The sequence below is a fragment of the Paraburkholderia sp. BR10872 genome (genome assembly GCF_040965835.1).
Taxonomy (GTDB): Bacteria; Pseudomonadota; Gammaproteobacteria; order Burkholderiales; family Burkholderiaceae; genus Paraburkholderia; species Paraburkholderia nodosa_A.
In genome coordinates, this window is sequence record NZ_JBFRCN010000036.1 from 1 (window position 1) to 94,928 (window position 94,928).

Below are 94,928 nucleotides of genomic sequence, written 5' to 3' on the forward strand. Positions count from 1 at the left end.
TTGCGAGGCGGGTCCATGAGGCCTACGAGACCGAGCAGCACGAGCGTCTTCGGCAGATCCTGCGGGCCGAGGTTGCCCACTTCGAGGCCGGGATCGGGCAGCCAGGCGAGCGCCAGCACGCGTTCGCCCTGCGAGGCGAGCCGCTCGCCTTCGCGCGCAAAGCGCTCGCGGTCGAGCGGCGCGGGGCCGCTTGCGGTTTGCTGGCGGTCGCAATTTTCGATGATCACCTCCGGCGCGCCTTTCACGAGCAGCATCTCGCCTTGCGCCGAGCGGTTCAGCGTGGCCATGAACTTGTGTTCGGACTCGAACGGAATGCCGTCGATGCGTGGCGCGGCGGCGGCCTCCGCACTGCGGTCCATGCCGAGCTTGCCGGCGAACGGGTAGAGCGCGCCCTCGGTCGGGTCGCCTTCCACTTTCCATTTGCCGTCTTCTTCGAAGAGTCCGGCGTCGTTGCACAGCATGGATACGCGGCCCATGAGCGTGAGCACCTCCGGCCGTTCGGCGCCGAGCGCCTTCCCGCCCGCGCGGACTTCGCCTTCGGGTGCGTAGCCGTCGCCGGTCACTTCATAGGGCGCGTCGGCCGTCACGACCGAGGTCACCATCATTTCCATGAGGGTGAGCGTGCCGGTCTTGTCCGAGCAGATGCGCGAGACAGACCCCAGCGTTTCGACGGCGGGCAGGCGGCGGATGATGGCGTTGCGCTTCGCCATGCGCTGCACGCCGATGGCGAGCGTGATGGTGATGAGCGCCGGCAGGCCTTCCGGAATCACCGAGACCGCGATGCCCACCACCGCCTGGAACAACTGGATGAAGGTCATGTGGCCGAGCCAATGGCCCCATGCGAAGAGCAGCACGCTGATGATGCCGATGGCGATCGTAATGACGTATCCAAACTTCTTGATCTGGCGTAGCAGCGGCGTTTCCAGCGCGCTGACCTCGGCCAGCATCTCGTTGATGCGGCCAAGCTCCGTCTGGCTGCCCGTCGCCACGACGATGCCGGTGGCGCGGCCCGAGAGGACCATCGTGCCGGAAAAGGCCATATTCTCGCGATCGCCCACGGTGGCATGCGCCGGCACCGCGCCGGTGTTCTTCTCCGCAGGCACGGATTCGCCCGTGAGCGCCGCCTCTTCCGTGCGCAGGTTGCGCGCCTCGACGAGGCGAATGTCCGCGGGGATCTTGTCGCCCGATTCCAGCAGCACGATGTCGCCGGGCACGACCTCTTCGGCGGGGACGAGGCGCACCTCGCCGGCGCGCAGCACGCGCGCCTCCGCGGAGAGCATGTTGCGAATCGAGTCGAGCGCTTTCTCGGCGCGCCCTTCCTGCAGGAAGCCCAGCAGCGAATTGAGGATGACCACCGCGAAGATGATCGAGGCGTCGAGCCACAGGCTCAGCATCAGCTTGATGAAGCCCGCCGCGAGCAGCACGTAGATGAGCACGTTGTTGAACTGGGCAAGCAGACGCACGAGGGGGCCACTCTTCTTGCCCTGGGGCAGGACGTTTGGCCCATAGGTGCCCAGGCGCTGCGCGGCGTCCGCCACATCGAGCCCTTGCGACGGATTCACGCTGAGCTGGCGCTCGATCTCGGCAGCGGGCATGGCGTGCCACTGTACTGCGCCCGCACCTGTTGCCGCATTCTCGGCAGAACTCATCTTCGCCCCCTTGGTTGCGCAGAGATTCAACGCAATAGTAAGTTTTTTTCGCAACAGGCACGCGCAACCTGGTGCGCGTGCAGTTTTTGTTCGAGGCTGCCGCCGTGGGATGTATGGCAACATCTTCCTGACACGACCCGCACGAGTCATTCCATGCGCATCACGCCACTGCCTCCGCTGCCCTGCCTCGTCGCATTCGAAGCCGCCGTGCGACGTCAGCTTCACGCGTGCGGCTGCCGAACTGCACCTCACGCAGAGCGCGATCGGCCGCCAAGGCGTCGGGCGGTGTGGCTTCGCCGACGGACCCCATCAACAATACGCAGTGAACATGAAGGGCGAACTGGGCGTGATCGCGGCGGGTGCGATTGCCGATATGGTCGTGCTCGATGGTAATCCGCTCGCCGACATCGGCATGGTGGCCGGTGAGGTCGAGCGGATTGAATATGTGCCGCAGCGAGGGAAGATCGTGAAGGCGCGGGTGGAGGGATGAGCGCCCACCCTCGGTTAGTTGTCCAAATGCTCGCAGTCAGCGACGCACGAGCGCAACAACGTACACGCACGGGCCCTTGCCCGGATTGAAGAACGCGCAGTCGGCAGGCGGCCCGAGCTGCAGGCAGTCGCCGGCTTCGAGCGTGTGAACCTGCTCGCCTTCCTCGAATACCAGCGTGCCGCTGCGCACCCAGATCTGCTGATGCTGGAACGTGAACGCCGACGCCGGATACGCAACGCGAACCCCGCCCGGCAACGCGATCTCCACGAGGTCGAGCATGCCGCCGTTGCGCGGCGAGACGGCCCGGCGTGTGTAGCCGGTTTCGGGGTCCTGCCAGATTTGCTGGTCGGCGGCGCGGCTCAAACGCTCGCCGGTTTGCTCCGCGAGCGCGAGCAGCATGGACAGCTGCAGGCCAAAGGCACCCGAAAGCCGGCCGAGCACGGTAGCGGTAGGACTCGCTTCGCCGCGCTCGATCTTGCTGATCATCGCCTTGGAAACGCCCGAACGCTCGGCCATGTCCGCGAGCGACCAGCCGCGCGATTCGCGCTCGATGCGCACGCGCGTGGAAATGGCGGAGGTGGGGTCGGTGAGCGGTCGGTCCATGAGTCGATTATACGGGCCGGCTTGTGGCGTATCGGTCAGGCGCAGAGATTTTGAATGGCTCCTCGCCGGTGCGCGACTGTTGCTGCAGTTTTACCGTGGCCCCCCCACCTCGCGACGCTATGTCAGTTCCCGGGTGATGAACTGCGCGCGCCCGCGGCCGAAGGACCAGTCCGCATCGTCGTTCTCGACGATCGACACGATGACGTCGTCCGGCGAAATACCGCATTGGGCTTGCAGCTTTTCGACGAGCAGACGATAGAACTCGACCTTTTGCGGCTCAGTGCGCTTGCGGCTCACCGCCGTGAGCAAGATGACGTCTCTCGATCGTGTGTACCCGAGTCCGGTGTCTTCCACCACCAGTTCGCCGGGACGATGCTGGTTGACGCTCTGGTAGCGATCGGTAACGGGTACATCGAAGGCCTGGACCATGGCCTCATGGGCGGCGTCGAGAAGCGCCCGCACCTGTTCGTCGGTGCGGCCCTCGATGATGTCGAATTTGAGCATTGGCATGTGAACTTCTCCTTGAGTGGGACAGCGTGAGGGTGGCACTCCGATAGCCCGTCAGACCTGGAGCGCCTGGATTCACGATTTGAGTTTGGCGATTATTGCTGGCGGCGTGCGAACGAGACCGGGTAGGCAGCGGAACGCGCATTGATCATCGGGTCTTCGACTTCAATGCCGGCCGGCAAGGCGTTGGGAAGAAACAGCAGACTACGTTGGGCCGCCTGATTGTCCGCCACGGCTTTCGTGATCGAGATCGTGCCCAGTTCCACGGTGCGATGCGCGCTCGACCACGCTACGGACGGATCGTCGAGCTTGTCGCCCGCTTGAGCGATCTGCAGAACGAGACGGAACCGCACGGGCGCATGCGATACGCGCTGGCGGATTTCCGACTGCAGGTAGTCTGGCGCCTTCTTTGCTGCGTCGGCATCCGTCAGGTAATGCGCACCGCCAACCGGCAGGATTCGATAGCGCCCGTACGTCACGACGCCCTTTGAATCAATAAACCTGAACGTGTTGACCCCGAAGTAGGGCAGTGACGCATAGCTGCGCGGGTATGGCTTGTGGGCGGTGAGGAATGCCTTTGCCACCGGATGGCTGCCCAGATAAACGTCCAGCGGAGTCGGCTTCGGTGTGTTCGGGCCACTCGTTCCGAGGGCAATCAGCAGATCGCGGAAATCGTCGGCCGTCGCGGAAGGAAACCCGTTGAACGAGTGCGCGACGATATCGGTGTCGCTGCCGTCCGGCAGCTTGAACTTGATGGCCATGCCGCGAGGGGACGCAAGGGGATGGTCGTCGGAAATATCGGGAATGCCGGCGAAGTTCGAAAACCGCACGACGACGGGGACAGTGGTCTGGAAATGCGGCGCCTTGCTCACGGCCGGCGCGCTCGCGCTGGGCGTGAAAGTGCCCTCGAGCACGATGCCTTTCGCATGCACCGCCCGCGCGTCCGGATGCTTGCCGAATACCCCATTCAGGGCGTCCACGAGTTGTACCGGGGTCGACTTTTGAGCGGGCGGGGATGCCGTTGTCTGGGCAGTCGCGGCTTGCCCCGTCGACAGGGCTAACAGGATCGCTAACGAAAAACGGGGCACGGATCGGTTCATGCTGGGGACTCTTCGGTTGGATGAGGGCTGGACGAGACAGCGCAAGTCTAGTTGATATCGACAATAATGACAATTATATATGTCATTATGGTTAATATGGTCCCGTCCAGGGCGGGGCTATAATCGCCCTCTACGCCTGCTGATCCATACCTCTTTCCCGTGACTACCAAGAACGACGTCTTGCGCGCGCTGCAACGAGAACCGTTGACTGTCGTCCAACTCTGCGAGCGGCTTGCCGTGACGCGCACGGCGATCAACATGCAGTTGAGGCAACTGGAAGCGGAGGGGCTCGTTCAACGACGGAAATTGCTGCAAACCGGGACTCCGGGAAAACCGGCAGTCCTCTATGAGGCCGCGCCGGGCAGTGAAGATGCATCGTCGAGCGCGTACCCCGGGTTCCTGCTCGGCCTTCTCGCCACACTCAAGCATCGATTCGACGACCGTGAGCTCGAGAAAATCCTCACGGAAACGGGCCGCCGCCTTGCGCAAGAGAACGGCCTGCCCGCATCACGCGACTTCAAGACGAATCTCGCCGACGCCATGGCAATCGTCGACGCGCTCGGCGCGCACACGGAAGCCGTCCCCGATGGTGACGCAATCATGGTCCGCAATTACAGCTGCCCGGTTGCGGGTGCTGTGCGTGAAACGCCATGCGTATGTCGCGCGCTCGCAGCGTATTTTTCCGAGGCGACTGGCCGCCCGGTCAGCGAGCACTGCTTACGCGAAGGCCGGCTCATCTGCCAATATCGCATCGCCAGGAAATAACGGGACCACGCTGCCCGCGCCGCGCTGATCGGAGCCCGGCACGCGCCAACTGCAGCGCTGCGTCCCGGCAAACATACGCCACCCGGTCGAGCGGGACAAATGACAATCCGTGATGGGTGGCATCACATTTAGTGAAGCCGGCAGGCGAAGTTCGCCCGAGTACTTTCCACCAACACCGGATCAATCCCAGGTTTCACCAGTATCCGTTCGTCTACTATAGTAGATGGCATCGAGCGCGCCCAAAAGGAGCCGGCATGCCACGTGAAATCCGTCTGAACGCTTTCGACATGAACTGCGTGGGCCACATTCAGCAAGGCTTGTGGACACATCCGCGCGACCAGTCGAGCCGCTATACGGAACTCCAGTACTGGACCGACTACGCGAAGAAGCTCGAACGGGGCCTCTTCGACGGCATTTTCTTCGCCGACGTCGTCGGCGTGTACGACGTCTACGGCGGCAATGCCGACGCCGCGCTGCGCGGCGCGGTGCAGGTGCCCGTGAACGACCCCACGCTCGTCATTCCCGCCATGGCCGCGGTGACGCAGGATCTGGGCTTTGGCGTGACGGCCAATCTCACGTATGAACAGCCGTTTCTGTTCGCGCGGCGCATGTCCACGCTCGACCATCTCACGGGCGGGCGCATCGGCTGGAACATCGTGACGGGCTACCTCGACAGCGCGGCCCGCGCCATCGGCATGGACGGCCAGAACGCTCACGACGACCGCTACGATCTGGCCGACGAATACATGGCGCTCGTCTACAAGCTCTGGGAAGGCAGCTGGGACGACGACGCCGTCCTCAACGATCGCGCCGGCGGCATCTACGCCGATCCCGCGCGCGTGCGGATGATTCATCATCGCGGGCCGCAATACAAGGTGGATGCGATGCATCTGTGCGCGCCGTCGCCACAGCGCACGCCGGTGCTGTACCAGGCGGGGTCGTCCACGCGCGGCAGGCGTTTCGCCGCGACGCACGCCGAATGCGTGTTCATCAACGGTCAGAAGAGGGAAGGCGTAAAGGAGATCGTCGGAGACATTCGGGCGCAAGCGGTGCAACTCGGGCGCGCGGCCGATGACGTGAAGGTCTTTCTGGGCGCGACGCTGATCGTCGGACGCACGGATAGCGAAGCGCGCGAGAAGTTCGACCAGTACCGGCGCTACGTGAGTTCGGAAGCGGCGCTCGCGCACGCGGCGGCGTCGCTTGGCATCGACTTCGCGCGTTACGACCTCGACGAGCCCATCGAGACGGGCAAGAGCCAGGCGATCGTGTCGAACGTCGAGGCCATGACGCGCAGCGCCGGGCCGCAATGGACGCGCCGCAAGCTGCTCGAGCAGATGGTGCTTGGCAGCCGTCAGGCGCCGTGGGTCGGCTCCGCGCAGAGCATCGCGCAAACGCTGATCGAGTGGAGCGAAACGGCCGGCGTGGATGGCTTCAATCTCTCGCGCACGGTGGTGCCGGAATGCTTCGACGACGTGGTCGAACTGCTGGTGCCCGAACTGCAAGCACGTGGCGTATATAAAAGCGCGTATCGTGAGGGCACCCTGCGCGAAAAGCTCTCCGGCCGCGCGCGCTTGCCGGCCTCTCACGCGGCAGCGCAGTATCGCGGCGCGCGCGTGAACGAGGCATGAGCGACGCATGAAAATCGGGCACTGAATTCCCGCTACGAGGAGACCGCGGCAAGCGGGCGAGAATATGGTAGACAAATCCCTCTTTCGCGACGCCATGTCCGGTCTTGGCGCCGCCGTGAACATCGTCACCACCGATGGCGACGCCGGGCGCGCCGGCTGCACGGCGTCCGCCGTGTGCGGCGTGACGGACGAGCCACCCACGCTGCTCGTCTGCATCAATCGCACGAGCCGCAACAACGCGATCCTGCGCGAGAACGGGCGGCTCTGCGTGAACGTGCTGGCGGCCGATCAGCGCGAGGTGGCCACGCGCTTCGCCACGAAAGACATCGACATGGACGAACGTTTCGCGCTCGCCGAGTGGTATCGGCTCGAAACGGGCGCGCCCGCGCTGCGCGGCGCGGTGAGTTCGTTCGATTGCCACATCGCGCGCACGACCGAAGTCGGCACGCACACGGTGTTCTTCTGTGAGATCAAGGCGGCGCGCATGGTGGGCGGGCGCGACGGGCTGATCTGGTTCGGCCGCGCGTTCCATCGCGTGCTCGCACAGGCGCAAGCGGCAGCGGCGGCGGCCTGAGCGTGACGCGCACGCCTTCCCAAGGCGCTGCCGGTTCCCGTTCGTCGGAAGAAACGGGGCCGCCGGGGCTTGGCGCGGCGCAACGCGGCAAGGCCGCCTCGCTCGCATTGCTGCTCCTCGCGCAAGTGGCGGCGATGGGCGTGTGGTTTTCGTCGAGCACCGTGGTGGTCCTCATCAAGCAGGCGCACGCCATTGCCGCCTTCGACGAAGCCTTGCTCACGAGCGCCGTGCAGTGCGGGTTCGTGGCCGGCACCATCACGTCCGCATTGCTTTCGCTGCCCGACCGCTACGATCTGCGCCGGCTGCTCGCGGGTTCCGCGGTCGTGGCGGCCGTGGCCACGGCGTCGCTCGCGTTCCTGCCGCCGGTCGGCGGTGCGGTCGTTGCGCTGCGGTTCATCACGGGCATGTGCATGGCGGGCGTGTATCCCGTCGGCATGCGGCTCGCGGCCACCTGGGCGCAAGGCGATCTCGGTCTGCTCGTCGGCCTTCTCGTGGGCGCGCTCACGCTCGGCTCGGCAAGCCCGCATCTGCTGGCGGCCACGGGCGGGCTCGGCTGGCGCACGATCTATGGCGTCGCCGCGGCGTGCGCGGCGTGCGCCGCGGCGCTGATCGGCTTTGCGGGCATCGGGCCGAATATCCGGCGCGCCACGCGCATCGACGTTGCGAAGGTCGCGCAGGCGTGGCGGCGGCCCGCCTTGCGGCTCGCCAATCTCGGTTACCTCGGCCACATGTGGGAGCTTTACGCGATGTGGGCGTGGCTCGCGCTGTTCCTGCAGCAGACGTTCGTCGCGCGCGGCATGGCCAATGCCCGCACGCGCGCGGAGTGGATGACCTTCAGCGTGATCGCGATCGGCGCGGCGGGTGCGTGGCTCGGCGGCGTGCTGGCGGACCGCGTGGGGCGCACGGCCGTCACGGTCGGCGCGATGGCGACGAGCGCAGCGTGTGCCGCGCTGATGGGCTGGCTGGCTCACGCGCCGCTCATCGTGATGGGCGCGGTCGCGCTCGTGTGGGGCGTCTCGGTGATCGCCGATTCCGCGCAGTTTTCGGCGAGCGTGGCCGAGCTGGCCGACCCGGACTCGGTCGGTACGCTGCTGACCGCGCAGACTTGCGCGGGTTTTCTGCTCACGCTGGTGAGCATTCATCTCGTGCCGTACGCGGTGGCGTGGCTGGGATGGCGGGGCGGCTTCGGCATGCTGGCCGTGGGACCGGCGCTCGGTTGTGTGGCGATGCTGCGGTTGCGGCGGCATCCCGATGCGGTGCGGCTTGCGGGTGGGCGTCGGTGATCCGCAATGGCGCGCGCCGGCGGGAATCGAAAAGCAGAGGAAAACTGAACAATTGGTGTGCGCTGCGTGGTTCCACGCACCCTGCCGTTCGTGGACCTTTCCACAGAACCACGACATGCGGTACCTTAACGCGAATATTGGCTACGTCCCGCGCAAGAGGAGCTTGTCACGCATGTCCGCAAGACTGAACGAATTCCAGCAGCCCATCGGGGACCCTGTCAGCGGCTGGCAGCCGCGCGAACGGCCTGCGCGTGCGACGATCGAGGGCCGGTTCTGCCGCATCGAGCCGATCGACCTCGACCGCCACGCCGCCGATCTCTTCGAAGCCTACGGCACGGCGGCCGACGGTCGCGACTGGACCTACCTGTTCTCCGAGCCCTTCACCGACTTCGCCGCGTTTCGCGAATATCTCGCGAAAGCGGCTGCATCGAGCGACCCGTTCCATTACGCCGTGATCGACCGCGCGAGCGGGAAGGCCGTGGGTACGTTCGCGCTCATGCGCATCGAGCCGGTGCATGGCGTAATCGAAGTGGGCAGCGTGACGTTTTCGCCGCGCCTGAAGCAAACGCCGCTTTCCACCGAGGCGCAGTACCTGCTGATGCGCTACGTGTTCGACGATCTCGGCTACCGGCGCTACGAATGGAAATGCGACAGCCTCAACGCGCCTTCGCGCAAGACGGCGTTGCGTCTGGGCTTCCAGTTCGAGGGCATTTTCCGCCAGGCGATCGTGTACAAGGGCCGTAACCGCGACACCGCGTGGTTCGCGATCATCGACCAGGATTGGCCGCTCGCGAAATCCGCATTCGAGAAGTGGCTCTCGAAAGAGAACTTCGACGCGCAAGGCCAGCAGCGCGCGTCGCTTGCGAGCTTGAGAGAAGCGGCAACGTCCTGAATGTGTGTGCTGCATGAAGGCACATGGGTCGATGCGCCCATTTGCCACCTCGAAGACCTGTTCGTCGATCCCGCTTGCCGCGGCCAGGGCATCGGCAGGCGGCTCATCGAAGACCTCATCGCACTGGCGCGTTCGCGCGCATGGTCGCGTCTTTACTGGCATACGCGCGAGGACAACCCCGCGCGCAAGCTCTACGACGAATTCGCGCAAGCCGACGATTTCGTACGGTATCGGTTGCAGTTCTAAACCGCTGTCTGGGTCAGCGTTCCCACGTCCCGAGCCCGATAGATAGGATTGTAACGAGTATTGTCACGATCGTTTCATCGGTATAGGATGAGTGCGAATAAACCACCACGGTTTGATGTGCATTGCACAAATTCGCCACCCAGCCTATGTCAGAAGCCTCAACGAACTCGCTCGTCGTGCTGCGCGGCGCGCCCGCCCAGCATGCTGCGCATTTAGCGCGCAACGCCGGCGTGGCGTTCGACGCGGCGTGGCTCGACGCCTTGCGCGTCAACCAGTCCGCCGTCGAGCGGCGCACGGCCACGCTCGGCACGCGCCGCGCGGTCAAGAAGGACGCGCAGGCCGCGTGGCTCCTGAAGGCCATCACCTGCATCGATCTCACCACGCTCAACGGCGACGACACCGAAGGCCGCGTGCGACGCCTGTGCACGAAGGCGCGCCACCCCGTGCGCGCCGACCTGCTCGCGGCGCTCGGCTTCGCGCCCGATGCCATCACGACGGGCGCGGTGTGCGTGTACCACCGCTTCGTTGCGGCTGCCGTGGACGCGCTGGCGGGCAGTGGTATTCCCGTCGCGGCAGTTTCCACCGGTTTTCCGGCGGGCCTCAATCCGCACGCGCTCAAGCTCAAGGAAATCGAGGCCTCCGTTAAGGACGGCGCCGAAGAAATCGACATCGTCGTCACACGCGAGCACGTGCTCACCGGCAACTGGCGCGCGCTCTACGACGAAGTGCGCGAGTTTCGCGCGGCCTGCGGCGACGCGCATCTGAAGGCGATTCTCGCCACGGGCGACATTCGCGTGCTGTCGAACATCGCCCGCGCGTCGATGGTCTGCATGATGGCGGGCGCGGACTTCATCAAGACGTCCACGGGCAAGGAAGGGGTCAACGCCACGCTCGACGTTTCGCTCGTGATGGTGCGCATGATCCGGGAATACCGCGAGCGCACCGGCGCGCTGGTGGGCTTCAAGCCTGCGGGCGGCGTCTCGAATGCCAAAACCGCGCTCGCGTACCAGATCCTCATGAAGGAAGAGCTGGGGCGGCCCTGGCTCGAGCCCGAGTTGTTCCGCTTCGGCGCGTCGAGTCTGCTCGCCGACATCGAGCGCCAACTCGAACATCATGTGAGCGGCCGCTATTCCGCCTTCCACCGCCACCCCGTAGCCTGAGCAGACCATACCGATGAGCGTAGCCGAGTATTTCCGAACGATGGATTACGGTCCCGCCCCCGAGGACGATCAGCCCGTGCGCGCGTGGCTCGCGCAGCACGAGGCCGCGTTTGGGCATTTCATTGACGGCGCGTGGCGCGAAAGTGCCGATGGCGCGCGCTTCGAAGTACGCGCGCCCGCCACGGGCGAGGCGCTCGCCGCCGTGGCGCAAGGCGGTGCGGCGGACGTAGCGGCGGCCGTCGCGGCAGCGCACGCGGCGCAGCCCGAGTGGTACGCCATGGGCGGCGCGGCGCGCGCGCGGCATCTCTACGCGCTCTCGCGCATGGTGCAGCGCCACAGCCGCCTCTTCGCCGTGCTCGAGGCGCTCGACAACGGCAAGCCGATTCGCGAGGCGCGCGACATCGACGTGCCGCTCGTGGCGCGCCATTTCCTCCATCACGCGGGCTGGGCGCAGCTTCAGGAGAACGAACTGGAAGGCTGGTCGCCGCTGGGCGTGATCGGCCAGATCGTGCCGTGGAATTTCCCGCTGCTGATGCTCGCGTGGAAAGTGGCGCCCGCCATCGCACTCGGCAACTGCGTGGTGCTCAAGCCCGCCGAATACACGCCGCTCACCGCGCTGCTGTTCGCCGAACTGGCGCATCGCGCCGGCCTGCCCAAGGGCGTGCTCAATGTGGTGACGGGCGACGGCAGCACGGGCGCGGCGCTCGTCGAGCATCCCGGCGTCGACAAGATTGCCTTCACCGGCTCGACCGAAGTGGGCCGCCTCATCCGCACGGCCACGGCCGGCACGGGCAAGTCGCTCACGCTAGAACTGGGCGGCAAGTCGCCGTTCATCGTGTTCGACGACGCCGACCTCGACGGCGCCGTGGAAGGCGTGGTGGACGCCATCTGGTTCAACCAGGGTCAGGTATGCTGCGCGGGTTCCCGGTTGCTGGTGCAGGAGGGCGTCGAGGCGCGCTTTATCGAGAAGCTCAAGCGCCGTATGGCGACGCTGCGCGTCGGGCCCTCGCTCGACAAGGGCATCGACATTGGCGCGATCGTCGATCCGGTACAGCTCGAACGCATCGAGTCGCTCGTGGAAGCCGGGCGGCGCGAAGGCTGCAACGTGTGGCAGCCGCGCGAAGTCGAGTTGCCATCGAGCGGCTGCTTCTATCCGCCGACGCTCGTGACGGGCATCGGGCCTGCCTCGACGCTCGCGCAGGAGGAAATCTTCGGGCCGGTGCTCGCGGCCATGAGCTTTCGCACGCCGGAAGAGGCCGTGGCGCTCGCCAACAATTCGCGCTACGGCCTCGCCGCGAGCGTGTGGAGCGAGACCATCGGGCGCGCGCTCGACATCGCGCCGCGTCTGCAGTGCGGCGTGGTGTGGATCAACGCGACGAACCTGTTCGACGCGAGCGTGGGCTTCGGCGGCTACCGCGAATCGGGCTTCGGGCGCGAGGGCGGCCGCGAAGGCGTGTTCGAATATCTGAAGCCGGCCGCGTGGAGCAAGCTGCCGATGCGCGCGCAACGTGAGGTGCGCCCGCCGGCGCCAGACTTTGCGCACGCGGGCGGCGGTCTCGATCGCACTGCGAAGCTTTTTATCGGCGGCAAACAGGTACGGCCCGATAGCGGCTATTCACACGCCATCTACGCACCAAACGGTGAATGGGTGGGCGAAGTCGGTGCGGGCAGCCGCAAGGACGTGCGCGACGCCGTTGCCGCCGCGCGCGGCGCGGGCAAGTGGACGCAGATGAGCACGCACGCTCGCGCCCAGGTGCTGTACTACCTCGCGGAAAACCTGAGCGCGCGCGCCGAAGAATTCGCACGGCAACTCACGCGCCGCGCGGGGCACGACGCGCGCGCGGCCGGGCGTGAAGTGGAGATGGCGATCGACCGGCTCTTCAGCTACGCGGCGTGGGCCGACAAGTTCGATGGCGCGGTGCATACCCCGCCGTTGCGCGGTGTCGCGCTCGCCATGCACGAGGCGCTGGGCGTGGTCGGCATCGCCTGCCCCGACGAAGCGCCGCTGCTCGGCTTCGTTTCGCTGATCGCACCGGCGCTCGCGATGGGCAATCGCGTCGTGGCGCTGGCGAGCGAGGCGTGCCCGCTGGCTGCGACGGACTTCTATCAGGTCGTGGAAACCTCGGATGTGCCTGCGGGCGCGCTCAACATCCTGACCGGCGAGCGCGCCGCGCTGCTGCCGGCCCTCGCGAAGCACGACGACGTGGACGCGCTCTGGTGCTTCGGCACGGCGGCCGATTCGTCCCTCGTGGAGCGCGAGTCGGTGGGCAACCTGAAGCGGACCTTCGTCGATCATGGCCGCGAGGTTGACTGGTTTGACCGGACGAGCGCAGGATTGCCGTTCCTGCGCCATGCCGTGCAGGTGAAGAACATCTGGATACCGTACGGCGACTGAGCGCTTCGAACAAGAAAACGCCAGATCAATGGAGACAAAAGCATGCTGAAGAATCTCGACCCGCTTCTGAACGCCGATGTCCTGCAAGCGCTGCGCGCGATGGGTCACGGCGACGAACTCGTCGTTTGCGACGCCAACTTTCCCGCCGACTCCGTCGCGCGCGCCACGGTGCTCGGCAAGCTCCTGCGCATCGACGGCGCGGATGCGCCCCGCGCCGTGCGCGCGATCCTCTCCGTGCTGCCGCTCGACACCTTCGTCGAAGCCCCGGCCATGCGCATGGAAGTGGTCGGCGAGCCCAACACGATTCCCGCCGTGCAGCACGAAGCGCAGGCCGAGGTCGACGCCGCGGAAGGCCGCGCCGTGCCGTTCGCGCCTATCGAGCGCCATGCGTTCTATGCGCGTGCCCGCAAGGCCTACTGCGTGATCGCCACGGGCGAAACGCGCGGCTACGGCTGCTTCGTGTTCACCAAAGGCGTGCTGCTCGCACCCGACGCGCCGCGCGCCAGGGAGCAGGGCCAATGAGCGGACGCGTCGTCATCCTCGGCATTTATGTGACCGATCTCGCATTTCGCGCGAGCCGCATGCCGATGATCGGCGAGACGCTCGCCGGATCGGCATTCGCGATGGGACCGGGCGGCAAGGGCTCGAATCAGGCCGTGGCCGCCGCGCGCGCGGGCGCGCAGGTGGTGTTCTGCACGCGTGTGGGCAACGACGCGTTCGGCGACATCGCGCGGGCGACGTGGGCCGCCGAAGGCATCACGGCGCGCACCCAGGCCGTAGACGGACTGGCCACGGGCGCGGCGCACATCTTCGTGGACGACACGACCGGCATGAACGCGATCATCGTCGCAGCGGGCGCAGCGGCCACGATGGAGCCCGGCGACGCCGAAGCGATCGAAGCCGATATTGCGGCCTCCCAGGTATTCGTCACGCAACTGGAGCAGCCGCTCGCGGCAGCGCGGCGCGGCCTCGAACTCGCGCGCCGGCATGGCGTGAAGACGGTGTTCAATCCGGCCCCCGCCATGGCGCTGCCCGACGACATCTTCCCGCTTTGCGACTACATCACGCCCAATGAGACCGAGGCGCAGGCGCTCACGGGCATCGAGATCCGCAACGCCGCCGACGCGCGCCGCGCCGCCGACGTGCTGCTCGCCAAGGGCGCGGGCGCGGTCATCGTGACGCTGGGCGAAGCCGGCGCGCTGCTCCACACGCGCGATGCTTCGGTCTTGCTACCCGCCTTCAATTGCGGGCCGGTAGTGGAGACGGCGGGTGCGGGCGACGGCTTTACGGGCGGCTTCGCGGCGGCGCTCGCGCGCGGCGACGACGCGCTCACGGCCACGCGCTTTGGCTGCGCGCTGGCGGGCATTTCCGTGACGCGCCCCGGCACCGCGCCCTCCATGCCGCGCAAGGAAGAAGTCGACGCCATGCTCGCACACACGGCGAACGCCAGCGCGCATTGAACGTTGCCAGGTGAAAACACACCGCAAAGGATGAGGTCCATGAAGTCTGCACTCTTTGCCAAATGGTTCGGTGACCGGCAGTTGAACTTCCTGCTGGCCGTGAACCTGCTGGTCGTGCTGGTCGCGGTCTGGGTGTCGCGCGGGCAGTTCGTCGGCATCGACAACCTGCAGTCGATGGGCGCGCAACTGCCCGAAGTCGCGCTGCTCGCGCTCGGCATCATGCTCTCCATGCTGTCAGGCAACGGCGGCATCGACCTGTCCGGCGTGGGGCTCGCGAATCTTTCGGGCATGATCGCCGCGCTGCTGGTGCCGCGTTTCGTGAGCGGCGACGATTCGCCCGCGCTTTATACGGCGCTCTTCATCGTGATCGTGCTTGGGATGGGGCTCCTTGGCGGTCTGCTCAACGGCGTGGTGATTGCGCGCCTCGGGCTCACGCCCATTCTCTGCACGCTCGGCACGCAACTGCTTTTCACGGGCTTCGCGGTGGCGCTGAGCAACGGCGCCTCCGTGCACGTGGATTATGTCGAACCGCTCGCCGATATCAGCAACGGCACGTTCTTTCAGATACCGATTTCGTTCCTGCTATTCGTGGCCGTGGTCGTGCTGCTGGGCTGGCTGCTCAGGCGCACGCCGTTCGGGCTGCGCCTTTACCTCATGGGCACGAACCAGCGCGCGGCGTTCTATGCGGGCATTCCGCGCGCGCGCATGCTGATCATGACCTACGCGATGTGCGGCGTGCTCGCCTCGCTCGCCGGGCTCGTGAGCGTTTCGCACACGCTCAGTGCGAAATGGGACTACGGCAATTCCTATCTGCTGATCGCCATTCTCATTGCGGTGATGGGCGGCGTGAATCCGGCGGGCGGCTACGGACGCATCATCTGCGTGTTCTTCGCCGCAACGGTGCTGCAATTCCTTTCGAGCCTCTTCAATCTGATGGGCGTTTCGCAGTTTTTTGGCGATTGCGCCTGGGGCTTCCTGCTGTTGCTCTCGCTCGCGTTCGCGGGCGGCGAGCGGGTGCGCGCGATTTTCGGTTTCGGCGGCTCCCCGTCTGCTGGCAAAGGGCGGACTTCGGGCTGACCAGCCGAACTGTGTAGCAGGCGGGCCTCGTGCCTCGGAGGTCCGCCGCCATCTCTTTCGGGGCGACGGTTAATCGGCTAATAAAAAACGGAGACATCGAACATGAAGATCAAGCGACTCAGTGTGGCGATCACGGCGTGTGCACTTGCCGCTGGCATGGCGGCCGTGGCGTATGCGGCGGAGAACCCGACCATCGTCACGGTGGTGAAGGTGACCGGCATCAGCTGGTTCAATCGGATGGACGACGGCGTCAAGGAATTCGGCAAGGACAACCCGAAAGTTTCGGTCTACCAGACCGGGCCCGGCCGCGCGGACGCCGCGCAGCAACTGAAGATCATCGACGACCTGATCGCGAAGAAAGTGAGCGCGATCGCGGTCGTGCCGTATGACCCGCCGACGCTCGAACCAGCGCTCAAGAAGGCGATGGACCGCGGCATCAAGGTCGTCACGCACGAAGCCGACAACGAAAAGAACACGATGGTCGACGTCGAGGCGTTCGACAACTCCGCCTATGGTGCCGCGCTCAACGACCGCCTCGCCTCGTGCATGCACGACGATGGCAAGTGGGCGACGATGGTCGGCTCGCTCGGCAGCCGCTCGCAGGTGCAGTGGGCCAATGGCGGCATCGACAACGCGAAGAAGAAGTTCCCGAAGATGCAGCTCGTCGAGACCAACCTCGAAACCAACAACGACGGCGAGCACGCGTATGAAGTGGCCAAGGAAGTGCTGCGCAAGCATCCGGACATCAAGGGCTTCCAGGGCTCGTCGTCGCTCGACGTGATCGGCATTGGCCGCGCCGTCGAGGAAGCGGGCCTGCAGGGCAAGATCTGCGTATACGGCACCGGCTTGCCGACCGAGGCCGGCAAGTACCTCGAAAGCGGCGCGATCAACGGCATTGCGTTCTGGGATCCGAAGCTGGCGGGCATCGCCATGAACAAGATCGCGATGATGCTGATCGACGGCAAGACCGTGGAGAACGGCGCGAACCTCGGTCTGCCCGGTTACGAGAAGGTCACGGTGTCGAAGGGTCCGGGCAAGGGCATCATCGTGCGCGGCCAGGGCTGGGTGAGCGTCGACAAGTCGAACTACAAGCAATACAACTTCTGATCGGTAGAAGGTGGCGCGCGCAGCGGGCTCGCAGCCCGGCGCGCGCTTCGTCGCAACGTCACGAAGAGACGACATGGCTTCAGAACCGTTATTGCAGGTGCTCGGCGTGCACAAGCGCTTCACGGGCGTGCACGCCTTGCGCGGCGTGACGCTCGCGTTCGAGCGCGGGCAGATCTATCACCTGCTCGGCGAGAACGGGTGCGGCAAGAGCACGCTCATCAAGATCATCTCCGGCGCGCAGCCGCCGGACGAAGGCGAGCTGGTGATCGACGGCGCGCGCCACGCGCGGCTCACGCCGCTCGAATCGCTGGCGGCGGGCATCGAGACTGTGTATCAGGATCTTTCGCTGCTGCCCAACATGAACGTGGCCGAAAACATCGGGCTCACGACCGAACTCGCTGAGCACGCGGGGCGCCTCGCGCGCACGTTCGACCGCCGCGAACTCGCGCGCACGGCCGAGCGCGCCTTGAAGGCCGTGGGCCTGCCGGGCGACGCCGACTTCCAGGCGACGCTCATCGAACAACTGCCGCTCGCCACGCGCCAGCTCGTGGCGATCGCGCGCGCCATTGCGAGCGAGGCGAAGTTCGTCATCATGGACGAGCCCACGACCTCGCTCACGCAAAAGGAAGTGACCAACCTCATTGCCGTGCTCGGCCAGTTGCGCGCGCAGGGCGTGACCGTGCTGTTCGTGAGCCACAAGCTCGACGAGTGCTATGCGATCGGCGGCGAAGTGATCGTGCTGCGCGATGGCCAGAAAGTGACGCAAGGCCCGATCACGAACTACACCAAGGCGCAGTTGAGCGAACTGATGACGGGGCGCGAGCTTTCCACCGAACGCTACCGCAACGTCGCGGCCGAAGCCGACGTGCTGCTCGACGTTCGCGGTCTGGGTCGCACGGGCCTCTTCAGCGACGTGTCGTTCACACTGCATCGCGGCGAAATTCTCGGCGTGACGGGTCTGCTCGATTCGGGCCGCAACGAACTCGCGCGCGCGCTTGCGGGCGTCGCGCCCGCCGATGCGGGCGAGATCGTGCTCGAAGGCCGCGCGATCGAGCTTTCGACGCCCGGCGACGCGAGGCGTGCGCGCATTGGCTATGTGCCGGAAGACCGCCTGAATGAAGGCCTTTTCCTCGACAAGCCGATTCGCGACAACGTGATCACGGCGATGATCGCGAGCCTGCGCGACCGCTTCGGCCAGATCGATCGCACGCGCGCACGCGCGCTGGCCGAAAACACCGTGAAGGAACTGCAGATCGCCACGCCCGATGTGGACAAGGCCGTGCAGTCGCTCTCGGGCGGCAACCAGCAGCGCGTGCTGATTGGCCGCTGGCTCGCCATCGACCCGCACGTGCTGATCCTCCACGGGCCGACGGTGGGCGTGGACGTCGGCTCGAAGGACATCATCTATCGCATCATGCAGCGGCTCTCGCAGCGAGGCATCGGCATTCTGCTCGTGAGCGACGACCTGCCCGAGCTGCTGCAGAACTGCGACCGCGTACTGATGATGCGTAAGGGCCGCCTCGCTGAAGAGCACCACGCCGATCGTCTGACCGAAGCCGAGCTGTACCGTGCGCTGCTTGCAGAGGCAGCCTGAATTCCGCGTAACGTTTTGCCGGACACCGCATGAGCATGAATCAGACAATGAGCACGTCGTCCAACACCGTCGAAGTCGCGCGCCAGAGCGTACCGCTGAACTGGCGCGCGAAGCTCGCCCGCAACCCCGAATGGTTCACGGCCACGCTGATCGTCATTACCTGCGTGATCGTCGCTTCCATCAACCCGCGCTTTTTCCAGTGGGCCACGCTGTTCGACCTGCTGCACTCGGCGACGATCACGTCGCTGTTCGCGCTGGGCACGCTCGTCGTGCTGGCGTCGGGCGGCATCGACGTCTCGTTCACGGCGATCGGCGCGCTCACGATGTACTCGATCACGAAGGCCGTATTCGCGTGGTGGCCCGATGCGCCGTTCGCGCTCATTCTGCTCACGGGCGCCGTGGGCGGTATCGTGCTCGGCGTCATCAACGGCATGCTCGTGCACCGGCTGCAGGCGCCCTCGCTGATCGTGACGATCGGCACGCAATACCTCTATCGCGGGCTGCTGCTCACCTTCGTGGGCACGACGTTCTTCATGAACATCCCGCACAGCATGGATCACTTCGGCCGCATTCCGCTCATCGCCTACAAGACCGCCGATGGGCTCAACGCGGTGCTGCCGGTTTCCGCGATCGCGCTCGTGGCGGGCGCGATTCTCACGTGGTGGCTGCTCAATCGCACGATGGTGGGGCGCGGCGTCTACGCCATGGGCGGCAGCACGGCGATTGCGGAGCGGCTGGGCTTCAACCTGCGCGCGATCCGGCTGTTCGTGTTCGGCTATACGGGGTTTCTCGCCGGCGTGGCGGGCATTTTGCACGTGGCGAACAACCGGCTTGCCAATCCGTTTGACCTGGTGGGCTCGGAACTCGACGTGATCGCCGCGGTGATTCTGGGCGGCGCGCGCATTACCGGCGGCAGCGGTACCGTCGTGGGCACGTTGCTCGGTGTGGCGCTCGTCACGCTCATCAACAACGTGCTGATTCTCGTGGGCGTGCCGAGCACATGGCAGAAGGTGATTGTCGGCGCGTTCATTCTGGTGGCCGGCACGCTGTTCGCGCTGCGCCGGCGCGGCTGAGTCGGCAGACTATTGGCGCGAGACCGGCGCCGCACGGCCGGTCGGCGCTTATGCGCTGTGCTCGCGCAGCGTCTGGCCTTTCTCGGTGATGACGGAATTGAAGTCGTCCAGCTGCGAAAAGCGCCACGCCTTCACGATACCATACTTGCTGGCATCCACAACGAGATGGCTTTCCACGGCGCTGGCCATGGCGGCTTGCTTGAGCGCCACTTCGTGAAAGTTCCAGCACGTCACGCCGCGCGCGGCGTCCACGCCGCCCGCTGAAATAAACGCCTTGTTGATGCCCATGCGGCGCAGCGTTTCCAGGCTCTCCTCGCCGGAAAACGAATCCGACGACGGCACATACACGCCTCCCAGCAGGATCATGCGCACATTGGGCATGCGCCGCAGAATCTCGGCCACGTTGAGCGAATAGCACACCGCCGTGATCTGCAACTGGGAAGGAATGAGGCGCGCGAGTGCGGCAAGCGTCGTACCGCAGTCGATGAAGACGGTGTCGTTCTGCGCGATGAGCCGTGCCGCGTGCGCGGACGCTTGCGACTTGGCCTGCGCGAAGTGGTCCTTTTCGTGTTCGAGCGAGTAGCCGGCGGTATTGGGCACGTCCTGCGCGCTCACGATATAGCCGCCCAGATACGTGAAACGCTCGGGATTCGCGGCGATGTCGCGCCGCACGGTCATCTCGGAGACACCAAGCACGCTGGCTGCATCGCGCAGATGCATGACGTTGTGTTTTGCGAGCGCGTCGGCAAGGGCGCGCAGCCGGTCGGTTTTGGCCATGGAGTGGGTGCTGCGCCGGACTGTGCTGCGTTCCGGCGAACGTTAGATTTGTTTCGTACGCTTGAGCGAATTATAACAAGCAAGGCGTGCGATGGCCACGCGCTTTGGCTCCTGCCGCCCCGGCGCCCGCTTCGGCGAGCATGCGTTTTTCGCATGCTCCGCTCGACAATTAATCGTTTGTGGCGTCCCGATGCCGCACGGATACTGCCCTTTCTCGTGAAGCGGCGGCAACGCCAAACCGGCAGCAATCCATGCGATCAGACCTCAATTTCATCAATGGGCAGTTCGTCGGCGCCGAAGGGCCGCAGATCGCTGTCCATAATCCCGCAACCGGCGACGCGATCGGCCACGTGAGCGCGGCGAGCGCCGCGGACGCGGTTCGCGCGGTCGTGGCCGCCAGGGCCGCGCAGCGCGCCTGGCGCAAGTTGCCCGCCGCCGAACGCGGCGCGAGCCTGAACCGGTTTGCAGAAGCGATCGTGGCGCGCGCGCCGAAGATCGGCGCGGCGCTTGCCGCCGAGTCGGGCAAGAGCGTCGCGGACGCAACCGCCGAAGCACAGTACGCCGCCGAAATCCTGCGCTACCACGCGCAGTGGGCGCGTCGCATCGAAGGCGAGGTGATTCCGAGCGACAGCGCGAACGAAAACCTCATTCTCATGCGCGAGCCGATCGGCGTGGCCGCATGCCTGATTCCGTTCAACTTCCCCGTGTACACGCTGCTGCGCAAGGTCGCGCCGGCGCTCATCACCGGTAACGCGGTGGTCGCGCGCCCGAGCAACAACACGCCGTGCTCGGCGTTCGAAGTGGCGCGCGCCGCGCAGGAAGCCGAACTTCCGGCGGGCATTTTCAACGTGCTGGCCATGGACCACGACACGGCCGCTGTGCTCTGCACGCACACGGACGTCGGCATGATCACGCTCACGGGCAGCGTGAGCGCGGGCCGCAAGGTGCTCGACTACTGCAAGGAAAATATCGCGAAGCCGTCACTGGAACTGGGCGGCAAGACGCCCGCGATCATCGAAGACGACGCTGATCTCGAAGCGGCCGCAACGGCCATCGTGCGCTCGAAAACCACGCATTGCGGCCAGCTTTGCACGGCGATCGAACGTGTGTACGTGCACGCTTCGGTGCATGACTGCTTCGTCGCGCTGCTGCGCGAGAAGATGAGCGCCGTGCGCTTCGGCGACCGCGCCGAAGACGCGACCCGCATGGGTCCGCTCGTGAGCGCGAGCGCACGCACAGCGATCCACGCGATGGTCGAGCGCGCGGTGGCCGAAGGCGCGAAGCTCGAAACGGGCGGCTACGTGCCCGAAGGCAAGGGCCATTTCTATCCGCCTACCTTGCTCACGCATTGCCGCCAGGACATGGAGATCGTGCAGGAGGAGATCTTCGGCCCGGTGCTGCCGGTGCTTTCGTACGAGACGCTCGACGACGCGCTGCGCATGGCCAACGATCACCAGTTCGGCCTTTCGTCGGTGCTCTTTACGGAGCGCTACCGCTCGACCCTGCGCGTCGCGAACGAGATCGAAGCCGGCGAGCTGTACGTGAACCGCACGCCCGCGGACCCGTATCAGGGCTATCACGCCGGCTGGAAGCGCTCGGGCCTCGGCGGCGACGACGGCAAGCACGGCATGCTCGAATTCACGCAGACACGCCTTGTCGTGATGCCGTTCTGATCGTTCGAGATACTGATTAATCGCAGCAACGGCGCCCTTGAACCGGGCGTCGCAGATAAAGAAAAGACGCCTCGCGCGGGCAACCGCCCGCGTGCCGGTCGACAGCCTTGCATGGGACCAGAGTAAGCGCTAAAGCGCCAACTCTGGTCGACAGCTTTGCATGGGACCAGAGTAAGTGCTTTGCACCAACTCTGGTCGACAGGAGACAAACTTGCAGAAGTCCATCGGAAAGCCCAATGCGCCGGCGATGCCGAGCGCCGAAACCCCATCGCTCACGCCCGCCGCTGCGGGCTCCATGCAGCGCTACGTGCAGTTGCTGCTGCTCGTGCTCGCCGCGGGCGGCATCTATCCGCTGCTGTATCTGCGTCAGGTCTACCAGACCACGATGCTCGATGTCCTGCATATCGACAACGCCCAACTCGGCTATCTCTACTCGGTGCTCGGCATCGTGTTCTTCGTGTCTTATCTGCCGAGCGGCTGGCTCGCCGACCGCGTCGCACCGCGCCTGTTGATCTGCTTTTCACTTATCGGCACCGGGGCGCTCGGCCTCTGGTACTCCACCGCACCCTCGTTCCATGCGCTGCTCGTGATCTTCTGCCTCTGGGGCGTCACGACCGGCCTCACGTTCTGGGCGTCCGTGCTCAAACGCGTGCGCATGATCGCGGGGGCGAACGAACAAGGCCGTTTTTTCGGGCTGCTCGATGGCGGACGCGGGCTCGTCGAAGCGCTGCTCGCCACTGCCGCGCTCGCGCTCTTCGCCACCGCAACCGGCTCGGGACGCGGTGAAGCGGCGGGCCTGCGCCACGTGATCTATATGTATTCCTTCACGTGTATCGCACTCGGCGCGTTGATGAGCTTCTTCAAGGACCCCGCGCCCGCGCAGGCCGAAAGCAAGCCGGTCGAGGCGAATGCGAACGGTTCGCTGTGGCGCGATCTCGCGACGCTCGCCGCGATTCCCCAGCTCTGGCTCATGGCAGCCGTGGTGTTCTGCGGCTATCAGATCTTCTGGGCGACTTACAGCTTCTCCGCGTACCTCCAGCAGGGTGAGATGCATATGACCGTCGTGGCGGCCGGCATGGTCACCACCGCGAAGCTCTGGATGCGTCCCATCGGGGGCATCGGCGGCGGCTTTCTCGGCGACCGTCTGTCGAACCTGCGCGTGCTGATCTGGGCGCTGTTCCTGGCCGTCGCGGGCCTGATCGGCCTGATCGTGCTGCCCACGCTGCGCAACATGGCGCTGCTCGGCGCGGTGGTGCTGTTCATCGGCCTCATGACCTACGCGATTCGCGGCCTCTACTGGACGCTGCTCGACTACTGCGCGATTCCCATGCGCATCACGGGCCTCGCCATCGGGCTCGTTTCGCTGATCGGCTATTCGTCGGACATCTTCCTGCCGCTCGTGAACGGCTATATCACCGAGCACTACGCGGGCATGCTCGGCTACCAGATCTATTTCGCCTATGTCGCCGCCATTGGCACGCTCGGCGGTATCGCCGCGCTCGTGCTCAAGCGTATGACCCACTCCAAACCTGCCTGAAACAGCCTGAACCATGAAAGTCGTTGCAATTGAAACGAACGTCGTCGCGGTGCCGCCTCCGCACCTCGGCGGCATGTACTGGATCTTCGTTACGCTGAAAACCGATTGTGGCATCGAAGGCGTGGGCGAAATCTACGCGGCCACGTTCCATCCCGACGTGATGGTGAGCGCGATCGAAGACGTCTTCACGCGCTATCTGCTGGACCACGATCCGCACCGCGTCGAGCGCCTGTTCCGCGAGGGCTATTCGAGCGGTTTCACGCAGCGCCCGGACCTCACGATGATGGGCATCGTGAGCGGCCTCGAAATGGCATGCTGGGACATCATCGGGAAGGCGGCGGACAAGCCCGTGTACGAACTGCTCGGGGGCATGGTGAACGAGCGGCTTCGTTCGTACACCTACCTGTACCCGAAGAACGCGCAAGGCGAATACGATTACGACGATCCCGATCTCGCCGCCGAATGCGCGGCCGAGAACGTGAAGCGTGGCTTCACCGCGGTGAAGTTCGATCCGGCGGGTCCGTACACGGCTTATTCGGGGCATCAGCTTTCGCTCGACGTGCTCGACCGATGCGAAACGTTCTGCCGCAAGGTGCGAGAAGCGGTGGGAAGCAGGGCCGATCTGCTGTTCGGCACGCATGGACAGATGGTGCCTTCCTCGGCGATCCGGCTGGCGAAGCGGCTCGAGAAATACGACCCGCTGTGGTTCGAAGAGCCGGTGCCGCCGGGCCAGGAGGAGGCCATCGCCAATGTCGCGAAGCACACGTCGATTCCCATTGCCACGGGCGAGCGCCTCACCACCAAATACGAATTTCACAAACTGCTGCAGGCGGGCGGTGCGTCGATCCTGCAACTGAACGTCGCGCGCGTGGGCGGCCTGCTCGAAGCGAAGAAGATCGCGACGCTCGCCGAAGTGCACTACGCGCAGATCGCGCCGCATCTCTACAACGGGCCCATTGGCGCGGCGGCAAGCATTCAGCTCGCGGCCTGCACGCCGAACTTCCTGATTCAGGAAAGCATCGGCACGTGGGACGGTTTCCACGCACGAGTGCTCAAGCAGCCGATTCAGTGGGAAGACGGCTACATCGTCCCGTCGAAGGCACCGGGCCTTGGCGTCGAGCTCGACATGGACGTCGTGCGCGCGCACTCGCCTTATACGGGTAAGCGTCTGCATCTGCAGATGGCGAGCCAGCCCGCCGACGTGCGCGATACCTCGCCCGCACGCGGCTGACCTGCCGGAGCACTCAGATGAACTACGACTACATCATCGCCGGCGCCGGCTCGGCGGGCTGCATTCTCGCGGAACGGCTCTCCGCTTCGGGGCGTCATTCGGTGCTGCTGCTCGAAGCGGGCGGACCCGACGATTCGTTCTGGTTCAAGATCCCGATCGGGTTCGCCAAGCTGTACTACAACAAGCAGTACAACTGGATGTACTACAGCGAGCCGGAGCCGGAGCTTGCCGGCCGGCAGATCTACGCGCCACGCGGCAAGGTGCAGGGCGGCTCTGGCGCGATCAACGCCATGATCTACGTGCGCGGCGCCGCGCGCGACTACGACGACTGGGCCGCGGCGGGCAATGCGGGCTGGTCGTACCAGGAAGTGCTGCCGTACTTCCGCAAGCTCGAATCGCATCCGCTCGGCGACACGCCGTGGCACGGCGCGAACGGCCCCGTGCGCATCACGCCGATGAAGGAGGGCGCGCATCCGGTTTGCCGCACCTTTGTCGAAGGCTGCACGCAGCTCGGCTACGAGCGCAACGAGGACTTCAACGGCGCGCGGCTCGAAGGTGCGGGCATCTACGATGTGAACACGCGCGACGGCAAACGCGATTCGAGCAGCGTGGCCTACCTGCATCGCGCGGGGCAGCGCTCGAACCTGAAGATCGAGCATCATGCGCGCGCCACGCGTGTGCTGTTCGACGAGGCGCAAAAACGCGCCATCGGCGTGGAGATCGTGCAGCAGGGCGTGAAGCGCACGTTTCGTGCAAATCGCGAGGTCATCGTCGCGGCCGGCGCGGTCGATTCGCCCAAGCTGTTGCAGCTATCGGGCGTGGGCCCGCGCGAACTGCTCGCGAAGCACGGCATCGACGTGGTGCATGAACTGCCTGCGGTGGGCCAGAACCTGCAGGACCATCTGTGCGTGAGCTTTTACTATCGCTCGCGCGTGAAGACGCTCAACGATTCATTCAGCAGCTGGATGGGCAAGCTGAAGTTCGGACTGCAATACGTGCTTCAGCGCAAGGGCCCGTTCTCGATGAGCGTAAACCAGTCGGGCGGCTTCTTCCGCACGAGCCAGGACGAGGCGCACCCGAACATGCAGGTTTACTTCAATCCGCTTTCGTACCGGATTCCCAAATCCAGTCGGGCGCAGCTCACGCCGGAGCCGTATTCGGGCTTTCTCGTCTGCTTCAATCCTTGCCGGCCCACGAGCCGCGGCTCGGTGGAGATCGCTTCGGCGAACGTGGAAGACGCGCCGAAAATTCGCGGCAACTACCTCTCGACGCAGAAGGACCGCGACGAAGCGATTGCGGGCAGCCGCCTCGTGCGCAAGCTGATGACAGCGCGCGCACTGCAGGGCATCACCGAAGCCGAGGTGACGCCCGCCGGCGAAGTGACCGACGACGCGAGCATGCTCCAGTTCTTCCGCGAGCAAAGCGGCTCGATCTATCACCTGTGCGGCTCCTGCGCGATGGGGCCGGACCCGCGCACGTCGGTGGTGGACGCGCGCCTGCGCGTGCACGGCATCGAAGGCCTGCGCGTGGTGGATGCGTCGATCTTCCCCAATATCACTTCGGGCAACACCAACGCGCCGACGATGATGGTCGCAGAAAAGGGCGCAGACCTGATTCTGGAAGATGCCGATCAGGCCATCGCCGCGAAGGCCATCGAGCAGGGACGTCAGCGCATGGCCGCAACTTCGTCCTGAAGCCATTGCCGGAAAAGCCGGAGCGGCTTCGAAGCCTTCTGTTCGGGCCGCACCACGAACCAGTATGACTGGCGGCCGTCCACGTGGATGTCGCGCACGGGCGCGAGCAGACCCTGGGCCAGCTCGTGCTCGATCATGTGGCGGTCGGCCATCGTCACGCCGAGCCCTTCGATGGCCGCACGGATAGCATGGTCGAGCAGGTCGAATTCGTAGCCGCCCGAGGTGTCCACGTCCTCGATGCGCGCCGCGTCGAGCCAGTGCCGCCAGGTGAGATAGCGCTGGTTGTCGCCCGCGAGCACGTGCAGCAAAGTGTGCCGCGTGAGATCGATGGGCCCTTGCGCGAGCAGCGCGGGCGCGCACACCGCGATGTGCGATTCGTGCATCAGCAGCGAGCTGTCGAGGCCTTCCCATTCGCCATCGCCAAAGCGGATCGCGCAGTCCAGCGCCGTCGAATCGGCGAGACTGTCCTGCAGATGCGTGGTGAGGCTCAGTTCGAGTTCGGGATGGCGCGCCTGCAGACGCGTAAGGCGCGGCACGAGCCAGCGGCTCGCGAAGGTGGGCGGCGCGTTCACGCGCAGGCGGTTGAGGTCGCTCTTCTGCTGGATCGTGCGCACCGTCAGTTCGATGCGGTCGAACGACTGCTGGAGCGTGCGCAGCAGCGCGCGCCCGGCTTCGGTCAGTTCGAGCCGGTGGTGATGGCGCTCGAGCAGCGCCTCGCCAAGCTGTTCTTCGAGCTGGCGCACCTGGCGGCTCACCGCGCTCTGCGTCACGTTCAGCTGCTCGGCGGCGCGGGTGAAGCTGCCGCTCGTGCCTGCCGCCTCGAACGCCTTCAGGGCGTTCAGCGCCGGCATCTTTCGCTTCAAGGTCGTCTCCTCGCTCCGGGCGCCATGTCGAAACGACGCCTCCTGCAAACGACGCAGTATACCGGCCCGCGCTGCCATTCAGACGCCCCGCGCACGTGAGAGCGCAGCGAGCGAGAGCGTGACGACGAGCGCGAACACATAGAGCCCGCCCGCCCCCAGAAGACGCATGAACAGCGAAGCGACGGTGGGACCGGCCGCGCCGCCGAGCGAGAACACGAGCAGCAGCGTCGCGCTCGTCTGCACGCGTCGCGCCTGATCGACACGGTCGTTCACGTCGGAGACGATCACGCCGTAGAGCGTGAAGGTAAGCGCGACGTAGAGAAAGAGGATCGTATCGACGAGAACCGGTGCGCGCAGGATGGCGAGCGCCGCTGCCGCGCACGCGGAGACGAGCGAGATCAGGCCGAGCGTGGCGCTCCGCCCGAGGCGGTCCGAGAGCCGCCCCACGGGCCATTGCGAAAGCAGTGCGCCGATCAGCACGACACCCATGGCGCGCGAAATCCCGCTGGCCGGATAACCGATGCGCGCGAGATACACCGGCGTGAGCGCGTAAAACGCGCTGGAAAGCAGCCCCGCGCCGATGCAGGCCGGCACGCTGCGCGGCGCGACGCGGTGCAGTTCGCGCAGGCCGTCGAGCAGCAGCGTGGGGCGCTTCGGCGTGGCGAGCGCGGAAGGCGGCGCCGTGGCCGCAGGCGCGGGCGGTCCGGCTCCAGCCGATTGCCACTCGCCGATCAACGCCACCGGGATGAGCGCGGTCACGAACAAGCCGTTCACGAGCGCATGCTCGAAGATGCCGCCGGGCGCGCCCACGCCCAGCAGGAACTGCCCGGCGCTGACGCCGAGATAGGTGAGCACAAGATAAAACGCGAACGCACGCCCGCGCCGCTCGTTCGGCACCGCGCCGTTCACGCCGCTTTCGATCGAGGTGAACACGCCGACCATGCTGAAGCCGGTGATGAGCCGCAGCACGGCCCAGATGTCAGGGGAATCGAACGAGAGATAGCCGAGCGCCGCGAGCGCGGCGAGCGCGCCAAAGCCGATGAAGGCGCGCTGTGGCCCGATGCGCCCGACGATCGGGCCGAGCCCCAGCGCGCCGACGATAAAGCCGACGTAATAGCACGATTGCACGAGGCCGACGTCGAGTGCGGTGCGCTCACCTTGCAGCATGCGCAGCGAGATCAGCGTCGTGAGGAGGCTGTTCCCGCAAACGAGGATCGTATAGCCGCCCAGCAGGCCGATGAGCGCCCGCATGTACGGCGGCTTAGTGCGTCGTCCCGGCGCGGCGCTCGACGAAGCGCCGCACGTAGTCGTCGGCGGGGCGGTGCAGGATGTCGTCGGGCGTGCCGCACTGGATGAGCCGGCCGTCGCGCAGAATCGCGATCTGGTTGCCGATGCGCAGCGCCTCGTCGAGGTCGTGCGTGATGAACACGATGGTCTTCTTGAGCGTGGCCTGGAGTTCGAGCAGCTGGTCCTGCATTTCGGTGCGGATGAGCGGATCGAGTGCCGAGAACGCTTCGTCCATCAGCAGCACGTCGGTGTTCGCGGCCAGCGCGCGAGCGAGGCCAACGCGCTGGCGCATGCCGCCCGAAAGCTCGTCGGGATAGTGGTCCGCATAACCCGCGAGGCCCACCTTGCCGAGCCATTCGCGCGCGCTCGCGTGCGCCGCCGCTTTCTTTTCGCCGCGCGTGGCCAGCGCATAGGCGGCATTGTTGAGCACCGTCTGGTGAGGCAGGAGTCCGAAGCTCTGGAACACCATGCTCACGCCGTAACGGCGCAGATCGCGCAGGCCATTGTCGGAGAGCTTGAGCACGTCCTTGCCGTCGATGAGGATCTCGCCCACGGTCGGCTCGATGAGCCGGTTGAAGTGGCGTACCAGCGTGGATTTGCCCGAGCCCGACAGACCCATGATCACGAAGATCTGGCCCGAGCCGATCGACAGGCTCACGTCGTTCAGGCCTACGTTGCAGCGGGTCTTCTCGAGGACCTCGGCCTTGTCCGCGCCGCCGCGCAGCAGTTCGAGCGCGCGCTGGCTGCTTTCGCGCGTGCCGAAGATCTTGTAGACGTTCTTGACTTCGATGCCGCTCATGATCGTTACCTCATTGCATGCTCATTGCGTATGCTGGATGCGCCGGCCGGGTCTCCGCCATTGTGCCGGCGCTTTTGCCTTCGCGTTCGTTACTTGGCCGGCTGGCTCGTCAGGTCGCTGCCGTTGGCCGCGTCGGCGCTTGTGCTTTCCTGTTCGCGAACGCGGCGAAACGGAATGCGCGAGGGCTGCTTCGATTTGCGCGCGAGACCGCGTGTGCGCCGGCCCTGGCCGTAGCCCTGGCTGATGCGGTCGATCACGATCGCGAGAATCACGATGGCGACGCCCGCTTGCGTGCCCTTGCCCACGTCGAGCGTCTGGATGCCCGCGAGCACGTCTTCGCCAAGACCGCGCGAGCCGATCATCGAGGCGATCACGACCATCGAAAGCGCCATCATCGTGGTCTGGTTGATACCGGCCATGATGCTCGGCCGCGCGAGCGGCAACTGCACGCCAAACAGCAGTTGCATGCGCGTGGTGCCGAAGGCGCGCGCGGCTTCGACGATTTCCGCATCCACGTGGCGGATGCCGAGATCGGTCAGACGAATGAGCGGCGGCAGCGCATAGACGACCGTGGCGAGAATGGCGGGCACCTTGCCGAGGCCGAACAGCATGAGCACCGGAATCAGGTACACGAAGCTCGGCAGCGTCTGCATGACGTCGAGCACCGGCAGCAGCACGCGGCGCAGTCCGCTGCTCGAGGCCGCGAGAATGCCGAGCGGTACGCCGAGCACGACCGAAATGAGCGTGGCGACGACCATCAGCGCGAAGGTCTGCATGAGCTTGTCCCACAGCCCGAAGCAGCCGATCAGCCAGAGCAGCACGACGAACAGCAGCGCCACGCCGATGCGCCGCGAGGCATGCCAGCCGAGCAGGCCCACGGCGGCGAGCACGACGACGGGAGGCGTGGCGCGCAGCAGGCTTTCGAGCGGCACGAGCAGGTCGCGCAGCATGAGCACGCTGAAGTTGTGGAACGCGTCGCCGTAGCGCTGCACGAACGCGGCGACCTGATCGTTGACCCAGTCGGCGATCGAGAGGTGAAGAAAGGGAGATCCCATGGTGAGCCTCATTCTGCGTGTGTCATGTGATGCGTACCGTCGTGCGGACAGTGCCGTTGCTTACGTGCGCAGGCCGGCCTGTACGCGCGCCGCGACTTCCGGCGTGACCCATTGCTTCCAGATTTCCGGATGCTGCTCGAAGAACGTGCGCGCGACCGTGGAGGCGTCGAGCTTCTTGTCGTGCATCTGCTGGACCAGTTGTTCGTCGAGCGCGAGCGGCAGGCTCACCTTGCCGAAGAACGCGACGGCGTCCGGCTCGGCGTCGTAGAACGGCGTGGAGACCGCGACCTTCAGATGCGAGACCTTGAACGCGGAGGCGCACGGCGCGCCCTTCGGATCGGCGATGGTGTCCCAGCAGGCGTCGGAGTACGGCGCGCCCTCGAGTTGCACGAAGTGGTACTTCGCCATCAGGCCGGCGGGCTGCCAGTAGTAGAACAGAATGGGTTTGCCGCGCTCGTAGGCCGACGCGATCGCCGCGTCGAGCGCACCGCCGGTGCCGGGGCGGAAGTTCGTGTAGTCGTCGCCGAGTTTGTAGGCCGTGAGCAGGCGGTTGTTGAAGCGCTCGCAATCCCAGCCCGCGGGGCAGTTGTAGAAGCGGCCCTTGCCGGGTTCTTCGTCGTCCGTGAAGAGGGATTTGTACTGCGGCAGTTGCGCGACGGAGCGCAGTTGCGGCGCCATGGGCTTGATGCCGCGCCTGGCGTCGCCGTTGATCACATAGTCGGGGACGTACCAGCCTTCCTTGTCGCCGCCGGGAATCAGTTCGCCCACGAGCTTCACGCTGCCGTCCTTCAAACCGCGCGCGACGATGGGGCTGCGGCCCGTCCAGTGCTCGGCCCACACCTGCAGGTCGTTCTTCGTAAGCGCCGTTTCGGTGGCGGCCGTGGCGCCGGGCACGACTTCGGTCTTGCAGCCGTAACCCTTCTCCAGCACCGTGCGCACCATTTCGGTCATCAGCGCGCCGCTTTCCCAGGTGATTTGCGCGAGCTTCACGGTTTTGCCCGCCTGGCACCAGCCGGGGGCTGCAAAGCTGCTCGTGGCCGCGCAGGTCAGCGCGAGGGCGGCGGCAATGCGCACGCCTGCCAGCGTGATACGTCTCATGTCGTCTCCAGTGATTGGAATTGTATGCGCGGGCCAGCGTGGGGCCGCCGCTTTTCGAATCAATCCGACCAGAGTCTAGCCGTGGCATTTCGGGTTGCGAAGCAACGAATAGTCATCGATGCATTACCTGATCTCATGCCACTTTCATCACGCGAATGATGCATGCGAGAGCGATGACTGCGCGTCATGCCCCCATGAGATTTCATAGCTTTTGGGCGATTGCGGCGTGTGCTGGAATGCGTCTGGCCAAATTCGAACCCATGTACACAGGAGACGGAGTCAAACATGAAAGACCTGCAAGTCTATATCGGCGAAGGTTTCGCTGGACCAGGCGTAAACGCTGCCCACATCAACATCATGATCGGCCCGCGCAATGGCCCGGTGGGACAGGCGTTTACGAACAGCCTGTCGTCGCCTTCGCAAGGGCACGTGCCGTTCATGGTGGTGGCGCAGCCCAACGTGCCGGTCAAGCCCGCCACGCTCTACGTGAACAAGGCCGACATTCGCGGCGACCTGCACGGCAACGCCACGTGGGGCGCCTCGCAGGCGGCCATCGCGAAGGCGGTGACGGAAGCGATGCTCGACGGCACGCTGCCGCCGCAAGCGGAGAACGAGTGGTGCATCGTCACGGCGAACTGGGTGAACTGGTCGTGCGACGACCTCGACGCCGTGTACGAGAACAATTACGTGGCCTGCAAGACGGCCATTCGCGCTGCGATGAACGGGCTGCCGTTGCTCGACGACATTGCGAAGATCAAGGATCAGATCAGCAATCCGTTCTACACGCCGAAGGCCAGGGCGGCTTGAGCCGCACCAATCGTTACAGGTGACTACGATGCAATACGTGCAACTTGGCCGCTCCGGCCTGAAGGTGTCGCGCCTGTGCCTCGGCACGATGAACATGGGCACGCCGGAATGGAAGCCCTGGATCTACAACGAAGAGCAGAGCGAGCCCATCGTGCGCCGCGCGCTCGAGGCGGGCGTGAACTTCATCGACCTCGCGGACTTCTATTCGACCGGCGTGGGCGAAGAAGTGGTGGGGCGCATCGTGCGGCGGCTTGCGAAGCGCGACGAACTCGTGCTCACGACCAAGGTCGGTTATCCGATCGGCAATGGCGCGAATAACCAGGGCCACTCGCGCAAGCACATCATGGAAGGCATCGACGGCTCGCTGCGCCGACTGCAAACCGATTACGTCGATGTCTACATGCTGCACTACTTCGACGTGAACACGCCGGTCGAAGAAACCATGGATGCGTTGAACGACATCGTGCGTGCGGGCAAGGCGCGCTATATCGGCGTGTCGACGATGTTCACCTGGCAGTTCGCCAAGATTCTGCAGGCGTGCGAGCGCTATCACTTCGCACGACCGATCAATATGCAGCTGCAGCTGAACTGCGCGTATCGCGAGGAAGAGCGCGAGATGATTCCGTTCTGCCAGGATCAGGGCGTGGGCGTGTCGGTGTTCAGTCCGCTCGCACGAGGCCTCCTTTCCGGCGACGCGAAGTCGGTGCGCAACCAGACCGACTTCTTCACCGTGCAGATGTACGACGACGAGGCCTCGCGCGATATCGCGCGTTCGGTGGCCGAAGTCGCGGCGGCGCGCGGCGTGTCGTGCGCGCAGATCGCGCAGGCCTGGGTGCTGGGGCGTGCGGGCGTCTCGTCGATGCTCGTGGGCGCGGACACCGTCGCGCAGTTCGAAAGCGCGCTCGCCGCGCTCGACACGCAACTTAGCGCCGACGAGCTTTACGAACTCGATCGCAACTACACGCCGTGCGACGTGATCAACGATTACGTGAGCGCACGCATTCCGCGCGTGCCGCGCGCGGCGCGACGCCTGGAGATCGCAGCATGACGAGCTTGACGATTGACGGACTGAAAGAAGCGCGCCTGTGGCGCACCTCGAGCTTCATCGACGGCGAATGGGTGGCGAGCGAAGCGACCTACCCGATCCTCGACCCGGCCACCGGCGCGCCGCTCGCGCAAGTGGCCCGCGCCGGTGCGCGCGAAGCGCTGCAGGCCGTGGCGGCGGCCTCGCATGCGTTCCCTGCGTGGCGCGACGCCACGGCGGCGGAGCGCAGCGCGAAGGTGCGCCGCTGGGGCGAGCTGATGCACCTGCATCGCGAAGACCTCGCGCGCATCATGACGGCCGAGCAGGGTAAGCCCTATGCGGAAGCGCTGGGCGAAGTGGCGTACGCGGCGAGCTTTCTCACGTGGTTCGCGGAGGAAGCGCGACGCGCCTATGGCGACGTGATTCCCGCGCCGAAGAAGGGCGCGCGCATTGTCGTGACGAAGGAACCCATGGGCGTGGTCGGTGCGATCACGCCGTGGAATTTCCCGCTCGCCATGGTGACGCGCAAGGCCGGCCCGGCGCTCGCGGCAGGTTGCACGATGGTGCTCAAGCCTTCGGAAGAGACGCCGCTTTCGGCGCTCGCGCTCGCCGAGCTGGCGGTCGAGGCGGGCATTCCGCGCGGCGTGTTCAACGTCGTCTCGGGCGATGCCCCGGCGATCGGCGATACGCTGATGGCCTCGAAGGCCGTGCGCAAGATCTCGTTCACGGGTTCGACGCGCGTGGGCAAGCTGCTCATGCGCGCTGCCGCCGATACGGTGAAGAAGGTGTCGCTCGAACTGGGCGGCAACGCGCCCTTCATCGTGTTCGACGACGCCGATCTCGATGCCGCCGTGGAAGGCGCGATCGCCTCGAAATTCCGCAACACGGGGCAGACCTGCGTGTGCGTGAACCGCTTCTACGTGCAGGCCGGCGTACACGACGCGTTTGTCGAGAAGCTGGTTGCGGCGGTGCGCGCGTTGCGCGTGTCGGGCGGCATGGAGCCGGGCGCCACGCAAGGGCCGCTCATCAACGGCGCGGCGTTGCGCAAGGTCGAGGCGCACGTGAGCGATGCGCTCGAGAAGGGCGGCGCCATTGCGTGCGGCGGCCACCCGCATGCGCGGGGCGGCACGTTTTACGAGCCCACGGTCATCACGGGCGCGCACGGCGGCATGATGCTCGCGCACGAAGAGACGTTCGGCCCCGTTGCCGCGGTGTTCCGCTTCGAGACCGAGGAAGAAGCGATCCAGGCGGCGAACGATACCGAGTTCGGCCTGTCCGCCTACTTCTACGCGCGCGACATTGGCCGCGTCTGGCGCGTGGCGGGCGCGCTGGAAAGCGGCATGGTCGGCATCAACGAGGGCATCATCTCGACGGAAGTCGCGCCTTTTGGTGGCGTGAAGGAGTCGGGGCTCGGGCGCGAAGGCTCGAAGTACGGGCTCGACGAGTACCTCGAAACGAAGTACCTGATGATGGGCGGGCTCGGCTGATTTTCCTTGCTGTTGCTGCGCTTGCCAGCTTCTGGCGAAAGCCGCCGCGCGAAAGTACGGCGGTTTTTTTGAGCCTTCACTTCGATATGCGAATGGCGCTGAGACCTCAGCTGGCTGCGATGAAACGCAGCATGCCCGCCAGACGCGCCTGCCCGCCGGTGTCGTTCGGATGATTCACGCCGTCCATGACAGGGACCTCGGCGAAATCGAACGGGCTGACGCCGTCGAGGCAAGCCACGTTCACGCCATACAGGTTCGGATTCGAGCGCCGTTGAAGATGGGTGGCGATTCCGCAGCGAGAACAGAAGAAGTGCCGCGCCGCTCCGGTGTTGAAGCGGTAGTCCGTTAGCATCTCCTCGCCCTGCAGGAATTCGATCCCACTCGTTTCGGCCGCGACGATGACCGCGCCTCGCATGCGGCAGTAAGAGCAGTTGCAGCGGCGGATCGAGTTGAAGCCGTCGCTGAGCGTCGCCACGAAACGCACTGCGCCGCAGTGGCACTGGCCTGCCCGTTGGTTCGTATCGCCAACCATGTCTTTAGCTTCTCCTCTCGAATAAAGCGTGTTGTGCAAGGACGCGGCGTCAACCTGCCCACGCGTTGACGTCGAGCACCGCTTTGGCGAACACTTCTGGCGCCTCCTGCGGAAGGTTATGACCTGCATTCGGCACGATGCGGTTCTCATGGCGCCCGCTGAAGCGCTTCGAGCTTGTCTCTCGTGCGCCGGGCGGCTGGACGCCGTCGGCGTCGCCGTCGAGCGTGATCGTCGGCACGGTGATCGGCGGCGTGGCGGCGAGGCGTCGCTCGATGTCGTCGAAGCGGGGATCGCCTTCGACCAGTCCGAAACGGTGACGGTAAGAATGGACCACCACGTCGACGAAATCGGGATTGTCGAACGACGCTGCCGTGCGCGCGTAGAGGCCGTCGTCGAAGTGCCAGGTCGGCGACCAGAGTGACCACAGGAGACGGCAGAATTCGCGCCGTTTTTCAATCAACCCAGCGCGGCCGCGCTCGCCGTGCAGGTAGTACTGGTACCACATGCGGTGTTCCTTTTCGGGGTCGGCTGGCTGTGCGGCAGCGGCGATATCCTGGATGTTGTAGCCGTTGACGGAAACCAGACCCCGCGCCCTCGACGGGTAGAGTGCCGCCACGATGCATGCCGCGCGGCCGCCCCAGTCGTATCCGCCGAGGATGGCCCGCTCGATCTGCAGGGCATCGAGCAGCGCCAGCAGGTCAGCGCCAAGCGCTGCCTGCTGGCCCGAGCGCAGTGTCGTGGGCGAAAGGAAGCGCGTTGGGCCGTATCCCCGCAGGTAGGGGACGATGACGCGGGCGCCCTCGGATACGAGGCGTGGCGTCACCTCGTCGTATGCGCGAATGTCATAGGGAAAGCCGTGCAGCAGCACGACCGGCCATCCATTCGCGTCGCCCTGTTCGTCATAGGCGATGTCGAGCAGGTCGGTTTCGATATGATCAAGCATGGGGCGCTCCTGCGAACTCAAGTTGCGTGCTCAGTTGCGCGATGCAGCACGGGTAGCAAACGGTGTGCGTGAAATCATCTCAGAGCCCGAGACAAACCGCACCGGCCGCGACGACCACGCAGGCGAGCCAGCGCGATCCGCTCACCGCCTCCCGCAAAAACATCCGCCCGATCAGCACCGCGAACACCACGCTCGTCTCGCGCAACGCCGATATTGCGCCCATCGCGCCCGCCTGCAGCGCCCAGATCACGATGCCATACGCCCCGATCGACACGAGGCCGCCGGCCAGCGACGAGGCGATCGACAGCGGCTCGGCGCGTACCGGTGTCCATAGCGCCGGGGGCCCGCGGCGCGCAACGAACAGCGCCGGCATCGTCCAATAGGACAGGAACATCCATGCGGTGTAGCTGAGCGGCTGGCCGTCGGACAGGCGCACGCCGATGCCGTCGATCACGGTATAGAGCGCGATCGTTGCACCGGTCGTCAGCGCGGCGAGTGCGCCCGCGCGCGACACGTGACGCCCCTGCAGCGCGATCGCGATGATGCCTCCCGAAATCATCGCGATCCCGAGACCGTGCAACGGGCCGATCGCTTCATGCGCGAACAGTGCCGCCCCGAGCGTGACGAGCAGCGGCGACGAGCCTCGTGCGATCGGGTACGCGAGCGCCAGGTCGTTGCGGCGATACGAGCGCACGAGACTCACGTTGTAGAAGACATGCACGAGCCCCGACGCGGCGATGTAGGGCCACGAAGCGCGGGCCGGCGAGGGTACGGACAGGATGACGAGCGTGGCAACCAGCCCGATGGCGATGCTCATCCACGCCATGGAGAAAAACCGGTCGCGGTTGCCGTGGAGCATGGCGTTCCAGCTCGCGTGGAGCAGCGCGGCGAACAGCACGATACCGCCGGTATAACTGAGCATGAGGGTGCGGGCAGGGATGCATGAATGGTGTAGCAAGAAGGATATCTATCTTGTGACGGGCTAACAAACCAGATAAATTGGGTGCTTACGTTAGATAAACTCTCGCGAATGAAACCGGTGTTGCCCCCACTCAACGCCCTGCGAGCCTTCGAGGCCGCAGGCCGGCTCGGCAGCTTCAAGGACGCCGCCGCGGAACTGCACGTGACGCCCGGTGCAGTGAGCCAGCACGTGCGCTTGCTGGAGGAGTGGCTTGGCGCGTCGCTCTTCGAGCGGCACAACCGCCGCGTGGAACTGACGCCGGCGGCGAAGCACTATCTGGCGGAAATCGGCCCGTTGTTCGAACAGCTCTCGGCGGCAACCGCGCGATACGGCACGCCGCAAACTGTCTCCCGAACCCTGTCCGTGAATGCGCCCGCGACATTCACGCTGCGCTGGCTGGTGCCGAGGCTGGCGAAATTCCGCGCCGGCCATCCCGACATCGACGTCAAGGTGGAGACGTCGAACGAGCCGCTGGAAAGTCTGAAGGACGACTATGACCTCGTCATCCGGGGTGGCCCGGACACCTTCTACGGCTATTCGATGCAACCGTTCTTGTCCGAGGAGCGGCTTCCGGTCTGTAGTCCTACGCTTTTGAAGCGCGTACCGCTGCGCTCGCCTGGCGACTTGCGAGAGCACACGTTGCTGCACACGTCGAGTCTTCCGCGGCTCTGGCCCGACTGGCTGGCGAGCGTGCAGATGCCCGACCTGAGGCCGGCCGCCGCTTTGACCTTCGACCACTTCTTTCTGACCTTGCAGGCTGCCATCGACGCAATCGGCATCGCGATGGGGCCCACCGCGCTGGTCGCCGACGACCTCGCCGCTGGCCGGCTCGTCGCACCGTTCGCTGGCCCACGTCTGCCATCGCGCAGCTATTGCACTTACGTGGCGGACGAGAAGTCCGGCGATGAACGGGTCGCGTTGTTCCGTTCATGGCTCGAACGCGAGGCAATAGTGAAATCCGATGCGTCGCGCAGTGCAAGAGGAAGCCGGTCATCGCGCTGATCCAACGGCAAAACCGGCGTCGTAATAATGCGACGCCTGGCAGAATTTTGCCGCCCACGCGCGACCGTTTGCGCGCGCCATTTCGCTCCCAACGCGGAAATAGCGCATCGAAGCCGTTCGATCGTTGACGGATGCAATTAAGGGAGCGGGCGATGTGACCACAAGCCCGTGGTCACGAACGGTGTGCCTACTCCATGACGGGACCGATATCAAGCTAATGATTCGGCCGCATTTTCTCCGACCTGTGCCGTTCCTTTCATTCTTATAATTTGCCGCGCGCTCGCGCGAATGGATGCGATGTCGTCGAAAAATGCGGCATCGCGTCTAGCGCCGTTTCTGGCGCGCGAATGCTTAGTCGTAGATGGTGTAGTGCACCGGCCCGTTCGTGGGCCCACAACAAGACTGTGACAACAGGAGAAATTCCATGAAGGCTATTCAGGTATTCAAGCTGGCCGCGGCGACGGCTCTCGTGGCCGCGTCTTTGCACGCCTATGCGCAGGGCGACGCAGCTAGCGGCGCGACTGCCGCAGCCGAGCAACAGGCAACCCCGTCGAAGGCGCAATCGAAGCAGGCCAAGGCCGCTAATCGCGCGCTCAGCCGTAAGGTCCGCACCGCTCTCGCCAAGGACAAGAAGATCGATGTTGCCAACATCACCGTGCGCGCGCGTGACGGCGCCATCGTCCTGCAGGGCTCGGTGCCGGAGCAGTCGCAGATCGAACACGCCACCGAAGTCGCCACGGGCGTGCAAGGCGTCACGTCGGTCAAGAACGCGCTGACGATCCGTCCGAACGAGTCCTGATCATCTCCTCACTATGGCCTTGCGCCCGGCCGGGCGCATACGCTAAAGCCCGGAGACAGGTCTCCGGGATCCTCCTGCGGGCTTTGTCTCGCGAAGCTGCAGCTGAGCCGCATGCGCGCATCAGCGAGCGTCGCCGTGTTCGCCGGACGACTCAACCAGGTTCGGGTGACCAACGCGTAGCTTGCGCGGTTCGAAGGCTGTATGCAGCGCGAGGCCAGTCGCCGCGCCAATCAGTTGGGCAATGACGAAGGCGGGTACGCTGGAAGGCGCAATGCCTGCAAAAGTGTCGCTGAACATGCGTCCGAACGCTGCGGCCGGATTCGCAAACGATGTCGATGCCGTGAACCAGTATGCGGCGCCAATGTACGCCGCCACCATGATCGCGGCGCGTTCGCCCGGCGCGCGCAGGATCACGAGGATCAAACCTGCAGTCGCCACGGCTTCGGCAATCCATTGTCCGGTGCCTGCGCGCACCTTGCTCGATAGCTCGACGATGGGAAGGTCGAACATGGCGTGCGCGAGCCATGCACCCAGCAGCGCGCCGACGAGTTGCGCAGCGATGTACGGCAGCAATTCCTGAGCATGCAGTTCACCGCGCAGCACCATGACAGCGCTGACGGCGGGATTGAAATGCGCCCCGCTCAAGGGCCCAAACACCTCGATCAGCACATACAGTCCGGCCACGGTTGCCAGCGTGTTGGCGAGCAGCGCGATCGCCGCGTTGCCGCCCGCAAGCCGTTGCGCCATGATGCCGGAGCCAATGACGACGGCGAGCAGCAAGGCCGTGCCGATCAACTCGGCCAGGACCTTGCGCTTGAGACTCGTGACTGCGGTCATGATCCGGAGATTGCAGTGAGCGCCTGCTGCAGTTCCTCGTCGCTCATCGATTCGAGCGGCAACGCAAGGAGTTGCAGCATGCGATAACCGATCGCCTGGCGAGTGAGTTCGAACGCCACACGCTTGCCTTCATCGCCACCGGGTGCGAGAGACGGATCCGGGTAGCCCCAGTGAACCTTGACGGGACTGCCAGGCCAATACGGACACGTCTCGGCGGCGGCACTGTCGCAGACGGTGATGACAATGCGCATGACAGGCGCATGGCTGGCGGCAAACTCATCCCAGCTTTTGCTGCGGTAGCCGCTCACGTCGATGCCCGCGCGCTCGAGCGACTCGACGGCGAAAGGATTCAGGCGTCCGCCCGGCGCGCTGCCTGCGCTGAACGCGCGCACGTCCTTGCCGGCCTTCGAAGCGAGGTGATTCAACATGGCTTCGCCCAGCACGCTGCGAGCGGAGTTGTGCGTGCACAGGATCAATACGTTGGTCGTCATGGCGTTCCCGCTCGATCATGCGCGGCTGCTCAGCAGCACGCCGAAGAACTGGCCGGATTGCCAGCCGGCCTGTCCGCCGACGGCGCGCAGCACGCGGCAACTTCGCGGGCGGGTGCGCCAGTCGGGGTATTGCGCGACTCCCCGAACACGGGAATTTCATTGAGCGTGTGATACGACTCCCACGCGATGCCCTGCGGATCGACGCTCCAGTACTTGTTCGACTTCGCGTAGCAGCACGCGGTATCCAGCTGCGTATCCACCGGCAATGCCGCGCTTTCCAGCCGCGCGTGCATTTCGGCCAGTTCGGCTTCGTTCTCGACCTGCACACCGAGGTGATCCAGGCCCGGTGCGGCGCCGCGCTGCGAGATCGCGAAATTGACGCGCGGGTCCTCGAGCATCCACTTCGCGTAGTCGCACTTTACGACGGTCGGTTCAGCGGCAAACAGCGCCGAGTAGAAACGGATGCTCGAAGTGAGATCCGCAACGGCGACGTGAATGTGAAAGCGCTTCATGACTGCTTCTCCGTGGAGGGTGAGCACATTGATGTCGGCGAACAGGGATTGCCGCCGCAACAGTTCTCGGTGAGGTAGGCCAGCAGGCCGTTCATCGTCGCGAAGTTCGCGCAGTAGAAAACGAACCGGCCTTCCTGGCGGCTCGTGACGAGTTGCGCGTGAGACAGCTCCTTCAGATGGAAGGAGAGCGACGAGGGGGGCACGTCGAGCAGGGTAGTGATTTGGCCTGCGGGCAAGCCTTCGAGGCCTGCCTGAACGAGGGCGCGAAAGATCGCGAGCCTGGACTCGTGCGCGAGAGCCGCCAGTGCGGCGATGGTCTGGTTCGTTTCCATGTTTCGATAATAGTCGAAATATCGAAGAATTGGCAAGGAGATCGCTCGCACGACGTGAAAATTTTGGCCTCGGTGGCCTCGGTGGCCTCGGTGGCCTCGGTGGCCTCGGTGGCCTCGCTCGCGCTTCGTACGGTTTTTGCCGGCACGCTGCGGGCCGCATGCCAATGCAGAGACGATTCATGACCTCGATGCGCATGCAACGAAAATCGCGCAGACCGATTATGTGTGCCGCAATGAACGCGACCGATATTCCGCAATGTGGATGCGAAATGTAGTCTCGCAAAATGCGCTGTAAATCGTTGAGGTGGATTTCAATCAGGGCGCCAAAAAAAGGCTTCTCGCAAATACCACGTCAAATCGCCGAACCGCATATCGAACCGCGCCGCGCCCGGATTACAGGCCGATAAATCCATTACGCCATTACGGGTAATTGCCAAAAAACGAAATAAATCGTTGCGCACAATGCGCTTAATTATCCGCGATTGCTTTCCTAAACTTGACATGAACTGGTAGTGGTTTGCTTTACGTACACCACTGCGAACAGTTACGCGATTTGATCGTCGTGAGCCGCATATAACGACCGCCCAATGAGAAATATCGCGGGTCGTTTGTGCCGGAATTCCAGTCCAATCAAAGGAGGAGCAAGTCATGAGCAAGACAACCAGCACATTGATCGCGGCCGTTGCCGCGCTCACGCTGTCCGCCGGTGCGTATGCACAGAGCAACAACACACTGGCAACCCCAGGCGTTACGTCGCCGGCTGCCGCAGCCAATACCAATGCAACGAGCGGCTACGGCACGCCTGGCGTCACGGGCTCGGACAGCGGCATGAGCGCTGCGTCGCCGAATAGCATGGACAACAGCGCGGCGCCGGCCCCCGGCGGCCCTGACAACAACTCGCTGGCGAGGCCGAGCGTAAGGTCGCCGGCAGCGAAATAACAGCAGCCTGTGACCATAAGCAAGACCGCTGCCCTCACGGACAGCGGTCTTTTCTTTTGCCCTGACTCCGTTGGAACAGGCCGCCGCCGCGCGAGTCTCGTCGTTCGACGCTCAAGTCTGTCCCCAGGCTGCCGTAATAGCAGGCTTCGGAATATTCTCGATGCATCGTGACACATCCCGGGACTCAGCCTTCACTGGATCTTGCTGCGCTAATCGAAACCGTTCAGCGCAACGAGCGTGCATCGAAGTCGTTCCAGGACGTGGAACTGCGCCTGATCGGCGCGCACGACTGGTGCGCTTTTCTCGAAGGGATATTCGTTTATCTGCCCGAGGTGTTCCGGCTGGCTTGCGCCGGCCTCTGGCTTGACGTCCGTACGCCGCTGCTACGCGACCTGCTCGAATCCGACTGCGGGCGCGCCGACCTCGAAGCGAATCTGCGATCGGGGCTCCAGGGCGGCCTCGCGCTGTCGCGTCTGTGCGCCGGAAACCAGCCGTGGCTTGGCCGCGTGAGCGAACTGAGCGAACTCGAGCCCGCCGTGAGCGAGACCTTCTTCGACGCGCGGACCGCGATCGGCAGTGCGATCGTGCTGCCGCTTCTGAACCGCACTCAACTGCTCGGCTATCTGTGCCTCGCAAGCGATGATTCCGCGCGTTTCGATGCCAGCATGGGCACCGATCTGCTCGCGCGCTTCAGCCGCGTTGCGGCGGCGAGTCTCGACAACGTCGCTCACCGCGAGCATCTGCGCAAGACCGGCGTGACCGACCCGCTCACGGGCCTGTCTAACCGCCGCTATTTCGACGAGCGCCTGCATCAAGAGATCCGGCGCGCGAGTTCGCACGCGGCGCCCATGTCGTGCCTCTTCATCGACATCGATCATTTCAAGCAGATCAACGACACGCACGGCCACGCAACCGGCGACCTCGCGCTGGGCGCCATCGGCACCTGCCTGAAGCAGCAGGTGCGCGTGGGGGATACGGTGTCGCGCTACGGCGGCGAGGAGTTCGTCGCGCTGCTGATGTGCGAGCTGCCCGACGCGCTGGCTGTTGCGGAGCGCATCCGGATTGCGGTCGAGGCGCTCGAAGTGCTCGACGACGAGGGTGAGCGCATTGCGCTCAGCGTGTCGATTGGCGTGGCGGCGTATCGGCTCAACAGCGAGACGAATGCCGGTGCCGCGAGTCCCGAAGCGCTGGCGCGCTCGCTGCTCGACCAGGCCGATCAAGCCATGTACCGCGCCAAGCACCAGGGGCGCAACCGCGTTTCGCTGCTGGAGTCGTGAAGGCCTGGACGTTCACAAACGTTGCATTGAAATGGCGGCGTCGCAGGCATGACGGCCCGAGGCCGCGCTGAAACGTAAGTTTTCAAAATCCGGCACTATTTGCGGTAGCAGTGGTTTCCGAGGCCCGTTGAGCAGGCAAAACGAAATCGTGTCTACCGACCTTTTGATGACCGTTGCCTGTCTGGCCTGCGCGATCGCGATGTTCCTGATCGGCCGGCCCCGCGCGGACGCGGTGGCGCTCATCATGATCGTCGCGCTGTCGCTCTCGGGCATCGTGACGGTCAACGAGGCGCTGGCCGGTTTCTCGGACCCGAACATCGTCCTCATCGCGGCGCTCTTCGTGCTGGGCGATGCGCTCGCGCGCACGGGCGTCGCCCAGCGCGTGGGCGACTACCTGATCGAGCGCGGCGGGTCCAACGAGCGTCGCCTCGTCGTGCTGATCATGATCATCGTCGGCGTCATGGGCTCGGTCATGAGCTCGACCGCCGTCGTCGCGATCTTCATTCCCATCGTCATTCGCATCGCACGCCAGTCGGGCGTGTCGCGCGCGCGCATGCTCATGCCGGTCAGCATGGCGGCGCTCACGAGCGGCATGCTCACGCTCGTCGCGACGACGCCGAATCTCGTCATCAACAGCGCGCTCGTCTATCGCGGCTACCGGCCCTTCAGTTTCTTCGCCATCACGCCGCTGGGCGTGCCGGTTCTCGCCGCGAGCATCGGCTGGATGCTGTTCGCAAGGCGCTTTCTGACCGGCACGGATGGCGCGGAGGCGACCACGCGCCCGTCGCTGAACGACTGGGTCGCGCGCTATTCGCTCGAAGGGCGCGCCTTTCGCCTCGAGGTCGGCGGGGACTCGCCGCTCGTCGGGCAGACACTCGGCCACACCGGGCTCGACGACGACCCCGTGGCGCGCGTCGTCGCGATCGAGCGGCGCACGCGCATGGGCGCGACGGTCCTGCCCGCGACCGCGGACAGCAGCATTGCGCCCGGCGACGTGCTGCTACTCGACGTGGAATCCGCGAGTTTCGACGTGCAGGCGTTTTGCGCGCGCTATGCGCTCGCGACGCGCCGCATGTCGGGCGCGTACTTCACCGACCAGTCGCACGACGTGGGCATGGCCGAAGTCATCGTGCCGCCGGACTCGTCGCTCGTGGGCAACGTCGCGCGCAGTTCCTCGGCGCTGCGTCGGCACGGCGTGACGGTCGTCGGCCTGCGCCGCGCCGACGCCGCGCTCGAGCAGGACCTGCAGGCCACGCAGCTCAAGGTGGGCGACACGCTGCTGGTGGTCGGGCCGTGGATCGACATCTTCTCGATGCAGGCGGTTGAGCGCGACATCGTCTGTCTCGCCATGCCGGTCGAAAGCGACGCCTACGTGCCGGTGCCGCACAAGGCGCTGCACGCGCTCGCCATCATGGCGCTCGTCATCGCGATGATGCTCACGCCGCGCGTGCCGAACGTGCTCGCGGGCCTGATCGGGTGTCTGCTGATGGGCGCGTCCGGTTGCGTGAGCCTCGACAGCGCGTATCGCGCGATTCACTGGCGCAGCCTCGTGCTGATCGTGGGCATGCTGCCGTTTTCCATCGCGCTGCAGCGCACGGGCGGCATCGATATCGCCGCCGACGCCGTGCTGCGCGTGGCCGGCAACTGGGGGGCGCACGGCTTGCTGGGCGCCGTTTTCCTGCTGACGCTCGTGATCGGCACCGTGATTTCCGGCACGGCGACGGCGGTGCTGATGGCGCCCGTGGTGCTCGCGATGGCGGCGCACCTGCATGCGTCGCCGTATCCGTTCGCGATGACCACGGCGGTTGCCGCGTCGGCGGCCTATATGTCGCCGATCTCGACGCCCGTGAATGCGCTCGTCAGCACCGCTGGCGGCTATCGGTTCCGGGAATTTTTCATGGTGGGCTCGCCGGCTGCCCTCGGGGCGCTCGTGATCACCGTCATGCTGGTACCGCTCATCTGGCCGGTTTTCCCGCGCTAGCGCGAGGAAGGGCCGGCCACCCGTTCACGAGGCATTGACCGGACATGGCGAATTTCTTGACGAGAGCGTGGCTCCTTCGCTGGATCAAGCGGATTTCCCTTTTCGTGCTGATCGCATTCGTGTGCATTGCCGGCGTGCGGTTCTTCGACGCGCAGCGCAAGGCGCCGTTGAGCCTGTGGCACACGTACGTGCCGGAAGACATGCACGCGCACGAAATCGATCATGCGACGTGGGAGGAATACATCGCCAACGAGAACCGCCTGTTCGACTCGGTGAAGAAAAACGTGACCGACAAGCTGCCGGCGGACGAACGCATTCCCGCCAATCGTTACTTCTCGGGCAGCCCGATTTATCCCGGGCACTTTCGTACCAACTGGAACCGCTCATACACTCTTATGCCAGAGGGCGCGCCGCGCGGCGTGGCCGTGATGCTGCATGGGCTGACCGATTCTCCCTATAGCCTGCGGCACATCGCGCAGCGCTATCAGCAAGATGGCTTCGCGGTGGTGGCGGTGCGCTTGCCGGGGCACGGCACCGTGCCCTCGGGGCTGACCGAAGTGACGGCGGAAGACTGGGAGGCGGCCGCGCGCCTCGCCGTGCGCGAAGCGCGGCACCTCGTGCCGGCGCCTGCGCCGCTGCATATCGTGGGTTTTTCGAACGGCGGCGCGCTCGCGCTGCAATACTCGCTCGAGGCGCTGGACGACCCGAGCCTGCCGAAAGCGGACCGCCTGATCCTGCTTTCGCCGATGATCGGCATTACGCGTTTCGCGCGCTTTGCGGGGCTCGCGGCATTGCCCGCGATCCTGCCTGCGTTTGCGAAAGCCGCGTGGCTCGACATCGTGCCGGAATTCAATCCCTTCAAGTACAACTCGTTTCCGGTGAACGGCGCACGCCAGTCGTGGCGGGTCACGCGCAAAATCCAGCAGGAAGTGGCGGACGCGGCGCGCAACGGCAAGCTGGCGGCGCTGCCGCCCACGCTCACGTTCCAGTCCGTGCTCGACTTCACGGTGAGCACGAGCGCGATCGTCAGTTCGCTGTATGCGCAACTGCCTGCCAACGGCAGCGAGCTCGTGCTGTTCGACATTAATCGCACGGCGCAATGGAGCCCGCTGCTGCGCGCTTCGATGCGTGACGCGCTGCGTCGTCTCTCGCCCGTGCCGCCACTGCGTTACCGCCTGACCGTGCTCACCAACGCCTCCGCCACCTCGCCGCACGTCGTCGAAGAGAGTACGGCGCCGAACGAGACAACGGCGAAAGTCGAACCCACGGGGCTCGACTATCCGCTCGATGTCTATTCGCTTTCACACGTGGCCTTGCCGTTTCCGGTGACCGATTCGCTGTACGGCCGCAACCCCGATCCCAACGACGACCTGGGCATCCATCTGGGCGCCCAGTCCGTACGCGGCGAAACCGGGGCGCTGATCGTGGGGGCGGGGCTTCTCACGCGGCTTTCGTGGAACCCCTTCTACGACTATATCGTCGAGCGTATCGACTACCTGGCGAGCCACGGGCCGTGAGCGCGCGTCTGGCGCGCGTCAGGCCCGGACCCGGCCAGGGTTTATGCGTGCGGCGCGAGCTCGACCTGTGCGGTCATTTGCTCGCCGTCGCGGGCCACGACGATCGATACGTTGCTGCGTGCCCGCGCGATCATGCTTTGCAGCTGCTCGACGTTGTCCACCTCGATGCCGTTGACCGCGATGATCACGTCGCCGGCGCTGATGCCAGCCGCCTTTGCCGCACCGCCAGCCTTCACGACGAGCACGCCGCCTTCCACGCCGATCTGCTGCGCTTCGTCGCCGCTGAGCGCGCGCACGGCCACGCCCAGACGCGGGTGCGCATTGCGGGCCAGCGTGGTGCCATTGCCGTGGCCGCCGCCCTGCACGATCTGATCCTTCATGTGCATCGCTTCGTCGATCGGAATCGCGAACGAGAGGCCCTGGAAGCCGCCCGTGCGCGAATAGATCATCGAATTGATGCCGATGACTTCGCCGTTCAGATTGAAGAGCGGGCCGCCCGAATTGCCCGGGTTGACGGGCACGTCGGTCTGGATCAGGTGCGTCGGGCTATCTTCCGAAAGCTGGCGCGACTTCGCGCTGATGATGCCCGAGGTCACGGTGTTGTCGAGACCATAGGGCGAGCCGATCGCGACGACCCAGTCGCCGACCTTGCTGTTCGCCGGATTGCCGATCTTCACCGTGGGGAAACCCGTGCCGGCGATTTTCAGCACGGCCACGTCGCCTGCCTTGTCGGTGCCGATCACGCGTGCGGGGAACTTGCGGCCGTCGGTGAGCTTGACCGTCACGTCGTCCGCGCCTTCGACGACGTGATTGTTCGTCAGGATGTAGCCATCCTGGCTCACGATGAAGCCCGAACCCAGGGCGCCCGAATGGCCGTCTTCGGAGTCCGGGTTTTCCTTGACGACCTCGACATGGACCACAGCCGGGCCGTACTGCGCGACGATCGCCGAGAAGTTGGGCGCTGAGCCCCGGACGTCGTCTGCCTTCGGCACGGGTGCCGATAACGTCGTTTTCGTGATGGGGCTTTCGTCCGCGCTGGCGTGCTCATGGCTCACGACCCAGGCGCCGGCAAGCGCCACCGCTACACCGGCGATCAGGCCCCGGCGCCGATATTTGATGGTACTCATTCTATGGTCTTCGAAGAGAGGGTGAAGGTGCGCGTAAGGTACGTTTAGCTGCTTAAACGTGACTTAAATGCAGGAGAGATCTTTTGACCGCGCGAAGAGTCGATGTGCGCGCAACGAAAAGCCGCGGCGCGGTTGTTCGGATTCCTCGCCAGCTAGCGCGCACGTCTTCTTCAAAGCGGCTAGTCTTGCGAAGTGGCGGCCGATCGCGCCCCGAAGACGCTTTATTGAGGGCCGGATGTGCGCGGCGAGGCGTGGATGGGTTGCAAACGTCTCGTGCCGGGTCCCCGCTTCGCCGCGCGACACGCTGTACGCAACCGCTGTCTACAACATCAACGCAACGTGGTTCGTCATCCCAAGCATCTCCATGAAACAGGATCTCGTCACGTTCACCTGCGTGGTCGTCATCGCCGTCATCACGGGGTGGGTGCTGTATATCGGGCGCCCGGTGCTGGTGCCGATCGCATTCGCGATCATCACGTCGTATGTGATCTACGGGCTCGCTGAAATCCTGCGGCGCGTGCCTCACGTGGGCACGCGCATTCGCGCGGGGGCGCGCTACTGGAGCGCGGCCGCGCTCATCCTCGTGGCCGCGTGGGTCGCGACCGAACTGCTGCTGTCCGACACTGACCGCATGCTGGCCGTGGCGCCGAAATACGAAGCCACGCTGCTCGCCTTGCTCGCAAAAATCACCGCGCTGTTTCATCTGGAGACCGAGGCTTCGTGGACGGCCTTCCGCCGCGAGCTGCTCGCGACCGTCAACGTCCAGTCGCTGCTCACCTCGCTGCTCGGCTCGCTCTCTTCGCTCATGGCAACGACGCTCGTCGTTCTGCTGTACACGGCGTTCTTCATGGTCGAGATGGGGCGGTTCCGCCGCAAGCTCTCCGCGGTCATGCGCGGCAAGGCGGACATGGAGCCCGTGATCGACGCCATCAATTCGAAGATCGGCACGTATCTCGCGTTGAAAGCGCTGCTCGGCGTGGTGCTCGGCATACTCAGCTGGATCTGCATGCATCTGGTCGGGCTGGAGTTCGCGCCGCTGCTCGCCGTGCTCATCGTGCTGCTCAACTTCGTGCCGTATGCGGGGTCGCTCATATCCGTTGCGCTTCCCGCCTTGCTCGCCGCGCTTCAATTCGGCCAGTGGAACGAGTCGATCACGTTGCTCATTGCGCTCTCCGCGATCAACTTCGTGATGGGCAACGTGCTCGATCCCTGGTTGATGGCGGGGTCGCTGAACCTGAGCCCCGCGGTCATCCTGATGAGCCTCGCCACATGGACGGCGCTGTGGGGCATACCCGGCGCCTTTCTCGCCGTGCCGGGCACCGTGGCACTCACGATCATTTTCTCTGCGTTCAGCTCGACACGGCCGCTGGCGCTGCTGTTGACGAAGGACGATGTAGTCAGGCGTGCAGAATAAATGCGTAGCTTACTTTCACAGGTGAACTATGGCTTCCAGAATCGACCGCCGCGGCAATGCAATCCGCCCTGTCTCCGCCTGCCTGGGCGACAAGGCGCTCGCGGAGTTCGCCAGTCGCCGCATCAGCGCCGATCTTGCCCGTCGCGGCTTCCTGATCGGCATGGGCGCATCCCTGTTGAGCGCGGTGCTGCCCGAGTTCAGCAGCGCGCAGCAGCCTGGCGCCGCCGCTCCCGCCCAGCCCACGACCTTCACGAACTTTCGCCTGTTCGACGGCAAGTCCGCGGCGCTGCAGGACGGCATGTCCCTCGTCGTCGATGGCAACCGCATTTCGCAGCTGCGTCGGGGCGCGCCTGACGCGCAGAACGCGTCGGGCGGGCGCGTGATCGACTGCGGCGGCAAGGTGATGATGCCGGGCCTCATCGACATGCACTGGCATTCGCTTCTCGCTGCGGTCCCGATCGCGACCATCCTCCAGTCCGATCTGAGCTTCGTCTACCTGGCCGCGGGCGCGGAGGCCCAGCGCACACTCTTGCGCGGATTCACGACCATTCGCGACGTAGGCGGTCCCGCTTTCGCCTTGAAACAGGCCATCGACGCCGGCATGCTGAGCGGCCCGCGCATTTACCCCTGCGGCGCGATGATCACCACGACGGGCGGCCACGGGGACTTTCGTCTGCTGACCGACGTACCGCGCACGAGCAGCCAGATCAGCGAGATCGAACGCACCGGCGCTGCCGCCATCGCCGACACGGCCGACGAAGTGCGCCTGCGTGTGCGCGAGCAATTCATGATGGGCGCCACGCAGATCAAGCTCGTGGGCTGCGGCGGTGTGTCGACCCCGCGCAGTCCGCTCGACATGCTCACGTTCACCGAGCCGCAGCTGAAAGCCGCGGTGGAAACGGCGTCCGACTGGGGCACTTACGTGCTCGTGCACGCCTACACGCCGGAATCGGTGAAGCGCTCGGTGGCTGCCGGCGTGCAATGCGTCGAGCACGGACACCTCATCGACGACCGGACGGCCGAAGTCCTGGCGAAGAACGGCACGTGGTTGAGCACGCAACCATTTACCAGCGAAGAGGACGTTGCGCCGCTGGCGCCGTCGAGCCGCGAAAAGTTTCTCGAGGTGACAGCCGGGACCGACAACATGTACAAGCTCGCGCGCAAGCATGGGCTCAAGGTGGCGTTCGGCACGGACCTGATCTTTTCGCAGGCGCTGGCCACACGGCAAGGCACGATGCTCGGGCACATGACGCGCTGGTATTCGAATGCCGAGTCGTTGCGCATGGCCACTGCCACGAACGGACAGTTGCTCGCGATGGCGGGCGAGCGCAATCCGTATCCGCACAAGCTCGGCGTGCTGGAGGAGGGCGCATACGCGGATCTGCTGATCGTGGCGGGCGACCCGCTCCAGGACATGACGCTGCTGGCCAACCCCGATCAGAACCTGAGCCTGATCATGAAGGATGGCCGCGTCTACAAGGACGCGTTGAAGGCGTGACACTGTGGGGCGCGGGCTCGCGGCGTCACCAACGTACTTAAAAAACAGCCGAAAACAAACGGGTCGCGGTCGCGATTTGGCACGCAAATCGAGGGCGAAATATCCGCGCAGGCGTTCCGAACGCTGCGCTCATGGCGTATCAGCCACAGTTAGCCACACGATTTCTGTATCAAGATGTCACGGCGCGGGGACGCATCAAGCGGGCCCATCTGCCTGCGCAGCGCGGCCATCATGGAACGCCCGGAGCGGCCCCAGCGGGGGTCGAAATCCCGCCTGTCCTTATCCGCCATCTGGCCGATTATGCCGGTTGAACTTCGCGGCGAAGTAGCTCATATTCAAATCGACTATTTGTTACAACCGTCCAACGATCTGCGCAATAGAGTAGAGACTACAGCGAATACTTCGAATCCGGGCCGCCTGGTTGCCTCCGCTGCGACGCGCACCAGCCGCCGGTAGCCAACCCGAAACCATCCTGTCAAAGCTTCCATGCCTGCAATGTTCAACGAACCTGGCCGATCCAAGTCTGGTCCGTGGGGATGTCCATACTGCGGGACCGGTTTTAATGCGCCACTGATGATCTGTCCTCAGTGCGGCGCGAAGCAGCTTTCCTCTGGCCCGCGCACGTCGCCGGCCAGCGAATCCGTCGCGCCCGAATGGCACGATGGTTTCGCGCGCCATGCGCGCACGCAGTGGAACCCTTCTGCATTCAGCTTCAGCGGCGGCGCGCCGCGCGACAGCGATTACGAGCCGCGCGATGAGGCGCCTCGGGCGCCACGCTCGTGGTTGCCCTTCTATGCGATTGGCAGCGTAGTGTCGATCGCGTTCCTGCTGACCGCGTACATGATTTCGCACCGGACCGAGCGCGAGCCGACCCCGGGCGCCCAGATCGTGGAGGGCGCGATTCTCGGACCGAAGGCCACCACACCGGCCGCGCGCGACTCGAAGCCGCATACGGTGCTCAGCGCGCCGCCCGTAGCCGTCGCGCAGTTGCCGCCTCCGGTTGCCAGTGTGCCGCCGCCTCCGGTCGCGAGCGTCAAGCCGCCTCCAGTCAATACAGCGCCGCCGCCCGTGGTGGCCCATGTCGCGCCGCCCGCACCGGCGCCGGCGCCTCAACCGACGCCTGCTCAAGTGCAGCCGCCGCGTACGGCGACCGCTCGCGCGGAGACCGCACCACCGCCGAGCGCTGCGGAAGAGCGCGCGCTCGCTGCAGCGAAGGCCAAGGCAGACAAGGCCAACGCGGAGAGGATTGCCGCCGCGAAGGCCAGGGCAGACAAGGCGAACGCGGAGAAGGTCGCGGCCGCGAAGGCCAACGCAGAGAAGGTCGCCGCAGCGAAGGCCGCCGCCGATTCGCGGGCCGACGTCTCGAGAAGTCTGTCGATGGCGCGCGCGAGCCTCGACAAGAACAGCCTCGGGCCTGCACGCAGTGCGATCAATTCCGCGCTCGCGGCACAACCGGGCAACGGCTCCGCGCTGCAAATGCAGGCCGAATTGACGTCGCGCGAAGATCAGCGCGATTCGTTGCTTGGCTACGCGCGGCTTTGCGCGCGCGATGGGCGGTGGGTGTGCGCCTGGCATAACGCGGGGCACGCACTGACCGTCGATTCGTCGAGCGGCGAAGCGCGGGAGATCCTCTCGCGTTCGATCGCGGCTCAGGGAGCCGGCAACATGGCACAGGGCGCCGGCCACGTGGCACAGGGCGCGGGCCCCCCCGCGGCCACGATGAGACAGGTGGACTCGGGCCCGCCGGGGCCACCGATCGATCCCAACTGACGATATCCAAAGCGCAGACGCGGGTGCGTGACGCGAGTCATGCACCCGCGCTAGCGTTGCTGGCTGCCCTGTTCGCTGTGGTAGCCGACCAGCCAGTCGCTGAAGTTGCGCACGCGTAGTGTCTCTTGCACTTCGGGACGCACGTCGAGCCAGTATCCCGAAGGTCCCACCACTTCCACTTCGCTCAGTTGCACAAGCGTGCCGTTCTCCAGTTCGGGCGCGATCATGTGCCGGTCGGCAACGGCGATGCCCAGACCCGCCACGGCCGCGTGGATCACTTGATCGAGCGTGCTGAACTCCAGTTCTCCGCGCGGCGCCATCTGCACGTCGAGCGCCGCGGCTTCGAGCCATGCTTCCCAGACCAGCAGGCGCCGGTCGATATCGAGGATATAGAGCCACGGATGCTGCGCGAGGATCTCGCGCAACGCGTCCTGATCGGCGGCGGGCTGGCTGAACTCGCGCGCCGAGCCGACCAGCACGTGGCGCTCGCGCATGAGCAGCGTGCTCTGGCCGCCCGGCAGCGGTTCCATGCCGAAGCGGATCTGGCAATCTTCGTTGCGCTCCGTGCCGTGCAGCGGCCCGTATTCGTTGGTGACGGAGATGCGCAAGTCGGGGTGGCGCACCTGGAAGTCGCGCAGGCGCGGCGTGAGCCAGCGCGTGGCGAGCGTGGGCGCGGCGTTCAGACTGAGCAGGCTGTTCGACGGGTCGGCGCGAATCGTGTCGAGCGAATGGGCGATGCTGTCGAACGCGGCCTGCAGCGTAGGCAGCAGACGCTTGCCCGCGGCCGTGATTTCGAGCCGGTGATGATGCCGCATGAAGAGCGGCGTGCCGAGATAGTCTTCGAGCAGGCGAATCTGGCGGCTGATCGCCCCCTGGGTCACGTGCAGGTTCTGCGCTGCCCGGGTGAAGCTGAGCGTGCGGCTCGCCTCCTCGAATGAACGCAGTGCCGATAAAGAGGGTAGGCGGCGCATGCAAGCCTCGCGATGCAGAAGCGCCGGCGCATTGTCGTTCGCGCCGGCGCATTTTCGGTGATAAGGACAGCGTGGAAAACGTTAGAACGCGTGTGTGATGCCCACGCGGGCGACGGCCTGGTTGTCGGTGCCCGATGGGTTGAAGCCTGTGATCTGCGCGTTGTCCGCCGAGCCCGCCGCGTGCTGGTACACGCCCATCGCATAGAGCGAGGTGCGCCTGGACAGCGCGTACTGGCCGATCAGGTTGACCTGGTGATACTTCGGCGATTTGTCGGTGGCGTGGTCCTGGCCCACCGTGTAGGTGTAGCCCGCGCCCACGACGAACGCGGGCGTCACGGCATAGGTACCCGCCACTTCGAAGTTCTGGAAGTGCAGGTCGCCGCTGCCGGTGGCCGAGGCGAAGTCTACGTTCGAGTAGTTCGTCATCAGCTTGAGGCTGCCGATCACATACGACGCGCCGGCCGAGAGGATGCCCTGATAGCGTGCGTTGGCGAGCGCGTCGCCGAAAATCGAGTTCACGAAGCTGCCGCCGCTGCCATAACCGGCCACCGCCGTGATCGGATCGTTCACGCGCAGGTAGCCGACGCCCGCGCTGAAGGAGGCGAGCGTGTAGGCCGCTGCCGCGCTATACGAGGCGTTCTTCGAGAACTGGCCCGCCTGGCCGCCGAACGAATAGTGGCCTTCGAACTGGAAGCCGGCGAGCACCGGGCTCACGTATTTCACGGCGTTGTTGACCGGGAACCCGTTGTCGAGGTTGTCCATGTCGTTCGGGTGTGCGAAATACCAGCCGCCGTAGTTGCCATTGAGCGAATACGGCTCGATCAGATCGACGGTGGCGTCCCATTGCTTGCCGAAGGTGATCTGGCCGTATTGGTCCGACTTGAAGCCGACATACGCGTTGCGCGAAAACGCGAGACCGCCGCCCAGACCGCCCGTCGCCGCGTTGAAGCCGCTTTCGAGCCGGAAGATCGCGGCGTAGCCGCCGCCCAGGTCTTCGGTGCCGCGCAGACCCCAGCGACTGCCGGCGGGCACGCCGCTTTGCATCTGTACGAGCTTGCTGCCGGTGCCCGGCACGAGCTGGCCGTTCGCGCCGTTCGCCACATTGCTGGCGTAGTCCACGCCGAGATCGATGAGGCCGTACAGCGTCACGCTGCTTTGGGCGTGCGCGCCCGCTGCGGCCAGCGCCAGCGCCAGCGGCAGCGCCGCGAGAATCTTCTTATTCATTTAAGTCTCCTTATCATGGAGCCGCGTTGCGCGGCCCGGCTTTTCTCGTTGGAATCGTTTTATCTCGTGGAGCGCGTCGCGCTTACGCGCCAAGCGACTTCTGCACCTTCTGCGCGACATCGGCGGGCACCCAGGTCTTCCACATTTCGGGGTGCTGCTTGAGGAACTTGAGCGCTTCGTCCTGGGCATCGACCTTATGCTCGGTCATGTCGAGAATCGTCGTGTTCAGGAAGTCGATGGGGAAGTTCACTTTCGAGAAGAACGCCATCACGTCGGGCTCGGCTTGATAGAACGGCGTCGAAACGCCGATCTTCAACTGCGAGACCAGATACGACGAGGCGCATGGCTGTGCGCTGTTGGCATCGCGCAGCGTCTTCCAGCACGCTTCGTTGAACGGGGGCATCTTGAGCTGAACGAACTTGTACTTCGCCATCAGTGCGGCCGGCTCCCAGTAGTAGGTGAGAATCGGCTTGCCGCGCGCGTAGGCCGAGGAGATGGCCGCGTCGAGCGCCGCGCCGGTGCCGGGGCGGAAGTTCGTGTAGGTGTCGTCGAGCTTGAGCAGCTTGAGCAGGCGCGTATTCACGCGTTCGCAGTCCCAGCCCGAGGGGCAGTTGAGGAAGCGGCCGCGATCCGGTTCCTCGTCATCGACGAAAAGGCCCTTGTATTTGGGCAGATCGCTCACGGACTGAAGGTCGGGCGCGCTCGCCTTGATGCCGCGCTTCGCGTCGCCGTGCACCACATAGTCGGGCACGTACCAGCCTTCCTTCGTGCCGCCCGGCAGCGTGTCGCCCACGAGCTTGACCGAACCCGCCTTGACCGCGCCGGCGATGATCTCCGAGCGGCCCGTCCATTGCTCGGACCAGATCTGCAGGTCGTTGCGCGAGAGCGCCGTTTCGGTGGCCGCTGTGCTGCCCGGCACCGTGTCCGTCTGGCAGCTATAGCCGTTCTTGAGGATGTAGCGCAGCACTTCGCTCGTGAAGTTGCCGCTTTCCCATGTGACGCCAGCGAAGCGCACGGGTTTGCCCGCGCTGCACCAGGTGCCGGCGGCGTGCGCCGGCAACGCGGCGAGGGCGAGCGGGGCCGCCAGGCAGGCTGCGCGCAAGAGGGTGGTGAAGCGTTTCATTGTGTGTCTCCGTTTTATTGAAATGTTTCGGAATGCTTTAGATGGGGCTGGCATCTGGTTCATTGCTGCGGCCCAAAGAGGTTTCAGTCGTAACGGCTGTCGTGTGCGCGTGTCGCGGCGAGCATGGCTTCGTCGAGTTCGATGCCAAGTCCTGGCGCATCGCTTAGCTCGATCCAGCCGTTCGCGTCGATGTCGATCACGCGCTTGATCGGGAAGTCGCGCCGCGCCGGCGTCCATTCAGGCGGGTCGTACGGAAACTCGACGAACGGTGCGTGCGCAGCGCCTGCCACGACATGCAGGTTCGCCGCGAGGCCAATGCCGTTGCCCCACGTATGCGGCGTGAACACCTTGCCGTGCGCCTCGATTTGCGCCGCGAGCCGCCGCGCGCCTTCCATGCCGAGCGTGCAGACGACATCGGGTTGATAGACGTCGAGGCAGTCGTGCGCGAGGAGCGCTGCGAACTCGTGCGCGTCGCGTGTCATCTCGCCGCCTGCGATCCGCACGGGCGTTTGCTTGCGCAACTGCGCGTGGCCCGCGTAGTCGCCACGATGCAGCGGTTCCTCGACCCAGTACACGCGATGCTTTTCGATCTGGCGAATCACGGCGAGCGCTTCGTCGGCGCGCCACGGCGCCTGGGTGTCCCACGGCATGCGCCAGCCCTGGTTGCAATCGACCATCAGTTCGATGTTCTCGCCCGCGGCTTCGCGCACGGCGGCGAGGGCGGCGAGATCGTCGGCGAGGGTCGGGCGGCCGAAGCGCACCTTGAGCGCCGGGAAGCCGCGGGCGACGGCATGCTCGGCCCACTGCGCCATGCCGTCGAGCGTGCGATGCACGCCCGAGGACGCATAGGCCCGCACGCGTTTCGATCGGCCGCCGGCCATTTGCCAGCAAGGCTCGCCGCGAATCTTCCCGGCGAGGTCCCAGAGCGCGACGTCGAGCGGCCAGAGGCGTCCCGCGTGGAAGTTGAGGTTCTCGAGCACTGCCGAGTGCCGCGCGAGGTCGAGCGGGTCGGCGCCGATGAAGAGATCCCGGTAGTCGTCAAAGCCGTACATCGCGTCGCCGGAGCCGATGCCAACGCGGCCTTCGCTGTCTTCCACGCGCACGATCGTCGCGGGGAAGGCGCGCCGCGGGCGGCTGTCCCACGAGGCGGGGAACGGCGGGTCGAGCGGCAGCCGGTGCTGGCTCATGGTGATGCGTGCGATGCGATTCGTCATGGCGCGTGGGGCGCCGCCTTGGGGCGGGCGATTGTCTCCTTGGCCTTGTCAGGCGTTACGGCATCCTAGAGGGTCAATTTCGTGCACTCAATGAAGTCAATTGAAGTAAATGACAGCCTTCATTTCCGCGGATTGGGCGCGATAATGACGCAGCCGTCGCGCCGCGCCGCGGCGTGCTGATCTCCTTCGGGAAAACCATGAATGGCTGGATGCCCACGCTCTCGCGCAGCAGCGAACCCAAGTACCGGGCGATCGCCCAAGCCTATTCACAGGCCATTCACGGCGGCCAGATGCTGCCCGGAGAAAAGCTGCCCGCGCACAGGCTGCTCGCGAAGAAGCTCAGCGTCACAACCGGCACGGTAAGCCGTGCTTATGCGGAGCTGGAGCGCGGCGGTCTCGTGGTGGCGCGCGTGGGAGACGGCACCTATGTGGCCGAGCCCGACGCCGACGGCGCGCGCATCCAGGACCGCACGCGCACCGTGCCCGAGTCCAGCGAGCGGGCCGCCGCCGCGCAGGTCACGCCGGGTGCGCCGGGCGTCCATGCGCCGGGACGCCTGATCGATCTCGGTCAGAACGTGCCGATGCCGACCGACGAAGCCTTCCTGCTCACGCAGACCTTGCGCGAGCTGGCCACCGACGAGCGGCTCGCGGGCGAACTGCTGCTTTATCAGCCCGAAGGCGGGCGCCGCTCGCACCGCGAGGCGGGTGCGCGCTGGCTCGCGCGCATGGGCTGCACGGTGGCTGCAGAGCGTGTGCTGGTGACGCAGGGCGCGCAGCACGGTCTTGCCTGTGTGTTGCGCGCGGTGCTGCGGCCAGGCGACACGATCTTCGCCGAGGCGTTGAGCTATCCGGGCATCGTCGCGCTCGCGCGGCAGTTGCGGCTGAATCTCGTCGGCATCGAAATCGACGAAGAGGGCATCGTCCCCGCCGCGCTCGAGCGCGCGTGCGGGCTGCTCGCCCCGCGCGCGCTCTTTTGCGTGCCGACGCTGCACAACCCGACCACGGCGACGCTCTCCGAAGCGCGCCGCGCGCAGATCGCCGAGATCGCGGTGCGCCATCACCTCGTCGTGATCGAGGACCTCGTGCCCGCCGCGTTGCTCGACGCGCCGCCCACGCCGCTCGCCGCGCGGCTGCCCGAGCACGGCATCGTCATCAGCAGTCTTTCGAAAGCAGTGGCGCCGGGCCTGCGCGTGGGCTATGTGCAGGCGCCGCAGGACTGGGTCGGCAAGATCCTCGCGGTGATACGCAGCGACTGCTGGATGACGTCGCCGCTCGCAGCAGAGATCGCGGCGCGCTGGATCGTGGATGGCGAGGTCGATCGGCTCGTCGCGCAGCAGCGCGCGCAGGTGGACGCGCGCCATGCGATCGCCGCCGAAGTGCTGGCGGACTGGACGTATCGCACCGATCCGGCGAGCCCGCATCTCTGGCTGCCGCTCGCCGAGCCCTGGCGCGCCGCCGAATTTTCCGCGGCGCTGCGTCAGGCCGGCGTGCTCGCGAAAACGGCGGACAGCTTCGTAATCGGCCGCGGGTCGGCGCCGCACGCGGTGCGCCTGAGCCTCGGCGGCGCGCGCAGCCACGAGGCCCTGCGAGAAGGGCTGGAACTGCTGGCGCGCACGCTGCGCAACGGGCCGGAAGGGCTTTATTCGGCCTGACGGCGCGCCTTTCGCTTCCGCGCGGCGTTACTCCGCGATGAACGAGACCGTGCGCTTGCGCCGTTCGTCGACCGCAAGCGCGAACACATCGGGCCGTGCGTAGTGGCCCACCACATCGAAATCGTAGCGGGCGCGCGTGAGTTCGTCGGTATCGATCTCGGCGACGATGAGCCCGGTTTCACCGCGCAGCGGGCCTGCCAGCACATCGCCGAGCGGCCCGACGATCAGGCTGCCGCCATTGATGAGCGGCCGGTTCTCGTCCCAGCCCGGCACTTCGACGCCGAGCGCCGCGGGCGAAGGCTGCACCTGGCACGCGCTGATCACGAAGCAGCGTCCTTCGTGCGCGATATGGCGCATGGAGCATTGCCAGATGTCGCGCTCATCCACGGTGGGCGCGCACCAGATCTGCACGCCCTTCGCGTACATCGCCGTGCGCAACAGCGGCATGTGGTTTTCCCAGCAGATGGCCGTGCCCGCGACGCCTGATTCCGTGCGAACGGTCGGCAGCGTCGAGCCGTCGCCCTGCCCCCAGATGAGCCGTTCCGTGCCCGTCGGCATGAGCTTGCGATGCTTCGCCACGAGCCCCTCACCCGGATTGAAGAACAGCGCGGTGCAAAAGAGCGTGCTGCCGTCGCGCTCGATCACGCCGATCACGAGCGATGCGCCGCAACGCGTCGAAAGCTCCGCGAGCGCTTCGGTTTCCGCGCCGGGCACGTCGACCGCATTTTCGTAGTAGCGCGCGAATGCCTCGCGGCCTTCGGGCAAGCGGTAGCCGAGGCGCGTGCCGAATATTTCTCCCTTCGGGTAGCCGCCGAGCAACGCCTCGGGCATGACGACGAGCTTCGCGCCCGAGGCGCGGATCTGCGCTTCGAACGAGAGAATCTGTTCCAGCGTGTGCGCTTTGCCGGCGGCGGACGAACCGATCTGCAGCGCGGCGACTTTCGACTTGGCCATGATGGCTCCCAGGGGTTGGACTGCCCACATCTTTCCACGGCGATAAAATCGCGAGAACGTATATCGATACTATGAGATATGAACCAGTTTGATATCGCCGGCGTGGACCTGAATCTGCTGAAGATATTCGAGGCGCTGTTCGAAGAGGGCGGGGCGAGCCGCGCCGCGATTCGCCTCGACATGACGCAGTCGGCCGTGAGCGCGGCGCTCAGGCGTCTGCGCGCACTTTATGCGGACACGCTGTTCGTGCGCACTGGCCGCGGGCTCGCGCCGACCTCGCGTGCGCAGGAGCTCAAGCCCGTGATCAGCGAAGCGCTCGACCGTTGCCGCCATAGCCTCGCGATCGCCTCGCCCGATGCCACCACGTTTCACGGTCGCGCGGTTTCCATCGGGCTTTCGGACGACTTCGAAGTGGCTTTCGGCCGGCGCATCATCGAAACGCTGGAAACCAGCGCGCCGGGTCTGCGCATCATCTTTCGCCAGACGCACAGTCAGATCGTCGCCGATGCGCTTGCCAATCAGGACATGGATCTGGCCGTCGCGGCGGGGGGCTTCGCTTCGCGCGGGCTGAGTCACCGGGTGCTCGGCGAGGGCAGCTATGCGTGCCTCGTGGACGACGCACCGCGCACGCCGCGGCGTTTGACGCTGAGCGACTACGTGTCGAGAGGGCACATCCTGGTGTCGTCGGGCGGCGTCGTCGGGATCGTCGACGAAGGGCTCGCCGCGCGGGGCCTGAAGCGCAATGTCGTGGCCTCGACGACGCATTTCGCCGCGTTGCCCTTTCTGCTCAAGGGCACGCGCAGCGTCGCCACGATTCCGCGCCACGCGGCCGAGGCGATCGCGCGCGTGACGGGCCTGAAGCTGCTCGAGTGTCCGATCGATCTGCCGCGCTATCCCGTGGAGCTCGGGTGGCGCAACAGTTCGCTGCGCGACGCCGCCATCGTCAAGGTCCAGGCGGCCATCATCGCGTGCTTTCCGGCAAAACACTGATCGACACGCATGCGCCATTCGCGTTGAATGGGCGGGCACGAGATTTGCGTCGACGTACCGATTTCCCGGAACGACGATAACGACCATATCGACGGACTCGACAAGGAGTTTCTCCGCATGCGCGCAATGCCTTTCCCCGACGGCTATACGATCGAGTCACATTTGCAGGAACCGCGCGACCTGCGCCGAGTGCCCATTCATCCCGATCACTGGTATCCGCTTGCCTGGTCGCGCGAACTCAAGCCCGGCAAGACGCTGGGCACGCATTTCGCCGGCGAGCCCATCGTGCTCTTTCGCACCGCGTCCGGCGCGGTGCACGCGCTCGAAGACCGCTGCGCGCATCGCCAGGTGCCGCTGCATGCGGGCGTGGTGGAGGGCGAGTCGCTTCGCTGCGGCTACCACGGCTGGACCTACGATTGTTCGGGCCAATGCGTGGACGTGCCTTACCTCGGCAGGGAGCGCCTGCCCAACGGCGTGCGCGCCTATCCGTGCCGCGAGGCGCACGGCATGATCTTCGTCTTTCCCGGCAACGCCACGCTCGCCGAAGCAACGCCGCTGCCCGTGCTGGATTCAGTCACGGACAAGGCATACAAGACGCGCCGCTTCGGGCAGGAGGTGAAGTGCCACTACTCGTTCATGCACGAGAATCTGATGGACATGAATCACCAGTTTCTGCACCGCCGCCAGATGGGCCAGATGCGGGCGCGTTCGCTTGGCCGGCGGCGTGGCGAGAACTCCATCGAAGTGGACTACACGTTCGCGCGCATCGCGGGCAAGCAGCCCGCAGGCGAGGCGCTCGTGTTTGGCGCGAGCAAGAACCGCGCGGACCCGAGCGACCAGAGCGTGATGACGATCCGCACGGAATATCCGTATCAAACGCTGAAAATACGCTCGGGCGACGACTCGCTCCTGATGGACCTTTGGATCGTCTATGTGCCGCTCGACGCACGGCAGCGCACGAACCGGACTTTTGGACTCCTTTCGATCCGCCGGCCCGCCATTCCCTTCCTGCTCGATGCGGCGTGGCCGCTGCTGGTCTGGTTCACGGAGCGCATCTTCAAGGAAGACCGCACCATCGTCGAACTCGAACAGGCCGCGCACGACAACCAGGGCGCGGACTGGAATCACGAAGTGTTTCCCGTCATCAACGAATTGCGCGACCTGCTGCGCGATTGCGGCGCGCGCACCGTGATTCCCATTCGCGAGATGATCGAGGCCGACGCCTGAGGCGAAGGTGCTTTGACGCGCGCCGCCTTGCGCTCGCGTCAGGCGGTTTTGCGGGCGCGCGGTTTGGCAGGCGCCTTTTTCTTCGCGTTGCCCTGGTTGAATTCGATCGCCGCGCGAATGAGCGCTGTGAGCGCGCGTTTGTCGACCTTGTCTCCCTCGAGCCAGTCGATGGCGCGCCGCGCGTTGCCGTCGAGCCCGGCGTTGAACAGCTGCTTCGGGTCGGGCAGACTCGCGCCGTACAGGAACGTAAGCTTCACCTTGCCCTTGTGCGCGTTGCCCACGGCGATCATGCCGTCCCGATACCACACGGGGCTGCCCATGTATTTCCATTCCTCGACGATCGCCGGGTCGGCTGCGAGAATGGCCTCGCGCATCGCGACGAAGGTTTCGCGGCGCCAGTCGGTGAGTTCCGCGATCAGCTGGTCAATCCGTTCCGATGGGGTCATTCGCGCTCCGTGCTTGCATGACTTCCTGTTGTCGGGCAATCAGGATCGTAATGTAGCACCGAGGTTGCCAGGTCGAAGCCATGCAGGCAACCGAAGCAATCGTTAAGTGTTGGTCGTCGCGCTCGAACCGGGCGTCTTGGCGGAGGTGGATGCGTTGTGCGCTTCCGGCTCCATGAGGGAGATGGTGAAGAAGCTGCCCATGACCGCGGAAAGAATGATGAAGATCGATGCGGCATCGACGAGGAAGCCGAAATAACGGAATACGAGGAAGCAAATCGAAAGCGTCAACAAGTTCAGCGTAAGGCCGATGATCGCGGAGGCCTTCGGCACGGCGCGCATGAAGACGGCAAGCCGTGAATCGTTGCGCGGCACATACCAGATGAAGAACAGGCCGAGCGCGAGGATGAAAACCGTCTCACACCAGATCAGCCAGTCCGGGCGCTGCAGGAATCTGCCCTCGAAAATCGTTTCGATGACCTGCGCCTGAATCTCGATGCCGGGCACCAGTTCGCCTAACGCCGTCGTGCGCATGTCGGTGAGGCCCGTGCCGGTGAGGCCGACGAGAATCAGCTTGTTGCGGATGCGGCTCGCATCGACCGCGCCTTGCAAAACGTCGCGTGCGGAAACATAACGCTGCTGCGTGCGCGCAATCGAGGCGAAATGCAGCCAGATATCGCCGTCGGGTTGCGTGGGCACCCGCACATCCGCCACGCCGACGCCTCGCACGCCGGATGGGCCCGCGAACACCTCGATGGCTGGCGAGCCGGTGGCCACGCGCAGTATCTCGATGGGCAGGCTCGGCACAAGTTTGTCGCCAAGACCCAGCACGAGCGGAATGCGCCGTACCGTGCCCTGTTCCTGTGCAACGTTGAGCATGGCCTGGCCGTGGGCGGCGCCCTGCAATTCGGGGAGGCTCGCGAGCACGTAATTGAAGCGGTGAACGTTCGCGAGGGCGTCCGGGCCGTGCACGAGCACGGGGGCGCTCAGGATGTCGGTGCGCGTCGTGGAGGTCGCGTAGTCGAAGGCTGCTGCGCCGAGAATCGAAGGCGATGCGCGCAACGCGGTCGCGAGAATGCGCTCATGGCTGGGCAGCGCGCGCAGTTGCGTAGCGAGCGCGGCCTCCGAGGCGGGCAGGTTGTCGGCCACGATGCCAGGCGAGGTCTGGTCGGGCTCGGGCATGTAGATGTCGAGGCCGATCGCCAGCGGTCTGTTCGCCTCGATCGCATCGACGAGCCCGGCGAGGCGATTGCGCGGCCAGGGCCATTGGCCGAAGGTTTCGAGCGTCTTGTCGTCGATCTCGACGATGGTCACTGGCTGCGTGGTCGGCACGCGAGGAAAGCGGCGCTGGTAGTGGTCGAAAAGAAGCTGGCGTGCCGAGCCGAAGGTGTCGGGCAACACGGTATCGAGCGTGTCGAGCAAGGCCGGCCGCGCAATATCGCCGGGCCATTCGCTGCACAGGTTGATGAACAGAAGCGTCAAGAGCACCGCAAGCGCCCAGGGGCGCCCTTTGCGCGCCCGGATCATGCGCCTGAGGAAGGCGATGCATGAGTTGCGGTAGCGTTTCATGGTGGCATGGGATCGATGAAGCGCATCGCGGATCGATACGGATTACTGAACGGTGATGACCGCGCGACGGTTTGCCTGGTTGGGTACGCCGTCCGCGGTATGGACGAGCGGCTCGCGCTTGCCTCGGCCTGCAACTTCGATCTGCTGCGCGGGTATGCCTGACTTGACCAGAAACGACGCCACGCTTTGCGCCCGGCGCATGGAAAGCCGGTCGTTGAACTCCTGGGAGCCTGCCATATCGGTGTGGCCGACCACCGTGAGGTGAGGCGCGGGCCAGTTCGCCAATACCTTTTTCAACTCGGCGACGGTGGCCGCGGACTCGGGCGCAAGCTGCGTGGCGGAGTCGAATACGAAGTTGATCGTGAACGTTCGGGGCCTGGGCGGCTCTGCGGCCAGCAGGTCGCCGTACTGGGCATCCACCGCGGCTTTGTTGCCGGCGGTTTGCTCGATCGCACCGCTTTTCGAAACATCGGCGCGCGTGTAGGCCTTATTGATGACTTGCGTCTTGCCGCCGTTATGCACGATCACGTTGCCGACGCTGCCGTCCGGGTTGGGCAGGAGCGTGATCTTGTCGGGCGTGCTGCACGCGCAGAGGCACGCGCACAGCGTGAGCGCCATGCATTGCGGCAGGCAGTGTGCGGCGTTCGTCGTCTTCAATGATCGGTCTCCCCGCTTCCTCCCACCTCGATGATGAACTCCGTGCCGCGTACGCCGAGTGTGGTGGTGGGCGTGCTGTAGCGCACGGCTTCCGGATTGGCCTTTGCGAGCTTGCCGTCGACCACGGCGAGCGAGCCGCGCTTGATGCTCACGTCGAGCGCGCCGTCGTAGGTGGTGGTGTCGAATGCGAACTTGTTGAGATCGAGAACGGAGTTGGCGCCCTCGGTCAGCAGCGTGTCGTCGCGCAGGGTGATGCCGACGGAAGACGCGGGGCCGGTCAGGACGCGGTCGCTCGCGAACACCTCGCTGCCGACCGCGACGCCGACCGGCTGACTCGCACGCTCGATATGCACCGAGCCTTTGATCGTCTTGACTATGCCAATTGCATCGGCTGCGTGCGCATCGAAGGCTGGCGGGCACCCGCAGGCGAGAAGCAAGGCATATTGGATGGCTTGGCTACGCACTGGCGATACCGTTTGGCGAAACGAACGTGAGGGCTCGCGCCGGGTCTCTCGGGCACCCGGCGAGGATAGTGACTCCGCGCGGCCTGCTCCGTGCGCTAGCGCACATAGTGCAAGCGCACTCAACGTGCGCCAGAATCGGCAAAACTCGGCCGATGCCCGCGCAAGGGCCTGCCTGCTTTCAGTGATCGTGCCTTACCTGCGCCATCACCGGCTGGCTCGCCTTGCGGCTCAGCATCAACGTCACGACCGCGGAAAGCGCGAGCGTCGCGCCAACGACGTACAAGCCCGCGGCATAACTCCCGGTCTGGGTTTTCAGCCATCCGATCACGGCGGGCCCGACGAACCCGCCGAGGTTGCCGATCGAATTGATCATGGCGATGCCCGCTGCGGCCCCGGCGCCGGAGAGGAACATGCTGGGCATGGCCCAGAGCGGCGCCTTGGCGGCGCTGATGCCGACATTGACCACCACGAGCGCCAGCACGATCATCAGCGCGGTGCTGGCCTGCCCCGCGAAGAGGAAGCCCACGCATGCGAGCACGCAGGGAATCACGACGTGCCAGGTGCGCTCTGCGGTGCGGTCGGAGTGCCGCGCCCAGAGAATCATGGCGACGACCGCCACGATGCTCGGAATCGCGTTCAGCAGCCCGGTTTCGAGCGCGCTGAAGCCATATTGCCGGATGATGAGCGGCGCCCACAGGCCCAGCGTGTACAGGCCGGCCGAGGTGCCGAAGTAGATCAGCGCGAGCGCCAGCACGCGCGGGTCGCGCAGGGCGCTCAGCGCCCCGGCTGTGTGGCCTGCGTGGCCTTCGCGCGTTCTCGCTTCGTCGGCGAGCTTTGCCATGAGCCAGTCGCGTTCTTGCGGCTTCAGCCAGTGTGCTTTCGAAGGCGCATCGGTGAGAACTTTCAGGACCACGAAACCGAGCAGCACAGCGGGAACCGCTTCGATCACGTAGAGCAGCTGCCAGTTGGCGAGCCCGAACAGGGTCGGCAATTGCATGAGCGCGCCGGAAATCGGCGAACCGAGCGCCGTCGAAATCGGCGCCGCCGCCATGAACCACGCCGCGGCTGCCGCGCGTTGCTTCGTCGGGAACCAGAGGCTCAGGTAAAGGATGATGCCGGGGAAAAAGCCCGCCTCCGCTACGCCGAGCAAAAAGCGCAGCGCATAGAAACTGGTGGGGCCGGTCACAAAGGCGGACGCCGCCGAAACGATGCCCCACGTGACCATGACGCGCGCGATCCAGATGCGCGCGCCGACGCGGTGCAAGATGAGATTCGAAGGCACTTCGAACAGAAAGTAGCCGATGAAGAAGAGGCCGCCGCCGAGGCCGAACGCCGTGGGCGAGAGGCCGATCGCCTTGTTCATCGTCATTGCCGCGAAGCCCACGTTGACCCGGTCGAGAAAGCTCACGAAATAGAGCAGCATGACGAACGGGATGATGCGCCACATGAGCTTGCGCGTGACGATTGCTTCGGTATCCGAATTCACGTGTCTCCTCCCTGGAGGGTTCGGCGGGGGCATGCGGGTATTTTTGGTGTCACGCGCCCCCGTGTCTGCTTTTTTAACGGCGCGCTAGCGCTCAGGCAGCGACGGCCGCCTTCTCGACGAGTTCGCACACCGCGGCCGTGACCTGCGCCGTGGTCGCCTTGCCGCCCAGGTCGCCGGTGTGCAGCGCGGGGTTCGCGGTCACGGTCTCGATGGCCTGCATCACATGAGCGGCGGCTTCGGTCTCGCCGAGGTGCTCGAGCAGCATCGCGACCGACCAGAACGTGCCGATCGGATTCGCCAGTCCCTTGCCCATGATGTCGAAGGCCGAACCGTGGATCGGCTCGAACATCGACGGATAACGCCGCTCGGGGTCGATGTTGCCGGTCGGCGCGATGCCCAGGCTGCCCGCGAGCGCGGCGGCGAGGTCGCTGAGAATATCCGCGTGCAGGTTGGTCGCGACGATCGTATCGAGCGAAGCCGGGCGGTTGACCATGCGCGCCGTGGCGGCGTCCACCAGTTCCTTGTCCCACTTCACGTCCGGGAACTCCTTCGAGATCTGTTGCGCGATCTCGTCCCACATCACCATGGCATGGCGTTGCGCGTTGCTTTTGGTGATGACCGTGAGCAGCTTGCGCGGGCGCGACTGCGCGAGGCGGAACGCAAAGCGCAGGATGCGCTCGACCCCGGCGCGCGTGAGAATCGAGACATCGGTCGCGGCTTCGAGCGGATGCCCCTGGTGCACGCGGCCGCCCACACCCGAATACTCGCCTTCGGAGTTCTCGCGCACGATCACCCAGTTGAGGTCTTCGGGCTTGCAGCGCTTCAGAGGCGCGTCGATGCCGGGCAGGATGCGCGTTGGGCGCACGTTCGCGTACTGATCGAGGCCCTGGCAGATCTTCAGGCGCAGGCCCCAGAGCGTGATGTGGTCGGGCACGTCGGGGTCGCCCGCGGAACCGAACAGAATGGCGTCCTTGTTGCGGATGGCGTCGAGCCCGTCGGCCGGCATCATCACGCCGTGCTGGCGGTAGTAGTCGGCGCCCCAGTCGAAGTTTTCGAATTCGAACGCGAAGCGCTGCGTGGTTTTCGCAAGCGCTTCCAGCACTTCCTTGCCCGCGGGCACGACTTCCTTGCCGATGCCGTCGCCGGGAATGGTCGCGATGCGATAGGTCTTCATGTCTCGTTCCTGTGAAGTGAGGCCAGTGTGGGTTCACTTTACCGAACTCCCGGTTCAAAAACCGGTGCTAGACTCAAAGCATCCTTAACTTGAATTCACAAGTGGCGACCGTGACCGACACCGTTCTACCCGCCGATCTTGGCTTTTTCTCGACGCTCGCCTCCTCGGGCAGCCTGAGCGCCGCCGCGCGCGAACTGGGCCTCACGCCCGCCGCCGTGAGCAAGCGGCTCGCGCAAATGGAGGAGCGCGCCGGCGTGCCGCTCGTGAACCGCACGACCCGCCGCATGATGCTGACGCCAGAGGGCGAGGTGTACCTGGAGCACGCGCGCCGCATTCTCGACGAGATCGACGAGCTGGGCGAGCTGCTGGGCGGCTCGAAGAAGCATCCCAAGGGCTTGCTGCGCGTGAACGCGACGCTCGGCTTTGGGCGCAGCCATATCGGGCCCGCGCTTTCGCGTTTCGTCGCGCAGTATCCACAGGTTTCCGTGCAGCTTCAGCTTTCGGTCATGCCGCCGCCGCTCACGGAAGATTCATACGATGTCTGCATCCGCTTCGGCGAGCCGCCCGATACGCGCGTGATCGCGCGGCGTCTCGCAGCGAACCGGCGTTTGCTCTGCGCTTCGCCCGCCTATCTCGCGAGCCGGGGCACGCCCGCCACGCCGCACGACCTCGTCAAGCACAACTGCATCAGCATTCGTCAGGGCGACGAAGCCTATGGCGTGTGGCGGCTTTCGCACGAGCGCGGCAATGCGCGCAAATCGGAAGCCGTCCGGATCAATGGCAATCTCACGACCAACGACGGCGAGATTGCCGTGAAGTGGGCGCTGGACGGGCATGGCATTTTGATGCGCGCGGAATGGGACATCAACGAGTATCTGGCGGACGGGCGGCTCGTGGTCGTGCTGCCCGAGTATGAAACGCCCGGTGCGGATATCTACGCCGTGTATGCGCAGCGGCACCAGTTGTCCACGCGCATTCGGGCTTTCGTCGACTTCCTCGCTATCGAATTGAGCAAGTCGCAGCGATATCCAGTAGCCCGAAGCGCTTAGCGATGCTTCATGTCGCCGCCGTGGCGATCACGGCGGCGAGGCGCTCCGCGGCCGCTTTCATTTGCGCGCTGATAAAGCCGCCAAAACCCAGGATGAGCCCTGGGCGTGCGGTGCCCGCGGCGAACATCGGCGACGCTGCGCGCACCGCGATACCCTCGTTCGCTGCAAGCCGCACGATTTCGTGATCGTCCAGCCTCGCGGCGAGCCAGAGCACGAGATGCATGCCCTGATCGCCAGGCTCGATCCACGCGAGTTCACGGGGCAAAAGCGCTTCGAGCGTTTCGATCAGGCTGAGCCGCTGCTCGGCATAGACGTTGCGCACCTTGCGGACGTGTCGCTCGAGGTGCCCCTCGGTCATGAAGGCGGCGAGCACGTGTTGATCGGCCGTCGGCGGATGGCGGTCCATGAGCACGCGCGCGCCGCAGAACGCATCTACGAGGCTGGGCGGCACGACGACGTAGCCAAGCCGCAGTGACGGAAACAAGATCTTGCTGAAGGTGCCGAGATACACCACGCGATCGGGCGCGAGGCCCTGAAGCGCCGGAAACGGAGAGCCCTCGTAGCGCAGTTCGCTGTCGTAGTCGTCTTCGACGACCCAGCCATGGGCCGAGCGCGCCCAGGCGAGCAACGCCGCGCGCCGCGCCATGCTCAGCGGCATGCCGAGCGGATATTGATGCGAAGGCGTGACGAACGCCACGCGCGCCTTCGGAGCCATGCGAATGCCGGCCTCGACGTCGAGACCCTCGGCGTCCACGGGCACGCGCACCATGGCGTCGCGGTAGGGCAGGCTTTCGAGGATGGCGGTGACGCCACGATAGGCCGGGTTCTCGACCAACGCCTGGTCGCGCGGCCCCAGCAGCACCTGGCTTGCGAGAAAGAGCCCCTGCTGGGTGCCGCTCGTCACGATGACCTGATCCGCTTCGCAGCGCACCGAGCGGGACTTGCGCACATAATCGGCAATCGCTTCGCGCAGCGCCAGGGCGCCCAGCGGGTCGGCATAGCCGGTCGGCGAGGCGGGGCCCCGCGCGCGCAGACGGTTGCCGAGCCGGCGCCAGACGTCGCCGGGGGCGGTCATACCCGTTGGCACCGATATGGCAAACGGTACTGGAGGAAGCGGCTTGAACTCGCGTCCGATCCTGGCGAACGCTTCGGCGCGCTCCGGCAGCCCGGCTTGCGCCGCCTGCGATGAAGCCACGCGGGGCTCGCGCGCGGGCGGCTCCGCCAGTGCGAGCGCCACGCGGGTACCTGCCCCGGCTTTCGATTCAAGAAAGCCTTCGGCTATCAGCTGTTCGTAGGCCTCGACCACCGTACCGCGCGCGACCCGGAGCGAAGCGGCGAGCGCGCGAGTGGAAGGCAGCGCATCGGCGGGCCGCAGATCGCCTTTGCGCACCGCTTCGCGCAGCGCCTCTGCGACCTGGCGGCTGAGATTGCCGGCCTCCCGGTCCAGCGTGCCGAACGATGGCATCTCGGCGGCCTGCGCGGTTCTGGGCATGATTCTGGTTCACTGGGATATGAATAAACTGGATCTATAGAATAAACCACTTTTGCGGCAGACTCGGGTTTGTGGCGGCTGCGGCCGCGCTCGCCCATCACCTTACGAGCAGGGACAAACGCATGTACGTACCAGCCCATTTCGCCGAAAACCGCAAAGACGTTCTGCACGATTGCATCGCCCAACATCCGTTCGGCACGTTGGTCACGCAGGGCAAAAGCGGGCTCGATGCCAATCACATCCCCTTTGAACTCGCGGCGGGCGAGGGCGAGTTGGGCGTGCTGCGTGCGCACGTCGCGCGGGCCAACCCGGTTTGGCAGGACGTGGCGAACGGCGACGACGTGCTCGTGATCTTTCGCGCGGGCGACGCGTATATTTCACCGAACTGGTATCCGAGCAAGCACGAGGCGCACAAGCAGGTGCCGACCTGGAATTACGTCGTGGTCCATGCTCACGGGCGCATCAAGATTCTCGACGACGAGCGCTACGTGCGCGGCGTGATTGGCCGCCTGACGCGCACGCACGAAGCCACGCAGCCCACGCCCTGGAAGATGGCCGATGCGCCCAAGGACTACACGGACACGCTCGTCAAGGCGATCGTCGGCGTGGAGATCGAGATCACGCGTCTGGTCGGCAAGAGCAAGCTCAGCCAGAACAAGGAAGAGCGCGATATTCGCGGCGCGGGCGACGCGCTCAAATCGAGCGGCGAGTCTCGCATCGCCGACGCCATGCTCGCCGCTGCCGACGCGAAGGCGCAATAACGCGCACCCGCGCACACGAGGGCACCGTCATGGCAAACGACCCGTCGCTCGCGCCTGGGTTCTCAGGCATCGATTCAGCGAGCCTGCCATGGGTGCCCTCCCGCTTCGCGCCAGGCGTGGAGGTGAAGAACCTCGGCAAGGCAGATGGCCGCGTGATGCAACTGGTCCGGTTCGCTGCAGGGGCAACGTTCCCTGATCACCGCCATACGGGCCCCGAGTTCATCTACATGCTCGAAGGCGAGGCCGTGCAAAACGGCCGGCGGCTCACTGCGGGATACGTGGGCATTGCCGAACGGGGCACCGTCGACGCAGGATTTCATAGCGACACGGGCTGCGTGTTCCTGCTCGTTTACGACCTGGACCAGGTGTTCGACAAAACCTGATCGCCACACAGGCTCGCGGGGAAACACGGGTAAACCACATTCCAGGCGCTTGAAGAAAATCTTCACAGGCCTATTCAACTAGTATTTAATAAACCGGCGCGGCAGTGAGCGACGGGTCACGCGCGTCGCCGTGACCTGACCCTGACGGTACGAGGCCGGAACGATGAATCCCCACGAATACGAAATCCACGATGCGCGCTTTCGCATGCTGCTGCAGCCCAACGCGCAGTTCGAGAAGCTCGCGGGCGGCTGCATGTGGGCGGAAGGACCGGTGTGGTTTCCCGCCGGCGACTTTCTTGTCTGGAGCGACATTCCCAACAACCGGATGATGCGCTGGGTGCCCGGCATCGGCACGGGCGTGTTCCGCGCGAACTCGAATTTCAGCAATGGCAACACGCTCGACCGCGAATGCCGGCTCGTGACCTGCGAGCACGGCACGCGACGCGTCACGCGCACGGAGCACGACGGGCGCATCACCGTCATTGCCGACCGCTACGAAGGTCATCGGCTGAATTCTCCCAACGACGTGATCGTGCATTCGGACGGCTCGATCTGGTTCACCGACCCCGACTACGGCATTCTCGGCGACTACGAGGGCTTTCGCGCGCCGAGCGAGATCGGCGCATGCCATGTGTATCGCGTGGCGCCCGATACGGGCGTGGTGCAGCGCATGGCCGACGACTTCATGAAGCCCAACGGGCTCGCCTTCTCGCCCGATGAATTGCGGCTCTATGTGGCCGACTCGGGCGCGTCGCATATCGAGAACGGCCCGCATCACATCCGCGTATTCGACGTGGATCCGCACGGCGGGTTGCACAACGGGCGGTTATTCGCGGACGTTTCGCCTGGGGTGCCGGACGGCATGCGCGTGGACGAGCATGGCAACGTCTGGACGAGCGCGGGCGACGGCATCCACTGCTATGCGCCCGATGGCACGCTGCTCGGCAAGATTCTCGTGCCGGAGACGGTCGCGAATCTCGTGTTCGGCGGCCCGAATCGCAATCGCCTATTCATTGCAGCCAGCACGTCGCTGTACTCGCTTTACGTTGGCGTGCGCGGCGCTGCTTACGGAGACCGGCTATGACACTTCTCGACTCCGCCTCGCTTTCGTCCGCGCTCATTCTCCTCGATCGGCGCGACGACGTTGCCATCGCGCGCGGGCAGTTGATGCCTGGCTCGGCACTCTATGGCGACCAAACGGTCGCGGGCATGATTCCGCCGGGCCACAAGGTCGCGCTGCGCGACATCGAGCCAGGAGAGCCGGTGCGTCGCTACGGGCAGATCATCGGCTTTGCGAGCCGGCCGATTCGCTGCGGCGAACACGTGCATACGCAGAATCTCTCGATGGGCGATTTCGAGCGCGACTACGCCTTCGGCGTGGACGCGCACGACACGCCCGCCGCTGCGCAACCGGCCACGTTTCTCGGCATTCGGCGCGCGGATGGTCGCGTCGCGACGCGTAATTACATAGGCATCCTGACGTCTGTGAACTGCTCGGCCACGGTCGCGCGCGCGATTGCCGATCACTTTCGCCGCGACATCCACCCCGAAGCGCTGGAAGCGTTCCCCAACGTGGATGGCGTGGTGGCGCTCACGCACGGCGAAGGCTGTGCGCTAGCGGCCGAGGGCGAGCCGATCACGGTGTTGCGCCGCACGCTCGCGGGTTATGCGCGGCACCCCAACTTTTACGCCGTGCTGATCGTCGGGCTCGGCTGCGAGACGAATCAGATCGACGGTCTCGTGGAAGCGGAACAACTCGAGCGCAGTACGCGCCTCTCGACCATGACGATCCAGCAGACGGGCGGCACCGCGCGCACGGTGGCAGCGGGCATCGAACAGGTGCGTGCGCTGCTGGCCGATGCGAACCGCGTGACGCGCGAGCCGGTCGATGCGCGTCACCTCATGGTCGGCTTGCAGTGCGGCGGCTCGGACGGCTATTCCGGCATTTCCGCGAACCCGGCGCTCGGCGCGGCCGTGGACCGGCTCGTCATGCACGGCGGCACGGCGATCCTCTCCGAAACGCCCGAAATCTACGGCGCCGAGCATCTGCTCACGCGGCGCGCGGTGTCGCGCGAGGTGGGTGAAAAGCTGGTGGCGCGCATTCGCTGGTGGGAAGCGTATTGTGCGCGCATGGAAGCCAACATGAACAACAACCCGTCTGCCGGCAACAAGGCGGGCGGCCTCACGACCATTCTCGAAAAGTCGCTCGGCGCGGTGGCGAAAGGCGGGACGACGCGGCTCGTCGAAACCTACGAATACGCGCAGCCCGTGCGCGCCCAGGGTCTCGTGTTCATGGATACGCCGGGCTACGACCCGGTGTCCGCCACAGGCCAGGTGGCGGGCGGCGCCAACCTGATCTGCTTCACGACGGGCCGCGGCTCGGCCTACGGCTGCGCGCCTTCGCCGTCGCTCAAGCTCGGCACCAACAGCGCGCTGTGGCGACGCCAGGAAGAAGACATCGACCTGAACTGCGGCCGCATTCTGGACGGCGAGCAAAGCGTGGACGAGGCCGGTGCTGCGATCTTCGAGCTGATGCTCGCGACGGCCTCCGGGCAGCGCACGAAGAGCGAGCTGCACGGTTACGGCCAGAACGAATTCGTACCCTGGCATTTGGGGGCGGTCATGTAGAGCAGGAGCGACTCGGACAGGCGCCGCAACTCGAGGAGGAGACGACGCCACATTCAGAAGGAGTGCTTTCGATGAAGGAAAAATCGCGCTGGCTGGTCATTTTCTTCTGTTTTCTGGCGATAGCGGTCAACTACATCGACCGCGCCAATCTCGCGGTTGCGGCGCCGCACATCATGAAGGACCTCGGCATTGGTCCTGCCGCCATGGGGCTGCTGCTCAGCGGCTTCTTCTGGACTTACGCCGTGATGCAACTGCCGTTTGGCTGGTTCGTCGACCGGGCCGGCGCGCGCATCGCATTGCCGTTCGCCGTGGGCTGGTGGTCGGTGTTCACCGCGGCCACCGCGGTGGCGGGCGGCTTCGCGGCGATGTTCGGCTGCCGGCTCATGCTCGGCGTGGGCGAGGCGGGGGCGTATCCGTCGTGCGCGAAGCTCGTGAGCCAATGGTTCTCGCGCGATGAACGCGCGCTCGCCACGAGCATCTTCGACAGCGGCTCGCGCGTGGGCTCCGCACTCTCGCTGCCGCTCGTGGCCGCCATCATGGCCGCGTGGGGCTGGAAGGCGTCGTTCGTGATTACCGGCGCGCTCGGGCTCGTGTGGATCCTGGGCTGGATCGTGATGTACCGGGAACCCGAGGCGCGGGCCGCACTCGACAAGCCGCGCGCCCCCGCGCCGGCCGCCGCCTCGATACGCTGGAGCGGCCTGTTCCGCTACCGCACCGTGTGGGGCATGATGCTCGGCTTCTTCTGCCTGAACTTCGTCATTTACTTCTTCATTACGTGGTTCCCGAGCTATCTCGTCGAGGCGCGCGGTTTCTCGCTCAAGTCGCTCGGTACGCTCGGCACTTTGCCCGCCATCGCCTCGATACCGGGCGGCTGGCTGGGCGGCTGGCTTTCCGATGCACTCGTGAAGCGCGGCTGGAGCCTGACGGCTGCGCGCAAGACGTGCATCGTCGGCGGCATGCTGCTTTCGTCCGTGATCACGCTAACCGGCGTTGTTCAGGATATCTATGTAATGCTCGCACTCTTCGCGATTGCTTATGGGAGCCTCGCGGCTGCGGCGGCCAGCATATGGTCGCTGCCTGCCGACGTCGCGCCCACGCCGCGGCATGTCGCTTCGCTGGCGGGCATTCAGAACTTCGCGTCGAATCTCGCAGGCATCGCGTTGACGACGTTTACCGGCGTGATGCTGCAGCTCACGCGCGGCTCGTTCACGATTCCGCTCGTGGTCGCCGGTGGGTTTTGCGTGCTCGGCGCGGTGAGCTATCTTGTGATTGTCGGACGCGTCGAGCCGCTTGAGGCTCCCGAGGCCAGCCGCGTCGACCAACCGGCTTACGCGCCGCGCACGTAAGCACGTAACCACGAAGGCGCGGCCTCTTACTCCGCTGCCATACACAGGGTCACGTACATGTCGAATGCCGCTGCTGCAAAAGGTTCAGAAGTCGTTATCGAGGCTCGTGCGCTGCACGCCTTCGTCGTCGCCAGCTGGCGCGCGGCCGGCAGCGAGGCGCGCGAGGCGACGCTGGTTGCCGATCATCTCGTCGAAGCCAATCTCGCCGGGCACGACTCGCACGGCGTGGGCATGATTCCGCGCTATATGCTGTCGTGCCGCGAAGGCGAGCTCAAACTGAACGCGCACGCGCAGGTCGCGCGCGACGCGGGCGCGGTGCTCACGATCGAAGGCGGGCGCGGTTTCGGGCAAGTCACGGCGTTCGAGGCGATGGAACACGGCATCGAGCGCGCGAAATCGCTCGGCGTGTGTGCACTCGGCCTGCGCAACGCGCATCACATCGGACGTATCGGGCACTGGGCGGAGCAATGCGCGCGCGCCGGGCTCGTGTCGTTCCACTTCGTCAACGTCGCGGGCGATCCGCTCGTCGCGCCGTTCGGCGGCATCGACCGGCGCTTCGGCACCAATCCGTTTTGCGCGGCGTTTCCGCTCGAGGGGCGCTCGCCGCTGGTGCTCGACTTCGCCACGAGCGCGATTGCCGCGGGGAAAGTGCGCGTGGCCTACAACAAGGGCGTGGATGTGCCAGCCGACGCCCTGATCGACAGCGATGGCCGCCCCACGCGCGATCCGGGCGCGCTGTTCAGCGATACGCAGCACGGTGCGCTGCGCGCTTTCGGCGGCGCGGTGGCGGGCCATAAGGGTTCGGGGCTCGCCGCGATGTGCGAAATTCTGGCGGGCGCGCTCTCGGGCGGCTTCACCACGCGCGAGCAAACCATCGTCTCCACGCACGCGATCGTCAATTGCATGACGTCGGTGATCGTCGATCCGGCGGCGTTCGACGCGCCCTCGCGCGAGCACGAAGCGCTCGCGTTCGTGGAATGGCTGAAGGCCACGCGGCGCGCAGCGGGTGTCGACGAGATCCTGCTGCCCGGCGAGCGCGAGGACGCGACGCGGCGGCAGCGCGAAGCGCAGGGCATTCCCGTGGATGCGACGAGCTGGTCGCAGATCGTCGATGCCGCGCGCATGGCGGGCGTGACTGAGGCGGAAATCGCGGCGTGCGAGCGCAGCGCGCGTTAACTGCCAGGCTAACTACGTTCCGCTCACTCGTCGCACCTCACCTCGTTTTTGGGCGCGACGATGATCACCGGGTAGGTGCCGCGATCGAGTTCGACGCGCACGACGATGGCGGTGGTGGCGGGGTCGCTATCGTCGTACACGCTCACCTTCTCGTTCTTCAATAGCGTGACGCCGGTGCAGCCGGACGCGTGGCTGTCGTCGTCGGCGATCTTGCATTGAATCTCGTTGTCCTTGAGGTAGCGAATGCGGTCGCGGTCGGGCGTGGCCAGATAGTCGCGCACGCTTTGCGCCGAGCCTGCCACGCCCGTCACATAACCGATCGCGCAGTCGCGCTTCGAATTCGGATCGCCCGACGACGTCTGGGCAAGGGCGGGCGTTGCGACCAGCGCCATGGCAGCGAAGGCAGCGAGGACCGGCGAGAGGGTAGGACACTTCATGAGTGATCGATTGCCGCAAAAGTGGAAGCGCCGATTTTAACGCCTGCGCGATATCCGCTAAGATCGACGCGGAATTCACAGAGCGAAGCGACCGCAAGCCAGAACGCGCAATGGACCGAATCGACGCCATGAAGGTTTTCGTCGCCACGCTCGACGAGGGAAGTCTCGCGGGCGCGGGCCGCCGGCTGGGCCGCTCGCCCGCCGCGGTGAGCCGGGCCATTGCGTTCCTCGAGGAGCACACCGGCACGGCGCTGCTGTACCGCACCACGCGCACGATCCGCCTGAGCGAGGCGGGCGAGCGCTATGCGCTGGCATGCCGGCGCATTCTCGCCGATCTCGAGGAAGCCGACCTGCTCGCCGCCGACGAACGCTCCGCGCCGCGCGGGCTGCTGGGCGTCACGGCGGCGGTGGCCGTGGGCGAAGAAGTGCTGCGCCCGATGATCGAGGCGTTCATCGACCGCAACCCCGAGGTGTCGATCCGTCTGCACCTGCTCGACCGGCCCGCGAACCTCATCGACGAGGGCATCGACGTGGCGTTGCGCATTGCGCATCTGCAGGATTCGACGCTCGTCGCCATCCCGGTGGGCGAGGTGCGGCGCGTGGTGGTCGCCTCGCCCGACTATCTCGCCACGCATCCGGCTATCGAGACGCCCGCCGATCTCGCGAGCCACCCGATCATCTCGATGACGCATTTCGGGCTCGACTCGTGGAGCTTCCCGGCGGCGCGTCAGACCGCGCTGCCCCAGGTCGTGCAATTCTCGCCGCGCTTCATCGTGAATACCATACGCGCGGCGCGGGCTTCGGCCGTGGCGGGGCATGGCGTCACGCGGCTCTTTTCCTATCACGTGGCCGAAGAGGTCGAGGCGGGCCGGCTCCGGATCGTCCTGCGCGACAGCGAGCATGGGCCGCTGCCGGCGAATCTCGTCACGCCGCACGGGCGCCTCTCGGTGCCCAAGGTGCGCAGTTTCGTCGATTTCGCCGCGCCCCGGCTACGCGAGTACTTCGAGGAGGCCCGGCGCATTACCGACGCCGATTGAGCACATCTTCACCATTCGTTCGCCTCACGGAAGAATGACTTACGTATCGCGGCGATTCTCTCGCTGCGCGATCTAACCTAGACTGGCTCCCATGCGGCGTTCGGGCTCGCGCTCTTCGTCGATCTCTTCTCTGCGTTGAGGGCCAAGTGAATACCACTGTTTCCTCGCCCGCGGCTGCGCTGCGGCAGTCAAAGCCGCAACCGCGCGGCTACTCGGAGCGCAATGCGCAGTACTGGCGGCGCAATCTCGTCGTGTGCGTGATCGGCTCGTTCACGACGCTCGTGAGCCTCAGCATGCTGCTGCCATTCCTGCCGCTCTACGTTCGGCAGCTCGGCGTGAGCTCGCAGTCCGCCGTGATCCAGTGGTCGGGCGTGGCATTCGGCGCGACCTTCCTCGGCACGGCGCTCACCGCCCCGATCTGGGGCCGCCTTGCCGACCGCTATGGCCGCAAGCCCATGCTCGTGCGCGCGGCCATCGGCATGGCCGTGGTGATGTCGTTGATCGGCGTGGCGCACAATGTGTACGAGCTCGTCGCGCTGCGTCTGATCGCCGGCCTCGTAGGTGGCTACGCGTCGGCTTCCACGGTGATGGTCGGCACCCAGGCGCCGCGCGAGCGCGCGGGCTGGGCGCTCGGCATTCTTTCCACGGGCGCGCTCGCGGGCAATCTCGTCGGGCCGCTGGTGGGCGGCGTGCTGCCCGGCTGGATCGGCATTCGCGGCACTTTTTTCGCCGGCGGCGCGATGATCGCCGTGGCGGCGCTCCTGACCATCTTTGTCGTGAAGGAAGAGTTTCATCCCGAAAGCGACGCGAAACCGCACGCAAGCAACGCGGCGGCCGGTTCGGGCAGCGGTGCGCGCCGCCCCGACTATTCGGTGGTGGCCGCGCTGCTCGTGACCGCGATGATGGTGCTGCTCGCCAACATGTCGATCGAGCCCGTCATCACGGTGTATATCGGCAGTCTGGGCGTGGGCGCGGCGCATCTCGCGCGCGTGGCGGGCGTGGTCATGGCATGCTCGGCGCTTGGCAGCATGCTCACGGCGGCGCGCCTCGGCGCACTGGCCGACCGCTTCGGGAGCTGGCGCGTGATCGTCGCCTGCCTCGTGCTCACCGGGCTCGCGATGGTGCCGCAAGCGTTCGTCACACACTGGTGGCAGCTCGCGGGCCTGCGCGTGGTGATGGGCATGACGCTCGCGGGGCTCTTGCCTTCCATCGGCAAGCTCGCGCGGCAGTCGGTAGACGAAAGCAAAACGGGCCGCATGCTCGGCTATTTGCAGTCGGCGCAATTCAGCGGCCAGGTGGTGGGGCCGGTGATCGGCGGCGTGGTCGGCGTTCACTTCGGTCTGCACGCCGTGTTCTTCGCGACCGGCGCGCTGCTGGTCGCATGCGGCGGACTCGCGCACTGGGCCCAGCGCCGCGCTCACGCTTGAAACGGGAACGGATCCGGAGGGAACGCAACATGAGCACTCAAGTGGACCAGCGGGCGTTGCTGCGCTCGCTCGGCATTCAGAAGCCGATCATCCAGGCGCCCATGGCGGGCACTACCACGCCGGCGCTGGCCGCCGCCGTGTCGAATGCGGGCGCGCTCGGTTCGCTGGGCGTGGCCGCGATGAACGCGGAGAACGCGCGTCGCGCGATCCACCAGACGCGCGAGCTGACGGCGAAGCCGTTCAACGTCAACGTGTTCTGCCATCGCCCGGCCACGCCCGACGCGGCCGTGGAGCGCGCGTGGCTCGACTGGCTCGCGCCGGTGTTCGAGCAATACGGCGCGAAGCCGCCTGCCTCGCTCTCGGAGATCTACATGAGCTTCGTCGTCGACAAGGCCATGCAGTCCATGCTGCTGGAAGAGAAGCCGGCCGTGGTGAGCTTCCATTTCGGCCTGCCGCCCGATGCGGTGATCGCCGAGCTCAAGCACGCGGGCGTCCGGTTGTTTGCGAGCGCAACGAATCTCGACGAAGCGGCCGCAGCGGTGGAGGCGGGCGTGGATGCGATCGTCGCGCAGGGTGTGGAGGCGGGCGGCCATCGCGGCGTGTTCGATCAGAACGCCCGCGACGACGGCCTCGGCACGTTCGCGCTCACGCGCCTGCTGGTGAGCGAATTCGACGTGCCCGTGATCGCGGCGGGCGGCATCATGGACGGCGCAGGCATCGCGGCCGCGCTCGCGCTGGGCGCGCAGGCGGCGCAACTGGGCACGGCGTTCGTGGCCTGCCCGGAGAGCGCGGCCGACGAAGGCTATCGCGCCGCCTTGCTCGGCGACCCCGCGCGCCATACGACGTTCACCTCGGCAATCTCGGGGCGCCTTGCGCGCAGCATCGTCAATCGCTTCACCGCGCTTGGCGAGGATCCGAAGGCGCCGCGCGTTCCGTCTTATCCGATTACGTACGACGCGGGCAAGGCGCTGATCGCGGCTGCGAAGGCCAGGGGTGAATTCGGCTACGGGGCGCAGTGGGCGGGCCAGGCCGCGCCGCTCGCGCGCGCGTTGCCGGCGGCGGAGCTGGTGGCGCAACTGGAGCGCGAGACGCGCGAGAGCATCGCACGGCTGCAGTCGGTATGGGCTTGAGCGGCATTTGATCGACGCAAACGGGAACATCGGCACGCGCGATGGATGCGCGTGCCGATGTTCCTTTAGGCGGCGGCAAAGACGGCTGCAGGCAGGCAGAATCTGCGCGATCACCACGAGTTCGACGGGCAGATCGAGGGGCAGTCGCGCATGCGAGAACGCGGAGCGCGCGTGCCCGGCCTTCTCGCCGAGCACGGCGGCGAAAAGATCCGATGCGGCGTCGAGCACGGCAGGCTGCTCGAGAAAGCCTTCTGGCCTTGTAGTTGCCGAGCGGTTGCGGCGCGGCGGCCAGAGCGAGACCGAGATCGGCAAGTTTTTGTTCGACGGACACCATGTTCTCCTCGAGTGGCGATGCGTATTCGCCTCATGTTGGACGCATCAGAATAGAACTAAAGCATCTGGCGCGAGCTGGAGCCATCAGGAGAAAAGGGCATGCAACGCAAATTCGACGATCTGCTGCTGGGCAGCATCGAACTGTTCTGCCAGGCGGCGGAGCTGGGCAGCTTCACGCTGGCGGCCAATGCGGCGAGCGTCACGCCCGCCGCGGTGAGCCGGTCCGTGGCGCGGCTCGAAGAGCGGCTCGGCGTGCGCCTGTTCGTGCGCACGACGCGCCAGATTCGCCTGACCGATGCGGGGCGGCGCTACTTCGAGCAGTGCCGCCAGGCGCTCTCGCAACTCGTGGACGCGGAGCGCGAAGTCACAGGCGAACAGACCACGCCGGCTGGCGTGCTGCGCATCAGCATGCCCACGCCCTACGGGCACTATCGCGTGCTGCCGCTCTTGCCGGCGTTTCGCGAGCGCTATCCGGAGGTGCAGGTCGACACGCATCTGAGCAACCGCAACATCGACTTCGCCGACGAAGGCTTCGACCTGGCGATCCGCGGGCGCGCGCCCGCCGATTCCAACCTGGTGGCGCGCAAGCTGGAAGACGCGGAGATGGTGGTGGTGGCCACGCCCGCCTATCTGAAGCGCGCGGGCGTGCCCAAGACCGTGGCGGATCTGCAGTCGCACGAATGCATACAGTTCGAACTGCCAAGTAGTGGGCGCCATCTTGCCTGGACGTTCGACGGCAATGTCAATGAAGATGGCGACGTGATCACGAGCGGAAGTTACGGAACGTCGGGCGACGCGCTCGCCGGCGTAACGCTCGCGCGCGCGGGAGCGGGGCTGTTCCAGACGTATCGCTTCGTCGTCGCCGACGACCTGCGCGAAGGCCGGCTCGTGGAAGTGCTGCGAGAGGAGGGAGGGCGTACCCGGCCGTTCATCCTGCTGTATCCGCATGCACGTTATTTGACGTCGCGGGTGCGGGCGTTCGTGGATTTTCTGGTGGAGCAGCTTTCGGCGCCTGCGGTTTCGCCAAAAGCGAAAATCGGAATGGCAAAGCGTTGAAGCGCGACTAGCGGAATAGCCTCGCCGCTGGATCGTTTACGCAAAACGCGGGGCGCGCGAAGCATGGTGCGTTCACTGGCCGCGCGAGTCGTCCTGGCGTCCGGACCGTCCCCGCGAGAAGGAGGTGTCAGATGAAAGCTTCCCGCTCGTTGTCTGCATGTCGTTCATACTTCGGCCGGAACCGGGCGGCGTTCGTGCCGCGACTGCGTCATCTCGCATTGGGCGCCGGGCTCTTCGCCCTGACGCTTGGGACCGTGCGCGCCGACGGCCTGCAGGCGATCCTGCCGCCGGCCTTTGCGACTTCATCGACCGTGCCGTCCAATGGCGACGTCAATCCGTACGGCATCGCATTCGTACCGTTCGGCGTGCCCTCATGGAGTACGCTCAAGCCCGGTGACGTGGTGGTGTCCAACTTCAACGCGAAATCGAATCTGCAAGGCACCGGCACGACGATCGTGAAGCTCGTTCCGAATAGCCCGCCAGTGACGTTCTTCCAGGGCGCCAACCTTGGTCTCACGACGGCGCTCGCCGTGCTGCGAAGCGGCTTCGTACTGGTGGGCAACGTGCCGACCTCGAACGGCAAGGACGTCATCGCGCCGGGCTCGCTTCTCGTCATCAATCCGCAGGGCCGGCTCGTCAAGGAACTGAAAGATGCGCGGCTGCTCGACGGCCCCTGGGACCTCACCGTGCTCGACGGCGGCCAAATCGTGAAGGTCTTCGTCTCGGACGTGCTCGACGGCACCGTCGCCCGGATAGACCTTGCGATCGGCGAGGACGGCGTGAAGGAGTTGCCCTCCTCGACCATCGTCGCTTCGGGCTACATGCATCGCACCGATCCGGCTGCGCTGGTCGTCGGCCCGACGGGCCTCGCCTATGATGGCCAGCACGACGTGCTCTACGTCGCTTCGACAGGCGACAACGCGGTATTCGCCGTCTACGGCGCGGCGGGTGCGAATCATAGCGGCGGAGTGGGGCGGCTGATCTATCAGGACAATACCCACCTGCACGGACCGCTTGCCCTTGCGCTCGCGCCCAACGGGCATCTCGTCACGGCCAATGGCGACGCCGTGAACGCCGACGCGCAACAGCCCAGCGAGATCGTCGAATTCACCGTGGACGGCCAGTTCGTCGCGCAGATGTCGGTCGATCCCACGACGGGTTCCGCGTTCGGGCTCGCATTTGGCATGGACAGCCAGCACCACTCGCAGTTCGCCGCCGTCGACGACACTACCAATGCGGCAACGGTCTGGACGTTGCGCACGGGTAACTGATCGCCAACAATGCACGTCACTTCCCACGGCTCGCCCCGAAGCACAGGGGTGAGCCGGGCAATGGCAATCGATGAGCCGCATCGCGGCGAGCGACCTTGCGGCTCTTTGGTTCTCTGCCGGACAAACGCGGGTAGATCGCGCACGTGGAGCCGCCGGGCCGAAACCGGATGCGGCATACTGGAAAGCGAACCACGCGTTTGTTTTCGCAGAGAGCCGCGATGATATTTCGCCAGCTTTTCGACCCCGTATCGTCTACCTATACCTACCTGCTCGGCGACCCCGAAAGCGGCGAGGCGCTGCTGATCGACCCGGTCTACGAGCAGGTGCCGCGCGACCTCGCGCTGCTGCGGGAGCTGGGCTTGCGCCTGCAGGCGACGCTCGATACCCATGTGCACGCCGATCATGTCACGGGCGCGTGGCGTTTGCGCGAGCGCAGCGGGAGCCAGATCGCGCTCGCCGACGCGGTGGGCGCCGAGGGCGTGAACCGTCCGCTGCGGCACGGCGATCGCATCGCCTTCGGCAAACGGTATCTGGAAGTGCGCGCCACGCCTGGTCACACCAGCGGCTGTCTGACCTACGTCCTCGACGACGCGAGCATGGCCTTTACCGGCGACAGCCTGCTGATACGCGGCTGCGGCCGCACCGATTTTCAGGGCGGGAGCGCGGAGCAGCTGTTTACTTCCGTGCGCGAGCAGATTCTCACGCTGCCCGACGACTGCCTGCTCTACCCGGCGCACGACTATCGCGGCATCACGGTCACGAGCGTGGCGGAGGAGAGGCGCTTCAATCCGCGCCTGGGCGGCGACGTCGATCTCGGCGACTTCGCGGGCTACATGCACAACCTGAATTTGCCGCACCCCAAGCAGATGGCCGTCGCGGTGCCCGCCAACCTGCGCTGCGGCAAGCCGGAAGGCGACGCGCCGATCCAGGAAACGCCCGACTGGGCGCCGCTCACGCTGCGCTTCAGCGGCGTATGGGAAATCGAGCCCATGGCGCTGCTGGAGCATGCGGCGGCGCTGCAGATCGTCGACGTGCGCGAGGCGCCCGAGTTCATCGACCATCTCGGCCATCTGCCCGACGCGAAACTCGTGCCGCTCTCGCAACTGATGTCGCGCATCGACGAGCTCGATCGCGATCGGCCGGTCGTGGCCGTGTGCCGCTCCGGCGTGCGCTCCGCGCAGGCAAGCGTATTGCTGACCAAGGCGGGCTTCGGCAAGGTGGCCAATCTCGCTGGCGGCATGTTGCGCTGGAAGGCCGAGGGATTGCCCGTCGCGCCGTGCAGCCCGTGGTGACGCCCTGGAGGAGACGAACATGACAGCCCACGACTTCGCCGAGTTTTCCTGGGATGAGCAGGAAGACGTCAAGGCTGTGCTCGCGAGCCGGGGGCTCGACCTGGGCGAGTTCCGGATCGCGGACAACGAGAAAACCGCTGCCGGCGGTGAGCGCGCGGCGATTCGCCAGGTATCCGTCACACGGATCGCCAACGGCAAGACGGCCACCTACGACACCGATCACTTCGCCCCGTGGATCACGGATTTCGACGAAGCGCTGCAGGCCGGCGAGTTCGACGATTGAACCCGATGATCGAGAGCCGGCGCCGATCACGCCGACGAGGCCACGTTCTGTCCTCCGCGCATGGCCGGCGTACACTCGTCCCCTTGGGAAAGGAATCGGAAACGAGGAGCCAGGCTTGCCATGACGAACGCCACGGTGACTGAGGGCCGGAACGATCACTGGCTCGTCGCGCGGCGCGATGCGCAGACGGGCATCGAGAGCCTGCGCGCGCATTTCAGGGGCCATGCCTACGACCCCCACGATCACGACGACATGCTGATCGGCTATACGGAGCAGGGGGTGCAGCGCTTTCAGTGTCACCGGTCGCTGCATACGAGCGTGCCGGGCCGCGCGATCCTGATCGAACCGGGCGCGCTGCACGACGGCCACGCGCCCGAACCGGGCGGCTTCACCTACGCGATGCTGTACCTGCCGCAGCCGTGGGTCGAGCGTGCGGCGCGCAGGCTGAACATTGCGGGCCTGGGCGGCGTGGCGGCCGCTTTCGGCCAGACGCTCGTTGACGACCCGCGCCTGACCGAGTCGATCCGCCGGGCGTTTCTTGCGCTATACGGCGAGGAAGGCCGGCTCGCGCGCGACGAGGCGCTCGACTGCTTGCTGGAGCGCCTGGGCGGCCATCTGCTCGATACGACCGCAGCGGCGCGCCCCGCTTCGCCCGCCCTTGCCCGTGTGCGCGACCTGCTGCACGAACACATGAGCGCGAACATCGGGCTCGACGAACTCGTCGATAGCTCGGGCATCGACCGGTTTCGTCTGACGCGCCTGTTCCAGCGCGAATTCGGCACGTCGCCCCATGCGTACCTGGTGCGCTTGCGCCTGCGTGCCGCGCGCAGGCTGCTGGCGGCGGGCCACACGCCGGCGCGGGTCGCGGCTGAAGTGGGTTTCGCCGACCAGAGCCATCTCGGCCGCTGGTTTCGCCGCGCGTACCGCATGACGCCGGCCGCCTACCGGCGCATGTGCGCGCGCATGGACGCGCACACGCCGGACTGAACGCATCCGGCAGGTCATGTCATATCGATTCCAGGCGCGATGACCGGCGCACACCATGACACCGCGGCGCTGCTCGGCACGCTATCGGCTCAACGCGGCCTGAGCCCGTTGCAGCCACTCGCCATTGTGTTCGCGGGCGTGACGCGGCCAGTGCTTCGCGTCGTGCACGATCTCGGCGTAAAGCTCGCGCGAGCGCTGGCGATCGGCGTCACCGGGCTGCTTTGCCAGCCAGTCGGCGAAGAGACAACGCGGAGCGGCGTCGCTCGCGCACGAGAGCGCGGCTTCGAACGCGGCGCGGGTGCCCGCTGCGCCATTCGCGGCGAGCGCCCGTGCATACAACAAGGAGGGATCCGGCTGCTGGCGGGCGACAGGCTGGAGGGCGAACAGCTTTTCCAGCGTCTCCTGCGTGGCTGCGGTATTGCCATTGGCAAACTGCGCGCGTGCGAGACCTTCGAGCAACGCGGGATCGGATGCGAACGGCCCGGTGGCCGCCGCCTGGTAGTGCTCCAGCGCTTCGACGGCGTTGCCCGCGTCGAGCAGCGCAGCGCCCAGGCGCATACGGTGCGCGACGGTCGGCGCGCGGTCGAAATCGTTGCGCGCTTCGCGCACGGCGCGGTTGGGGTCGACCAGTTGCGAGATGGCCCGGCCTGTTGCCCTCGCCCCGCGCGACTGGCGCAGGCTCGGCAGATAAATGACGAAGAAGTAGACGAGGCTGCCAAGCCCGGGGAAAAGAAACAGGATCAGCAGCCAGTACATGTTCTGCTGGTTGCGGATCGCGTGTACTGCAAAAAGCAGCGCGATGATGACGTAAAGGCTGATTCCGAAAATGCGCATTGACGAGAGGGCCCGTTGTGTTGCGTGGTTGTGTTACGTGGTTGTGTTACGCGTCGCAGGCGTCGAAATGACTGGAAGCTGGCGGATCAATGGCGACGCCCAGGCAGTTTGCGCTGCAGCGACTCGAGCTTTTCAATGATACCCGCCGGCAGCTTGCGTTCGCGCGCGATCGCCATGCTATCGCGGCCTTGCGGGTCGGCGATGGACGGATCGGCTCCCGCTTCGATCAGATTCGTCATCGCGCCATACGGCTGCCCAAAGCGAATAACTGGCGTTGGCGCCTTGCTCGAGAAGGAACGCCGCATTCAAGCAACTGCCGGATTGCGCGGGCGGCGCAATGCCCCCGCGCGTGACCGCATCCGCTGCCAATTTGCACGCAAAGACCCGGCACAGGCAGAATACGAAATTCCGGCCGACTCAAATCGGGCTGGACTCCGCGGGCGAATGGCTATGAGCGGCCGCCCGCGCAACAATCAAAAATCGAGCTTAGGGGAAGTTGAACATGATCGGACGGATTCTGGCGGCGGTATCGATGATCGGCGCTTTGACCGCTTTGGCGGGCTGCAACACGGTCGCCGGTTTCGGGCAGGACATCACAGATTCCGCCCGGGCCGTCCAGCGCGTTCTGTGACGACTCGCTGGTCGGCAGGCCAGGAACTGAGCCCCGCGACGTGGTGCGCGTCATGAAGGGCGCACTGCCGCAATAACCCCGGGCGGTATTTCCCTTGGCAGAGACTCTCGAACCGGGTCTCTCGGCTTTGCACCAAATCGATCAGTAATCCTGTTTGAATTGACTGCACCGCAGTCGTTATTCTGAATAAAAGCCATTTTTATTCAGAATAATTAAAAGCATAAATAACACCATCGCTCATGGAAATCCCGTATAAATCCGCGTGACCCGCGAAAGCTTCGGGAAGGGTTTGAATCACTAGAATCCCCGAAACGATCGAAGTGGCGAGCATCGCGCCACCGGCCTATCCCGACGGAGACAATCAATGCAATTGAGTTTTGGCGCGCTGCGTCGAGTCGCACTCGCTGGTGGCCTGCTGTTTGCCATGGCGCTTCAAGGCGCGCATGCCGCCGACGATGCCGGCGAGAAGATCACCATCATGGTCGGCGGTATCACGAAGCTCATTTACCTGCCCGCGCGCCTCACCGAACAACTGGGCTATTTCCGCGACGAAGGGCTGAACGTCGAGTTGCTTTCGCAACCCGCGGGCGTGGATGCGGAGAACGAACTGCTCGCAGGCGCGGTGCAGGCCGTGGTCGGCTTCTACGATCACACTATCGACCTGCAGACCAAGGGTAAGGACGTCAAGGCGATCGTCGTGTTCGGCCAGGTGCCGGGCGAAGTGGAACTGGTGTCGTCGAAAGCGGCGGGCACGATCAAGTCGATGGCCGACGTCAAAGGCAAGACGCTCGGTGTGACGGGCCTTGGGTCCTCGACCAGTTTTCTCACGCAGTATCTGGCGAGCCAGCATGGCATCGCCTCCAGCGCCTACACCATGTTGCCGGTGGGCGCGGACGCGAGCTTCATCGCGGCCATCAAGCAGGGGCGCATCGACGCGGGCATGACGACCGAGCCGACCGTCTCGGCGCTGCAAAAAGCCGGCGATGCAAAGGTGCTCGTCGATATGCGCACGGTCGAAGGCACGCGCGCCGCGCTCGGCGGCACCTATCCCGCCGCAAGCCTTTACGTGCAGGACGCATGGGCCCAGTCGCACAAGGCTCAGGCGGTGAAGCTCGCGCACGCGTTCGTGCGCACCATGCAATTCATTCACACGCACAGCGCCGAGGAAATCGCCGCGCAAATGCCCGCCGACTATCAAAAGGACAAGGCGCTTTATGTGAGCGCACTCAAGGCCTCGCTGCCGATGTACACCGCAGACGGCAAGATGCCCGCCGACGGTCCGGCGACCGTACTGAAGGTGCTCTCCAGTTTCAATCCCTCGGTGAAGGGCAAGCACGTGGATCTGTCCGGCACCTACACGAACGAATTCGTCAGCGCGAAATGAAGCAGGTCCGGAGCTGCCGTCCTGCGCTCGCCGTCTGGCGGTCCGGTATCTGAGAGAGCGCGACATGGTGCATAGCCTGCGTGGGCGGTTGCTGTTGTGGCTGCTGGTGCCGCTCGCCGCGTTTGTCGTTGTGACGAGTTGCGAGTCGTACGATGCCGCGCGGCAGACCGCGGATCTCGTGCAGGACCACTCGCTGCTGGATTCGGCGCGCACGATCATCGAAGACGTCGACTGGGACAACGGCTCCCTCAGAGCGACGATCCCGCCAGCGGCGTTGGAACTGTTCGAATCGCCGTGGCAGGATCATGTGTTCTACAAGGTGCTCGTCGGCAATGGCCGCTTGCTGGGCGGCGCGCCGGACTTGCCATTGCCGCGCGCGAACACCGCCGAGGTGCCTGTGTTCTACGACACCACGTATGCGGGACTGCCGATTCGCGCCGTGGCCTACGAGCGCATGCTCTACGACTCGGGCCGGGCCGAACGCGTCATGGTGATCGTCGGCAAGACGATCGCGTCGCGCGAGGCGATGATCAACGCCTTGTGGAGGCCGCAACTCGCACGCCAGTGGTTCATGCTGGCGCTCGTCGCGCTGCTCGTGCCGCTCGGGCTTACGCTCGAGCTGCGGCCGCTCATGAAGCTCAAGGACGACGTCGCGGACCGCGAGCCCGTGCAACTGGAGCCGATCCGCCCGGATCATCTGCCATCGGAACTGAGGCCGATTGTCGAGGCGATCAACCAGTGCATCGCGCGGCTCAAGGTGCATGCCGCCATGCAGCGGCAGTTCATCGCCGACGCGGCGCACCAGCTGCGCACGCCGCTCACGCTGCTCACCACGCAGACGCAATTCGCGAGTCAGTGCGACGCGAACGATCCCGCGCTTTTCGACGCACTCAAAGGTGTGCGCCGCACCAGCCAGAAAATGGCGGAGTTGACGAATCAACTGCTCGTGCTCGCACAGGCGGAATCGATGACGCAATCGTCGCCGAGCCAGACGCGCGTCGATCTCACCGAGGTCGTGTCTTCCGTGCTCGAAGAGATGGTCCAGGCGGCGGAGCGGCGCGGCATCGATCTCGGCGCGGAACTCGACGACGACGTGCACGTAGCGGGCAACACCGGCCTGCTGGCCTCGCTCGTGTCCAACCTGATCGACAACGCCATTCGCTATACGCACAAGGGCGGCCGCGTGACGGCCGTGTGCCGCAGCGAAGGGGAGCAGGTCATGCTGCAAGTGGTGGACAACGGCCCCGGCATTCCAGCCGAGGCCCGTGCGCACGTGTTCGAGCGCTTCTATCGCGTCGCGGCGGATACCGACGGCACGGGGCTCGGTCTCGCCATCGTGCATCAGGTCGCGCGCTCGCACGGCGGCTCGGTGAGCGTTGCCGCGGGGGCCGAGCGGGTGGGTCTGGTCGCGACGGTGCGTTTGCCCGTCTGGCCCGGATGAGGAGGGTAAGAAGGACCATGAAGCTGCTGCTCGTAGAAGACAACGCCGAACTCGCGCACTGGATCGTCAACCTGCTGCGCGCCGAGAATTTCACGGTGGACTGCGTGGCCGATGGAGAAGCCGCGGACTCCGTGCTGCTCACGCAGAGCTATGACCTCGTGCTTCTCGACATGCGCCTGCCGCGACTGAGCGGCAAGGACGTGCTCAATCGTTTGCGGCGCAGGCGCAACAACGTGCCCGTGCTCATGCTGACCGCGCATGGCTCGATAGACGACAAGGTGGCGTGTTTCGGCGCGGGCGCCGACGACTACGTGGTCAAGCCGTTCGACAGCCGCGAACTGGTTGCGCGCATCAAGGCGCTGATACGGCGGCAGACTGGCGAGAAGTCGGGCTGGCTGACCTGCGGCGACCTGCAGTACGTTTGCGACACGCGCGAGTTTCGCCACAAGGATGCACCGCTCACCCTGCGCCGGCGCGAGCACTCCATCCTCGAAGCACTCATGCTGCGCCAGGGCAAGGCTGTGCCTAAGCAGGCGCTGCTGGATCGCATCTGCAGCCTGAGCGACGAACCGAGCGTGGACGCGATCGACATCTACATCCATCGCCTGCGCAAGCATCTGGCGGAATCGAGCGTGCAGATCACCACGCTGCGCGGCCTCGGCTACATCCTTCGCGTGAAAGAGGCGGTGGCGGCCTGAGCAGGCCGGCTTTATTTACGGTATTAGTGGATCTACTTAGGAATACCCATCGTTCGTGAAAGAATCGCGAAGGATTCACCTCTCTACTATTCGTCTCACCCGCTGATTCACACGGCTCGCCGAAACCGGCGAGTGATGGCAGCGGGTCCATGAAAACTTCCAACGAAGCAACCCCTGGAGACGATCTTGAAGAGAAAACAACTTGCTGTCGCTGCCGTAGGCGCGACCTTCGGCGCACTCGCAGCGAGCGGCGCACACGCGCAATCGAGCGTTCAACTCTACGGCCTCATCGACCTGAGCGTCCCCACCTATCAATCGCACGCGGATGCCAACGGCAACCACGTGATCGGCATGGGCATTGCCGGTGAACCGTGGTTCAGCGGCAGCCGCTGGGGCTTGAAGGGCGCCGAAGACATCGGCGGCGGCACAAAGGTGATCTTCCGGCTCGAAAGCGAATACCGCGCGAGCGATGGCCAGATGGAAGACCCGGGCCAGATCTTCGACCGTGACGCCTGGGTCGGCGTGGAAGACGAGCGCTTCGGCAAGCTCACGGCGGGCTTCCAGAACACCATCGCGCGTGACGCCGCGGCCATCTACGGCGACCCGTACGGCAACGCGAAGCTCACGACGGAAGAGGGCGGCTGGACCAACGCGAACAACTTCAAGCAGATGATTTTCTACGCGGCGAGCGCAACGGGCACCCGTTACGAAAACGGCCTCGCGTGGAAGAAGGTCTTCGATAACGGTATTTACGCGGCAGCGGGCTACGCTTTCGGCAATTCGACGAGCTTCGGCAATAACGCGAACTATCAGTTCGCACTCGGCTACAACGCCCCGACGTGGACGGCCTCGACCTTCTATAACCACGTGAACCGCGACGGCAACACGAACCAGGCGTTCTCGGTTGGCGGCAACTACACGATCGGCATCGTGCGCGCCAATGCGGGCTACTTCCGCTACTGGGGCAATCAGGGGGCGCTCGGCCAGCGTCAGGACAATGCGTGGACGGTCTCGTTCAAGCTCGTGCCGAAGGGCGCGCTCGACTACGAACTCGGCTACCAGCAAATGCGCACGCACAACGCCGCGTATAACGTCGATGGCAATATTCCGAACGCCAACATCGGCGCATTCGATCCCACGAGCGGGCTGCACAACGGCTTCAAGGAAACGCTCTACGGCTCGATCTTCTATCACCTGTCCAAGCGCACCGAAGTGTATCTGGCAGGCGACTACATGAAGCTGCACGGCGGCTACACGGTGGGCACGACCTTCGGTGCGACCAACCAGGTCGAAGTGACGACGGGCGTGCGCACGCGCTTCTGATCGGTCTTCTCACTCAACTTCGTAGCACGCGGGGCTCGATTCGTCAGGCGAATCGAGCCCCGCGGTGCTTTCTGCGGCATCAACCCTCGTCCACGCAGGCAACGCTCGGCGCCGTATAGGCAGAGGGGTAAGGCGATTCCGGGCCGCTCACGAGCCTCAAAGGCTGCGTGGCGAGGACATCGGCTTCCACCTGCTCGCGACGCGAGAGCGCGGCCGCTTCGCCGGCAGGCTGTGATGCGTTCACGCTGCAAAGCAGATTCCTTCCGCTCGATAACTGCACAGGCGTCTGGTAAGCCGAACCCGGCGGCGCGGCCAGCGCGCCGGCACTCCATAGCGCCGCGGCGCAAACGACGGCGCATCCTGGCAAGACGATCTTCATGGCTCACTCCTCACATTGCGGTGATCCATCTTCTGCCAACGATCGGCGCCGTTCCAGAGCGAATTCTGAAACTCACTCTTGCCATACACTCAACGGTCGGGTCGAGGCAGGCGGAGATTTCGGCCTCCGGCTCGAGCCGATTCTGAAATCTCGGATCGATGGCGGATTCGAGCCGAGTGGCGTTCCGGAAAGTGGCAAAGAAATCAATGTGTTGCGGATTGTTCCAGACGTCGATGCGCGCTGGCACGGCTACTGCTTTATAGAGCTCCGACGGCCTATCCCTAATAGCCCGCAGCCCTCATTAAACAAGCACCGGAGATGCGACGCAGTCCGGTCGCGAAAACGAAGGAGACATCCCGTGCAGAACAGTGCATCCGTATCCGCCGCCTCGCAGGTCAACCAGGCGGTCCCCGAGTCATCCCAAACAACGCAAACCCGCTTCTGGCCCGAAGGCTGGTGGAAGCTGATGGAAATTCGCATCGGCATCATTCCGCTGCCGATCTACGTGATCCTGTTTGCGCTGATCGCGGGCTTCGCGGTCACCGGCAAGGTGCCCGGCGAGATCTCGATGGCCATCGCCGTGCTCGCTTTCTGCGGCTTCACGTGCGCCGAACTCGGCAAGCGCCTGCCGCTGCTGCGCAATATCGGCGCGGCGGCGATTCTCGCGACCTTCGTGCCCTCGGCGCTCGTGTACTACCACGTGCTGCCCACGCCCGTGCAGCACCTCACGGTCGAGTTCACGAAGCAGACCAACTTCCTCTATCTCTTCATCGCCTCGATCATCGTCGGCAGCATTCTCAGCATGGACCGGCGCGTGCTGATTCAAGGTTTCCTGAAGATCTTCATTCCGCTTGCGGCCGGCACGGTGGCGGCGACCATCGTGGGCACCGCGGTTGGCGCGGCGCTCGGTCTCGGCGTCAAGCACACGCTGCTCTACATCGTCGTGCCGATCATGGCCGGCGGCGTGGGCGAAGGCGCGATTCCGCTTTCCGTGGGCTATTCGGAAATCATGCACGTCGCGCAAGGCGACCTGTTCGCGCAGGTCTTGCCGCCCGTGATGCTCGGCAGCCTCATGGCGATCATCCTCTCGGGCATGCTCGACATGCTGGGCAAGCGTATGCCGCATCTCACCGGCAACGGCCGTCTGCAAGTCGGCGCGAGCGACGAACTGGCGTCGTCGAACGACGAAGCTCGCGGCCACGTGGACGTGAGCCACATCGCGGCTGCCGGCATCACCGCGATCACGCTGTACCTCATCGGCCTGATGGCGAACAAGCTGTTCGGCCTGCCCGCGCCGGTGGCGATGCTGTTCCTCGCCGTGCTCGTGAAGCTCGCGCGCGCGGTTTCGCCGCCGCTGCAGGAAGGCGCGTTCGTGGTCTACAAGTTCTTCTCGACTGCGGTCACCTACCCGCTGCTGTTCGCGATCGGCGTGGCGATGACGCCGTGGGACAAGCTCATGGCCGCGTTCACGCTCGTCAATGTCGTGACGATCGCCGCGACCGTCGTTACGCTGATGGGCACGGGCTTCGTGGTGGGCCGCCTGATGAAGATGTACCCTATCGACACCGCAATCGTGAACGCGTGCCACAGCGGCCAGGGCGGCACCGGCGACGTGGCGATCCTCACCGCCGCGAACCGCATGCAGCTCATGCCGTTCGCGCAGATCGCCACGCGCATTGGCGGCGCCATCGTCGTGACCGTGACGCTCATTCTGCTCGCGCATTTCGGCGCATGACGCGCTGCTGTGCGCCCCTCGTACGCGCCTTCGCGATCGTGGCGCCGGTGCATCCGGCGCGCGGTATCCGCTGAACCCGCCGTCTGGCGGCAGCCAATCGACGAGGGCGAACGTGCAGATGCGTTACAAGGGCATTCCATGGTGGGGATGGGCGGCGGCGGCCGTGCTGTTTGTCGGTGCGGCCGCCGCCGCGGTGGAGTTCGCATGGAACCGTGCGATCGATGCGCTGGCCGACGTCGGCGAGCATCGGCTCGATCTTTACGCGGCGAGCCTGAAAAGCGAGCTGGGACGCTTCGAGATGGTCCCCGCGCTCGTGGCGCGCCAGGACAGCGTGCGCGCGTTGCTCAAGGCGCCGCCCGCTGAAGCGCATGGCATGTTGCCCGCGGTCGATGCTTATCTC

85 protein-coding genes and 4 pseudogenes are annotated in these 94,928 nt (G+C 65.4%); 55 read left to right on the forward strand and 34 right to left on the reverse strand.

Annotated features, from left to right (window positions below; all coding sequences use genetic code 11):
- A partial coding sequence (locus AB4Y43_RS25285) for a cation-translocating P-type ATPase (RefSeq protein ID WP_368729026.1) occupies positions 1–1,649 on the reverse strand: 1,649 nt, incomplete at its 3' end.
- 322 nt (positions 1,650–1,971) lie between these two features.
- On the opposite strand from AB4Y43_RS25285, the pseudogene AB4Y43_RS25290 reads away from it, so the two are divergent.
- Positions 1,972–2,139: pseudogene (locus tag AB4Y43_RS25290) on the forward strand (amidohydrolase family protein); the annotation flags it as partial.
- A 36-nt stretch (positions 2,140–2,175) separates the two neighbouring features.
- On the opposite strand, the gene AB4Y43_RS25295 reads toward AB4Y43_RS25290, so the two are convergent.
- From AB4Y43_RS25295 to AB4Y43_RS25305, 3 genes are all read right to left on the reverse strand, one after another.
- Positions 2,176–2,742, reverse strand: a complete 567-nt coding sequence (locus tag AB4Y43_RS25295; protein ID WP_069267027.1) for an XRE family transcriptional regulator — start codon at positions 2,740–2,742, stop codon at positions 2,176–2,178.
- Between the two features lie 117 nt (positions 2,743–2,859).
- Positions 2,860–3,252: a tautomerase family protein gene (locus AB4Y43_RS25300; protein ID WP_342949387.1), complete on the reverse strand. Its 393-nt coding sequence runs from the start codon at positions 3,250–3,252 to the stop codon at positions 2,860–2,862.
- 92 nt (positions 3,253–3,344) lie between these two features.
- The gene (locus AB4Y43_RS25305; protein ID WP_342949388.1) at positions 3,345–4,229 is read right to left on the reverse strand and encodes a catalase family peroxidase; all 885 of its coding nucleotides are present in this window, start codon (positions 4,227–4,229) and stop codon (positions 3,345–3,347) included.
- Between the two features lie 279 nt (positions 4,230–4,508).
- Between AB4Y43_RS25305 and AB4Y43_RS25310 the strand changes: the two genes are divergently transcribed.
- The 13 genes and pseudogenes from AB4Y43_RS25310 (at position 4,509) to AB4Y43_RS25370 (ending at position 19,603) form a co-directional block, all read left to right on the forward strand.
- Positions 4,509–5,114, forward strand: coding sequence for a MarR family transcriptional regulator (locus tag AB4Y43_RS25310; protein WP_342949389.1), 606 nt, complete (start codon positions 4,509–4,511; stop codon positions 5,112–5,114).
- A 254-nt stretch (positions 5,115–5,368) separates the two neighbouring features.
- Positions 5,369–6,742: an LLM class flavin-dependent oxidoreductase gene (locus tag AB4Y43_RS25315; RefSeq protein WP_342949390.1), complete on the forward strand. Its 1,374-nt coding sequence runs from the start codon at positions 5,369–5,371 to the stop codon at positions 6,740–6,742.
- A gap of 64 nt (positions 6,743–6,806) precedes the next feature.
- The gene (locus tag AB4Y43_RS25320) at positions 6,807–7,316 is read left to right on the forward strand and encodes a flavin reductase (RefSeq protein WP_342949391.1); all 510 of its coding nucleotides are present in this window, start codon (positions 6,807–6,809) and stop codon (positions 7,314–7,316) included.
- Positions 7,317–7,318: 2 nt separating this feature from the next.
- Positions 7,319–8,599 (forward strand): MFS transporter, encoded by a 1,281-nt coding sequence (locus tag AB4Y43_RS25325; RefSeq protein ID WP_342949392.1) that lies wholly within the window; start codon positions 7,319–7,321, stop codon positions 8,597–8,599.
- 172 nt (positions 8,600–8,771) lie between these two features.
- Positions 8,772–9,737, forward strand: a pseudogene (locus tag AB4Y43_RS25330) (GNAT family N-acetyltransferase).
- Positions 9,738–9,883: 146 nt separating this feature from the next.
- Entirely contained in the window at positions 9,884–10,897 is a 1,014-nt protein-coding gene (deoC, locus tag AB4Y43_RS25335; protein WP_069267020.1) for a deoxyribose-phosphate aldolase, read from the forward strand.
- A gap of 13 nt (positions 10,898–10,910) precedes the next feature.
- Complete coding sequence (locus AB4Y43_RS25340; protein WP_342949393.1) at positions 10,911–13,292, forward strand: aldehyde dehydrogenase family protein; 2,382 nt, start codon at positions 10,911–10,913, stop codon at positions 13,290–13,292.
- A 42-nt stretch (positions 13,293–13,334) separates the two neighbouring features.
- Positions 13,335–13,814 (forward strand): RbsD/FucU family protein, encoded by a 480-nt coding sequence (locus tag AB4Y43_RS25345; RefSeq protein ID WP_368729027.1) that lies wholly within the window; start codon positions 13,335–13,337, stop codon positions 13,812–13,814.
- Entirely contained in the window at positions 13,811–14,752 is a 942-nt protein-coding gene (gene rbsK, locus AB4Y43_RS25350; RefSeq protein WP_368729028.1) for a ribokinase, read from the forward strand. The genes AB4Y43_RS25345 and rbsK overlap by 4 nt, the downstream gene beginning before the upstream one ends.
- Positions 14,753–14,791: 39 nt before the next feature.
- Complete coding sequence (locus AB4Y43_RS25355; RefSeq protein ID WP_069267016.1) at positions 14,792–15,829, forward strand: ABC transporter permease; 1,038 nt, start codon at positions 14,792–14,794, stop codon at positions 15,827–15,829.
- A 102-nt stretch (positions 15,830–15,931) separates the two neighbouring features.
- Positions 15,932–16,936 carry an autoinducer 2 ABC transporter substrate-binding protein gene (locus AB4Y43_RS25360; RefSeq protein WP_069267015.1) on the forward strand — a complete coding sequence of 335 codons (1,005 nt, stop codon included), beginning with the start codon at positions 15,932–15,934 and terminating at the stop codon, positions 16,934–16,936.
- Positions 16,937–17,009: 73 nt separating this feature from the next.
- The gene (locus tag AB4Y43_RS25365) at positions 17,010–18,530 is read left to right on the forward strand and encodes a sugar ABC transporter ATP-binding protein (protein ID WP_368619174.1); all 1,521 of its coding nucleotides are present in this window, start codon (positions 17,010–17,012) and stop codon (positions 18,528–18,530) included.
- Between the two features lie 29 nt (positions 18,531–18,559).
- Positions 18,560–19,603 (forward strand): ABC transporter permease, encoded by a 1,044-nt coding sequence (locus tag AB4Y43_RS25370; RefSeq protein WP_368729029.1) that lies wholly within the window; start codon positions 18,560–18,562, stop codon positions 19,601–19,603.
- Between the two features lie 48 nt (positions 19,604–19,651).
- On the opposite strand, the gene AB4Y43_RS25375 is transcribed toward AB4Y43_RS25370, so the two are convergent.
- Positions 19,652–20,380, reverse strand: coding sequence for a DeoR/GlpR family DNA-binding transcription regulator (locus AB4Y43_RS25375; RefSeq protein ID WP_069267012.1), 729 nt, complete (start codon positions 20,378–20,380; stop codon positions 19,652–19,654).
- 251 nt (positions 20,381–20,631) lie between these two features.
- Here AB4Y43_RS25375 and aldA point away from each other — a divergent pair, with 251 nt between their 5' ends.
- From aldA to AB4Y43_RS25395, 4 genes are all read left to right on the forward strand, one after another.
- Entirely contained in the window at positions 20,632–22,053 is a 1,422-nt protein-coding gene (gene aldA / locus AB4Y43_RS25380) for an aldehyde dehydrogenase (protein WP_368729030.1), read from the forward strand.
- 247 nt (positions 22,054–22,300) lie between these two features.
- Entirely contained in the window at positions 22,301–23,590 is a 1,290-nt protein-coding gene (locus AB4Y43_RS25385) for a nitrate/nitrite transporter (RefSeq protein WP_368729068.1), read from the forward strand.
- A gap of 13 nt (positions 23,591–23,603) precedes the next feature.
- A complete protein-coding gene (locus tag AB4Y43_RS25390; RefSeq protein WP_368729031.1) occupies positions 23,604–24,821 on the forward strand; it encodes a mandelate racemase/muconate lactonizing enzyme family protein in 1,218 nt (405 codons plus the stop codon).
- Positions 24,822–24,838: 17 nt separating this feature from the next.
- Positions 24,839–26,515, forward strand: coding sequence for a GMC family oxidoreductase (locus AB4Y43_RS25395; protein ID WP_368729032.1), 1,677 nt, complete (start codon positions 24,839–24,841; stop codon positions 26,513–26,515).
- Here the strand turns inward: AB4Y43_RS25395 and AB4Y43_RS25400 are convergent.
- The 5 genes from AB4Y43_RS25400 to AB4Y43_RS25420 all read right to left on the reverse strand — a co-directional run bounded on the left by AB4Y43_RS25400 (position 26,488) and on the right by AB4Y43_RS25420 (position 31,617).
- The gene (locus AB4Y43_RS25400; RefSeq protein ID WP_069267008.1) at positions 26,488–27,366 is read right to left on the reverse strand and encodes a LysR substrate-binding domain-containing protein; all 879 of its coding nucleotides are present in this window, start codon (positions 27,364–27,366) and stop codon (positions 26,488–26,490) included. The genes AB4Y43_RS25395 and AB4Y43_RS25400 overlap by 28 nt on opposite strands.
- Positions 27,367–27,456: 90 nt before the next feature.
- Positions 27,457–28,629, reverse strand: coding sequence for an MFS transporter (locus tag AB4Y43_RS25405; RefSeq protein WP_069267007.1), 1,173 nt, complete (start codon positions 28,627–28,629; stop codon positions 27,457–27,459).
- Between the two features lie 10 nt (positions 28,630–28,639).
- On the reverse strand, positions 28,640–29,464 hold the full coding sequence (locus AB4Y43_RS25410) for a glycine betaine/L-proline ABC transporter ATP-binding protein (RefSeq protein WP_368729033.1): 825 nt from the start codon (positions 29,462–29,464) through the stop codon (positions 28,640–28,642).
- 89 nt (positions 29,465–29,553) lie between these two features.
- Positions 29,554–30,519 carry a proline/glycine betaine ABC transporter permease gene (locus tag AB4Y43_RS25415; protein WP_342949401.1) on the reverse strand — a complete coding sequence of 322 codons (966 nt, stop codon included), beginning with the start codon at positions 30,517–30,519 and terminating at the stop codon, positions 29,554–29,556.
- Positions 30,520–30,579: 60 nt separating this feature from the next.
- Entirely contained in the window at positions 30,580–31,617 is a 1,038-nt protein-coding gene (locus AB4Y43_RS25420) for an ABC transporter substrate-binding protein (protein ID WP_368605134.1), read from the reverse strand.
- Between the two features lie 285 nt (positions 31,618–31,902).
- Here AB4Y43_RS25420 and fae point away from each other — a divergent pair, with 285 nt between their 5' ends.
- From fae to AB4Y43_RS25435, 3 genes are read left to right on the forward strand one after another with little or no spacing between them, the layout of a single operon-like run.
- Positions 31,903–32,424: a formaldehyde-activating enzyme gene (fae, locus tag AB4Y43_RS25425; protein WP_368605133.1), complete on the forward strand. Its 522-nt coding sequence runs from the start codon at positions 31,903–31,905 to the stop codon at positions 32,422–32,424.
- Between the two features lie 28 nt (positions 32,425–32,452).
- The gene (locus AB4Y43_RS25430; protein ID WP_368729034.1) at positions 32,453–33,472 is read left to right on the forward strand and encodes an aldo/keto reductase; all 1,020 of its coding nucleotides are present in this window, start codon (positions 32,453–32,455) and stop codon (positions 33,470–33,472) included.
- A complete protein-coding gene (locus AB4Y43_RS25435; RefSeq protein WP_368729035.1) occupies positions 33,469–34,935 on the forward strand; it encodes an NAD-dependent succinate-semialdehyde dehydrogenase in 1,467 nt (488 codons plus the stop codon). The genes AB4Y43_RS25430 and AB4Y43_RS25435 overlap by 4 nt, the downstream gene beginning before the upstream one ends.
- Before the next feature lie 106 nt (positions 34,936–35,041).
- Here AB4Y43_RS25435 and AB4Y43_RS25440 read toward each other — a convergent pair whose 3' ends face one another.
- The 3 genes from AB4Y43_RS25440 to AB4Y43_RS25450 form a co-directional block, all read right to left on the reverse strand.
- The gene (locus AB4Y43_RS25440; RefSeq protein WP_368729036.1) at positions 35,042–35,467 is read right to left on the reverse strand and encodes a GFA family protein; all 426 of its coding nucleotides are present in this window, start codon (positions 35,465–35,467) and stop codon (positions 35,042–35,044) included.
- A 49-nt stretch (positions 35,468–35,516) separates the two neighbouring features.
- Entirely contained in the window at positions 35,517–36,410 is an 894-nt protein-coding gene (locus tag AB4Y43_RS25445) for an alpha/beta fold hydrolase (RefSeq protein ID WP_069267000.1), read from the reverse strand.
- 79 nt (positions 36,411–36,489) lie between these two features.
- Positions 36,490–37,332 carry an EamA family transporter gene (locus AB4Y43_RS25450; protein ID WP_368729037.1) on the reverse strand — a complete coding sequence of 281 codons (843 nt, stop codon included), beginning with the start codon at positions 37,330–37,332 and terminating at the stop codon, positions 36,490–36,492.
- A 108-nt stretch (positions 37,333–37,440) separates the two neighbouring features.
- Between AB4Y43_RS25450 and gcvA the strand changes: the two genes are divergently transcribed.
- Positions 37,441–38,373 carry a transcriptional regulator GcvA gene (gene gcvA, locus AB4Y43_RS25455; protein WP_342949409.1) on the forward strand — a complete coding sequence of 311 codons (933 nt, stop codon included), beginning with the start codon at positions 37,441–37,443 and terminating at the stop codon, positions 38,371–38,373.
- Positions 38,374–38,797: 424 nt separating this feature from the next.
- A complete protein-coding gene (locus AB4Y43_RS25460; RefSeq protein ID WP_069266997.1) occupies positions 38,798–39,172 on the forward strand; it encodes a BON domain-containing protein in 375 nt (124 codons plus the stop codon).
- A 120-nt stretch (positions 39,173–39,292) separates the two neighbouring features.
- Here AB4Y43_RS25460 and AB4Y43_RS25465 read toward each other — a convergent pair whose 3' ends face one another.
- The 4 genes from AB4Y43_RS25465 to AB4Y43_RS25480 are packed head-to-tail and all read right to left on the reverse strand — an operon-like array spanning position 39,293 to position 41,344.
- Entirely contained in the window at positions 39,293–40,009 is a 717-nt protein-coding gene (locus AB4Y43_RS25465) for an MIP/aquaporin family protein (protein ID WP_069266996.1), read from the reverse strand.
- Entirely contained in the window at positions 40,006–40,500 is a 495-nt protein-coding gene (locus AB4Y43_RS25470) for an arsenate reductase ArsC (RefSeq protein ID WP_368619183.1), read from the reverse strand. The genes AB4Y43_RS25465 and AB4Y43_RS25470 overlap by 4 nt, the downstream gene beginning before the upstream one ends.
- Before the next feature lie 29 nt (positions 40,501–40,529).
- Positions 40,530–41,012 carry an ArsI/CadI family heavy metal resistance metalloenzyme gene (locus AB4Y43_RS25475; protein ID WP_368729038.1) on the reverse strand — a complete coding sequence of 161 codons (483 nt, stop codon included), beginning with the start codon at positions 41,010–41,012 and terminating at the stop codon, positions 40,530–40,532.
- On the reverse strand, positions 41,009–41,344 hold the full coding sequence (locus tag AB4Y43_RS25480; RefSeq protein ID WP_368729039.1) for an ArsR/SmtB family transcription factor: 336 nt from the start codon (positions 41,342–41,344) through the stop codon (positions 41,009–41,011). The genes AB4Y43_RS25475 and AB4Y43_RS25480 overlap by 4 nt, the downstream gene beginning before the upstream one ends.
- Positions 41,345–41,992: 648 nt before the next feature.
- On the opposite strand from AB4Y43_RS25480, the gene AB4Y43_RS25485 reads away from it, so the two are divergent.
- From AB4Y43_RS25485 to AB4Y43_RS25500, 4 genes are all read left to right on the forward strand, one after another.
- Positions 41,993–42,283, forward strand: a complete 291-nt coding sequence (locus tag AB4Y43_RS25485) for a hypothetical protein (protein ID WP_368729040.1) — start codon at positions 41,993–41,995, stop codon at positions 42,281–42,283.
- A 167-nt stretch (positions 42,284–42,450) separates the two neighbouring features.
- A complete protein-coding gene (locus AB4Y43_RS25490) occupies positions 42,451–43,560 on the forward strand; it encodes a GGDEF domain-containing protein (protein ID WP_069266990.1) in 1,110 nt (369 codons plus the stop codon).
- A gap of 148 nt (positions 43,561–43,708) precedes the next feature.
- A complete protein-coding gene (locus AB4Y43_RS25495) occupies positions 43,709–45,541 on the forward strand; it encodes an SLC13 family permease (protein ID WP_368729041.1) in 1,833 nt (610 codons plus the stop codon).
- Between the two features lie 104 nt (positions 45,542–45,645).
- Positions 45,646–47,058 carry an alpha/beta hydrolase gene (locus tag AB4Y43_RS25500; protein ID WP_368729042.1) on the forward strand — a complete coding sequence of 471 codons (1,413 nt, stop codon included), beginning with the start codon at positions 45,646–45,648 and terminating at the stop codon, positions 47,056–47,058.
- 62 nt (positions 47,059–47,120) lie between these two features.
- On the opposite strand, the pseudogene AB4Y43_RS25505 reads toward AB4Y43_RS25500, so the two are convergent.
- Positions 47,121–48,017, reverse strand: a pseudogene (locus AB4Y43_RS25505) (S1C family serine protease); the annotation flags it as partial.
- A 532-nt stretch (positions 48,018–48,549) separates the two neighbouring features.
- On the opposite strand from AB4Y43_RS25505, the gene AB4Y43_RS25510 reads away from it, so the two are divergent.
- From AB4Y43_RS25510 to AB4Y43_RS25520, 3 genes are all read left to right on the forward strand, one after another.
- The gene (locus AB4Y43_RS25510) at positions 48,550–49,599 is read left to right on the forward strand and encodes an AI-2E family transporter (protein WP_069267055.1); all 1,050 of its coding nucleotides are present in this window, start codon (positions 48,550–48,552) and stop codon (positions 49,597–49,599) included.
- A 28-nt stretch (positions 49,600–49,627) separates the two neighbouring features.
- Positions 49,628–51,097 carry an amidohydrolase family protein gene (locus tag AB4Y43_RS25515; RefSeq protein ID WP_368683613.1) on the forward strand — a complete coding sequence of 490 codons (1,470 nt, stop codon included), beginning with the start codon at positions 49,628–49,630 and terminating at the stop codon, positions 51,095–51,097.
- 573 nt (positions 51,098–51,670) lie between these two features.
- Positions 51,671–52,867: a hypothetical protein gene (locus AB4Y43_RS25520; protein WP_368729043.1), complete on the forward strand. Its 1,197-nt coding sequence runs from the start codon at positions 51,671–51,673 to the stop codon at positions 52,865–52,867.
- Positions 52,868–52,917: 50 nt separating this feature from the next.
- Here AB4Y43_RS25520 and AB4Y43_RS25525 read toward each other — a convergent pair whose 3' ends face one another.
- The 4 genes from AB4Y43_RS25525 to AB4Y43_RS25540 form a co-directional block, all read right to left on the reverse strand.
- A complete protein-coding gene (locus AB4Y43_RS25525) occupies positions 52,918–53,838 on the reverse strand; it encodes a LysR substrate-binding domain-containing protein (RefSeq protein ID WP_368729044.1) in 921 nt (306 codons plus the stop codon).
- Positions 53,839–53,919: 81 nt separating this feature from the next.
- Positions 53,920–55,062, reverse strand: a complete 1,143-nt coding sequence (locus AB4Y43_RS25530) for a porin (protein WP_368605117.1) — start codon at positions 55,060–55,062, stop codon at positions 53,920–53,922.
- 82 nt (positions 55,063–55,144) lie between these two features.
- Positions 55,145–56,185, reverse strand: a complete 1,041-nt coding sequence (locus AB4Y43_RS25535; protein WP_342949420.1) for an ABC transporter substrate-binding protein — start codon at positions 56,183–56,185, stop codon at positions 55,145–55,147.
- A gap of 83 nt (positions 56,186–56,268) precedes the next feature.
- Positions 56,269–57,399, reverse strand: a complete 1,131-nt coding sequence (locus tag AB4Y43_RS25540) for a mandelate racemase/muconate lactonizing enzyme family protein (protein WP_368729045.1) — start codon at positions 57,397–57,399, stop codon at positions 56,269–56,271.
- Between the two features lie 197 nt (positions 57,400–57,596).
- On the opposite strand from AB4Y43_RS25540, the gene AB4Y43_RS25545 reads away from it, so the two are divergent.
- Complete coding sequence (locus AB4Y43_RS25545) at positions 57,597–59,051, forward strand: PLP-dependent aminotransferase family protein (protein WP_368729046.1); 1,455 nt, start codon at positions 57,597–57,599, stop codon at positions 59,049–59,051.
- A 27-nt stretch (positions 59,052–59,078) separates the two neighbouring features.
- On the opposite strand, the gene AB4Y43_RS25550 is transcribed toward AB4Y43_RS25545, so the two are convergent.
- Positions 59,079–60,005, reverse strand: coding sequence for a carbon-nitrogen hydrolase family protein (locus AB4Y43_RS25550; protein WP_368729047.1), 927 nt, complete (start codon positions 60,003–60,005; stop codon positions 59,079–59,081).
- Between the two features lie 78 nt (positions 60,006–60,083).
- On the opposite strand from AB4Y43_RS25550, the gene AB4Y43_RS25555 reads away from it, so the two are divergent.
- Complete coding sequence (locus tag AB4Y43_RS25555) at positions 60,084–60,995, forward strand: LysR family transcriptional regulator (protein ID WP_368619195.1); 912 nt, start codon at positions 60,084–60,086, stop codon at positions 60,993–60,995.
- 117 nt (positions 60,996–61,112) lie between these two features.
- Positions 61,113–62,222, forward strand: a complete 1,110-nt coding sequence (locus tag AB4Y43_RS25560) for a Rieske 2Fe-2S domain-containing protein (RefSeq protein ID WP_368729048.1) — start codon at positions 61,113–61,115, stop codon at positions 62,220–62,222.
- Between the two features lie 38 nt (positions 62,223–62,260).
- Here the strand turns inward: AB4Y43_RS25560 and AB4Y43_RS25565 are convergent, their stop codons facing one another.
- From AB4Y43_RS25565 to AB4Y43_RS25590, 6 genes are all read right to left on the reverse strand, one after another.
- A complete protein-coding gene (locus AB4Y43_RS25565; RefSeq protein WP_368729049.1) occupies positions 62,261–62,668 on the reverse strand; it encodes a DUF1801 domain-containing protein in 408 nt (135 codons plus the stop codon).
- A 102-nt stretch (positions 62,669–62,770) separates the two neighbouring features.
- Positions 62,771–64,234, reverse strand: coding sequence for a CHASE2 domain-containing protein (locus AB4Y43_RS25570; RefSeq protein ID WP_368729050.1), 1,464 nt, complete (start codon positions 64,232–64,234; stop codon positions 62,771–62,773).
- A 42-nt stretch (positions 64,235–64,276) separates the two neighbouring features.
- The gene (locus AB4Y43_RS25575) at positions 64,277–64,891 is read right to left on the reverse strand and encodes an OmpA family protein (protein WP_256094906.1); all 615 of its coding nucleotides are present in this window, start codon (positions 64,889–64,891) and stop codon (positions 64,277–64,279) included.
- Entirely contained in the window at positions 64,888–65,244 is a 357-nt protein-coding gene (locus AB4Y43_RS25580) for a FecR domain-containing protein (protein ID WP_368729051.1), read from the reverse strand. Before AB4Y43_RS25580 ends, AB4Y43_RS25575 begins: the two co-directional genes overlap by 4 nt.
- A gap of 289 nt (positions 65,245–65,533) precedes the next feature.
- Complete coding sequence (locus AB4Y43_RS25585; protein WP_368683621.1) at positions 65,534–66,841, reverse strand: MFS transporter; 1,308 nt, start codon at positions 66,839–66,841, stop codon at positions 65,534–65,536.
- 91 nt (positions 66,842–66,932) lie between these two features.
- Positions 66,933–68,015 carry a tartrate dehydrogenase gene (locus AB4Y43_RS25590; protein WP_368619200.1) on the reverse strand — a complete coding sequence of 361 codons (1,083 nt, stop codon included), beginning with the start codon at positions 68,013–68,015 and terminating at the stop codon, positions 66,933–66,935.
- Positions 68,016–68,125: 110 nt separating this feature from the next.
- On the opposite strand from AB4Y43_RS25590, the gene AB4Y43_RS25595 reads away from it, so the two are divergent.
- On the forward strand, positions 68,126–69,064 hold the full coding sequence (locus AB4Y43_RS25595; RefSeq protein ID WP_069267051.1) for a LysR family transcriptional regulator: 939 nt from the start codon (positions 68,126–68,128) through the stop codon (positions 69,062–69,064).
- Between the two features lie 7 nt (positions 69,065–69,071).
- Here the strand turns inward: AB4Y43_RS25595 and AB4Y43_RS25600 are convergent, their stop codons facing one another.
- The gene (locus AB4Y43_RS25600; protein WP_368729052.1) at positions 69,072–70,556 is read right to left on the reverse strand and encodes a PLP-dependent aminotransferase family protein; all 1,485 of its coding nucleotides are present in this window, start codon (positions 70,554–70,556) and stop codon (positions 69,072–69,074) included.
- A 122-nt stretch (positions 70,557–70,678) separates the two neighbouring features.
- Between AB4Y43_RS25600 and AB4Y43_RS25605 the strand changes: the two genes are divergently transcribed.
- The 6 genes from AB4Y43_RS25605 (at position 70,679) to AB4Y43_RS25630 (ending at position 76,850) form a co-directional block, all read left to right on the forward strand.
- Positions 70,679–71,317: an FMN-binding negative transcriptional regulator gene (locus tag AB4Y43_RS25605; protein WP_368729053.1), complete on the forward strand. Its 639-nt coding sequence runs from the start codon at positions 70,679–70,681 to the stop codon at positions 71,315–71,317.
- Positions 71,318–71,346: 29 nt separating this feature from the next.
- Positions 71,347–71,700 (forward strand): cupin domain-containing protein, encoded by a 354-nt coding sequence (locus tag AB4Y43_RS25610; protein ID WP_368729054.1) that lies wholly within the window; start codon positions 71,347–71,349, stop codon positions 71,698–71,700.
- A 163-nt stretch (positions 71,701–71,863) separates the two neighbouring features.
- A complete protein-coding gene (locus AB4Y43_RS25615) occupies positions 71,864–72,784 on the forward strand; it encodes an SMP-30/gluconolactonase/LRE family protein (protein ID WP_368729055.1) in 921 nt (306 codons plus the stop codon).
- Positions 72,781–74,328, forward strand: coding sequence for a UxaA family hydrolase (locus tag AB4Y43_RS25620; RefSeq protein WP_368729056.1), 1,548 nt, complete (start codon positions 72,781–72,783; stop codon positions 74,326–74,328). Before AB4Y43_RS25615 ends, AB4Y43_RS25620 begins: the two co-directional genes overlap by 4 nt.
- 71 nt (positions 74,329–74,399) lie before the next feature.
- A complete protein-coding gene (locus tag AB4Y43_RS25625) occupies positions 74,400–75,674 on the forward strand; it encodes an MFS transporter (protein WP_069266969.1) in 1,275 nt (424 codons plus the stop codon).
- Positions 75,675–75,731: 57 nt separating this feature from the next.
- The gene (locus AB4Y43_RS25630; protein WP_368729057.1) at positions 75,732–76,850 is read left to right on the forward strand and encodes a malate/lactate/ureidoglycolate dehydrogenase; all 1,119 of its coding nucleotides are present in this window, start codon (positions 75,732–75,734) and stop codon (positions 76,848–76,850) included.
- Positions 76,851–76,873: 23 nt separating this feature from the next.
- Here AB4Y43_RS25630 and AB4Y43_RS25635 read toward each other — a convergent pair whose 3' ends face one another.
- On the reverse strand, positions 76,874–77,287 hold the full coding sequence (locus AB4Y43_RS25635) for a hypothetical protein (protein WP_368683629.1): 414 nt from the start codon (positions 77,285–77,287) through the stop codon (positions 76,874–76,876).
- 110 nt (positions 77,288–77,397) lie between these two features.
- Here AB4Y43_RS25635 and AB4Y43_RS25640 point away from each other — a divergent pair, with 110 nt between their 5' ends.
- The 8 genes from AB4Y43_RS25640 (at position 77,398) to AB4Y43_RS25675 (ending at position 86,103) form a co-directional block, all read left to right on the forward strand.
- On the forward strand, positions 77,398–78,324 hold the full coding sequence (locus tag AB4Y43_RS25640) for a LysR family transcriptional regulator (RefSeq protein WP_368729058.1): 927 nt from the start codon (positions 77,398–77,400) through the stop codon (positions 78,322–78,324).
- A 146-nt stretch (positions 78,325–78,470) separates the two neighbouring features.
- Positions 78,471–79,751 (forward strand): MFS transporter, encoded by a 1,281-nt coding sequence (locus tag AB4Y43_RS25645; RefSeq protein ID WP_368729059.1) that lies wholly within the window; start codon positions 78,471–78,473, stop codon positions 79,749–79,751.
- 29 nt (positions 79,752–79,780) lie between these two features.
- Positions 79,781–80,881 carry an NAD(P)H-dependent flavin oxidoreductase gene (locus tag AB4Y43_RS25650; RefSeq protein WP_368729060.1) on the forward strand — a complete coding sequence of 367 codons (1,101 nt, stop codon included), beginning with the start codon at positions 79,781–79,783 and terminating at the stop codon, positions 80,879–80,881.
- Positions 80,882–81,313: 432 nt separating this feature from the next.
- The gene (locus AB4Y43_RS25655; RefSeq protein ID WP_368729061.1) at positions 81,314–82,270 is read left to right on the forward strand and encodes a LysR substrate-binding domain-containing protein; all 957 of its coding nucleotides are present in this window, start codon (positions 81,314–81,316) and stop codon (positions 82,268–82,270) included.
- 131 nt (positions 82,271–82,401) lie between these two features.
- The gene (locus AB4Y43_RS25660) at positions 82,402–83,541 is read left to right on the forward strand and encodes a hypothetical protein (RefSeq protein WP_368729062.1); all 1,140 of its coding nucleotides are present in this window, start codon (positions 82,402–82,404) and stop codon (positions 83,539–83,541) included.
- A 218-nt stretch (positions 83,542–83,759) separates the two neighbouring features.
- Entirely contained in the window at positions 83,760–84,833 is a 1,074-nt protein-coding gene (locus AB4Y43_RS25665) for an MBL fold metallo-hydrolase (protein WP_368729063.1), read from the forward strand.
- A gap of 19 nt (positions 84,834–84,852) precedes the next feature.
- A complete protein-coding gene (locus tag AB4Y43_RS25670) occupies positions 84,853–85,116 on the forward strand; it encodes a hypothetical protein (RefSeq protein ID WP_368729064.1) in 264 nt (87 codons plus the stop codon).
- A 120-nt stretch (positions 85,117–85,236) separates the two neighbouring features.
- Positions 85,237–86,103 carry an AraC family ligand binding domain-containing protein gene (locus AB4Y43_RS25675; protein ID WP_368729065.1) on the forward strand — a complete coding sequence of 289 codons (867 nt, stop codon included), beginning with the start codon at positions 85,237–85,239 and terminating at the stop codon, positions 86,101–86,103.
- A gap of 81 nt (positions 86,104–86,184) precedes the next feature.
- Here the strand turns inward: AB4Y43_RS25675 and AB4Y43_RS25680 are convergent, their stop codons facing one another.
- Both AB4Y43_RS25680 and AB4Y43_RS25685 read right to left on the reverse strand, forming a co-directional pair.
- Positions 86,185–86,937, reverse strand: coding sequence for a hypothetical protein (locus AB4Y43_RS25680; protein ID WP_342949441.1), 753 nt, complete (start codon positions 86,935–86,937; stop codon positions 86,185–86,187).
- A gap of 86 nt (positions 86,938–87,023) precedes the next feature.
- Positions 87,024–87,176, reverse strand: a complete 153-nt coding sequence (locus AB4Y43_RS25685) for a hypothetical protein (RefSeq protein ID WP_342949442.1) — start codon at positions 87,174–87,176, stop codon at positions 87,024–87,026.
- Positions 87,177–87,439: 263 nt separating this feature from the next.
- On the opposite strand from AB4Y43_RS25685, the gene AB4Y43_RS25690 reads away from it, so the two are divergent.
- From AB4Y43_RS25690 to AB4Y43_RS25710, 5 genes are all read left to right on the forward strand, one after another.
- On the forward strand, positions 87,440–87,568 hold the full coding sequence (locus tag AB4Y43_RS25690) for a hypothetical protein (protein WP_342949443.1): 129 nt from the start codon (positions 87,440–87,442) through the stop codon (positions 87,566–87,568).
- Between the two features lie 364 nt (positions 87,569–87,932).
- Positions 87,933–88,952 (forward strand): ABC transporter substrate-binding protein, encoded by a 1,020-nt coding sequence (locus AB4Y43_RS25695; RefSeq protein ID WP_069266956.1) that lies wholly within the window; start codon positions 87,933–87,935, stop codon positions 88,950–88,952.
- A gap of 64 nt (positions 88,953–89,016) precedes the next feature.
- The gene (locus AB4Y43_RS25700; protein ID WP_368729066.1) at positions 89,017–90,393 is read left to right on the forward strand and encodes a sensor histidine kinase N-terminal domain-containing protein; all 1,377 of its coding nucleotides are present in this window, start codon (positions 89,017–89,019) and stop codon (positions 90,391–90,393) included.
- A gap of 17 nt (positions 90,394–90,410) precedes the next feature.
- Positions 90,411–91,091, forward strand: a complete 681-nt coding sequence (locus AB4Y43_RS25705) for a response regulator (protein WP_069266954.1) — start codon at positions 90,411–90,413, stop codon at positions 91,089–91,091.
- Positions 91,092–91,274: 183 nt separating this feature from the next.
- Entirely contained in the window at positions 91,275–92,414 is a 1,140-nt protein-coding gene (locus AB4Y43_RS25710; protein WP_256094921.1) for a porin, read from the forward strand.
- A 79-nt stretch (positions 92,415–92,493) separates the two neighbouring features.
- Here the strand turns inward: AB4Y43_RS25710 and AB4Y43_RS25715 are convergent, their stop codons facing one another.
- Positions 92,494–92,793, reverse strand: a complete 300-nt coding sequence (locus tag AB4Y43_RS25715) for a hypothetical protein (protein WP_368729067.1) — start codon at positions 92,791–92,793, stop codon at positions 92,494–92,496.
- A gap of 358 nt (positions 92,794–93,151) precedes the next feature.
- Here AB4Y43_RS25715 and AB4Y43_RS25720 point away from each other — a divergent pair, with 358 nt between their 5' ends.
- Complete coding sequence (locus AB4Y43_RS25720; RefSeq protein WP_069266951.1) at positions 93,152–94,528, forward strand: 2-hydroxycarboxylate transporter family protein; 1,377 nt, start codon at positions 93,152–93,154, stop codon at positions 94,526–94,528.
- Positions 94,529–94,646: 118 nt separating this feature from the next.
- Positions 94,647–94,928, forward strand: a pseudogene (locus AB4Y43_RS25725) (sensor histidine kinase); the annotation flags it as partial.

Bases quoted from the DNA above. Each gene is read 5' to 3' on its own strand.
- AB4Y43_RS25590 (WP_368619200.1), bottom strand. From the start codon at position 68,015: ATGAAGACCTATCGCATCGCGACCATTCCCGGCGACGGCATCGGCAAG.
- AB4Y43_RS25465 (WP_069266996.1), bottom strand. From the start codon at position 40,009: ATGACCGCAGTCACGAGTCTCAAGCGCAAGGTCCTGGCCGAGTTGATC.
- AB4Y43_RS25680 (WP_342949441.1), bottom strand. From the start codon at position 86,937: ATGCGCATTTTCGGAATCAGCCTTTACGTCATCATCGCGCTGCTTTTT.
- AB4Y43_RS25435 (WP_368729035.1), top strand. From the start codon at position 33,469: ATGACGAGCTTGACGATTGACGGACTGAAAGAAGCGCGCCTGTGGCGC.
- AB4Y43_RS25545 (WP_368729046.1), top strand. From the start codon at position 57,597: ATGAATGGCTGGATGCCCACGCTCTCGCGCAGCAGCGAACCCAAGTAC.
- AB4Y43_RS25660 (WP_368729062.1), top strand. From the start codon at position 82,402: ATGAAAGCTTCCCGCTCGTTGTCTGCATGTCGTTCATACTTCGGCCGG.
- AB4Y43_RS25605 (WP_368729053.1), top strand. From the start codon at position 70,679: ATGTACGTACCAGCCCATTTCGCCGAAAACCGCAAAGACGTTCTGCAC.
- aldA (WP_368729030.1), top strand. From the start codon at position 20,632: ATGCGATCAGACCTCAATTTCATCAATGGGCAGTTCGTCGGCGCCGAA.
- AB4Y43_RS25415 (WP_342949401.1), bottom strand. From the start codon at position 30,519: ATGGGATCTCCCTTTCTTCACCTCTCGATCGCCGACTGGGTCAACGAT.
- AB4Y43_RS25665 (WP_368729063.1), top strand. From the start codon at position 83,760: ATGATATTTCGCCAGCTTTTCGACCCCGTATCGTCTACCTATACCTAC.
- AB4Y43_RS25670 (WP_368729064.1), top strand. From the start codon at position 84,853: ATGACAGCCCACGACTTCGCCGAGTTTTCCTGGGATGAGCAGGAAGAC.
- AB4Y43_RS25450 (WP_368729037.1), bottom strand. From the start codon at position 37,332: ATGCTCAGTTATACCGGCGGTATCGTGCTGTTCGCCGCGCTGCTCCAC.
- rbsK (WP_368729028.1), top strand. From the start codon at position 13,811: ATGAGCGGACGCGTCGTCATCCTCGGCATTTATGTGACCGATCTCGCA.
- AB4Y43_RS25385 (WP_368729068.1), top strand. From the start codon at position 22,301: ATGCCGAGCGCCGAAACCCCATCGCTCACGCCCGCCGCTGCGGGCTCC.
- AB4Y43_RS25470 (WP_368619183.1), bottom strand. From the start codon at position 40,500: ATGACGACCAACGTATTGATCCTGTGCACGCACAACTCCGCTCGCAGC.
- AB4Y43_RS25570 (WP_368729050.1), bottom strand. From the start codon at position 64,234: ATGAAACGCTACCGCAACTCATGCATCGCCTTCCTCAGGCGCATGATC.
- AB4Y43_RS25565 (WP_368729049.1), bottom strand. From the start codon at position 62,668: ATGACCCCATCGGAACGGATTGACCAGCTGATCGCGGAACTCACCGAC.
- AB4Y43_RS25630 (WP_368729057.1), top strand. From the start codon at position 75,732: ATGTCGAATGCCGCTGCTGCAAAAGGTTCAGAAGTCGTTATCGAGGCT.
- AB4Y43_RS25695 (WP_069266956.1), top strand. From the start codon at position 87,933: ATGCAATTGAGTTTTGGCGCGCTGCGTCGAGTCGCACTCGCTGGTGGC.
- fae (WP_368605133.1), top strand. From the start codon at position 31,903: ATGAAAGACCTGCAAGTCTATATCGGCGAAGGTTTCGCTGGACCAGGC.
- AB4Y43_RS25345 (WP_368729027.1), top strand. From the start codon at position 13,335: ATGCTGAAGAATCTCGACCCGCTTCTGAACGCCGATGTCCTGCAAGCG.
- AB4Y43_RS25690 (WP_342949443.1), top strand. From the start codon at position 87,440: ATGATCGGACGGATTCTGGCGGCGGTATCGATGATCGGCGCTTTGACC.
- AB4Y43_RS25655 (WP_368729061.1), top strand. From the start codon at position 81,314: ATGCAACGCAAATTCGACGATCTGCTGCTGGGCAGCATCGAACTGTTC.
- AB4Y43_RS25600 (WP_368729052.1), bottom strand. From the start codon at position 70,556: ATGCCCAGAACCGCGCAGGCCGCCGAGATGCCATCGTTCGGCACGCTG.
- AB4Y43_RS25405 (WP_069267007.1), bottom strand. From the start codon at position 28,629: ATGCGGGCGCTCATCGGCCTGCTGGGCGGCTATACGATCCTCGTTTGC.
- AB4Y43_RS25300 (WP_342949387.1), bottom strand. From the start codon at position 3,252: ATGCCAATGCTCAAATTCGACATCATCGAGGGCCGCACCGACGAACAG.
- AB4Y43_RS25445 (WP_069267000.1), bottom strand. From the start codon at position 36,410: ATGCTTGATCATATCGAAACCGACCTGCTCGACATCGCCTATGACGAA.
- AB4Y43_RS25610 (WP_368729054.1), top strand. From the start codon at position 71,347: ATGGCAAACGACCCGTCGCTCGCGCCTGGGTTCTCAGGCATCGATTCA.
- AB4Y43_RS25620 (WP_368729056.1), top strand. From the start codon at position 72,781: ATGACACTTCTCGACTCCGCCTCGCTTTCGTCCGCGCTCATTCTCCTC.
- AB4Y43_RS25530 (WP_368605117.1), bottom strand. From the start codon at position 55,062: ATGAATAAGAAGATTCTCGCGGCGCTGCCGCTGGCGCTGGCGCTGGCC.
- AB4Y43_RS25410 (WP_368729033.1), bottom strand. From the start codon at position 29,464: ATGAGCGGCATCGAAGTCAAGAACGTCTACAAGATCTTCGGCACGCGC.
- AB4Y43_RS25430 (WP_368729034.1), top strand. From the start codon at position 32,453: ATGCAATACGTGCAACTTGGCCGCTCCGGCCTGAAGGTGTCGCGCCTG.
- AB4Y43_RS25340 (WP_342949393.1), top strand. From the start codon at position 10,911: ATGAGCGTAGCCGAGTATTTCCGAACGATGGATTACGGTCCCGCCCCC.
- AB4Y43_RS25390 (WP_368729031.1), top strand. From the start codon at position 23,604: ATGAAAGTCGTTGCAATTGAAACGAACGTCGTCGCGGTGCCGCCTCCG.
- AB4Y43_RS25355 (WP_069267016.1), top strand. From the start codon at position 14,792: ATGAAGTCTGCACTCTTTGCCAAATGGTTCGGTGACCGGCAGTTGAAC.
- AB4Y43_RS25700 (WP_368729066.1), top strand. From the start codon at position 89,017: ATGGTGCATAGCCTGCGTGGGCGGTTGCTGTTGTGGCTGCTGGTGCCG.
- AB4Y43_RS25715 (WP_368729067.1), bottom strand. From the start codon at position 92,793: ATGAAGATCGTCTTGCCAGGATGCGCCGTCGTTTGCGCCGCGGCGCTA.
- AB4Y43_RS25520 (WP_368729043.1), top strand. From the start codon at position 51,671: ATGATCTGTCCTCAGTGCGGCGCGAAGCAGCTTTCCTCTGGCCCGCGC.
- AB4Y43_RS25540 (WP_368729045.1), bottom strand. From the start codon at position 57,399: ATGACGAATCGCATCGCACGCATCACCATGAGCCAGCACCGGCTGCCG.
- AB4Y43_RS25515 (WP_368683613.1), top strand. From the start codon at position 49,628: ATGGCTTCCAGAATCGACCGCCGCGGCAATGCAATCCGCCCTGTCTCC.
- AB4Y43_RS25685 (WP_342949442.1), bottom strand. From the start codon at position 87,176: ATGACGAATCTGATCGAAGCGGGAGCCGATCCGTCCATCGCCGACCCG.
- deoC (WP_069267020.1), top strand. From the start codon at position 9,884: ATGTCAGAAGCCTCAACGAACTCGCTCGTCGTGCTGCGCGGCGCGCCC.
- AB4Y43_RS25640 (WP_368729058.1), top strand. From the start codon at position 77,398: ATGGACCGAATCGACGCCATGAAGGTTTTCGTCGCCACGCTCGACGAG.
- AB4Y43_RS25375 (WP_069267012.1), bottom strand. From the start codon at position 20,380: ATGGCCAAAACCGACCGGCTGCGCGCCCTTGCCGACGCGCTCGCAAAA.
- AB4Y43_RS25365 (WP_368619174.1), top strand. From the start codon at position 17,010: ATGGCTTCAGAACCGTTATTGCAGGTGCTCGGCGTGCACAAGCGCTTC.
- AB4Y43_RS25475 (WP_368729038.1), bottom strand. From the start codon at position 41,012: ATGAAGCGCTTTCACATTCACGTCGCCGTTGCGGATCTCACTTCGAGC.
- AB4Y43_RS25440 (WP_368729036.1), bottom strand. From the start codon at position 35,467: ATGGTTGGCGATACGAACCAACGGGCAGGCCAGTGCCACTGCGGCGCA.
- AB4Y43_RS25675 (WP_368729065.1), top strand. From the start codon at position 85,237: ATGACGAACGCCACGGTGACTGAGGGCCGGAACGATCACTGGCTCGTC.
- AB4Y43_RS25525 (WP_368729044.1), bottom strand. From the start codon at position 53,838: ATGCGCCGCCTACCCTCTTTATCGGCACTGCGTTCATTCGAGGAGGCG.
- AB4Y43_RS25480 (WP_368729039.1), bottom strand. From the start codon at position 41,344: ATGGAAACGAACCAGACCATCGCCGCACTGGCGGCTCTCGCGCACGAG.
- AB4Y43_RS25625 (WP_069266969.1), top strand. From the start codon at position 74,400: ATGAAGGAAAAATCGCGCTGGCTGGTCATTTTCTTCTGTTTTCTGGCG.
- AB4Y43_RS25615 (WP_368729055.1), top strand. From the start codon at position 71,864: ATGAATCCCCACGAATACGAAATCCACGATGCGCGCTTTCGCATGCTG.
- AB4Y43_RS25395 (WP_368729032.1), top strand. From the start codon at position 24,839: ATGAACTACGACTACATCATCGCCGGCGCCGGCTCGGCGGGCTGCATT.
- AB4Y43_RS25535 (WP_342949420.1), bottom strand. From the start codon at position 56,185: ATGAAACGCTTCACCACCCTCTTGCGCGCAGCCTGCCTGGCGGCCCCG.
- AB4Y43_RS25320 (WP_342949391.1), top strand. From the start codon at position 6,807: ATGGTAGACAAATCCCTCTTTCGCGACGCCATGTCCGGTCTTGGCGCC.
- AB4Y43_RS25400 (WP_069267008.1), bottom strand. From the start codon at position 27,366: ATGCCGGCGCTGAACGCCCTGAAGGCGTTCGAGGCGGCAGGCACGAGC.
- AB4Y43_RS25370 (WP_368729029.1), top strand. From the start codon at position 18,560: ATGAGCATGAATCAGACAATGAGCACGTCGTCCAACACCGTCGAAGTC.
- AB4Y43_RS25650 (WP_368729060.1), top strand. From the start codon at position 79,781: ATGAGCACTCAAGTGGACCAGCGGGCGTTGCTGCGCTCGCTCGGCATT.
- AB4Y43_RS25555 (WP_368619195.1), top strand. From the start codon at position 60,084: ATGAACCAGTTTGATATCGCCGGCGTGGACCTGAATCTGCTGAAGATA.
- AB4Y43_RS25560 (WP_368729048.1), top strand. From the start codon at position 61,113: ATGCGCGCAATGCCTTTCCCCGACGGCTATACGATCGAGTCACATTTG.
- AB4Y43_RS25315 (WP_342949390.1), top strand. From the start codon at position 5,369: ATGCCACGTGAAATCCGTCTGAACGCTTTCGACATGAACTGCGTGGGC.
- AB4Y43_RS25420 (WP_368605134.1), bottom strand. From the start codon at position 31,617: ATGAGACGTATCACGCTGGCAGGCGTGCGCATTGCCGCCGCCCTCGCG.
- AB4Y43_RS25295 (WP_069267027.1), bottom strand. From the start codon at position 2,742: ATGGACCGACCGCTCACCGACCCCACCTCCGCCATTTCCACGCGCGTG.
- AB4Y43_RS25485 (WP_368729040.1), top strand. From the start codon at position 41,993: ATGAGCAAGACAACCAGCACATTGATCGCGGCCGTTGCCGCGCTCACG.
- AB4Y43_RS25635 (WP_368683629.1), bottom strand. From the start codon at position 77,287: ATGAAGTGTCCTACCCTCTCGCCGGTCCTCGCTGCCTTCGCTGCCATG.
- AB4Y43_RS25360 (WP_069267015.1), top strand. From the start codon at position 15,932: ATGAAGATCAAGCGACTCAGTGTGGCGATCACGGCGTGTGCACTTGCC.
- gcvA (WP_342949409.1), top strand. From the start codon at position 37,441: ATGAAACCGGTGTTGCCCCCACTCAACGCCCTGCGAGCCTTCGAGGCC.
- AB4Y43_RS25510 (WP_069267055.1), top strand. From the start codon at position 48,550: ATGAAACAGGATCTCGTCACGTTCACCTGCGTGGTCGTCATCGCCGTC.
- AB4Y43_RS25460 (WP_069266997.1), top strand. From the start codon at position 38,798: ATGAAGGCTATTCAGGTATTCAAGCTGGCCGCGGCGACGGCTCTCGTG.
- AB4Y43_RS25705 (WP_069266954.1), top strand. From the start codon at position 90,411: ATGAAGCTGCTGCTCGTAGAAGACAACGCCGAACTCGCGCACTGGATC.
- AB4Y43_RS25550 (WP_368729047.1), bottom strand. From the start codon at position 60,005: ATGGCCAAGTCGAAAGTCGCCGCGCTGCAGATCGGTTCGTCCGCCGCC.